95 protein-coding genes, 1 tRNA gene and 1 pseudogene (2 of these 97 cut by a window edge) are annotated in these 115343 nt (G+C 51.3%); 21 read left to right on the forward strand and 76 right to left on the reverse strand.

From position 1 onward, the window contains the following. A protein-coding gene (gene pepN / locus HMPREF0733_RS09150; protein WP_013399051.1) for an aminopeptidase N crosses the window boundary here: on the reverse strand, window positions 1-901 show its beginning. Its footprint begins 1772 nt before the window's first position; the window shows 901 of its 2673 coding nt (coding positions 1-901); the start codon lies at window positions 899-901; the stop codon falls past the left edge of the window. Window positions 902-1104: 203 nt separating this feature from the next. On the opposite strand from pepN, the gene HMPREF0733_RS09155 reads away from it, so the two are divergent. Continuing rightward, a tRNA-Leu gene (locus HMPREF0733_RS09155) sits at window positions 1105-1190 on the forward strand. A 135-nt stretch (window positions 1191-1325) separates the two neighbouring features. On the opposite strand, the gene HMPREF0733_RS09160 is transcribed toward HMPREF0733_RS09155, so the two are convergent. Beyond that, window positions 1326-2408 carry a 2,3-butanediol dehydrogenase gene (locus HMPREF0733_RS09160; protein ID WP_013399052.1) on the reverse strand — a complete coding sequence of 361 codons (1083 nt, stop codon included), beginning with the start codon at window positions 2406-2408 and terminating at the stop codon, window positions 1326-1328. Window positions 2409-2997: 589 nt separating this feature from the next. Here HMPREF0733_RS09160 and HMPREF0733_RS09165 point away from each other — a divergent pair. The 5 genes from HMPREF0733_RS09165 to HMPREF0733_RS09185 all read left to right on the forward strand — a co-directional run bounded on the left by HMPREF0733_RS09165 (window position 2998) and on the right by HMPREF0733_RS09185 (window position 7164). Then, the gene (locus HMPREF0733_RS09165) at window positions 2998-3957 is read left to right on the forward strand and encodes an L-lactate dehydrogenase (RefSeq protein ID WP_013399053.1); all 960 of its coding nucleotides are present in this window, start codon (window positions 2998-3000) and stop codon (window positions 3955-3957) included. A 121-nt stretch (window positions 3958-4078) separates the two neighbouring features. Continuing rightward, window positions 4079-4354 carry a hypothetical protein gene (locus tag HMPREF0733_RS09170; protein WP_013399054.1) on the forward strand — a complete coding sequence of 92 codons (276 nt, stop codon included), beginning with the start codon at window positions 4079-4081 and terminating at the stop codon, window positions 4352-4354. Window positions 4355-4438: 84 nt separating this feature from the next. After that, on the forward strand, window positions 4439-5206 hold the full coding sequence (gene recO, locus HMPREF0733_RS09175; RefSeq protein ID WP_013399055.1) for a DNA repair protein RecO: 768 nt from the start codon (window positions 4439-4441) through the stop codon (window positions 5204-5206). 60 nt (window positions 5207-5266) lie between these two features. After that, entirely contained in the window at window positions 5267-6049 is a 783-nt protein-coding gene (locus HMPREF0733_RS09180) for an isoprenyl transferase (protein WP_049775447.1), read from the forward strand. 23 nt (window positions 6050-6072) lie between these two features. Further along, on the forward strand, window positions 6073-7164 hold the full coding sequence (locus HMPREF0733_RS09185) for a quinone-dependent dihydroorotate dehydrogenase (RefSeq protein ID WP_013399057.1): 1092 nt from the start codon (window positions 6073-6075) through the stop codon (window positions 7162-7164). 67 nt (window positions 7165-7231) lie between these two features. Here HMPREF0733_RS09185 and HMPREF0733_RS09190 read toward each other — a convergent pair whose 3' ends face one another. After that, a complete protein-coding gene (locus HMPREF0733_RS09190; protein WP_004004653.1) occupies window positions 7232-7855 on the reverse strand; it encodes a DUF3043 domain-containing protein in 624 nt (207 codons plus the stop codon). A 96-nt stretch (window positions 7856-7951) separates the two neighbouring features. On the opposite strand from HMPREF0733_RS09190, the gene HMPREF0733_RS09195 reads away from it, so the two are divergent. From HMPREF0733_RS09195 to HMPREF0733_RS09215, 5 genes are all read left to right on the forward strand, one after another. After that, window positions 7952-9358: a dipeptidase gene (locus HMPREF0733_RS09195; protein WP_013399058.1), complete on the forward strand. Its 1407-nt coding sequence runs from the start codon at window positions 7952-7954 to the stop codon at window positions 9356-9358. A 186-nt stretch (window positions 9359-9544) separates the two neighbouring features. Beyond that, complete coding sequence (locus tag HMPREF0733_RS09200; protein ID WP_013399059.1) at window positions 9545-9898, forward strand: HesB/IscA family protein; 354 nt, start codon at window positions 9545-9547, stop codon at window positions 9896-9898. 218 nt (window positions 9899-10116) lie between these two features. Beyond that, a complete protein-coding gene (ctaC, locus tag HMPREF0733_RS09205; RefSeq protein WP_013399060.1) occupies window positions 10117-11004 on the forward strand; it encodes an aa3-type cytochrome oxidase subunit II in 888 nt (295 codons plus the stop codon). A gap of 15 nt (window positions 11005-11019) precedes the next feature. Further along, the gene (ctaD, locus tag HMPREF0733_RS09210) at window positions 11020-12723 is read left to right on the forward strand and encodes an aa3-type cytochrome oxidase subunit I (RefSeq protein WP_004004657.1); all 1704 of its coding nucleotides are present in this window, start codon (window positions 11020-11022) and stop codon (window positions 12721-12723) included. Window positions 12724-12726: 3 nt separating this feature from the next. Next, complete coding sequence (locus HMPREF0733_RS09215) at window positions 12727-13128, forward strand: cytochrome c oxidase subunit 4 (RefSeq protein WP_004004658.1); 402 nt, start codon at window positions 12727-12729, stop codon at window positions 13126-13128. Between the two features lie 737 nt (window positions 13129-13865). Here the strand turns inward: HMPREF0733_RS09215 and qcrB are convergent. The 4 genes and pseudogenes from qcrB to ctaE form a co-directional block, all read right to left on the reverse strand. Next, window positions 13866-15530: a cytochrome bc1 complex cytochrome b subunit gene (gene qcrB / locus HMPREF0733_RS09220; RefSeq protein WP_013399061.1), complete on the reverse strand. Its 1665-nt coding sequence runs from the start codon at window positions 15528-15530 to the stop codon at window positions 13866-13868. 3 nt (window positions 15531-15533) lie between these two features. Beyond that, a complete protein-coding gene (qcrA, locus tag HMPREF0733_RS09225; RefSeq protein WP_004004660.1) occupies window positions 15534-16640 on the reverse strand; it encodes a cytochrome bc1 complex Rieske iron-sulfur subunit in 1107 nt (368 codons plus the stop codon). Window positions 16641-16683: 43 nt separating this feature from the next. Then, a pseudogene (qcrC, locus tag HMPREF0733_RS09230) lies at window positions 16684-17477 on the reverse strand (cytochrome bc1 complex diheme cytochrome c subunit). A 62-nt stretch (window positions 17478-17539) separates the two neighbouring features. After that, complete coding sequence (gene ctaE, locus HMPREF0733_RS09235; RefSeq protein ID WP_004004662.1) at window positions 17540-18178, reverse strand: aa3-type cytochrome oxidase subunit III; 639 nt, start codon at window positions 18176-18178, stop codon at window positions 17540-17542. Between the two features lie 232 nt (window positions 18179-18410). On the opposite strand from ctaE, the gene trpD reads away from it, so the two are divergent. From trpD to HMPREF0733_RS09255, 4 genes are all read left to right on the forward strand, one after another. Then, window positions 18411-19502 (forward strand): anthranilate phosphoribosyltransferase, encoded by a 1092-nt coding sequence (trpD, locus tag HMPREF0733_RS09240; RefSeq protein ID WP_172461379.1) that lies wholly within the window; start codon window positions 18411-18413, stop codon window positions 19500-19502. 318 nt (window positions 19503-19820) lie between these two features. Then, window positions 19821-20306 carry an NfeD family protein gene (locus tag HMPREF0733_RS09245; protein WP_004004664.1) on the forward strand — a complete coding sequence of 162 codons (486 nt, stop codon included), beginning with the start codon at window positions 19821-19823 and terminating at the stop codon, window positions 20304-20306. Between the two features lie 64 nt (window positions 20307-20370). After that, window positions 20371-21363: an SPFH domain-containing protein gene (locus tag HMPREF0733_RS09250; RefSeq protein WP_013399065.1), complete on the forward strand. Its 993-nt coding sequence runs from the start codon at window positions 20371-20373 to the stop codon at window positions 21361-21363. Window positions 21364-21529: 166 nt separating this feature from the next. Then, window positions 21530-21868, forward strand: a complete 339-nt coding sequence (locus HMPREF0733_RS09255) for an RNA polymerase-binding protein RbpA (RefSeq protein ID WP_004004666.1) — start codon at window positions 21530-21532, stop codon at window positions 21866-21868. Between the two features lie 76 nt (window positions 21869-21944). Here the strand turns inward: HMPREF0733_RS09255 and HMPREF0733_RS09260 are convergent, their stop codons facing one another. From HMPREF0733_RS09260 to HMPREF0733_RS09285, 6 genes are all read right to left on the reverse strand, one after another. After that, window positions 21945-23531 (reverse strand): APC family permease, encoded by a 1587-nt coding sequence (locus tag HMPREF0733_RS09260; protein WP_013399067.1) that lies wholly within the window; start codon window positions 23529-23531, stop codon window positions 21945-21947. 243 nt (window positions 23532-23774) lie between these two features. Further along, window positions 23775-25145, reverse strand: a complete 1371-nt coding sequence (gene gabT / locus HMPREF0733_RS09265; protein ID WP_013399068.1) for a 4-aminobutyrate--2-oxoglutarate transaminase — start codon at window positions 25143-25145, stop codon at window positions 23775-23777. 149 nt (window positions 25146-25294) lie between these two features. Beyond that, complete coding sequence (locus HMPREF0733_RS09270; protein WP_013399069.1) at window positions 25295-26722, reverse strand: gamma-aminobutyraldehyde dehydrogenase; 1428 nt, start codon at window positions 26720-26722, stop codon at window positions 25295-25297. 132 nt (window positions 26723-26854) lie between these two features. Beyond that, window positions 26855-28327 (reverse strand): NAD-dependent succinate-semialdehyde dehydrogenase, encoded by a 1473-nt coding sequence (locus tag HMPREF0733_RS09275; protein ID WP_013399070.1) that lies wholly within the window; start codon window positions 28325-28327, stop codon window positions 26855-26857. Window positions 28328-28383: 56 nt separating this feature from the next. Continuing rightward, on the reverse strand, window positions 28384-29277 hold the full coding sequence (locus HMPREF0733_RS09280; RefSeq protein WP_238382326.1) for a universal stress protein: 894 nt from the start codon (window positions 29275-29277) through the stop codon (window positions 28384-28386). A gap of 95 nt (window positions 29278-29372) precedes the next feature. After that, window positions 29373-30815 carry a flavin monoamine oxidase family protein gene (locus HMPREF0733_RS09285; protein WP_004004672.1) on the reverse strand — a complete coding sequence of 481 codons (1443 nt, stop codon included), beginning with the start codon at window positions 30813-30815 and terminating at the stop codon, window positions 29373-29375. 296 nt (window positions 30816-31111) lie between these two features. Here HMPREF0733_RS09285 and HMPREF0733_RS09290 point away from each other — a divergent pair, with 296 nt between their 5' ends. Further along, a complete protein-coding gene (locus tag HMPREF0733_RS09290; RefSeq protein ID WP_013399072.1) occupies window positions 31112-31714 on the forward strand; it encodes a TetR/AcrR family transcriptional regulator C-terminal domain-containing protein in 603 nt (200 codons plus the stop codon). A gap of 64 nt (window positions 31715-31778) precedes the next feature. Here HMPREF0733_RS09290 and HMPREF0733_RS09295 read toward each other — a convergent pair whose 3' ends face one another. The 24 genes from HMPREF0733_RS09295 to hrcA all read right to left on the reverse strand — a co-directional run bounded on the left by HMPREF0733_RS09295 (window position 31779) and on the right by hrcA (window position 62339). Continuing rightward, the gene (locus HMPREF0733_RS09295; protein ID WP_041322097.1) at window positions 31779-32513 is read right to left on the reverse strand and encodes a polyprenol monophosphomannose synthase; all 735 of its coding nucleotides are present in this window, start codon (window positions 32511-32513) and stop codon (window positions 31779-31781) included. Window positions 32514-32651: 138 nt separating this feature from the next. Then, the gene (locus HMPREF0733_RS09300; RefSeq protein WP_013399074.1) at window positions 32652-33755 is read right to left on the reverse strand and encodes a hypothetical protein; all 1104 of its coding nucleotides are present in this window, start codon (window positions 33753-33755) and stop codon (window positions 32652-32654) included. Window positions 33756-33771: 16 nt separating this feature from the next. After that, window positions 33772-36693 carry a DEAD/DEAH box helicase gene (locus HMPREF0733_RS09305; protein WP_013399075.1) on the reverse strand — a complete coding sequence of 974 codons (2922 nt, stop codon included), beginning with the start codon at window positions 36691-36693 and terminating at the stop codon, window positions 33772-33774. Window positions 36694-36755: 62 nt separating this feature from the next. Continuing rightward, window positions 36756-37640: a twin-arginine translocase subunit TatC gene (gene tatC, locus HMPREF0733_RS09310; RefSeq protein ID WP_013399076.1), complete on the reverse strand. Its 885-nt coding sequence runs from the start codon at window positions 37638-37640 to the stop codon at window positions 36756-36758. A gap of 132 nt (window positions 37641-37772) precedes the next feature. Then, on the reverse strand, window positions 37773-38009 hold the full coding sequence (tatA, locus tag HMPREF0733_RS09315) for a Sec-independent protein translocase subunit TatA (protein WP_004004679.1): 237 nt from the start codon (window positions 38007-38009) through the stop codon (window positions 37773-37775). Window positions 38010-38432: 423 nt separating this feature from the next. Beyond that, window positions 38433-40529: a helix-turn-helix transcriptional regulator gene (locus HMPREF0733_RS09320; protein WP_013399078.1), complete on the reverse strand. Its 2097-nt coding sequence runs from the start codon at window positions 40527-40529 to the stop codon at window positions 38433-38435. Window positions 40530-40627: 98 nt separating this feature from the next. Then, window positions 40628-41023: an FKBP-type peptidyl-prolyl cis-trans isomerase gene (locus HMPREF0733_RS09325; protein WP_013399079.1), complete on the reverse strand. Its 396-nt coding sequence runs from the start codon at window positions 41021-41023 to the stop codon at window positions 40628-40630. A gap of 73 nt (window positions 41024-41096) precedes the next feature. After that, window positions 41097-42098, reverse strand: coding sequence for an FKBP-type peptidyl-prolyl cis-trans isomerase (locus HMPREF0733_RS09330; RefSeq protein ID WP_115333647.1), 1002 nt, complete (start codon window positions 42096-42098; stop codon window positions 41097-41099). A gap of 324 nt (window positions 42099-42422) precedes the next feature. Continuing rightward, window positions 42423-43883 carry a Pup--protein ligase gene (gene pafA, locus HMPREF0733_RS09335; protein WP_013399081.1) on the reverse strand — a complete coding sequence of 487 codons (1461 nt, stop codon included), beginning with the start codon at window positions 43881-43883 and terminating at the stop codon, window positions 42423-42425. Between the two features lie 48 nt (window positions 43884-43931). Further along, window positions 43932-44132 (reverse strand): ubiquitin-like protein Pup, encoded by a 201-nt coding sequence (locus HMPREF0733_RS09340; RefSeq protein WP_013399082.1) that lies wholly within the window; start codon window positions 44130-44132, stop codon window positions 43932-43934. A gap of 8 nt (window positions 44133-44140) precedes the next feature. Beyond that, window positions 44141-45859 carry a depupylase/deamidase Dop gene (gene dop / locus HMPREF0733_RS09345; RefSeq protein ID WP_013399083.1) on the reverse strand — a complete coding sequence of 573 codons (1719 nt, stop codon included), beginning with the start codon at window positions 45857-45859 and terminating at the stop codon, window positions 44141-44143. A gap of 21 nt (window positions 45860-45880) precedes the next feature. After that, the gene (gene arc, locus HMPREF0733_RS09350; RefSeq protein WP_013399084.1) at window positions 45881-47539 is read right to left on the reverse strand and encodes a proteasome ATPase; all 1659 of its coding nucleotides are present in this window, start codon (window positions 47537-47539) and stop codon (window positions 45881-45883) included. 273 nt (window positions 47540-47812) lie between these two features. Further along, window positions 47813-48868 carry a tRNA (adenine-N1)-methyltransferase gene (locus HMPREF0733_RS09355; protein ID WP_013399085.1) on the reverse strand — a complete coding sequence of 352 codons (1056 nt, stop codon included), beginning with the start codon at window positions 48866-48868 and terminating at the stop codon, window positions 47813-47815. A 123-nt stretch (window positions 48869-48991) separates the two neighbouring features. Then, a complete protein-coding gene (gene mshC / locus HMPREF0733_RS09360) occupies window positions 48992-50308 on the reverse strand; it encodes a cysteine--1-D-myo-inosityl 2-amino-2-deoxy-alpha-D-glucopyranoside ligase (protein ID WP_013399086.1) in 1317 nt (438 codons plus the stop codon). A 95-nt stretch (window positions 50309-50403) separates the two neighbouring features. Continuing rightward, window positions 50404-51237 carry an undecaprenyl-diphosphate phosphatase gene (locus HMPREF0733_RS09365; RefSeq protein WP_172461378.1) on the reverse strand — a complete coding sequence of 278 codons (834 nt, stop codon included), beginning with the start codon at window positions 51235-51237 and terminating at the stop codon, window positions 50404-50406. Between the two features lie 136 nt (window positions 51238-51373). Then, window positions 51374-53131 carry a 2-isopropylmalate synthase gene (leuA, locus tag HMPREF0733_RS09370; RefSeq protein WP_013399088.1) on the reverse strand — a complete coding sequence of 586 codons (1758 nt, stop codon included), beginning with the start codon at window positions 53129-53131 and terminating at the stop codon, window positions 51374-51376. Window positions 53132-53475: 344 nt separating this feature from the next. Continuing rightward, window positions 53476-54906 (reverse strand): LCP family protein, encoded by a 1431-nt coding sequence (locus tag HMPREF0733_RS09375; protein ID WP_013399089.1) that lies wholly within the window; start codon window positions 54904-54906, stop codon window positions 53476-53478. A 30-nt stretch (window positions 54907-54936) separates the two neighbouring features. Then, complete coding sequence (locus HMPREF0733_RS09380) at window positions 54937-56055, reverse strand: GTPase Era (RefSeq protein WP_004004692.1); 1119 nt, start codon at window positions 56053-56055, stop codon at window positions 54937-54939. Between the two features lie 38 nt (window positions 56056-56093). Next, entirely contained in the window at window positions 56094-57461 is a 1368-nt protein-coding gene (locus HMPREF0733_RS09385; protein WP_013399090.1) for a hemolysin family protein, read from the reverse strand. Window positions 57462-57469: 8 nt separating this feature from the next. Continuing rightward, window positions 57470-57991, reverse strand: a complete 522-nt coding sequence (gene ybeY, locus HMPREF0733_RS09390) for an rRNA maturation RNase YbeY (protein WP_013399091.1) — start codon at window positions 57989-57991, stop codon at window positions 57470-57472. Further along, window positions 57991-59106 carry a PhoH family protein gene (locus tag HMPREF0733_RS09395; RefSeq protein ID WP_004004695.1) on the reverse strand — a complete coding sequence of 372 codons (1116 nt, stop codon included), beginning with the start codon at window positions 59104-59106 and terminating at the stop codon, window positions 57991-57993. The genes ybeY and HMPREF0733_RS09395 overlap by 1 nt, the downstream gene beginning before the upstream one ends. A 46-nt stretch (window positions 59107-59152) precedes the next feature. Then, window positions 59153-59920 (reverse strand): 16S rRNA (uracil(1498)-N(3))-methyltransferase, encoded by a 768-nt coding sequence (locus HMPREF0733_RS09400; protein WP_004004696.1) that lies wholly within the window; start codon window positions 59918-59920, stop codon window positions 59153-59155. Between the two features lie 84 nt (window positions 59921-60004). Continuing rightward, a complete protein-coding gene (gene dnaJ / locus HMPREF0733_RS09405) occupies window positions 60005-61141 on the reverse strand; it encodes a molecular chaperone DnaJ (protein WP_004004697.1) in 1137 nt (378 codons plus the stop codon). 97 nt (window positions 61142-61238) lie between these two features. Then, a complete protein-coding gene (gene hrcA, locus HMPREF0733_RS09410; protein ID WP_013399093.1) occupies window positions 61239-62339 on the reverse strand; it encodes a heat-inducible transcriptional repressor HrcA in 1101 nt (366 codons plus the stop codon). A gap of 230 nt (window positions 62340-62569) precedes the next feature. On the opposite strand from hrcA, the gene HMPREF0733_RS09415 reads away from it, so the two are divergent. Further along, a complete protein-coding gene (locus HMPREF0733_RS09415) occupies window positions 62570-63421 on the forward strand; it encodes a DUF3097 family protein (protein ID WP_013399094.1) in 852 nt (283 codons plus the stop codon). Window positions 63422-63647: 226 nt separating this feature from the next. Beyond that, window positions 63648-64055, forward strand: a complete 408-nt coding sequence (locus HMPREF0733_RS10810; RefSeq protein WP_115333646.1) for a DUF4870 domain-containing protein — start codon at window positions 63648-63650, stop codon at window positions 64053-64055. Between the two features lie 313 nt (window positions 64056-64368). Here HMPREF0733_RS10810 and hemW read toward each other — a convergent pair whose 3' ends face one another. From hemW to leuS, 9 genes are all read right to left on the reverse strand, one after another. Next, the gene (gene hemW / locus HMPREF0733_RS09425; protein WP_013399096.1) at window positions 64369-65640 is read right to left on the reverse strand and encodes a radical SAM family heme chaperone HemW; all 1272 of its coding nucleotides are present in this window, start codon (window positions 65638-65640) and stop codon (window positions 64369-64371) included. 110 nt (window positions 65641-65750) lie between these two features. Then, window positions 65751-67610 (reverse strand): translation elongation factor 4, encoded by a 1860-nt coding sequence (lepA, locus tag HMPREF0733_RS09430; protein ID WP_041321792.1) that lies wholly within the window; start codon window positions 67608-67610, stop codon window positions 65751-65753. 178 nt (window positions 67611-67788) lie between these two features. Beyond that, window positions 67789-68052 carry a 30S ribosomal protein S20 gene (gene rpsT, locus HMPREF0733_RS09435; protein WP_004004703.1) on the reverse strand — a complete coding sequence of 88 codons (264 nt, stop codon included), beginning with the start codon at window positions 68050-68052 and terminating at the stop codon, window positions 67789-67791. Window positions 68053-68267: 215 nt separating this feature from the next. After that, complete coding sequence (locus HMPREF0733_RS09440) at window positions 68268-68864, reverse strand: type II toxin-antitoxin system PemK/MazF family toxin (protein WP_041322105.1); 597 nt, start codon at window positions 68862-68864, stop codon at window positions 68268-68270. A 66-nt stretch (window positions 68865-68930) separates the two neighbouring features. Further along, entirely contained in the window at window positions 68931-69959 is a 1029-nt protein-coding gene (holA, locus tag HMPREF0733_RS09445; protein ID WP_013399099.1) for a DNA polymerase III subunit delta, read from the reverse strand. A 74-nt stretch (window positions 69960-70033) separates the two neighbouring features. Then, window positions 70034-71683 carry a ComEC/Rec2 family competence protein gene (locus tag HMPREF0733_RS09450; RefSeq protein ID WP_244864721.1) on the reverse strand — a complete coding sequence of 550 codons (1650 nt, stop codon included), beginning with the start codon at window positions 71681-71683 and terminating at the stop codon, window positions 70034-70036. 38 nt (window positions 71684-71721) lie between these two features. Next, window positions 71722-72963: a ComEA family DNA-binding protein gene (locus HMPREF0733_RS10815; protein ID WP_049775448.1), complete on the reverse strand. Its 1242-nt coding sequence runs from the start codon at window positions 72961-72963 to the stop codon at window positions 71722-71724. A gap of 175 nt (window positions 72964-73138) precedes the next feature. Further along, complete coding sequence (locus HMPREF0733_RS09460) at window positions 73139-74086, reverse strand: DegV family protein (protein ID WP_013399102.1); 948 nt, start codon at window positions 74084-74086, stop codon at window positions 73139-73141. A 138-nt stretch (window positions 74087-74224) separates the two neighbouring features. After that, window positions 74225-76720: a leucine--tRNA ligase gene (gene leuS / locus HMPREF0733_RS09465; protein ID WP_013399103.1), complete on the reverse strand. Its 2496-nt coding sequence runs from the start codon at window positions 76718-76720 to the stop codon at window positions 74225-74227. 363 nt (window positions 76721-77083) lie between these two features. Between leuS and HMPREF0733_RS09470 the strand changes: the two genes are divergently transcribed. Both HMPREF0733_RS09470 and HMPREF0733_RS09475 read left to right on the forward strand, forming a co-directional pair. After that, window positions 77084-78055 (forward strand): alpha/beta fold hydrolase, encoded by a 972-nt coding sequence (locus HMPREF0733_RS09470; protein ID WP_041322111.1) that lies wholly within the window; start codon window positions 77084-77086, stop codon window positions 78053-78055. Window positions 78056-78071: 16 nt separating this feature from the next. Further along, window positions 78072-79214, forward strand: a complete 1143-nt coding sequence (locus HMPREF0733_RS09475) for a glycosyltransferase family 4 protein (RefSeq protein ID WP_013399106.1) — start codon at window positions 78072-78074, stop codon at window positions 79212-79214. Window positions 79215-79227: 13 nt separating this feature from the next. On the opposite strand, the gene HMPREF0733_RS09480 is transcribed toward HMPREF0733_RS09475, so the two are convergent. The 14 genes from HMPREF0733_RS09480 to pyrR form a co-directional block, all read right to left on the reverse strand. Further along, complete coding sequence (locus HMPREF0733_RS09480) at window positions 79228-81264, reverse strand: AAA family ATPase (protein ID WP_168160874.1); 2037 nt, start codon at window positions 81262-81264, stop codon at window positions 79228-79230. Window positions 81265-81456: 192 nt separating this feature from the next. Then, window positions 81457-83907: a primosomal protein N' gene (locus tag HMPREF0733_RS09485; RefSeq protein WP_115333645.1), complete on the reverse strand. Its 2451-nt coding sequence runs from the start codon at window positions 83905-83907 to the stop codon at window positions 81457-81459. 17 nt (window positions 83908-83924) lie between these two features. Next, on the reverse strand, window positions 83925-85130 hold the full coding sequence (metK, locus tag HMPREF0733_RS09490) for a methionine adenosyltransferase (RefSeq protein ID WP_013399109.1): 1206 nt from the start codon (window positions 85128-85130) through the stop codon (window positions 83925-83927). Window positions 85131-85278: 148 nt separating this feature from the next. After that, window positions 85279-86607, reverse strand: coding sequence for a bifunctional phosphopantothenoylcysteine decarboxylase/phosphopantothenate synthase (locus tag HMPREF0733_RS09495; protein ID WP_013399110.1), 1329 nt, complete (start codon window positions 86605-86607; stop codon window positions 85279-85281). Between the two features lie 18 nt (window positions 86608-86625). Then, on the reverse strand, window positions 86626-87078 hold the full coding sequence (rpoZ, locus tag HMPREF0733_RS09500; protein ID WP_004004717.1) for a DNA-directed RNA polymerase subunit omega: 453 nt from the start codon (window positions 87076-87078) through the stop codon (window positions 86626-86628). Between the two features lie 153 nt (window positions 87079-87231). Further along, complete coding sequence (gmk, locus tag HMPREF0733_RS09505) at window positions 87232-87804, reverse strand: guanylate kinase (protein WP_013399112.1); 573 nt, start codon at window positions 87802-87804, stop codon at window positions 87232-87234. Between the two features lie 54 nt (window positions 87805-87858). Then, window positions 87859-88206, reverse strand: coding sequence for an integration host factor, actinobacterial type (mihF, locus tag HMPREF0733_RS09510; protein ID WP_013399113.1), 348 nt, complete (start codon window positions 88204-88206; stop codon window positions 87859-87861). A 178-nt stretch (window positions 88207-88384) separates the two neighbouring features. After that, on the reverse strand, window positions 88385-89242 hold the full coding sequence (gene pyrF, locus HMPREF0733_RS09515; protein WP_013399114.1) for an orotidine-5'-phosphate decarboxylase: 858 nt from the start codon (window positions 89240-89242) through the stop codon (window positions 88385-88387). Next, window positions 89239-92583, reverse strand: a complete 3345-nt coding sequence (gene carB / locus HMPREF0733_RS09520; protein ID WP_013399115.1) for a carbamoyl-phosphate synthase large subunit — start codon at window positions 92581-92583, stop codon at window positions 89239-89241. The genes pyrF and carB overlap by 4 nt, the downstream gene beginning before the upstream one ends. Next, entirely contained in the window at window positions 92584-93774 is a 1191-nt protein-coding gene (gene carA / locus HMPREF0733_RS09525) for a glutamine-hydrolyzing carbamoyl-phosphate synthase small subunit (RefSeq protein WP_013399116.1), read from the reverse strand. 130 nt (window positions 93775-93904) lie between these two features. Then, on the reverse strand, window positions 93905-94450 hold the full coding sequence (locus HMPREF0733_RS09530) for a PH-like domain-containing protein (RefSeq protein WP_013399117.1): 546 nt from the start codon (window positions 94448-94450) through the stop codon (window positions 93905-93907). Between the two features lie 55 nt (window positions 94451-94505). Continuing rightward, window positions 94506-95813: a dihydroorotase gene (locus HMPREF0733_RS09535; RefSeq protein ID WP_013399118.1), complete on the reverse strand. Its 1308-nt coding sequence runs from the start codon at window positions 95811-95813 to the stop codon at window positions 94506-94508. A 24-nt stretch (window positions 95814-95837) separates the two neighbouring features. Continuing rightward, complete coding sequence (locus tag HMPREF0733_RS09540; RefSeq protein WP_013399119.1) at window positions 95838-96839, reverse strand: aspartate carbamoyltransferase catalytic subunit; 1002 nt, start codon at window positions 96837-96839, stop codon at window positions 95838-95840. Continuing rightward, on the reverse strand, window positions 96836-97468 hold the full coding sequence (pyrR, locus tag HMPREF0733_RS09545; protein WP_004004726.1) for a bifunctional pyr operon transcriptional regulator/uracil phosphoribosyltransferase PyrR: 633 nt from the start codon (window positions 97466-97468) through the stop codon (window positions 96836-96838). The genes HMPREF0733_RS09540 and pyrR overlap by 4 nt, the downstream gene beginning before the upstream one ends. A 244-nt stretch (window positions 97469-97712) precedes the next feature. Here pyrR and HMPREF0733_RS09550 point away from each other — a divergent pair, with 244 nt between their 5' ends. After that, window positions 97713-98483, forward strand: coding sequence for a hypothetical protein (locus HMPREF0733_RS09550; RefSeq protein ID WP_013399120.1), 771 nt, complete (start codon window positions 97713-97715; stop codon window positions 98481-98483). 87 nt (window positions 98484-98570) lie between these two features. Here HMPREF0733_RS09550 and nusB read toward each other — a convergent pair whose 3' ends face one another. From nusB to aspS, 16 genes are all read right to left on the reverse strand, one after another. Next, entirely contained in the window at window positions 98571-98981 is a 411-nt protein-coding gene (gene nusB, locus HMPREF0733_RS09555; protein WP_004004728.1) for a transcription antitermination factor NusB, read from the reverse strand. Then, window positions 98981-99544, reverse strand: a complete 564-nt coding sequence (gene efp / locus HMPREF0733_RS09560; protein WP_004004729.1) for an elongation factor P — start codon at window positions 99542-99544, stop codon at window positions 98981-98983. Before efp ends, nusB begins: the two co-directional genes overlap by 1 nt. Window positions 99545-99754: 210 nt before the next feature. Continuing rightward, window positions 99755-100912 (reverse strand): 3-dehydroquinate synthase, encoded by a 1158-nt coding sequence (gene aroB, locus HMPREF0733_RS09565; RefSeq protein WP_013399121.1) that lies wholly within the window; start codon window positions 100910-100912, stop codon window positions 99755-99757. Next, window positions 100905-102173: a shikimate kinase gene (locus HMPREF0733_RS09570; RefSeq protein ID WP_244864723.1), complete on the reverse strand. Its 1269-nt coding sequence runs from the start codon at window positions 102171-102173 to the stop codon at window positions 100905-100907. Before HMPREF0733_RS09570 ends, aroB begins: the two co-directional genes overlap by 8 nt. A gap of 3 nt (window positions 102174-102176) precedes the next feature. Beyond that, window positions 102177-103394: a chorismate synthase gene (gene aroC / locus HMPREF0733_RS09575; protein WP_041321793.1), complete on the reverse strand. Its 1218-nt coding sequence runs from the start codon at window positions 103392-103394 to the stop codon at window positions 102177-102179. 83 nt (window positions 103395-103477) lie between these two features. Beyond that, entirely contained in the window at window positions 103478-104392 is a 915-nt protein-coding gene (locus HMPREF0733_RS09580) for a shikimate dehydrogenase family protein (protein ID WP_041321794.1), read from the reverse strand. A gap of 163 nt (window positions 104393-104555) precedes the next feature. Then, entirely contained in the window at window positions 104556-105767 is a 1212-nt protein-coding gene (gene mltG / locus HMPREF0733_RS09585; protein ID WP_004004734.1) for an endolytic transglycosylase MltG, read from the reverse strand. Continuing rightward, entirely contained in the window at window positions 105764-106291 is a 528-nt protein-coding gene (ruvX, locus tag HMPREF0733_RS09590) for a Holliday junction resolvase RuvX (RefSeq protein WP_013399125.1), read from the reverse strand. Before ruvX ends, mltG begins: the two co-directional genes overlap by 4 nt. A gap of 28 nt (window positions 106292-106319) precedes the next feature. After that, the gene (gene alaS / locus HMPREF0733_RS09595) at window positions 106320-109001 is read right to left on the reverse strand and encodes an alanine--tRNA ligase (protein WP_013399126.1); all 2682 of its coding nucleotides are present in this window, start codon (window positions 108999-109001) and stop codon (window positions 106320-106322) included. A gap of 85 nt (window positions 109002-109086) precedes the next feature. Continuing rightward, window positions 109087-109566, reverse strand: a complete 480-nt coding sequence (locus HMPREF0733_RS09600) for a hypothetical protein (protein ID WP_004004738.1) — start codon at window positions 109564-109566, stop codon at window positions 109087-109089. Continuing rightward, on the reverse strand, window positions 109567-109962 hold the full coding sequence (locus HMPREF0733_RS09605) for a DUF948 domain-containing protein (protein WP_004004740.1): 396 nt from the start codon (window positions 109960-109962) through the stop codon (window positions 109567-109569). Between the two features lie 467 nt (window positions 109963-110429). Further along, on the reverse strand, window positions 110430-111062 hold the full coding sequence (gene rpsD / locus HMPREF0733_RS09610; protein ID WP_004004741.1) for a 30S ribosomal protein S4: 633 nt from the start codon (window positions 111060-111062) through the stop codon (window positions 110430-110432). A gap of 483 nt (window positions 111063-111545) precedes the next feature. Beyond that, the gene (locus HMPREF0733_RS09615; protein ID WP_013399129.1) at window positions 111546-112991 is read right to left on the reverse strand and encodes a replication-associated recombination protein A; all 1446 of its coding nucleotides are present in this window, start codon (window positions 112989-112991) and stop codon (window positions 111546-111548) included. Between the two features lie 31 nt (window positions 112992-113022). After that, complete coding sequence (gene dtd, locus HMPREF0733_RS09620; protein WP_013399130.1) at window positions 113023-113457, reverse strand: D-aminoacyl-tRNA deacylase; 435 nt, start codon at window positions 113455-113457, stop codon at window positions 113023-113025. A gap of 34 nt (window positions 113458-113491) precedes the next feature. Further along, the gene (locus tag HMPREF0733_RS09625; RefSeq protein WP_013399131.1) at window positions 113492-114019 is read right to left on the reverse strand and encodes a P-loop NTPase family protein; all 528 of its coding nucleotides are present in this window, start codon (window positions 114017-114019) and stop codon (window positions 113492-113494) included. 153 nt (window positions 114020-114172) lie between these two features. Next, a protein-coding gene (gene aspS / locus HMPREF0733_RS09630) for an aspartate--tRNA ligase (RefSeq protein WP_013399132.1) crosses the window boundary here: on the reverse strand, window positions 114173-115343 show its 3' portion. It continues 602 nt past the right edge of the window; only the last 1171 of its 1773 coding nucleotides appear in the window; its start codon lies off the right edge, out of view — the gene reads right to left on this strand; the stop codon is at window positions 114173-114175.

Below are 115343 nucleotides of genomic sequence, written 5' to 3' on the forward strand. Positions count from 1 at the left end.
GATCATCTTCGGTAGCACCAGAGACAAAAATGAAATCCTCAGTGAATGTTACGAGACCGGGGTTCTCCATCGCGCCGATATTATATTCGGGGACGAACGCCTGTTCGTACTTCGGGTAAGGGTAGGGATAGTCAAAGAGATCCTGGAAGAAATCTAAGCCGTTCTTAGTGACTCGGAAGATATTATCGTAGTCAAAATGGGGCTTTAGAGAATGGCGGCAGTACGCCACTAAAGGAATATCGCCGCTGTTAGTAATACTCTGGGGTTTATAGGTATCGGTGACTGTGAAGTATTCACCTGCTAACACTGCGGTAATGTAGGTAGAAATTCGCTCGGTAGGAGCAAAAACGCGCTTAACGATATTTGAATCAGTCGGGTCGGACACCTCAGATTCTAGAACCCCGTTCGAGCTGACAACCCAGTCTCGTGGGGCTGTGATTCGGAAATTAAAAACAGCTTTCAGATCGGGTTGCTCAAAGTTGGGGAATACACGACGGCAATCGGCGGGCTCATATTGGGTGTAAAGATATATACGTCCATCCGAAGGATCAATATAGCGGTGCAGACCTTCTCCCGACCGTGAATAGTATGAACGCCCGTGAACAGTAAGTTCGTTTTCCTCGGCAAGCTCGGGCAGCATGATGCGTGAGCCATCAACAACCTTGTTGAGGTCAAGCTGCGCGCCATTAAGCCTAACAGAATCGATAGAGTGGTGAATATAATCAATGAAAGTCTGGGTACCAGGCTTATGGGATTTAAACTTAACGGTTGTAACTGTAGGGTATGTCTCGAAATTTTCATCCTTGGCATGGGTCAAATCAAGGTGAACATGATATGAGTCTACGGTAATGAGCGCTGACCGTTCTGCAGCTTCTTCGCGTGAGAGGTTCTCGTTATTCATAGTTTCTATTCTAAACTCTCACATGCAGTACTTCATGGACGTGACCCGAACACTGTACTGTATGTTACTAGAAAGGAACATGGGGAGTACTAAATGTTTAAAAGTGACGGATAACACGTTATATAGATTTGCCTGCTTGTACTTGCCAACCGTATAGTATTACTTGTTGCTTTGAGCAGGCAAAGCCCTCTCAAAGGTAACCTGCGCGGGTGGCGGAATAGGCAGACGCGCTAGCTTGAGGTGCTAGTCCTCGTATTAGAGGGTGGGGGTTCAAGTCCCCCCTCGCGCACATTATAAAGGGTCTCTGATAAACATCAGAGGCCCTTTTCTATTTCACTTTTCCGCAAATAATTGAGCGCCCTATACTCTGACAGACAGAATATAAGGCGCTCGCGACTTGCCTGTAAGGCTACAAGAAAGTTACCTAGGGCAAAAGCTGCGGATCGGTAGTGACGAGGATCTTTACGGCAGTCTCGTTGTGGTTAATCAATGTATCAAATCCCTTGTCAATGAGGTCTTCAAGAGGAATCCTGCCAGTAATGAACGGCTTGAGGTTAATCTTGCCTGACTCTACAAGCTTGATAGTTTCCGGGTGGCTGTTCACATATGCAATGGTTCCTCGAATATCAAGCTCCTTAAGCACGACCTTCTGAACATCCAACGATGCTGGTTTACCCCAGATTGATACGATCACGGCTTTACCGGTAGGCTTGAGTGCATCCAGAATGAGGTCTAGTGCAGGCTGTACAGAGGTGCATTCAAAGGCTACGTCTACACCCTTATCATCGGTCAGCTTATGAATTTCTGCTAGGACATCAACCTCAGCAGGGGAGAAGGCATAGTCTGCAACTCCAGAATCCAATGCTTTCTGACGGCGTAGCGAGGACAGCTCAGAGATAATGACCTTCGCCCCCTTAGCTTTAAGTACGGCGGAGGTAAGCAGGCCAATGGGGCCAGCACCAGTAACTAGCGCAAAGTCACCGTCTTTGATTTCTCCGGCGCGCTCAACTGCATGATAACCGACACTCAAAGGCTCAATCAGTGCAGCTTCATCTAACGGAAGGTCTTTAGAGATCTTGTGAACCCAACGGCGTTTTACAGATACCTTCTCTGATAGTCCGCCTCCACGGCCAGCAAGACCAATAAAGTTCATGTTCTTAGAAAGATGATAGGTCTTTGAATCTGGGCCGACATCTACAGAGTCTGCAATAATGTATGGCTCAACCACAACATGATCTCCGACTTCAAGATCGGAAATGCCTTCGCCTAAAGCTTCTACGATGCCTGAGAATTCGTGACCAAGGGTTACAGGAGAATCTTCTCCTGAGATTGGATGCGGATGCCCATGTTTAGGGCAGAAAATAGGCCCATCAAGATACTCGTGCAAATCAGTGCCACAGATACCACACCATGCTACTTTGACCAACACTTCACCGGGTTGTACTTCGGGGGCGGGTATGTCCTCAATGCGAATGTCATTACGGTCGTAAAAACGAGCTGCCTTCATGGGATAGACTCCTTTACCTTTGAGGCTCTATATGATGCGCCTAGTGCTGAATGCTCTGTTGTTATCACGCAAACCGACCTGTTACAGCACTAGATTAGTTAAGCGCAGGCTCAATAGCCTACATCTATAACGCTACTCTTCCATGCCAATGTTTACTAGGAAACATAGAAAAAATACTTTATATGACATAAACGTGTAGTTTCAGCCCAAATATCGTATAAACCCACCAAAATTACCAAACTGTAGCCCACTACCAGACAATGTACGAAAACTATTCATCGCAATAGTATTCTAGCTGTGAGTTCCTCTAGATGTGTTTGGGCTTGGGAGGCTCCCTGCCCCCCCCCCCAGAAATAAGGGTTAAATTATGTGATATTAATCAAAAAGTCATAAAGCCCTTATATGGCTTCTTGGGAGAAAAATATGGTCTTCTAGTAAAAACTCACATAAAAAATCGTGAAAAGAGCAACTAAACCAACATAAACCCCAAAGAACAAGGCATAATAGATAATGGGAACTTCAGAAGACACTCCGTGCTTCTGCCCACATATCAGACAAATCAACAACCCCAAGACAGGGCGGCGACCCAATGAACAACGTAAAATCTACCACTAAACTCGGCATCATCGGCGCAGGCGGTGTCGGATCTGCAACCGCATACGCAGCAACCCTACGTGGCTCTGCAAATGAAATCGTCCTTTACGACATTGACGGCAAACGAGCACACGCTGAAGCCCTCGATATCGCCCACGGTTCTATGTTCGCCCATGAAGCGCAGCTCACCGGCGGAGACGACCTCGAAATCCTGCGTGACTGCGACATGATCATCATTACCGCAGGTGCCCGCCAAGAGCCCGGGCAGCCCCGCCTCGAACTCGCAGGAGCAAACGTACGCATCCTCGAAAAATTACTGCCAAACCTCATGGAAATGTCACCCAACGCAATTTACATGCTGGTTACCAATCCCTGCGACGTACTCACTGTTGTCGCCCAGAAGATCACCGGGCTACCCTCACACCGAGTACTATCCTCCGGTACCGTACTCGATTCTTCTCGACTGCGCTGGCTCGTCGCCAGCAAAGCTGGAGTCTCCATCAAGAGCGTTCACGCAAATATTATTGGCGAACACGGGGACTCGGAGTTCCCTGTCTGGTCGGCAGCTAACATCGGCATGGTACCCCTCATTGACTGGGAATACAACGGCACCAAAGTATTTACTGAAGAAGTACGTGCAGAACTAGCGCACGAAGCGATGCGCGCAGCCTATAAAGTCATTGAAGGTAAAGGATCCACCAACTACGCCATCGGTGTTTCCGCGGCACGAATTGCAGAAGGCTTCCTCCGAGATCAGAATGCCGTACTGCCAATCTCCACCATTGCAGCAGGCGAACTCTACGGCTTCAAAGACGTAGCACTGTCCCTACCCTCCGTCGTAAACTACGAAGGCGTACAGCGAGTCCTCAGCGTTCCCATGAACGACGAAGAACACAATAAGCTACGCACCTCCGCAGAAGCAATCCGCGCATCCCTGGAAACCCTAGGATTCTAAAGAACATTCCTAAAACACCCTTCTAAACGCGTGCCCAAACACACTGGGTACGCGTTTGTCATACCTTCACAATATGACACTCTCCAACCACAATAGCCATAAAAGATAGTAGACTAGACACATGAGCACTGACCCCCGCACCGAACTCACTCGTCTACTGGACGCCCTCGAAACACACCTTGACGCCGTCGCCCGCCGCACCCGCGAACACGACCCCGTAATCGACGAAGCCTATGTCGAAATTGCAAACGCTTTCGAAGCCTACGAAAACGCCCTCTTCGAAGTACATAACGAAGTAACACCCCTTAGCGTCTACGGAGATGACGACGAAAACTTCGACGAATTCCTCACCGACACCGACGACGAAGACGACGATATCGAATACGAAAAAAACTAACCACACAACCAAACCCTCAGGCCCCGCATCCTAGCCACCCGCCAGAATGCGGGGTTTCTCTTCACACACCACAAACATAAAACCATGAGCACCCCAAAACACCTCCGAGACCACGCCCTCATCCTCCGCACCCAAAACCTAGGCGAAGCAGACCGCATCATCATCATGCTCACCCAAAACAACGGAGTCATCCACGCCGTTGCCAAATCAATCCGCAAACCAAACTCAAAATTCGGTGCTCGGCTAGAACCCTATATGCACACCGACATATCCCTCACCCGAGGCAAAACAAACCTCCACACCATATCCCAAACCGCAACCATACATGCCTATACAGTGACTCTCATGGGTAACTACAACGCCTACACCGCCGCAAACACCATCGCTGAAATCGCAGAGACACTCAACACCAACAGTACCCCCCACGACACCAACCCACACTACCACCTCACTCACGGGGCAATCGCCACACTAGCTCATAACAAACACACACCACAGCGCATCCTCACAAGCTATATCTTACGTGCCATGAAACTCGCAGGCTGGCTCATCTTCACTGACACCTGCACATACTGCAATCAACCCATCACCACTGGGTACCACCCAGCAGGTACACATGGCATAACAGGAACCCTCTGCAAAACTTGCGCCCACCAAAATGACACCCCTACAACACCCATAACACCCACCGAATATAACTATATACAAGCCCTCTATAAAGGGAACTGGGACACCATAGACAACGCCTCACCTCTCGCGGCACGCAAAATACTCAACCTCACCCTACACACCACCCAAAACTACCTCGAAACCCCCCTCAAGACCCTCACCTACCTCGAACTAGAAACCTAAAAACACCATCAAACACGGTAAAATACTGTAGTAACACACCATCAACCCGGAAAGAATCCCATGCCACAAAAACCACCGGCACACCCCTCCGGAACAACCCCACCCCCCATACCCAAAAAATTCATCCCTCAACACGTTGCCGTTGTCATGGATGGCAATGGACGCTGGGCCAACGAACGCGGACTCCCACGCAACGAAGGACATCGAGCAGGCGAAGCAGCCCTCCTCGACATCGTTGCAGGAGCCATAGAAATGGGCATACCCTATATCAGCGCCTATGCCTTCTCCACAGAAAACTGGAAACGCTCACCCAGCGAAGTATCCTTCATCATGCGTTTCTCCACCGAAGTCCTCAACCGGCAACTCGAAACCCTCAAATCCTGGGGAGTACGTATCCGCTGGGCAGGACGCCGCCCCAAACTCTGGAAAAACGTCATCTCACAACTCGAACAATGCGAACGCGAAACTATCAATAACACCACCTGCACCCTCACTATGTGCGTCAACTATGGAGGACGCGCAGAAATCGCAGACGCAGCCGCAACTATTGCACAAGACGTACAAGCAGGCATCCTCAACCCCTCCTCTATCACAGAAAAAACTTTCCAAAAATACCTCGACGAACCAGACCTACCAGACGTCGACCTCTTCCTCCGATCATCAGGCGAACAACGAATATCCAACTTCCTCCTCTGGCAAAGCGCCTACGCCGAATTCGTCTTCATGAACGTACTCTGGCCAGATGTAGACCGCCTAACCCTCTATAAAGCTGTCGAAGAATACGCCAGCCGCGACCGCCGCTACGGAGGCGCCACCGACAAAATCCCCAGCCCCAAAAACTAACACCACACCACAAGGAGCAAACGATGCGACTATACCCAACCTTCTTCAAAATCTTCTTCGCAGGCATGGATCCCGAAAAAGCACACCACATCGGCTTCTGGGGAGTACAAACCCTTAAAAACCTAGGCATTACTCGCATCCTCAAAAGCTACCTTCAACCCAATCCCAGCCTCCGCACCACAGCCATGGGACTCACCTTCCCTTCACCCTTCGGACTAGCCGCAGGCTTCGACAAAGGCGGGAAAGGTATCGCAGCCCTTGCAGGACTAGGATTCGGACACGTCGAAATCGGCACCATCACCGGACAAGCACAACCTGGTAACCCACAACCACGTTTATTCCGCCTCATCGAAGATAAAGCAGTCATTAATCGTATGGGATTCAACAACGACGGTGCCGCAGCCGCAGGACCCCGAGTCGCATCAGCTCGTGCCGATCTAGAAACCGAATACCGTCCCGAGAAGCGCCCCATTATCGGCGTCAACATCGGAAAAACAAAGATTGTAGAACTAGAAAACGCCATAGAAGACTACCTAATCTCAACACGTACCCTAGCCCCACAAGCAGACTACCTCGTCGTCAACGTAAGCTCACCCAACACCCCAGGACTACGTACACTGCAATCCATCGCAACACTCCGCCCACTCCTACAAGCCGTACGAGAAGAAGCAAACCGAGTCTCACCCCACCGCCATGTGCCTCTCACCGTTAAAATTGCTCCAGACCTTGTAGACGAAGACATAACAGCTGTCGCTCGCCTAGCCCAAGAACTAAAGCTTGACGGGATCATCGCAACTAACACCACAATCGCACGCGAAGGCTTAGGACTCCACACCACCAAAGAAAAAATTAACGCTATAGGCGCAGGAGGACTCTCAGGAGAACCACTTAAAACCCGATCACTCGAAGTCCTACACCTCCTCAAGAAAGAAATAGGCAACAAACTAGCCCTCATCTCCGTCGGAGGAGTAACCAACGCCCAAGACGTACAAGAACGACTAGACGCAGGCGCAGACCTCGTCCAAGGATATACCGCCTTCCTCTACGAAGGCCCCTTATGGGCCGCCCACATCAACCGAGGACTCTACAAAATCCGTCGCTCGCGCCAAAAATAAACCTCACAAAAAGGGTGAGAAACCAAACACGGTTTCCCACCCCCAGAAATCATTAAAGACACAGTATCTATTTTGGATACTCCCCATACTTAACAAGAGGATAAGGTCGCCGCATCCGGCGAATCATCATCACACGGTTGAATGCATACATACCACTACCACGCTGTACCTCGCCAAACTTAGCAATAACCATCTGTTTAAGCTTGCGCCACATCAACCAGTAATCAATAACCCACAACAGCATCAGAGCATACATGCCATACATAGTCCCGTAGTAGACAGGAGCAGCAGCTACGCCAAAACCGCTCACGACCCACGACGCAACAAGAAAAACAATGAGCAAAATAAGCATTATATCGCCCAGATTCCGGCGAGCATCAATATAGTCGCGAATGTACCGCCGCTGAGGCCCCTTATCCACTATCGGCAGATACTTCTCATCGCCAGTACGCATAGCCTCCCGCTGCCGTGCCCTAAGCTCAGCAGCAGCCTCACGATCAGCAGTCTTCGCCGCGCCACGATCAGCACCGACTATAGGCCTCCTTCGCGCCGCAACCTGCTCTTTACGAGACGGTGTAGGACGCCCTTTCTTCGGCGTGAACTTAGAGTTCTCAGGAACCTCATGCTGTTTCTCTTCTTCAGGCTCGACAGCAGCCTCCTGCGGAGCCTTACCTTTTTTACGACCAAACACCCTACTAGAATAACCAAAAATAATTGCCTACGCCGAATACCAAGACCAAAAATAAAAAGTATGCGCCACCCCTGTATAAAGCGTATTGTTAGACGCATGGCCAATTTTCCTCATAAATTCCCAGAACATGATGCGCTCACAGAGGCGCTTGAAGCCCATTTTGATGAATATCTTACTGAGCTGAAGGATCTAGTCTCTATCCCATCTATCGCGTGGGAAGCTTTTGATCTAGCTCAGGTCCAACGAAGCGCTGAAGCTGTGTACGAGCTTGCGAAACGGTCAGGCTTTCAAGAGATAAAAATCCTTTCTGCGTCGTACCACGATGAAACGGGGGAGACACATCAAGGTATGCCAGCGGTAATTGCCACTAAACCAGCTGCTTCAGGGTATCCCACAATCCTGTTATACGCTCACCATGATGTACAGCCTCCTGGCGATAACACGCAGTGGGAAACTGACCCGTTTACCGCAGTTCAGAAAGGCGCTCGCCTCTATGGCCGCGGTGCTGCAGACGATAAAGCAGGGGTTATCATCCATATGGCGGCTTTCCGTTTAGTATCGGAAGTATTAGGCAATGATTTCAATGTTGGCGTAAAGATCTTTATCGAAGGGGAAGAAGAAGCAGGGTCACCCTCTTTCCGCGAATTCCTAGCTGCCTACCAGAAGGACCTAGCCGCTGATTATATTGTGGTAGCAGATTCTGCCAACTGGCGAGCTGGAGTTCCGGCATTAACTACCTCATTACGTGGCGTAGCTAGCGGGGATATTGAAGTTCGAACTGGTAATCACGCAGTGCACTCTGGTATCTTTGGAGGTCCTTTTCTGGACGCACATACGGTATTAGCCCGTTTGCTGGGTACTCTTCATGATGACGAAGGTGCAGTTGTTGTAGAAGGTCTGTACCGTGGTGAAGACCCTAAAGTCGAATACCCTGAACATGAATTCCGCGCAGATTCTGGAATCTTAGACCAGATGTCTCTAGCAGGATATGGATCAATTACATCTCGGCTCTGGCAGCAACCTGCACTTTCCGTTATAGGTATGGATATTCCGTCAATTGCCCATTCTTCAAATACCCTTGCTGTTACTTCGCGGGCACGTATTAGTGTCCGTTTGGCTCCTGGTGATTCTCCCGAGAATGCGCACAAAGTTCTGGCAGACCATATAAAGAAGCATGCACCTTATAACGCGCAAGTTAGCTATACTCCTGTCGACTCAGGGTTACCCTTTGCCACAGATGTTGAGCAGGATGGAGCTCAAATCACCTTGTCAGCAATGGCTCAAGCTTGGGGCATATCTCCTGTGCAGACAGGCATGGGAGGCTCAATACCTTTTATAGCGGATTTGAAGGAGAACTTCCCCGATGCCCAGATTCTAGTAACTGGTGTTGAAGACCCAGATACCCGGGCACATAGCGCCAACGAATCGCTGTATGTACCTGATTTTAAACGAGGAATTTTAGCGGAGGCACTGATATTGAGTGCTCTCAGCAGGAGTAAGTAGATTAGGAAAGGAAAGCAACTCAAGGAATATACCTCACACACTAAGTACAGAATTCTACAAAGTTGGTATTCTGGACGTAAGAGACCTTGATGCCCCTAGTGAACTTGTGAGTCCGCTGTTGTCGTGAAGAAGTAGGACAGCGTAATCTGACTTCACGAAGGGGAATATTGTCAGGAAAGGACAAACATGACTGAGACTGTAACTGAGCTACCAACACACGGGGTTAACCTTACTGAAGTTGCTCAGAATAAGGTACGTACTTTGCTCGAACAAGAAGGACGTACCGATTTGCGCCTCCGGATTGCTGTACAGCCCGGTGGCTGTTCCGGGCTAATCTATCAGCTCTACTTCGATGAGCGAGTACTTGATGGTGACGCAGTACGTGATTATGACGGTGTGCAGGTTATCGTAGATAAAATGAGTGTCCCTTATCTAGACGGCTCAACTATTGATTTTGAAGACACGATTGAGAAACAAGGATTCTCAATTGATAATCCGAACGCGGCAGGGTCATGTGCCTGTGGCGACTCCTTCCACTAGGAGCATCGATATAACAGAACCCCTAAAAAACCAACTTTAGGGGTTCTGTTACGTTAAAATTCAGTAATTTTCCAGGAAACTCACAATTTCAGTGACAGAGTGTCACCGTAAGAGCAGAATTCGCGGTAAGCTCTAAGGGATAAGTTTTTTATAATTGCCTCAGGTTTACCTGTAGACCTGAGCACTAGCACACACTGCAAGAACAGGAAGGGCCGTCTGTGAGTTCGCAATATCGAACCGGCAGTCGTCGTAAGCGTGCAAGTCTTGTTGGCCTCGGGACTACAGCGACGCTGCTGATGACTGGTTGTTCAATGGATAGGGCAGCTGTAGGCTGGTTACCCACAAAAGCTGGGCATCCGGCTACTGATAATGCCGAGAACCTCATGCATCTCTGGGTAGGTACTTGGAGTGCAGCTCTTGTTGTCGGTCTTATTACTTGGGGTTTGATGCTATGGTGCATCATTGCTTACCGTAGGCGTAAGAACGAAAGTGGCTATCCTCGTCAGCTCAGCTATCACCTGCCTCTGGAAATTTTTTATACTTTCGTTCCAGTTGTCTTGATCGTCAGTATGTTTACGTTTTCAGACCGAGTCGAGCGTCAAGTAACTGGTCCTAAAACTGGTGCCGATCGACAGGTCACTGTTGAAGTATATGGCAAACAATGGGCCTGGGATTTCAACTACACAGATGAAAATGTGCATGTAACTGGTGTACAAGCTCACCTTGATGGCTCACCAGGTAAAGAAGCAGAACTTCCAACGCTTTATTTGCCCGTTAACTCAAATGTTGATGTAGTCCTCAAATCGCGTGATGTGATCCATTCGTTCTGGGTTCCGGCTTTCCTGGAGAAACGGGATACGATCCCTGGTATGACGAACCATATTCATATCACTACCAAAGAAATTGGTGATTATAAGGGTAAATGCGCTGAACTTTGCGGTGAGTACCACTCTGAGATGTTGTTTAATGTCAAGGTGGTCTCACAGGAAGACTACGACAACTACATCAATTCCCTTAAGCAAAATCCCGAGAATCAGGGTATCGCTGGGGACGAATACAACCGTAATCCCAACCAGAACGCGACTCCGCGTCCCGCTAACCAATAAAGGGGTGAAATAGACGTGACTACCCTCGAATATTCAACTGAGAGTGCAACGGCTGTTGCGCCGCGCGTGGTTCCTAAGTCCAAGGGACGCATCTTTGTCAATTGGATTACTTCCACGGACCACAAAACCATTGGGTACATGTACCTGATCTCTGCCTTCATCTTCTTCTGTATGGGCGGAACTATGGCTCTGCTGATGCGTATCGAGCTTTTTGAGCCCGGTATGCAGATCCTGCAGACGAAGGAGCAATTTAACCAGCTTTTTACGATGCACGGTACCCTTATGCTCCTCATGTTCGGCACCCCTTTGTTCACCGGTTTGGCGAACGTGCTTATCCCGCTCCAAATTGGTGCTCCCGATGTGGCATTCCCGCGCTTAAACGCATTGGCTTTTTGGTTCTTCCTTTTTGGGTCGCTAGTAGCGATTGCAGGTTTTATTACCCCGCAAGGTGCAGCCTCTTTCGGCTGGTTTGCATACGTCCCACTAAATAGCACTACTTATAGTCCGTCTGTCGGTGGTGATTTATGGGTCTTTGGTCTTGCTTTGCAGGGATTCGGCACAATTATGGGTGCGGTTAACTTCATTACTACAATTGTGGCAATGCGCGCCCCTGGCATGACTATGTGGCGTATGTCTGTGTTTACGTGGGCAACTCTGATTACTTCAATCTTGATTATTATGATCTTCCCGCCTCTGGCATCCGCTTTGTTTGCTCTAGGTATGGATCGCCGATTCGGAGGACATATTTTTGATCCGGAAAATGGGGGAGCGGTACTCTGGCAGCACTTGTTCTGGTTCTTCGGGCACCCTGAGGTGTATGTGCTTGCGCTACCTTTCTTCGGCGTGACTTCGGAGATTATCCCTGTATTCTCACGTAAACCCATTTTTGGTTACAAAGGTCTTGTTACAGCGACTATTGCTATTGCGGGCCTGTCTGTAACTGTGTGGGCGCACCATATGTACGTAACTGGAGCGATTATGCTTCCGTTCTTTTCGTTCATGACCATGATGATTGGTGTTCCAACCGGCGTGAAGTTTTTCAACTGGATTGGGACTATGTGGCAGGGGTCCATTACGTTTGAAACTCCGTTACTGTGGATCTATGGATTCTTAGTGACCTTCCTCTTTGGAGGTCTGACGGGTATTATCTTGGCTACTCCGCCTCTAGACTTCCATATCTCGGATACTTACTTCGTGGTTGCACACTTCCACTACGTGATTTTTGGAACCATTGTGTTTGGTATGTTTGGTGCATTCTACTTCTGGTGGCCAAAATTCACTGGCAAGATGCTCAACGAACGGATCGGTAAGATTCACTTCTGGCTGGTATTCTTCGGGTTCCACGCGACCTTCTTGATTCAGCACTGGGTTGGCGTTGATGGGATGCCTCGTCGATACGCTGACTATCTGCCCGAGGACGGTTTCACCTGGATGAACCAGTTCTCAACTGTTGGATCCATGATTCTTGCCGTTTCAATGATTCCCTGGTTCTGGAATGTTTACATTACTGCTCGGTATGCTCCGAAAGTCGAGGTAGACGATCCCTGGGGATTCGGTGGATCTCTCGAGTGGGCAACTTCTTGTCCTCCGCCCCGCCACAACTTTACTGCATTGCCTCGTATCCGTTCCGAACGCCCGGCTCTAGACCTACATCATCCCGAGCTTTCAACGAATCATGATGTTGCCGCTGCAGCTCTTGCAGCACAGAAGGGAGAGTAAACCGTGAAAGTTCTCGGGAAGGTCTTCCTGTACCTTGGTATATTCTTTATTCCTGTTGGAATTATTTATGGGTTTATGACCAATTTTGATGAGTGGGCCGGGTTTCCCGCGCTCCTCGTGACGGCGCTTATGTGCTTCTTCTTGGCTTTCTTCCTCATGTTTACTGATAAGAAGCTAGGAAGCCAGCCCATGGATAACTACACGGGTGAAATCGCTGAGAGTGCTGGTGAGTATGGGTTCTACTCACCATGGTCTTGGTGGCCGTTTATGATCGGTTTAACGTGCATGATTGTTGTTCTTGGGGCAGCGATTGCCTGGTGGGTACTAATTCTTGCGTTGCCTATCGTAGCAGTCGCCGTTATCGGGTGGGTATATGAATACAACCGCGGTGATCACGCGCACTAATCATATACAGTAAAGGTGGGGTTACATCATCCATATGGATGATGTAACCCCACCTTTTCTATATTCCAGAGATTCTCGAATAAAGTTCTATCTGCCCCAGATATGTACTAAAAAGGGGAGGTAAGAAAAAGCTAGTTGGATTAATTGTCTGTATTGGCAGCTTATCTGGGGATCATCAAAGCAGCAGAGACGCACCAATATTGATCGGATGAATCTTGGGAGAGTAACCGCCCATATAATCGTGCCCATCGCACGATAATAGTTTTTGCAGAGGCAGCTTCGCTTATCAGTACGCTCGGCTCGAAAGAAAAGACGGCATTAATATGCTCGCAGAAGTGCTCTCTCTGCAAGAATTCTGGAGTCTCAACCTCAAACCTAGGTTGTTGCTACTTTTATCTGTTAATCCGCGAGGCTCCTTCCTGCCTCTAAGAGCCAGCGGCATGATAGTTTGTGACGGGGTGTGTGCTTAGTACGCATGAAGTTATTCCATTATGGCATCAGGTATATAGCGATCGCTGATAAGTAAGCAAAGATTTATAATTCTTAGTTTCAGGAATAGGGCCATGCTGCTTATGAGAATTTTTCATGAGAAAGTCTGGACTCCTGGCCTTAGAAGATGGATATGATATTGGGTCAGCAGCAACATTGCTGGAAGAGATACATACGATACAAACGTTGAGGGTTGGTCCCACAGTTTTGTGGAACCAACCCTCAAGTAAACTTATGAAGTTGTAACTTTAGCCCTTAATCTCGGGGCTATTAGAGGAAGCGCCCTCAATCCTTTGAGCTTCATTATGTTCATGATGAGCTTCTTCTAGCTCAGTAGGAGTTACAGGAAGAACACGATCAGTAAAGAACAACTTCGATAAGGTGCCTCGTGCTTTCTCAAGCATTGTAACCTTCCCCTTAGCATTGGGGCGTGCAGGTATTACATCTGGTGAATCGAAACTAACTAGCTTGTACCGACGATACTCGTCAAGAGGCTTGTGCACCTCAATAAACTCACCATGGGGGAGTTGCACCACTTGACCAGTTTCGATGCCATGAAGCACTAGCTCACGATCTTTACGCTGCAAGGAGAGGCAAATCCTTCGGGTAATCTCGAAACCAAGGATGGGTCCAAGGAAGAAGAGCGCACGCAATACATAAGCTACATCATTTAGCGAGACGTGGAAATGTGTTGCGATCAAATCAGAAGATGCCGCGATCATCAAAACTGAGTAGTAGATGATACCGGCAACACCGGCGCCTGTACGGAATGGAGCGTTACGCGGGCGATCAAGAATATTATGAACCCGATTATCTTTGGTGACCCAACGTTCGATCCAAGGCCACGTGAATAAGAATCCCATCAAGACGCCTGCGAGTGCAAAAGGCAGTAGGACATTTAGAACCCATGTTCCACCGAATTGCCATTCCCATGACCATGGCCAAACACCAGGCCATAGACGTAATGCACCGTCACCAAAGCCTACGTACCAGTCAGGCTGAGTACCTGCTTGAACTGGAGATGGATCGTAGGGACCATAGTTCCATATTGCGTTAATAGTGAAGGTGGAAGCTAAGAAAGCGATGATACCGAAAACTATGAAGAAGAAACCGCCTGCTTTTGCAGCATAAACCGGACCTACAGGAAAACCAACAACGTTATTGTTGGTACGACCTGGCCCTGGATATTGGGTGTGTTTATGCAGGACAACCATGAACATATGCAGTCCAACGCACAACAACAGAACTGCCGGAATGATCATAATATGCAGGCTGTATAGGCGGCTAATAATGTGTTCACCTGGGAACTCGCCTCCGAAGAAGAAAAGCGAGAGGTATGTACCTACGAGCGGAACTGCGACCATAATGCCATCGACAATTCGCAAACCGTTACCAGAGAGCACATCATCGGGGAGGGAATACCCAGTAAAGCCCGCCATAATACCCGTGACAAAGAGGACGCAACCTACAACCCAATTCAGCTCACGTGGACGACGGAAAGCCCCTGTAAAGAAGACACGAAGCATGTGGATACAGATGGCCAACATAAACATGAGAGCCGCCCAGTGGTGAATCTGACGGATCAACAGGCCTCCGCGAATATCAAAAGAGATATCTAAAGTAGACGCAAACGCAACAGACATTTCTGTACCCTTCATGGGTACATATGAACCGTCATAGGTAACTGCAGCGGTTGATGGGTTAAACCAGAATGTTAAAAAAGTTCCTGAAATAAGGAGCACTACAAAGCTGTATAGAGCCACCTCACCGAACATAAAGGACCAGTGATCTGGAAAGATTTTTCGGCCAAATTCTTTAACAACCCCAGACATGCCAACACGCGTATCAACAAAATTCGCGATACGCCCAGCGTTGCTTTTAGGTTTGTACTCGTAGCCAGTTGTTGTAGACATTACTTATTTCGCCTCCTTCTCACGCTCTGCACGCATTTCTTCGACGTGCTGACCGCGTTCCCAATACGCGGGACCAACTGGCTCATGGAAGTCACTCTGAGCCACAAGATAACCATTATCATCGACTGTAATCGGCAACTGTGGGAGTGCGTGACCTGCAGGACCGAATACAACCTTGCATTCATCTGCCGCATCAAAAGTAGACTGATGGCACGGGCACAGCAGATGGTGCGTTCGCTGCTCGTACAGCGCGATGGGACATCCAACGTGTGTACAGACCTTCGAATAAGCGACTATACCGTCAACGTGCCAGTTTTTACGTTCTTCCGAAATCTTCATCTCATTGGGGTCAAGACGCATCAACAAGACAACTGCTTTAGCTTTTTCCTCTAGATAGCCATTTTCATGGCTGAGGGACGTGATGGTCTCCGGCAGAACGTGATAAGCGGATCCGATCGTAACGTCAGAAGCTTTAATCGGAGTCCCAGAAGGGTCGCGTACAAGACGGACACCCTGATCCCACATCGTGTGTTTAAGAACGGCAGGATCATTCGGCCCCAGATCGCGCAGGAACGTAATAAAAGTTAACGGAGCCAGAATAACTGAGCCAATGAGAGTATTGCGCAGGAGAGGACGGCGTTTAATACCTGACTCATCAATAATAGTTTCGATGATTTCTTCTGCCTCGGCGCGATCCTCTTCAGGACGCAAATCGTGCCGCTCCTCAACGAGTTCATGGTCAGGCATAAGCGTACGTGCCCAATGAACAACTCCAATACCAATGCCGAACATAGCGAATGCTATACCTAAACCAAGCAAGAGGTTCTGCAGCTGCAGTTTACTGGTAGGCTCCGTATTGTTTACATCAAAGAAGTTACCTTCAACTGATATACCGAAATACGCGACCCAGAATAACAAAGAGCCGAGCATTGATAGTACAAAGAGTAGAATAACTTGGCGCTCAGCACCTTTAGCACGCTTCGAATCCACATCTGTCAGACGTGGACGATGTGGGGGCAGCCCAGGATTCTGAAACTGCTCCTTTGAATCCTCTGAAGAGGTAACTACGGTAACGCTCTGAGCGTCTTGACCGTCACGATGGTTTCCCATGTGTTGCCTCAAATCTTTTCCGATACGAATAGTATGTGCGTATTTATGCTGAGCGAGAGGTCAGCCAAATAACAAAGATAAGCACGATCCCTAGACCGACGCTCCAAATCAACAGACCTTCAGCGACAGGACCTAGAGAGCCTAGCTTAAGACCACCAGGGGAAACATTTTTTCCTGTGCTTTCAAATAGGTGATAACATCACGCTTCTCTTGCGGGGTAAGGTTTGCGTCGTTGAAAACAGGCATATTTTGAGGTCCAGTTTCCATGGCTTCATAGATATGTTGTTCGCTAACACCCATGAGAGAAGGAGCAAACTTCCCTCGGGTAAGAGCACCACCTGCACCAGCCGCGTTATGACACATTGCGCAGTTGGCTAGGAAGACACGGGCACCATTTGCGGCATCGCCTTTGGTGGTATCTAGATTCTCTGCTTCAGGTATTGCAGGACCGGCGCCCAACGAAGCAACATATGCAGAGAGCTGCTTCGTCTGTTCCTCGTTGAACTGACCAGGTTTGACTTGAGCCTGTGTACCTTGCATCTGCATAGGCATGCGGCCGGTACCAACCTGAAAATCAACTGCGGCTGCACCAACACCGATGAGCGAAGGACCATCAGCGGTGCCTTCAGCGTTCATTCCATGGCAGGTTGCACAGTTGGCTTGGAAGAGTTTTTGACCAGCGTTTACATCATCTTGAGTGTATGCATGGCTTGACTCGGCCTTGGCCTGATTGGTGGCAGTGGCAACTGTGTAGAGACCACCAGTAAGGATGAGAGCCAACGCAAGCAACACAATAGCTGCAAGCGGGTGACGCCGCTTCTGTGAAAGTGCCTTCACGTCTTTTGTTCCTTGTGTGTGCTAGTAAAAATGGATACGGACGGGGCGAGAGTGTTGGACTGTTATTTGACGAAGTACACTACGGCAAATAGAGCGAGCCACACGACATCTACAAAGTGCCAGTAGTACGAGACAACGATTGCACTAGTTGCTTCGTAATGACCAAATCGCTTAGCGACAAATGCGCGACCAATGATCAGGAGGAAAGCTACTAGACCAGCTGTCACGTGTAACGCATGGAACCCTGTTGTGATGTAGAAAGCGGATCCGTAAGCGCTAGATGCAATGGTTACGCCTTCTGAAACCAAGGTTGCGTACTCATAAGCCTGACCGCAGACGAAGATTGCGCCCATGATGAAAGTCAACACAAACCATTCAGCCATGCCCCATGCCTTAATATTCAGCAAAGAACCGGAGCGGCGTGGTTTGAGCTGTTCTGCGGCAAATACGCCCATCTGGCATGTCACAGAACTCAGCACAAGAACGATTGTGTTGATAAAAGCGAAGGGAACGTTAAGGATATGTACATTATCAGCCCAAATGTCAGGACGTGATGCCTTAAGGGTGAAGTACATAGCAAAAAGCCCGGCAAAGAACATCAGCTCTGATGCCAACCACACGACGGTACCAATGGCGACCGTGTTGGGTCGGTTAAGAGCCGGATGTGCCGGCCTGCTGGGGTTATTGGTTACAGTTGTCACATAGACATTATGTCGCTAAAACTTGCGAAGAGCGAATACATAACCTCTTAAATCTTGCGGTGTGTTGGGAAAATCCTTAGAGTTCCCTGTAAACTAGCGGTTTTCACGAGATTTGTGCGACACGCTCTATGTGTAATGTTTTGGTAAGTTCGTGGGGGAGAGAAGCCTCAAAGCTGTGGCACCCTATGCGCTGGCAGCAGATGAATCCTGCAGGAAGGTTAAAATCGGGAGTATGGATATAACTGCACATGAGTCATTAACCTGGAAATACATTTTGAATCAGCTCATCTCTGGGCAGGATCTCGGTTCTCGTCATGTGGACTGGGCTATGGATGAAATTATGACTGGTTCAACGCCTGAACCTATACTTGCTTCCTTCCTGACATCGCTCCACATGAAGGGGGAGACCTCTGAAGAGTTAGGCGCCCTTGCGCGAGGAATGCTTGCAAAAGCTGAAACTATTGATCTTGACGTACACGCGGTTGATATTGTAGGCACTGGCGGAGATCAGCAGAATACCGTCAATATATCCACCATGGCAGCCTTGGTTATTGCTGGTACAGGTGCGACAGTTGTTAAACATGGTAACCGAGCGTCAACCTCTAAATCAGGGTCGGCAGATGTCTTGGAGGCGCTAGGTATTCAGCTAGATATGCCGATTAAGTCTGTTGCCGCGTGCGCTCGGCAGGTAGGGATCACCTTTCTATTTGCAATGACTTTTCATCCCTCCATGCGGTTCGTAGGGCCGACTCGAAAAATGTTAGGTATACCAACGGCTTTTAACTACCTAGGACCCATGACAAACCCTGCGCGAGTGTCATCATCTGCAATTGGGGTAGCTAATCCGCAGATGGTAGAAAAGATGGCTTGGGTTTTCGCGAATCGAGGTGACCATGCCCTTATATTCCGGGGGGATGATGGGCTTGATGAATTGACAATTGCTACAACTTCCCAGATCTGGGAAGCAAGTGGGGGTATTCTTCAGAAATATGTCTTTAATCCCGAAGGCTATGGGATTGAGCGTTCTTCATTAGATAACCTGCGAGGAGGAGACGCTGAGTATAACGCCAGTGTGTTTCGCGCAGTATTAGCTGGGGAGGGCGAGTCGGCAAAAGACTCGTTGCATGCAATTCGCAATGCAGTTCTTATTAATGCGGCGGCCGGTCTGATAGCTTACCGAAAAAACGACGGCAGGAGTTTTGAGGAACGGTACACAGAAGCCTTGGCGGATGCACGCCAATCTATTGATACTGGGGCAGCAGCTCAAGTTTTGAACGCCTGGGTGGAGTTTAGCCACCTGGTGGTAGAAACGCCGAGTCCGTAAAGCGCCTATTCATGTAAATAGAAGAGTTTGGTGTATCTGTAGCTTTACTGGACATTGAGGAGAAAGAAGCTGCTGGGGTGAAACCGTCTTTACGAGGGCGCACTGGCAGCTAATCCGGTTCAATTACACGGAAGGTTGAGTGGCTGGGGTGTGGTTTTCTGACTCTACTTTACATAATGTATATTATCGGCCATTTGTGGTGTTGTGAGTTTGTGTGAGTAAACTCTTTGATTGGTGATGCACCTCATGGAATAATGTTTGTATGGCTTGGGCGCTCTATACGGTGGATTATTGTGCCTACGATGAGGAGGAAAAAATATGGATTGGCTCTTTGACAGCCCATGGACATTTTGGCTGATACTAGCTTTGCTCTTTGCGATAATTGAGATGCTGTCTCTCGATCTCTTTTTCTTGATGCTTTCCCTATCTGCCCTCATCACATCGGCTATTTCACCATTTATCGAACATTTCTTCGCTCGAGGAATAGTTTTCGCGGTTTTGTGCATCCTGTTTGTGCTTATTCTACGTCCGCCTCTTCTGAAACGCCTCAACCGCTCTGCCGGAAATACTGTTACAAATGCCAAAGCTCTTCGGGGTAAAACTGTTCTTGTGACAGAGGATGTCACTGCTGAGTCTGGTTTAGTGCGTCTTGAAGGCGAAATTTGGACAGCACGTACTTCAGGAGCTCCTATCCCTTCCGGCTCCTACGCCCAGGTTGAAACTATTAACGGTGCTACAGCGTTTGTGTACCCGCATGTATCAACTTTGCCAGAAGGATCAGCTGTTACCCCTGAAGCTGAATAAAATGTTCCATCTACGCCCCTAAATTTTGTTATTAATCACCGAAAAGAAAGTAGGTAATGAAGATATGGTCCCAGTTATTCTTCTTGTGATTCTCTTCATTTTTGTTCTTATCTTGTTGGCTAAAACCATCCGGGTGATTCCTCAAGGTCGAGCAGGAATCGTTGAGCGTCTTGGTAAGTTCCGAACCGTGCTAGAACCCGGTTTGCATATGGTGGTACCGATTATTGACCGCGTGTTGCCTCTAATTGATGTCCGTGAGCAGGTTGTCTCGTTCCCCTCGCAGTCTGTGATTACCGAAGATAACCTTGTGGTTGGGATCGATACCGTTGTTTACTTTCAGGTAACAAGCCCCAAGGACGCAACCTATGAAATTACGAACTATATTCGTGCTGTTGACGAGCTTACTAGCGCGACCCTCCGTAACGTAGTTGGTGGTCTAAATCTTGAACAGACCTTGACCTCCCGCGATCAGATCAACGCGGAATTGCGTGGAGTTCTTGATGCTACAACCGGTCGTTGGGGACTACGAGTATCTCGTGTTGATATTAAAGAAATTCAGCCTCCACACTCTATCCAGGACTCAATGGAGAAGCAGATGCGTGCAGAGCGTGATCGTCGTGCTGCCATTCTGACGGCCGAAGGTCAGAAGCAGTCAGATATTCTGACGGCTGAAGGTGAATCTAGGGCTGCTATCCTTCGCGCGGAAGCTGAAAAACAGGCTCAGATTCTTCGAGCTGAAGGTGACGCTCAATCTGCAATCCTTCGAGCTGACGGTGAAGCTGAAGCTGTTCATAAGGTATTCGAAGCCATCCATCAATCTAACCCGAGCCAACAGCTACTCACCTATCAGTATCTGCAAACCTTGCCCAAACTTGCTGACGGCCAAGCTAATAAACTCTGGTTTATCCCCACAGAACTTGGCGATGCTCTACGAGGTCTTGGTAACGCATTCGGCAATTTGCCGGTATCGGACATAAACGATGGATCGACAAAAGCAGCGTATACAAAGCCTGATACTTTTGAGAACCCATCTCAAGGATATGGCTTCAATAGTTAAGATAGTTTAGCTTGACTTCGCGAATAGCTGTCTCTAATAGTTGGGCGGCGGAGAATATTCTCGATATAATGGATGTTTTAGACGTTCGAGGGAATAGCTCTCCCCCGCCCAACGTTATGCAGCCGCTGAGTATCTGCGGAAACCCTTTCTGGAGTCTGGAGGAATTGTGAGCGATCGTAGCCTGCGTGGTATGCGTCTTGGAACTCAATCTATGGAAACCGAGTCCAATGTACAGCCTGCACCCCGTCAACGTGTAGAGTACCGAACCACTGATGGTGACCGCGTATTTGTGACCTTTGCTGCTGAAGCTGAAATTCCACAGGTCTGGGTTGCTAAAACTGGCAAAGAAGCATATCTTGTCAACGGCGAGAGTGACGCCCAGAATGACGATGATAAGCCAGCTCGTACACACTGGGACATGCTAATGGAACGACGTAGCGTTGAAGAGTTAGAGAAGACTCTAGAAGATCGGTTGGAATACTACCGTTCTCATTATGCACTGTAGGATACATTCATAATGCATAAGGGAGAGGAACCCCTTTTAGAGGCTCCTCTCCCCTTCTTGTGCACATGAGAAATAACTAGTCAATCATATGCTCTACCTCCATCGGGACCTCGCCTTTGAAGAAGGCAGGACGGAGGCAACGTTGATACACCATAACGCAAATTCCTAAGAGAAGAATCGCGACACTTAAGCAGAAAACTAGCCCGACTCCCCCAATTTCAGACCCCGAGCCATGATGGGGATCCATGGAATCATAGGTCGTCTGGATGAAGAAAACAAGAAGCATAATGCCTCCCAAAAGGGGAAACAAAAACTTGTTCACAAATGATTTAAAGCCTGATGAGAAGGCCACCTTCCGAAAATACCATACACAGGCAAATGCCGTCACGCCGTAGTATAAACAGACCATCAAGCTCAAAGCGGAGATAGTATCCCAAAGCACAGAGGTTGAAATAAAACGCATAAGAACGTAGAACAAGGTAGCAATCAGACAGGAAGCGATGGTCGCATAACTAGGTGATTGGTACTTTGGGCTAATACTCGCAAACTTAGGCCCGAGTGCCTTGTAATATCCCATGGCTAGCAATGTTCGAGCTGGTGAAACTGCCGTGGATTGTAAAGAGGCTAAGGCCGAAATAAGAACTGCGAAAGACATAATAATTCCGAGAGAACCTAGTACAGGCCCCGAAAGAACAGCAAAAATATTCTCCTGGTTATCAGAGTTTCCTAGACCCAGACCTTCTGAGGACGTACCCGCAAATGCCAAAGTGCCCACAGAGATTAACAGGTACAGTAGAACTACTGTGAGGATAGTGCCAACAGCTGCATGACCGCTAGTTGTATGCTCGCCTTCTGTTTCTTCATTCATGGTGAGGACAGCGTCCCAACCCCAATATATGAAGAAGACAAGAGATATGCCGGAAGAGAAAGCTGAGAATGACTCGATTCCGAAGGGGTTAAACCATTCAAGAGTCGGAGCAAGGTTAGCAAACCCAGTATTTGTGACCGCTTTATAGAGGGCGACACCCGCAAAAATAGCGAGTACGACAAGCTGGAAAATAATGAAAACAGTTTGGATTTTCTGAGTCGCATCCAGCCCGCGGTATGTGATGTAACACCCGAAACCCATCAAGGCTAAGAATGTGCCGATATTGATAAAGGTATTACTTGAAAGAGTCGCTAGATCCGGGTTAGAAAAAACCTGAGACAAAGCCAGGTAAAAGAAATCTACAGCTATACCTGCAAGGTTTGAGAGAACCAAGATGGTAGCTGCTAATAATGCCCAGCCTCCGAGCCAACCAACCCACGGACCAAATGCTTTGGTTGTCCAAGTGAATGTTGTTCCCGCATCCGGCATAGCAGCGTTAAGCTCTCGGTAGCCAATAGCCACCAATAGCATAGGGATAAACCCAACGAGAAAGATCGCGGGCATGTGCTCCCCTGCTACAGCTCCTACAGGACCCAGGGCTCCCGATAATGAGTATGCTGGTGCTACCACAGAGATACCAATAATAATGGAGCCAAAAAGAGATACAGATCCGGAAGATAATCCCTTTTTGTTAGCGGCGCTTGTATCAATAGCACCGTGGGGGTTATTTGATGCAGAATCTTTGGCTAGACTCTGACCTTTATGTAACTTGTGGGATTGATTATTCTGAGACAAGGTGCTCTCCCTCTATCGGAGTGTCGTCGCCAGACGGTGTGTGCTTATAGCGACCTGCTCAATATGCGATTTAGTCTAATTGATCCAGAACAGTAGTAAAATCACCTGAATTTTTGTCTACAAGGTGTGCGCATAATAGCTATAGGTAAATAACTGGCGCATGTGTGGAATAGGATTAGCTGTGACAAGAGCCCCGATCGTTATATGAGGTATGACCGGGGCCCTGTAAGCCTCCAAAAAAAATTATGAAACGCTTCGAATACCTTCGATAAGAATATTCATTGACTGTTTTAGGAGCTCGTCACTGATAGTAAGCGGAGGAAGCAGACGAATAATGTTGCCGTAAGTACCACAAGTAAGAATAAGTACTCCTCGTTGCTGACAGTAAGCAGCGATATCCTTGGCCGCCGTGGGATGCGGGGCTTTAGAGATAGAGTCTGCTACGAACTCCAGTGCGAGCATAGCACCGCGTCCGCGGAAATCCCCTACGATGTCTAGCTCATCAACAAGCGGGGCTAACGCTGCTGTCACCAGTTTCTCAATATGCAGGGCTCGTGCGTTCAAATCAAGATCCTGCATAGTTTCAATAGCCGCAAGAGCAGCCGCACAAGATACAGGATTACCACCGTATGTTCCGCCTAATCCTCCTGGTTGAACTTTATCAAAAAGCTCTGCCCGACCAGTGACGGCTGAAAGCGGCATACCACCAGCAATGCCCTTAGCAGTGGTGACCAAATCGGGTTCAATGCCCTCGTACTCACTCGCAAACCATTTGCCAGTGCGGCAGAAACCAGTTTGTACTTCATCAGCAATAAAGACGATACCTTTTTCGCGTGCCCATGCAACCAGCGTTGGTAAGAAACCATCGGCGGGAACAATGAACCCTCCTTCACCCTGGATAGGCTCGATGAGAATTGCGGCTACATATTCTGAACCAATTTGCTTCTCGATCATGTTGATGGTGCGTTGAGCTGCCTCTTTACCATCCATGCTCTGATCGTCCCGGTAAGGGTAGCTCATAGGAGCACGATAGATTTCAGGAGCAAAAGGACCGAAGCCTTTCTTATATGGTGCTACTTTTGCAGTCAACGCCATTGTTAAATTGGTTCGCCCATGGTAGGCATGATCAAAAACAACTACGGCATTGCGACCGGTAGCTGCACGAGCAATTTTTACAGCATTTTCAACTGCCTCCGCACCAGAGTTGAAAAGTACTGAGCGTTTCTCAAAGCGTCCGGGTATTAGCTCGTTTAGTTTTTCAGAAACTGCGATATACCCCTCATAAGGAGTAACCATAAAACAGGTGTGGGTGAAGTGTGTGACCGATTCTTGAACTGCTTGTACCACCTTGGGAGCTGATGCACCAACAGTTGTGACTGCGATACCCGCTCCCAAATCAGCCAACGAGTTACCATCAACATCAATAATGACGCCACCGTCTGCATCAGCCGCGTAAACTGGGAGCCCCGAAGCGACAGATGCAGGAACAGCTTGTGAGCGACGATGTGCAAGAGCACGTGATGAGGGGCCGGGAAACTCTCCAGTAAGTTTTATCTCTTGAGGAAGACGATACATCTCTACCATGAGACTACCTTTCAAAGGAAAACGTAGCATAAGCTACATGGATAATATGTGAATTGTGAAGAGACGGTACAGCACCTAGACAACAGAGCTGTACCGCTCCACAAGCTCTTCTCTAATGTGTGATGATGCAGGACTCTTTTTTTTGCCGAATTGCCGAATGAGCCTGGAGAAGCTGTTCTTTATGCGCTCAAATCACTCATGACGTGTTTAACACGTGTGTATTCTTCAACGGAATACAGGGAAAGATCCTTACCGTAACCCGAGTATTTGAATCCGCCATGAGGCATTTCAGCAGTCAGAAGTACGTGTGTATTAATCCAAACTGCTCCGAAATCAAGATCGCGAGAAACTCGCATAGCAGTACCATGATTTGACGTCCAAACTGATGACGCCAACGCATAATTTACATCGTTAGCAAGCTCAACTGCTTCCGCCTCTGTAGTAAATTTTTGGAGCGTAAGAACTGGTCCGAAGGTCTCTTCCTGGACAACGGCATCGTCTTGATTGACTCCGCTCAGCACCGTAGGTTCCACAAAAAAGCCACGGGTGCCGCACTGTTTGCCACCGGTTTCAACTGTGACATGTTCAGGGAGGCTGTTGAGCTTATTCATGACGGTCTTAAAGTGATTGATGTTGTTCAACGGACCGTAGAAGTTCTTTGAATCGTCTTCGTGCCCAGTAGCTGTATCTTTTGCGGCAGCTACCAGCAGATCTCGGAACTTGTCGTAAATGCTGTCTTGAACGAGTACGCGAGTGACTGCTGTACAGTCCTGGCCAGCATTGAAATAACCGAAGTCTGCGAGCATGCGCGCAGTACGAGGCAAATCCGCGTCTGCAAAAACAACTGCTGGCGCTTTACCGCCAAGCTCCAAATGAGAACGTTTCAGACCAGCTGCAGCGCCGGTAGCAACTGCCTGACCTGCGCGTACTGATCCGGTAATAGAAACCATGGCAGGGGCCGGGTGCCCTACCATAGCTTCACCAGTTTCACCGGTCCCCAGCACAACGTTGACAACACCGGCAGGGTATATTTCCCCTATAAGCCTTGCCAACTCGAGGGTGGATTCTGGTGTGGTGTCAGATGGCTTGAGAACTACAGTATTCCCGGCAGCGAGCGCGGGACCCAACTTCCATAATGCCATCATGAGGGGATAGTTCCAGGGGGTTACTTGGGCGACGACGCCGATGGGCTCGCGCCGTACGTATGAGGTATGTCCTTCCATGTATTCGGTTGCTGCTTTTCCTTCTAGGGTGCGTGCTGCCCCTGCGAAGAAACGTAGCTGGTTGGCGCCGACGAGGACTTCTTCGTCACGGATGAGTTCTCGGGGCTGTCCGGTGTTGCGGTGTTGGGCTTCAACGAGTACGTCGACGTTTTCTTCGAGCGCGTCTGCGAGTTTGAGGAGAAGTAGCTGGCGATCTGAAGGGGTCGTATGCTTCCACGTTTTGAATGCGTCTTGAGCCGCATGCATGGCGGTGTTGACGTCGTCGTCAGTGGATATTGGTGCTTGTGCTATGACTTCGCCGGTTACGGGGTATACGATGTCGAGTACCTCATCAGAGGTGGAATCGACGAACTTGCCGTTGATGAAATTCTTCAAGCGCTTCATAACGTTCTCCTTTGGGGTTGGACTTACGTAGGTTTGTAAGTTTGTGTGTGCTCGTTTTTCCTTGTGGAAAGGTAAAACGAACCCTTCGAGAAATTGTTGTATTGTGCGTATCTTGGATGGTTTTTGGGTGGTTTAGCTGGCGTAGGGGTCTTTGATGCCGATGTATTGTGTGTAGGTGTATTCGGCGATGCCTTCGGCGGCTCCTTCCCGTCCTAGTCCGGAGTGTTTAACGCCTCCGAATGGGGCTGCGGCGTTTGACATGATGCCGATGTTGAGGCCTGTCATGCCGACTTCTAGGCGGTCTAGTGTTCGCAGGGCGCGGGATGTATCTGTTGTGTAGACGTAGGATGCTAGCCCGTATTCTGTGTTGTTGGCAAGTTGGATTGCTTCTTCTTCGGTAGAAAAGGTGATGATGGGTGCTACAGGGCCAAAGATTTCTTCTTGGATGACGCGTGCATCGTGAGGAACGTTGATGAGGACTGTGGGTTGGTAGAAGTATCCGGGACCGTTTTGGGGATAACCGCCGACCAGAGCTTGGGCACCTCGGTCGAGAGCATCTTGTACAAGTTCGTGGATGGAATCTACTGCTTTTTGTTCTATGAGGGGGCCACAGGTGGTGTCTGGGTTTAGACCGTTGCCGGTTTTGAGATTTGCGATTTTTGTCGCTAGTTTGGTGGAAAATTCTTCGGCACGGGATTCGTGGACTAGGAATCGGTTTGCGGCGGTGCAGGCTTCGCCCATGTTGCGCATTTTTGCTCCCATGGCGCCTTCAACGGCTTCGTCGATATTTGCGTCTTCGAAGACGATGAAGGGGGCGTTTCCGCCGAGCTCCATGGAGGTGCGTAGGACATTTTGCGCGGCTGATTTTAGAAGGGCTTTGCCAACGGGGGTGGAGCCGGTGAATGAGAGTTTGCGCAGGCGTGAGTCTGCAAGGAGAGAATCTGAGACGGCTGATGCAGTTGCTGATGCAACTACGTTGAGTACTCCTGCTGGTAGCCCTGCGTCGAGCATGGTTTGTGCGAAGTATTGCGCGGTTAGGGGTGTGAGCCGTGCAGGTTTGAGGATCATTGTACATCCTGCTGCTATTGCAGCTCCGGCTTTGCGTGTTGCCATGGCTAGTGGGAAGTTCCATGGGGTGATGAGTAGGCATGGTCCTACAGGTTTATGCTTTACCAGTATTTGGTTTTTACCTTCGGGCGTGGGCTGGTAGCGTCCGTAGTCGCGTACGGTTTCTTCGGAGAACCATCGTAAGAATTCGGCTCCGTAGACTACTTCTCCTCGTGATTCTGCGAGGGGTTTTCCCATTTCGAGGGTCATGAGGGTGGCGAATTCTTCGGAGCGATCGGTGATGAGGTCGTATGCCCGTCGTAGTATTTCTGCACGTTCACGCGGCGGCGTGTGTGCCCATTGGTCTTGAACCTGGCATGCTGCGTCTAGGGCTGCTATTGCGTCTTCAGGTGTTGCTGAGGCTAAGGCCGTGAGCTTTTCTTCGGTCGCTGGGTTGAGGACATCGAACGTCTCCCCTGCGGATCCTTCACGCCAAGTGTCGCCGATGAGTAGCCCAGTGGGTATTTTGTTAATGAGTTCTTGAAGATGTTGTTCCATTGTTTTCCTTTCCTTGGGATGATAGTACGGCGGTGTATATCACGTGAGGAGCCGGGCTATTGCTTGATGATGGGGATTGAGCCTGTCCACGGCTGTTGCTGGGAGCCCTTGCGTCCAGGGTGGTAATCGCGTGGTACTACGACGAGGGGAATAGGAAGTTTGGTCATGATTTTTGCGGTTGTTGAGCTTAGGAAGAGTTCTCCGCGTTGGGCTAGTTTGGAGGATCCGGCCATTAGCACGGAGTCTTCGTTCCAGTGCACAGAATCGACCGCTTCTACGATGGTAGTTCCTGCGCCTACTGCGATGCTTAGCTGTTGTGGGTTTATCGGTTTGACTGCGGATTGGTCTACGAGGTCTTGGATGATGCTGCGATAGGTTGTATCGTCTAGGTCTTTTCCTTCTTCGTAGAGTGAGACTAGGCGTACTGGTATGCCTGTTCGGTTTTGGGTTGCTATGGCTTCTTCGACAAGGTTTATGGAGTCGATGTCTGGGGATACGGCGCAGTCGAACTGTTTGATCGTGTGTGAAGCGCTGTATTTACGTGGTGCTAGAGCGACGGGAATACGTGAACGGTGTAGAAGAGCGTTCCCAACCGCGCCTAGTGAGTGCCAAAGCCAATTTCCGGTGTTACCGCCGCCCACTATAATGAGTCCGGCGTCTATGGCGTCAGCTAGTTCTAGTAGGCCGCTGACTGCGGAATCGGCGCGGCGTAGGTGGAAGCGGGCGATTACTTGGGCGGGCACGTAATGTTGTGCTTCTTCAAGCCATTGAACGGCTTGCTTTTGGAGTAAGTCTTCGAAGTTGGATCGTGGCGCTGCAAGGCGAGGACTTTGCGGTTTAATGACATATACTACATCAAGTTCTGCACCCAGGGAGCGAGCTAGTACGACTCCTAGTTGGAGAGCTGAACGGCCCCGTGCATCAGGCGAATATCCTACGACGTATTTCATGTTTCCCATCCGTATTTTGGGGAGCTTTACTGGGTGTGTCATTCTTTGGTTCACCCAGTAAAGCTGCCCGTGTGTGCGTTACGATGCGAATGATCTTATTTGAGTTTTGCGGCTAGCAGTTTTGCTGTTTTTTCTCCCATGCGTATAGCACCATCGACATGCTGGTAGCCTTCGGCAGCAATGTCTGAGCATGACCAGTAGATTGGTCCTACTGGGGTTTCTTGGTCTGCGCCGTAGCGATGCAGTCCGCCAAGATCATAGCTGGCTGCGTATGCGCCACGAGTCCATTCTTCGGCACCCCAATCTGATTCGTAGTACACCACGGGATTTTTTGTTTCTTCTCCGAGCATTTGCGCCATGGAGTCTAGGATGCGTTCTTTGCGTTCCTCGGCGCTGATGGTGAACATTTCATCCGCTGCTTCGTCGGAGACGAACCCTACTAGAGTGCCGCGAGCTTCTTCTTCTCCAGTTGCTGGGTCGTAGTTAGTGTTGTCGTAAATCTCTTGTACCAGGTTGTTAGCGGCAAAACAGGTTCCTGAGAGACCTTTGTCCCGCCAGAACGGTGTGGGGTAAACAGCATGTACTTTGATAACCAAGCCAAGGGACTGGTGCTGATGCATTTGATGCTGTCGGCGGTCTAGCGGCGGCACAAAATGGATACGTGAATATAGGTTCGGAGGAACCGCAACAACAGCGTACTTTGCTCGAACAATGATGTTTTTTTCAGGTGAGGCCTCTCCATCTTCGGAGAAGGCTTCAGCTTCAGCAAGTACGGGGTATTCTCCGTCTTCTTGCCAACGTAGAACGCGGACCGGGTGTTCGAGAATTATATTCTCTTGTCCCACTTTTTCTGCGAGGGCTAAGGAGACGGACTGCATGCCACCCAGAACACGTTTGTCGAGAATAAAATCTTCATCGACAAGGTTAGAGAACGATCCTGCAGATGCAGCCATAAGTACTGCCTGTAAAGCTGAGAATGCGTGAGCCGGCTTAGTGAGCATGCCACCAGCAATGAAGAGCCCAATATTGTTGCATGCTTCTTCATCGTTGGATTGTTCGCGGAGCCAATGGTGAAAGCTAATTGTATCGAGTTCGCGTGCCTTGGGGTGCGCCCAAGGTTTCTCGGCCCCGATCTCTGCCGCAAGCTCATCTAAAATTCCGATGAGTCGTTCCATTTCTCGTTGAGTGTGCTCGTTGGCAGGAAACATGTCTCCGTTGTACCGGTGCATGGTACCGTCAGGATCGCGATAGAGATTCTCACCTTCGCGGTAACGAGAGAAGGTCTTAAGTCCGAGCTCTTCAACGAGTTCGGTGAGAACAGTCTGATCGGGGGAAATCCATTGTCCGCCGATTTCAAGGAATGCGCCGTCAATATGGTTGTTCCATGTGCGCCCGCCAACACGTTCACGTGCTTCAAGGACTGCAACGGTATGTCCTGCTTGCTGCAGTCGGTATGCTGCAGTGAGTCCGGAAGGACCTGCGCCGATAATTACGACATCGCGGGTCAATTCATTCGTAGTTTCGTTCTTGGCCGTCATGGTTAAACCCTTTCGCTCAAAGAATCACAAAACGAATTGTGTTCGTTTTAGTGTATCCCAGAACACAGAAATTACAAATCTAGGGGTATTTATGAAGCGTAAAATTTCTGGTGGTATGTTTTATAACTGCTCACAGACGGGACGGCAGTAAACGCCGAAAGCGAAGAAATAGTAAAGGATTTATCGTGATCTCTTCCCCCATGCGACGCGCTGGACGCCCCTCTTCGACAGTGTTAAGCGCGTCCAAAATTGTGCGGTCAGCACGTAGACTTTTGGCCGATCAAGGAAATTTCACTATGAGCGTACTTGCTCAGAAACTAGGCGTCGCCCCCTCTTCCTTATACAATCACTTTCAGTCTCGTGCCGAAGTACTGGGAGCTATAAGCGATGCGGTCATCAATGACATTACGCTGGAGCCCCTGATACGAGCGACTAAAATTCTTAACGAGCAGCACCTATCCCACGCCGAAAAGCTAGAACTCTGGACTGAATCTTTGAGTCTGTGGGGGAAGTCTTATCGAGACGCGTTCAGTGAGAGCACCGATCTGGTAACAGCGCTCGCATTGACCCCGATCGATCGGGCCCCTCAAACGTTACATATGTATGACGTCCTCGTTCAGACGTTAAGAGCTTTTGGGTGTCCAGAATATAAAACTTTAAATGTTATTGAATCTTTAGAGGCATTCCTGCTGGGATCCGCAGTAGATGCCCACGCCCCCGAATCTATCTTTAACCCTGCGGCTTCAGCAGATGAGTATCCATATTTACAAGACGCATATACAGCGCTGCAGCGTAGCTCGCAGACTCCAGCAGAGAACGCATTTAGCTTAGGACTCGAAGCGATTCTTCATGGTCTGGCGCGTACAGCGATACAGGAATACAACACGAATACAGAGTGACACTATACAAAAGTGCCCGAACTATCAAAGGGTAGTTCGGGCACTTATTTTATGTGAAGTTTAGTTATTTGCCTAGCTTCTTTTTGAGCTTATTGACGCGGTTAGAAACGCCCCAAGTCGTCACTTTACGCATAGAATCAAAAATTATATTTCCGGTCATCTTTGATGCTCCGACCTCACGCTCAACAAAGGTAATAGGAACCTCAACAATTTTGAGCCCTGCTTGCTCAGAACGCCAAGCGAGGTCTACCTGAAAGACATAGCCCTTAGATTCAATGCCTTCAAGATTCAAACGTTGTAGTGCTTCACGCCTATATGCGCGGAAACCTGCTGTGATGTCTTTGATTGCAGTCCCTAGAACAACCCGCGTATAAATATTTGCTCCGCGAGAAAGAATTTGGCGTTGAATGGGCCAGTTTTCTGTTTTTCCGCCGGGTACATAACGGGAGCCAATAGCTAAATCTGCCCCAGCCTCAACAGCATGTACTAGCGATGGCAACTGCTCGGGCTGGTGAGAACAATCAGCGTCCATCTCGATAAGGACTTCATATCCCTCATTGAGACCCCAATCAAACCCCGCAAGATAAGCTCCACCAAGACCGTCTTTCACAGTGCGGTGAAGAACGTGAATCTGTGAATCTTGCTCAGCCATAGCATCCGCAATCTGACCTGTACCGTCAGGGCTATTGTCGTCAACTACTAGAATATCGACGTCGGGTGCTGCCTTACGAAGACGTTCAACAACAACGGGTAAGTTTTCCTTCTCGTTATACGTCGGAATAACGGTCAGTACACGCATAATAATTCCCTTGTTTTCCTTTGTTAGAGTGAAGGTAGGGTCTAAGTTTACTAGTATAACCGGCGAAATACGGCGTAAGGGCGTATTCTGCAGATGCACGGCATATTTTCAGGTAACTTTTACGAGCTAGGAAACGTACTATTCCCCTCCCCTAGTGTACATGCGATCTAATACGGGCAACGGCACATCTGAAGCAAGAACCGGTAAAAGTGGAATACGAGCACGGGGATCAGTACTCCACGAGACTACGCGAGAATCCGGGGTTTGCACCATAAGCTCAGTGACGTTCCAGAGTGCTATATTCGCTGGTGTATCAGGGAGTATTTGACCCGCAAAGGGGTTCTCGTCGTGGGCTAGCCGGTAGACTCCTCGCGTAAGTGCGGCGAAACCACTGCGTGCTGAAATACCATCTGCCGATTTTATAAGGGCTGAGATGAGCTCCCATCCAAGAGGCGCTTCAACAAGAGATGGGTCTGACCCTAGCGCGAACGCGGTACCAGCTGCATTCGCCCGGTGGGCTAACTTTGCAGTCTCAGTATCAAAGGTTGCTTGGATACCTAAGTTGATCCGTGCATCTGCGAGATCCTGAAGACGTTGATCATCAATGACTCCATGAACCATATCAAGCCGGATGTTAAGCCAAGGATGCTGTTCCCTAACGGCTAGCGCATAGCTAAAGGCATTAGTGAAACTATCTTGAGTGTTGATGGAGAGTACAAGACCATGTTCTGCTGCTTCGGATGCCAGAGTAGGTAGGTGGTCTAGATTTGTGGCGTGAAACCCAGTGAGTGCTATAGATGATTTATTGAGCAGGTCTTGGGCTGTGGTGACGAGCTCAGCGTACGATGCGGAGGTCGCTTGTGGCTCTGGGATTATGAAGAATCGTACGTCTGGGGCTGTTGCGTGTGTTGTATAAAACGTGTCGAGTGATGCGCGTAGGGTCAGGATGTCTCGTATTGTTCCTGCGAGTATGTGGGTATGGTATCCCTGGGTATGTGTTCTGAGGAAGTACTCGTAGAGTGTTTTTTCGCTGTGGTTGTTTATGGGGGCGAAGGCACGTGCGAAGGTGGGCGTGATGAGTTTGCCGTTTAGATCGATAGCTCGCATGCGTTCGTCCGTGATGGAGCGAGCTCCCGCATCTGAGCCTATCCAGGTTACGGTACCGTTTTCGGTGAGGAGCGCTGTGGCGTAGGGGTCGGCGGGGCTGTAGATGCTCCCGTTGGTATAGATATAGATGCTCATGTTCTTTCCAGCGGTTTTAGGAGTCTAGTGCGACGACTCCGCGGCGGATGAGGGCTATAGCTTTTTCGCAGCTTGCTCGTAGGTTTGGGCTTATGGTGGGGATATGGGCGATCTGGTCGAGTGCGTCGATAACTTGTTTTGCCCAGCGTACGAAGTCGCCGGCGGCGAGGCCGGTATCTTCGAGTGCTTTTGCGAGGTGCATACCGCGAGCCCAGCGGTAGATAGGGGTGACGAGGCCTAGGTCGCAGGGTGGGGTTTGATCTAGTTCGTGACGTTCTTCGTGAACGTTGAGATGGTCTAGTTCGCGGTTGATGGTCGCGATAGACACTTGTAATGAAGGGTGCGGGTAGCGTGGGAGAATTTCGATGGTTTCCTTTTTGCCCTGGTATGTGAGCGCGGCTATGGTTGCTGCTATAGCCGCAGGATCCAGATCAGTGAGGAAGCCTTTTTCGAGACAAATAGAGGTGAGAAGGTCTTTTTCCCCGTAGAGTTTGCGCAGGGCTTCCCCCTTCGTCGTTAGCTTGAGCCCGTTATGGGAGTCAGCAGTAACGTAGCCGTATTCAGTGAGGAGCTTTGCGATGCGGTTGAAGACCTGGGCAATAGTGTTGGTGCGTCGGGTAATTTGGCGGCGTAGTCCTTCTGTTTCTGCGTTGAGTTTGCGCCATCGTTCTGCCCAGCGTGCATGGGTTTCCCGGTCAGAGCACCCGTGGCAGGGGTGGTTACGTAGTTGGGCACGTAGTATGTCGAGTTTTTCTTGGGCATCGTTATGACGTGTGGCGATGGGGGTATTTCCGAGTTTGCGGGGTGGTCGTTCATCGATGAGCGCTTGACGCATCCGTGAGGTGGTGTCGCGGCGTTCTTTGGATGTTTTAAGGGTTATTTTCTTGGGGAGCTTGATGTAGGAGACGGGTTCAATGAGCCCCGTGAAATCACGTGCGCTTGCGGTGCGCTGCTGATTGTCTTCGGTAAGGATACCAATGCGTGGGTCTGTATTGGATTCGGCACGGGTGATGACGATAGCGTAGCCGCGGGAGCGACCATGAGGTATGTGAATGATGTCTCCGGGCATAAGTTCTTGGATGCTTTGGTGAGCTTGGGCGCGTGCATGTTGTTGGTTGGCTTTGCGGGTTTTTTTCTCTAGATCTTTGATGTTTTGCCGCAGGCGCATGTATTCTGTGAAGTCTCCAAGGTGGCACTGCATGGAGTCTCGGTATCCTTCGAGCGCGTTTTCGTTTTTACGTACTCGTGCAGCTGTTCCTACAACTGATTTATCTGCTTGGAACTGGGCAAAGGATGATTCGAGGATTTTGCGGGTTCGTTCGGCGCCATAGGCTGCGATGAGGTTCGCAGCCATGTTGTAGGTGGGGCGGAATGATGAGTTAAGGGGGTATGTGCGAGTGGATGCGAGGGTGGCAACCTGTTCTGGTACAAGACCTGGACGCCAGAGGACTACGGCGTGTCCTTCAAGATCGATTCCGCGGCGCCCTGCCCGCCCGGTAAGTTGGGTGTATTCTCCGGGGGTGATATCGACGTGGGTTTCACCGTTGAACTTGGTGAGTTTTTCGAGCATGACGGTGCGGGCTGGCATGTTGATGCCGAGCGCGAGGGTTTCGGTGGCAAAGACTAGTTTGATGAGCCCCTGTGCAAAAAGTGTCTCAACAACTTCTTTGAAGAGCGGTAGCAGACCTGCATGGTGGGCTGCCACCCCGCGGATGAGTCCGTCTCGCCATTCGTAATATCCAAGGGCATGAAGGTCTCGGTTATCAAGGTGTGCAGTGGTTTCTGCAATATAGGCACGGATGGTTTGCTGCTGTTCCTCGGTGGTGAGGACGATATTCGCGTTGACGCATTGGGTAACGGCGTCATCACATGCTGCCCGTGAAAAGATGAAGCATATGGCAGGCAATAGCCCTTGCTTGTCTAGGATACGGGCCATTTCGGGGCGAGGTATGCGGTGCGGACTCAGAACGTTGGCGTCTTGGGTGAAGGTTTTATGACGGGATCGTTCGAGTGCATGTGTGTGTTTGTCATGCCGGTTGCGGCCGCGTCGGAAGCGCTCGCGTTTGGGTGCATTGTGCCGGGGGGTGTGTCGGCGAAAGCCTGGCCGCAGTTGTTTGAGGAGCGGGTTAATGCGTAGCCCCGTGGGAGCGTTTTGGAGTGATTTTGTGTGGTTTTTACGACGTTTTGTAGGTGAAGCCTCTTGCTGAGAAGTTTCATCAGGTACAAAGAGGTCAATAATACGGTTTCCTACCATGAGGTGTTGCCAGAGCGGGACGGGGCGGTGTTCAGATACGATGACATCGGTATCACCTCGTACGGTATCTAGCCATGCTCCGAATTCTTCGACGTTGGATACAGTTGCAGAGAGCGAGATGACGGTGACGTGTTCGGGAAGGTGAATAATCGCTTCTTCCCAAACTGCTCCACGGAACCGGTCGGCGAGATAGTGTACTTCGTCCATGATGACGTATCCCAGACCGATGAGGGTCGTAGATTCGGCGTAGAGCATGTTGCGAAGGACTTCAGTAGTCATGACGACGATGGGGGCTTCGGTATTGATGCTGGTGTCGCCGGTGAGCAGACCTACGTTTTCTTCGCCGTATTCACGCACAAAGTCATGGTATTTCTGGTTGCTGAGTGCTTTGATAGGGGTTGTATAGAACGCTTTTGTTCCTGTTTGGAGGGCAAGGTAGATGCCGAATTCTCCGACAACTGTTTTACCAGAACCAGTAGGCGCAGCGACAAGGACTGAATGTCCAGTTTCGACGGATTGGCATGCCTGACGTTGGAAACTGTCAAGAGGAAACCCGAGATTCTTTTCGAACTTACTAAGCGCTGTTTTTGCGTGAGCGTTACGTTCTTGCGCGGCCTGATACTGCGCAAAGTAGCTCGGGCGGTCGTTCGAGTCGTGAGTGGTTTCTTGGGGGTTTTCAGCCATAGTTCTAGTGTACCTGCGCCTAAAAATCCTCCGTCTTGAGTAAGACGGAGGATTCTGGAGTTTTACTTTTGGGAGGGTTCCTCTTCAAGCTGTCCTAGCTTTTCAAGGTCTTCAGCGCTGGTGGCCGTCTTGAGCTCGGTCTCTGTAAGACCCTTTGCTAGTTTAGCTTCGCGGCGGTCACGCCGTTTATCGTTGAGCAAGCATATTGCTATGGCGAGGAAGAAGAAAGTTAGGAGCGGAATCATCAGGTAGAACATCATCATGATATCCGTCCCGGGGGCTGTCATAGCTGCGATAAGCGCTACAAGAACCACGATCCAGCGCCAAGATTTGAGGATAGTTTTACCCCGAATAACCCCCAGCATGTTCAATCCCACGAGGATGACGGGGATAATAAATGCTAGTGAGAAGAAGAAAATAAACTTAACGATGAAGGAAATATAGGTTGGAGCGTCAATGACGTTCGAGCCGCCGGGCGGGGTGAACATTGTGAGTGCACGAACAACGCCGGGCAGACTATACCAAGATATGAAGACACCGCAGGCAAAAGCAAAGATTGAGCCGCTGAGGAAACCAAAGAGGTATTTTTTCTCTTTGGTATGCAGCGCCGGAAGTAAGAAGCGCAGTCCTTGATAGAGCCAAACGGGTGCAGCAAGTCCAAGACCGATGTACGTACCCACGCGAATGAGCTGGTCAAAGGGTGAAGAAATTGAGCCGTAGTTTAAGGTTGCAAAGCGGTTATCTGCTGCGTTGATTTGCTTAAGAGGTTCAGAGATTGCATCAATAAAGGGCTGGTACAAGAAAATAACGGAAAGTACGGCGGCGATAGCAGTTGCAATAGCCGCTTTGATGAAGCGGTCACGAAACTCACGCAGATGTTCCTTCAGCTCCATACGGGCTTCAGGATTTAGTTTGCGGTTGCGTACATCCTGATCCGGTTTTGCCATCGTTTTCCTCGTTTTATTCTAAGCTCCGCCTCATACCTGTTATTCAAAAATTATCGATATGGGTAGATAAACTACTGGACAACCCGTGCCACCAGAGAGGTGGTTGCACGGGTTGTGTTGTTGTACTGAAAATTAGTTTTCAGACTTTTCGGACTTAGCTTTGTTGTCGACAACCTCAGCGGTGACAACATCGTCCTTATCGTCTTCCTTCTTACTATCGCTCTTCATACCCTCGACTTCGGACTTGAAGATACGCATCGACTGACCAAGACTACGTGCCATACCTGGGAGCTTGGGAGCACCGAAGAGCAGAACGATGAGGAGGATGACTACGATAATAGTTGCCGGGTGACTGAACAACTGACCCATAAGGTATGAACCTTTCTGTGCTTAGAGCAGGTCTCCGATATTTTGAGGTTGGCCGAGTCGATCTCGTCGGGAGACCCGTCGCTTGATTCGCTCAGACCTGCGTGTCTGTTTTCCTTGTTCGTATTCATTGTACGCCGTGGTTACCGGGGTAAAAATCCCTAGGCTTTGCTCGTCAGGCAATTTTCGGCGGGTATTCGCTTGCGCTTCATCGAAACGAGTTTCGACGGATTCCATCCATGTTGCTACAAGATCGAGTAGCATGAAGCCCCTTGTGAGTGCACGATATACGAACCACGCTAAAAACGCTAGAGAACCTATCGTTAAGGTGCCCCATAGTAATACCCAAAACCACCACGGCATAGGAATTATTATACAAGGTTGTTATTCTACTTATAGATGTCTGGGCGTGTCTTTCGCAGATATCTACGCTAGAAGCGACATCAGACGATCTATAAGTAGAGACCGTACAGGTTCTGGCTCAAGAATCTCTAGAGCACCTCCATACGCTACAACGAAATGCAATATTTGCTCAAGGCCTGCCTCGCTTTCACCAGGATAGTAGTGCAGCTCATGGTAAATCAAGGGCGTTTCAGGTTTAGAAGGCTGGGATCGTGAAACGTGAGTACTCCGCCGTTTCAAAGTACGGATAGTATTCTCTCGCCGCTCTGTTCTGAGACTTTCAACGTGGATTTTGACTCGAACATAAGGGTGTTCTGTATTTGTCTGTTGCTGCCGAGACCAAAGATGCGGGGTGTTGGGAATCTTAGCGGCGACGGCCTGATGGCTTTTACCGCCAAGCCGCGCATTTCTAATACGGTCAAGAGCAAAATTTCGCCAGGCATTAGAATCGGCAGCTTCACGCCACAGCCCATGCAGATAAAAACGATTATTTTCAAAGATCAGTGAGCAAGTATCAACGGTGCGCTGCACCCCTGCATAGTCAAAAATAAGGGTTCGTTTCTGAGAGACTGCCCGATGTATTAAAGGAATAAGATGGTGTTCAGGAGCGAAAATTAGGCTTCCGCGCAAGCGCTCAGCATCCTTTGGGTAGCTCACCAACAGCAGCTCACGAATTTTGGAAACGCGTGCATCGTCTGGGTAGAGAACCTCAGCAGCCGACACTGAAAAGAAAAGCATGGCACGCTCTAAAGCTGACAGAGGAACGCCCTGATAAATCGGATCGTCACATGAATAGGTTAGCTCGGCATATAGTTCACGACCCTGACGAAGCGGAAAGACTATAGGGACTGCAAGATCCAACTCTGCAGCTCCGTAATCCTCGCAGACATTGGTAAAATCACTGACAAGGTTACTTTTAGGTTTGCCGTTATCCACTTGCAGAAGTGAAGCTGCAGGTTTAAAAGGAGCGCCCCCTTCAAACCAAGCCGCATCATCTTGGCTTAGACGATGTAGTACCAAGAGCATGTCAATCAAACGGTCTGTATCATCGTCACGTTTGCGGCGAGAATTCTTACGCCATGCTTCGGGCAAATCAGCCCTGCGCTGATGGGTAGAAAGCAAACGTTCCACCAGGTTGTGCTGAGCTCGATATGCCTCCTGGGCCCGTTGAAGGTCTTTGCTCGAAAAATCTGCGGACGATTTTGGGACCGTTATTTTCAATCCGCGTGCGGTGGCTTTCACCGCAGTTTCTCGAACACCATATGAGTCAAGAAGCAGCTGCTCATGTGAATCTAAAGATAAGGCGGGCACAGTACGGGCATAGCCCTGAAGGTTTTCAGAAAGCATGGTTTGAAAATCAAATGTTTCACCAGGCCGAACAAAATTCTCTTGCTGCTGTTGACTACCGTTGATGCGCATACTCTGAATGCGCTCAAAACGGTGAATATACGCACGATTCGGTTCTTCCTTCGGAGCCTCAGAACCCTCGCGAGAGGGATAGTGCGCCGCAAAATACCAATTGCCGTAACGGTACCCTATCCCCCACACGGACAGATTCTCGCTATGGCGAGTATTGAGGTCCCCATAGTCCATGTCAATGGTTTTATGCTCGCTAAAGGCACTAAAAATCTCTTCTAGATGGGAATCATCACTCAGACGTATACGCTGGAGCGGTTCCTCTAGCTCCTCTAAACGTGTAGAAGCTGATAGCGTGGGAACGCTAAGAATGATCTTACGCATCATACGATGTGCAGAGCTTTCAAGCTCGGTACCTTCCCAGGCACGGCACAGGCTCATGAGAAATTGTGCGTCCTCTAGCTTAAGTTCCCAATCAAGAAGCGGATTAGGGACCGGAGTGTACACATAGTAGCTTTTGCCATCACGTTCAACATGCTTAAACGTGATACCAGCATCACGCAAACAGTCCTTTGCACGCTCAAACTTTTTAGCGATGGTCTCAGCTTTTCGTTTATTCCCCGAGCCAAAGATGGTGTATTCGTCTAAACCGTATACTTCTAAAAACTCTGCGCGAGAAATACCGCGCCGCGAGCTATTGCATAGCCGATGATAAATCCTGATCAACGATGAACTAGACGAAACATCTCGCGCTTTTGTTACCATATAACCATCATACGGGGATATATAAAACCTTAAACAACTCAGGGGCTGCTGTATTCGTACCCGTAAATTACGGCAGCAGCCCCGAAGTTTTAGATTTTCTAGCTAACGTCTACCAAATCCACTACAAAGATCAGGGATTCACCAGGTTTAATGACCGATCCTGCGCCGCGGTCACCGTAGGCCATGCTTGCAGGAATTTCGAGGCGACGCCGACCGCCAACCTTCATGCCTAACAGCCCTTCATCCCAACCGCGGATAACCTGCCCCACGCCAACCTGGAACGGAAGCGGCTCGCCGCGGTTCCATGAAGCATCGAATTCCTCACCAGTGGAAAAAGCAACACCTACATAGTGTGCCAAGACACGAGAACCGGGAACAACCTCAGCCCCCTTACCTTCGATAAGATCTTGGATAACAAGTTCGGTCGGGGCGTCGCCCTCGGGAAAATCAATTTCCGGCTTTTCTCGATCAAGCTTACGCTGGCCAAAAGACATAATATGTTTCCTTTACTCTCAAGTGCCCTACCGAAGATGGGTACAGCGCTTATCGGCAGAGCTCGAATAGAATTTACTGTTTGGTGGGATCAGCCGTAGGCGCCAAGCTAGACGGGATAGCTGTGGGGGAAGCTGAAGAAGACTCCTTAGCCTGCTGAGAAGGCTGCGCTGAAGCGTGGGCTGGGCTCATGGGAACAGTCGCTAAAATATCGACAACAAATACTAGGGTTCCCTTGGGTCCACCATTCTGTCCCTCTTCCCCATAGGCAAGTTCAGCAGGAACAACAAGCTCAACTCGAGAACCTACTTTCTTACCCTTTAAGCCCTGTTTCCAACCCTTAATAACTCCGTTAAGCTGGAAATTTGCGACCTGTTTATCGTAGTTCCCATCAAAGACCTTACCATCAGACCACTGAGCGCCAATATAACGCACATATACTGCATCGTTCTCATTGACTTCGGCACCGGTACCAGTAATCAAATCTTGAGCAACAAGCTCATGCGGAGCCTCTCCCCTATCATCTGCGAACTTCAGCTCTGCCTTACCCGTAGTCTCATTCAGAGAGAAGGCAGGAAGCTTCGGATTGGGAGCTTGCTCAGTACCCTGAGCATATTTAGGAAGATCCTTTTCTGTGGGAAGCTTCCGAGCTACGGTATAAACCTCAAGATTGGTTGGTGAACCAGCTTCGACAGTTGGTCGTACTGAGGAAGCAGACTGCTGTTGCTGCTGCTCGTGGGACACGTTCGTACTATATACAAAAGAACCACCAACCTTCATCTTCTTCATAACTTCGTAAATAGTGGGTTCTATCGTTTTTAATCGACCAACTTGAATGGGTATAGATTGCTCATTTTCGTTATAAGAACTGCCTACCAACGAACCATTTTCACCATTAAAAATTGAAGCATTGACGAGAACAGTATCGCTATCCTGAAGGGAGTCACCTGTACCTTCATCCAGTACCCTGGCAACCTCCCGATCTGTAGAAAAAGGTGTAGAAAAAGATACAGCGGGAACCTGAGTTCCGCCCCTAAGATCTACCTGTACTTTGTCAAGTGCTTCTGAGCTACTCACAGTGTTTTCACTAGTAGAAGCGGACGGCGAAGATTCGTTTTGACCCGAGTCACCAGCGCCGCAAGCGCTTAGCAACATCGAAAGAGTGAGTACTGAAGCAGCCAAGGCTTTTTTCGACACAAAGGTTCCTTCCCTAGGTTTTCTTTATTTCGGAGTTAAACGTTTAAGATACACCGAAATTATGTGATGCTCTATAACTTAATATTAAACGGGCGAAAACCCGACAAATACAACGGTGTAGAGCAAATCAATAAGAACATAAAACATACGTAAAGTATCAAACCCTAGAATAAAAAGCTAGTTGTAGAACCATATTGTGGAACATTACACCAAAGGCGGAACAGACTGAGGAGGGTTCTTATGGCGAAGCATCTCAAGAACCTTTGTGAGTTCGGAGCTCTCTGTTTGAAAGGGATCTTTAAATACTAGGGTGTGCTGTGGGTATGCATTGAGTTTAAGGTGTACCCAATCTACAGTAGACTGCTCCCCCGCATTTTTAGCCGCCTCCACAAACTGTGAACGTAGGCGTGCGCGGGTTGCCGGAGGTTCTTGCATCGCGTTCCGTGCGGCATCAGACGGGAGGATAGTTGTGATGGCTCCACGCCGGACTAGAGCATGGTAAACCCCGCGGTGGGGGTCAATATCATGGTAAGCAAGATCAAGCTGTTGGATGCGAGCGCTCGCATAGTCTGTCGGCGCTCCAGCCGTGTTGCTACGGGCGATGTATGCGTCTAGGAGTTTCTTTTTGATAGCCCAGTCGATTTCGGTGTCAATACTGCTGTAGTCACCGGTTTCGATGGCGTCGAGGGTGCGCTGCCAGAGGTCTAGTGCGTAATCGACGCGATGGTGGTGGGCCCCGTATTGCGTGATGTATTGGCGGGCGGCGTCGAGGTAGTGCTTTTGAACGCTTAGAGCTGTGTAGCGTTGTCCGTCTGTGGTTTCAAAAGCTGCGGTTCCGGTGAGGTCGTGGCTGATGGTGCGTAGAGCTTGCGGAACCGATGCGAGTTCTAAGCTGGTAACAGGAAATCGGTCTTCGAGCATGCGTAGCACAAGGTCGGTGCTGATTATTTTGAGCAGTACCGTGGGTTCCGCCATATTGGAGTCGCCGTTGATGACATGCATACGGCGGTATCGTGAGGCATCGGCGTGGGGTTCATCGCGGGTGTTAATGAGGGGTCGTGTGCGGGAGGTTGAGGTGCTTGCTGCTTCCCAGATATGGTCTGCTCGCTGTGAGAACGAGTATGAAGGTATGCCTGTAGTGGCTTGTGGATCTGTTGAACCTTGTAGGGGCCCTCCGTTGGGGTGGGTTTTCCCTGCGCCTACAAGGATTTGGCGGGTGACGAGGAATGGTACGAGTTGTTTAACGAGGGTGGGAAATTCGAGTTTGCGGCTAATGAGGTAGTTTTCGTGGCTGCCGTATGAATTGCCGGCGGAGTCTACATTGTTTTTGAAAAGGTAGATCGTGCCGTTGAGAGGACGATCGTGGTGTGTGCTCAATTGCTCTTGGGCTTGTTGCGCTAGTTGAGCGAAGAGGAGCTCGCCCGCGCGTTCTTGGGCGAGGAGTTCGTCGATGGTGGCGCATTCGGCGGTGGCATATTCAGGGTGTGAACCTACATCGAGGTAGAGCCGTCCACCGTTGGGCAGGAAAACGTTAGTAGAGCGCCATTCATCAAGGACGGGCTTGAAGAGCGCTGCAGCTGTTTCTTCGACGCTGAGCCGTCCTAGCCCCTGGGGTACGTAGCTAAGTCCGAATTCGCTTTCTATGCCAAATATGCGTTGTTCCATGGTGTGTTTCTAGTAAGGGGACGAAAGTGCTTTGAGTAAGTCTTTGAGTTACTGACCGCCCTTTTGGACGAATCCGGTGACGAATTCTTCGGCGTTTTCGGCGAGCAGCCCGTCGATTTCGTCGAGGATATCGTCGACTTCGCTTACGTCATGTACAACGGTCGTGTCTTGTTGGGTGAGGGATTCCTCCTGTTCAGTGAGTTCTTCGTGGTACTGGGGCTTTGAAGCGTGGATGCGTTCACGTGACATGTTTTCTCCTAAAGGTCTTTATGGGGTGTCGTGTTCTGTTGGAGGAGTTGAAGCAGTTCGTCGGAGTGGGTAACTCGTGGTAAGAGCGGGTCTACTTCAGATTGAGTGTAGCGTGTGGGCTCAGGCATGACGAGTCGGGTAAGTTCGTGGGAGTAACGCCCTCGGCAAGATACGGTATCCCAGTTGATACCAATGATTTCATCGGGCCATCGGCTCATGAGGGTTCCTCGGAGATAAGCACGGGTGTCTGATGGTGGGGTGTGGGCGGCGTCTTCAATGTCTTGAGGTGTGAAGAGGGTGCACATCCGACCACGCGCTACGAGGCGGTGGTAAAGACCCCGTGTAGGATCTATATCTGCATAGTGTATGTCAAGGGCTTTGAGCTTTGCATCGGTATAGGGAACACCTTTGGCCACATAGCTGCTGACGAGCGCATATTTAGCGACCCAGTCGAGACGATCTGCAAGTGCGAGAGGATTTGTTTCTAGGGCATCGAGTGTTTCTTCCCAGAGGGCGAGTATTTGTTGGGTGTCGTTATCGGCTCCGGTGGGGTTCTCTTGTTCGTGGCTTTTGCAGGCGTTGAGGTATGCGCGTTGAATTTCTAGAGCTGTGGCGAATTTGGTGGTGCTGTCAGAATCTTCTGTGAGCGGGAGCTGAGCACTGAGTGATAGGTCGTGGCTGGTGGTGTGTAACGCTGTTACTGGGTCGGCGAGGTGTAGGTTTGGGGCGCGTCCGGATTCTATGAGGTTTAGTACTAGAGTGGCTGTGCCGAATTTAAGGAGGTTTGAATAGTGGGAAAGATTGGCGTCTGCAGGGATGACGTGCAGGCGACGGTAGCGTTCGGAGTTGGCGTGGGGTTCATCGCGGGTGTTAACGATGGGCCGTCGAATAGTTGTTTCGAGCCCGACAGGGCGTTCAAAGAAGTCGGCTCGGGAGCTGATTTGGAACCCTGGAATTTCGCCGTTGACGCCTATGCCTACTCGGCCTGCTCCGGTATAGATGATGCGTGTTGCAAAGAAGGTTAGGAGCGTGCTAGCAACGTCTTCGAAAGGGATATTGCGGCTGATGAGGTAGTTTTCGTGTGCACCGTAGGATTGTCCCTTGGAATCGGTATTGTTTTTGTAGAGCTTGATGGCGGGTAGGTTGTCGTTGCTATGCTGCGCTACTTCTGTGATGGAATCGTAGGCTATTTTGTCACCTGCAGCGTCGTAGAGTACTGCTTGGAGCGGAGTGAGTACTTCGGGAGATGAGTATTCGGGATGGGCATGGTCGACGTAGAGTCGGGCGCCGTTGGCGAGCATGGCGTTCATGGTGACTCGGTCCCAGTCGAGGCGTTCCGGATAGCCTCCTCGTCCGTGGATAAGTTCTTGGGATCCGTCAATTCCTGCTTCTCGTAGGGCTTCAAGCGCTATGTCTTCGCTTGTGAGTTCTCGACGGGTGTGTGTGAGTTGTGAGGAGTATGCCTCTTGTTCTTTGACGGTGTGTCCGAAGGCGTCAGTGAGCGGAGACTCGGATTCTGTAGACCAGCGCGTGCGCTGTGCTTCTTGCGCGTTATTCTCGATGGTCCGGCGCAGAGATTCTGTGCGCTTCGCTTCCAGTTTTTCGTACGTATTGACCACGATAGCGGAGAGTATCGTGGGGTTTGCGCCGAGGGCATCCGGGGATATGACACCGTATTCGGTTTCTGCTCCCATGATGCGGTGAATACCGTAGACGGGCTGGAACATGAGGTTACTTTCTTGGAACGATTAAGGTGTAGTGGCGGTATGTGGCGGCATGATGGAAAGAAGCCTTCCTCGTACTCCGCGTATGGTGAGCGCATCTTCAACATCGGGTAGCGGCGGCAGCTCAACTTGATCTTCAAATTCTGCGCGAACCGCTTCGAGAAGATGCCGTGTGGTAATACCTTCTGACAGGATTTCAGGACTAGTACCAGTGAGCGGTGAACTTGCGTGGCTGAGATATTCCTTGATGGCGTACTTTTTAGCGCGATCCACAATGTTGCGGATAACGGCGCCAGAGACAAAGTCACCGCGATATAGGGTCTCTTCGTGCAGGCGGGGATTATCTGCTGTGTTAATACCCTGGTCCAAAGTTGCTGCTACATAGGCGTTAGCGGAAGTACGAGCATAAAGCTGCGCGACGGCGGCAGAGATCATGGCTGCTAGCGTCGCCTCTGCCGAACCGTGCTTGGCGACTTCGTGGGGATCTAGAGGCAGATCGTCCGTGAGATATAGCCCGAAAATCTCGGTAGCTCCAGAGGCATCTGGACGGTTAATACGGATTTTCAGGTCGAGGCGCCCTGGGCGCATAACTGCAGCGTCAATGAGGTCTTCACGGTTTGTGGCGCCGATGACGATAACGTTCTGTAAGGATTCAACGCCGTCGATTTCAGCAAGAAGCTGTGGAACGATGGTGGTTTCTATATCTGAAGAACGCCCCGTGCCACGGGTACGGAATAGTGACTCCATTTCGTCGAAGAACACAACGACTGGGTGACCAGCTTGGGCTTTTTCCCGCGCCGCCACGAAAATATCACGGATCTGCCGTTCGGTCTCTCCCACGAATTTGTCGAGGAGCTCTGGGCCTTTGATATTAAGGAAATAACCGCGAGTATTTGTACCTGGGTTTAACGCGGCAGCACGCGCCGCTAGTGAGTTTGCCACAGCTTTGGCAATCATGGTCTTACCGTTTCCGGGCGGTCCGTAGAGCAATATACCTTTGGGCGGTGCCAAATGGTAACGCTCGAAAATCTCTGGGTGCAGATAAGGCAGCTCAACGGCATCACGAATCTGCTCAATTTGCGCTCCGAGGCCACCAATATCTTCGTAAGAAATATCCGGAATTTCTTCGAGGACGAGTTCTTGAGAGCGGCTTGCCGGAACTATCCCGGTAACCATCCGGATGCGGCTATCTAGGGTAACTGCATCACCTGTGCGCAGGGAATCGACATCAAGCTCCCCTGAGACACGGGCAACTTGCTGAGCACCAGACGCAGTATCGATGAGCACTTTCTGGGGGCTCAGAACCTCACGAATCGTCACAACGTCCCCATAGGATTCATATCCGAGGGATAGAACAGCTTCGGACTGCTCGTTTAGAAGCACCGTCATACCCGGTGCTAAGTTTTTACGATCCAAAAGCGGGGAGAGCGGAATACGCATAAAACGTCCTCCGACTTGGACATCAAGGTAGTCTTCGGTTTCAGCAGGGCTCTTATCGTCAGCAGCCTGCGCATAGGTCATACGCTGTCCCGTACTGACCGCAAGAATAATTCCTGAATTCAACGGGGGCATGATCTCTTGCGCTAGTGAAGCCCGTAGCCGCTCAATCTCATATTTGAAGTGAGTAAGTGCCTCAACCAATTTACGATTTTTCTCAGAAGCGGCTCGTAACTGCCGGGTCATATTAGTGCGAGTCGACTCAGCAGCACTTACACGCCTCAGTAAAGCCTCATACTCTTGGGGGCTTACAGCGCGAGAAGAAGGAATCGGATTCTGGCTCTGAGCTGCAGAATAATGCGGCGCGGGGCTTGGCTGACGAGCCGACGACTTGGGATCTGAAGACGATTCCCGAGACGGATTTATATGTTCAGGCGTCAAATCCTTTTCCTCTCATCAGCAAACTTGTCATGGACGGTGTTTTTGCCCACCGCTGCGGGCCAGAAATATTGGTCAAGCCTACTCGGGTTTGTCTAAACCATTGGGTATAGAAGTTTCTTCCTGAGATTCAGCTACAGCCACCCGATGGGCATGCACTGCATGCTCCGCAAGATTTTTAGCGTCCCGTAGGGCACGGCGCACCTTCTTATCAGTAACCTCTCGCTCCCCCACATTCATCGGAATCCAGGCATTCATATCATCATCGGTGAAGTCGTTTTTAGAAGCCCGACGCTTCGGAGAAAGACGAACAGCCCCATCAGCAAGGCGCCGGGCTACGATCAGAAAAGCTGTATGCGCAACCATCCGGTGATCTGGACGAACCGCTAACCCCTCAACATGCCAGCCGCGTACCATAGTTTCATCGCACTCAGGCTCTGTAAAACGACCATCCGCACGCAGCCCTTCCACCAGCCGAGACATTTGGGTTACCGTTGCCACATAACAAATTAACACCCCACCCGGTGCAAGAGCCTGCGCAACAGCATCCAAACATTCCCAAGGCGCAAGCATATCAAGTACCACACGATCGACACTGCCGGGCTGCTCAACTTCGGGAAGTCTCTCTTGGAGATCGCCAATGCTCAGCTTCCACGCGGGATGCGCTCCCCCGAACATAGTCTCAATATTTGCACGCGCGACCTCAGCGAATTCTTCGCGACGTTCAAAAGAATGCACATAGCCATCATCGCCTACAGCTCGCAACAAAGCGATAGAAAGAGCACCGGACCCAACACCGGCTTCGACAACACGAGCCCCCGGAAAAATATCGGCCTTCACAATAATCTGAGCGGCATCTTTGGGGTACACCACGGCAGCACCACGCGGCATAGACAACACAAAATCTTTGTACAGGGGGCGCAGCGCCTGATAAAGAAAACCGTGAGTGTTCTCAATAACAGTTCCTTCAGGCGCACCGATGAGTTCATCGTGTTTGAGGAACCCTCGATGTGAATGGTACTCCCCACCTTGCTGCAGAGTGATGGTGGTGATGCGACCACGCTCGTCGGTTAATTGCACGCGCTCGCCGGGGCGGAATGAACCACGGCGGTTAATGGCACCGGTGGGAGTGGTCATATGCTGTGTGTCTCCTTGTCACGTAGTTTATTTCTATTCTACCGGTTCTATGGATAAACAAAGGTTCCCATATCAAGACTCAAAGCTTAGTACGGGAACCAGTCGTTCATAGTAGAACCTGTTTTAGAGCACAACTCCTAGGCGTGCTGAGAGCGTGTCTCGAATAAGTTCTCCGCCGCCACAAGGCTCAGCGTTACCATCGCGCACCTGCTCAAGAGCCGAAATAGCCCAAGCGTCAAGTGCCATGAGCGCACCTGATGTTTTCAGATCATCCGCCAGATACTCCCGTACCTTCTCTAGCGCCTGTTCAGCCGCAGATGAATCAGTACCGTTAGCGCTTTCAACCGCCTGACGGTAAAGATCTAGGCGAGCCTGAGCCTTCTTAAGATCCTCATCAGTCCAGAACCAATCTTCACGGTAGTGGTGATCCATAATAGCGAGTCGAATCGTATTGGGGTCAACACCCGCTGCACGAAGTTTAGAAACCAGCACAAGGTTACCGCGGGATTTACTCATCTTATGACCATCAAGTCCCACCATCCCAGTGTGCGCATAGTGCAAAGCATGTGGGCGGTTCGAGACGGCCCATGAATGTCCGGCGCCCAAATCATGGTGCGGGAATTTTAGATCGGAACCACCTGCTTGAACCGTCAGCGGACCATCTATAAATTTACGAGCAATCATCGTGCATTCAATATGCCAGCCGGGACGTCCCTCCCCTAGAGAGCCTGCATCCCACGAAGGCTCACCTTCACGCTTAATACGCCACAAAAGCGGGTCTAAAGGGTCACGCTTGCCCGAACGCTCAGGGTCTCCCCCACGTTCAGAGAAAATATCGAGCATCTCATCGCGGCTCATGTGGCTGACTTCGCCAGGAGTCCAGGAATATCCGTCCTCATTCTGTGGAAGTGCCTGTACCGCCTTTAGATCAAGATAGATATCACCGCCGGGGTGCTGCACACCCTTTTCATCGACATACCCCGCCACACGATACGCCAGGGAACGTTCAACAAGATCCTCAATCACCGGGAAAAGCCATTGAATGGATTCAACGACGCCCACATAATGATCAGGCGGAAGCACATGAAGCGCCTCCATATCGGTCCTGAAAAGTTCAGTCTGCTCTTCGGCAAGTTCTTGCCAATCAACGCCAGTAGCAGTGGCACGCTCTAATAGTGGGTCGTCCACATCAGTCACATTTTGTACATAAGTGACAGTTACCCCGGCATCACGCCAGGCACGATTGAGCACATCAAAAGCAACATAGGTTGAAGCATGGCCCATATGCGTTGCATCGTACGGGGTTATCCCGCAGACATACAACCCTGCGTGTTGGGGCTCTTGAAGCTGAACCACAGTGCCCGTCGAAGTATCAAAGATCTGCGGTAGTGGTGCCGACCCCGGCAGAGACGGAACTGTGGGCGTATCCCAAGCTCGCATAGGGCTTCCTTTCAACGACCAAAAATCTACCTACAAGCATACCCGCCCAGCTCAACCTAGCGGACGGGCATAACATGGTGAACGCTCAAAGCGTACTACGACGTAATAAAGCCTGTACCCAGGCCTACGAAAATTAGCGTGCCCAGAATAATGCGGTACCACACGAAAATACTGTATGACCGAGTCGATACGTACTTGAGGAACCAACCGATGATCAAATAACCAACAACAAAAGCAATCACAGTTGCGATGAGCGTGGAGAGCAAACCGTAATACTCTAGGTGTTCTTGACCGATAACCACTTTACTGGCCTTATAAAGCCCAGACATATACACAGCAGGCATCGCCAGCAGGAATGAGTAGCGGGCTGCAGCCTCACGAGTGTATCCCATGAACAAGCCAGCCATAATGGTGCCGCCCGAGCGAGAAACACCTGGGATAAGAGCTAAGGATTGTGCCAAACCATAGACTAAACCATGATGCATATTGAGGTCTTTAAGCTCTCGTTGTTCCTTACCGAAACGATCGGCTACCGCAAGGAAGACAGCAAAAACGATCAGAAGCGCCCCGACAATCCACAAAGACCTGAACGAGGTGTCGATGTAGTCTTCCAAGAGGAAACCCAGAACACCAATGGGGATTGAACCAATAATAATGAGCCATCCCATACGTGCATCAGGATCATCTCGCTTGACTTTACCGGTGAGCGAACCGAACCAGGCACGAATAATACGCACAATATCACGCCAGAAAAAGACTAGGACCGCCGTCTCAGTCCCCAACTGGGTAATAGCGGTAAAAGCGGCACCAGGATCAACATTTTCGGGCAACAGTTGACCGACAATGCGCAAATGGGCAGACGACGAGATCGGAAGGAACTCGGTAAGGCCCTGTACGAAACCTAGAATAATTGCTTGAATATACTCCACGATAATCAAGAATACCGTACCTGATAACGCATGTCTGGGTTTGTGAACCGTCGTCCTCACGCGTTCCCTAATAAACAGCAGGGTTCTAGCAGCACATGTACCGCTAGAACCCCGTGTTTACAGGCAGGATTTACCTTTATATGGATGATGAATGTGCTTCATCACGCAACGCACGGTTCACAGCTGAAACCATAGCCTTCAGCGCTGCACGAGTGGTCGAGTCATCCACCCCGATGCCCCAAAGCACACGCGCATCAATAGCAACCTCAATATAGCAGGCAGCGTTTGCGGTTGAACTGGAGGACATGGTGTGTTCGGAATAATCGAGCACACGCAGATCTACGCCTTCGTCACGAAGAATACTCTGAAGCGCATCCACGGGACCAGTTCCTGTACCGGTACGGGTAAAGAGATGACCATCAATATTCAGCCCTACGCGAAGGGATGTCGAGCCCGTGTCAGCAGACTCAATATTGATCGACTCAATACGATACTTACCCCAACGAGGCTGATCATCAGGAGCAGGCAAGTATTCATCCGTGAAAATATTCCACAGATTTTGTGAGGTCATCTCGCCGCCGTCGGCATCAGTGCGAGCCTGCACAATCTGTGAGAACTCAACCTGGGCACGCTTGGGTAAATCCAGGCCGTAATCCTTCTTCAGCAGATATGCAACACCGCCCTTACCAGACTGCGAATTCACGCGGATAATGGCTTCATAGGTGCGTCCCAAATCTCGTGGATCGATAGGAAGGTACGGAACTTCCCAGAAAACCTCGTCCACAGTCTTACCCTGCTCGGCCGCACTAGTTTCAAGAGCTTCAAAACCCTTCTTGATAGCGTCTTGATGCGAGCCAGAGAAAGCGGTAAACACCAGATCGCCGCCATAGGGGGAACGCTCATGAACCGGCATCTGGTTACAATATTCAACGGTTTTGCGGATTTCATCAATATTAGAGAAATCAATCTGAGGATCGATCCCCTGGGTATAGAGATTCAAGCCCAGAGTAACCAGGTCGACGTTACCGGTGCGCTCCCCATTGCCGAAAAGACACCCCTCAATGCGGTCAGCACCCGCCAAATATCCTAATTCGGCGGCGGCAACACCCGTACCACGGTCGTTATGGGGGTGTAGGGACAAAACGATGTGGTCACGGTGATTGAGATGACGGTTCATCCATTCCACAGAGTCTGCGTAAACATTAGGCGTTGCCATCTCAACGGTAGCAGGCAGGTTTACGATGAGCTCGCGACCATTGACGCCGACCTCAAGCTCATCTGCGACGGCATTACATACGCGCGCCGCATACTCAAGCTCGGTCCCCGTAAAAGATTCCGGCGAGTACTCATACAGAACCTTGGTATCCGTAATCATTTGCTCTTCGTATTTCTTACACAGGCGTGCACCCTGCAGAGCAATATCCAAGATACCGTCTTCATCTTGACGGAATACTACGCGGCGCTGCAGCACAGAAGTTGAATTATAAAAATGAACAATGGCTTGAGGAGCGCCTTCGATGGCTTCAAAGGTGCGAGCAATCAGATGCTCTCGCGCCTGTACCAAAACCTGAATGGTGACATCTTCCGGAATATGTCCGTCTTCTACCAGAGTGCGCACAAAATCAAAATCAGTTTGTGAAGCTGAGGGAAAACCAACCTCAATTTCTTTGTACCCCATACGAACGAGTAAATCGAACATCGCCAGTTTGCGTTTTGTGTCCATGGGATCGACCAATGCTTGGTTGCCGTCACGCAAATCAACTGCACACCAACGTGGTGCTTGAGTAGCTACATGTGAAGGCCAAGTACGATCCGGCAGATCAACTTTAATCTGCTCGTGAAAAGGACGATACTTATGTACTGGCATGGACGAAGGCTGCTGGAAGTTTTGCATACTAAATTCCTTGAGAATCGTGCCTTGAAATTAGGCTCATAAACGGGTGTGATAAATCGCGAAAATGCGCCGCACAAAATACCCGGAACGGGTGCGGAAATAACTAAGCCCCGTTCCGGCGAATAAGGAGAAGCAGATGCGAAACTGCACAGTCGCCGAGAGTCTTCATACCTCAACGCTACCACGAGACAGAAGAGGAGCTATTTCCCAACACTCCTCTCGTCCATCATATGGAATAGAAATTTTCCAAGACGTACCTGCTGAAGCAGAAGCGGGGGGTGCAGCCTAAGGTTTAAAACCTTAGGCTGCACCCCCCGTAAGGTAGGCGTCAAAGCCTTACTACATTAGTAAGCAAATGCATGCTGGCAGGTGGCCTGATCAGCAGTCTGACCGGCAGCTCCACCCGCGATCTGCGAATCTTGTTTCTCCATCGCATCACCACTGGGGAAATCGGTGCCGATGGTAAGCGTTACGCCGGTAACCTGAGCGTTCGGCTCTACCCGCGTGATATTCATCTTTGCAGCAATTTCGCGCGCCTCAGCTTCGTAACCCTCGCCATAAGAAATTGTGGTGGTAGAAACAGATTCGGCAGTACTTGCCGGGGTTACACTTGTGTATCCAAGATTACCGATGATACGAGCAAGGGCTGCAGCACGACCGTCAATGCCCGTAGCGTTATACACGGTGATAGGTATCGACTTATCAAGCTGTGCAGGTGCATTATCGCCTTGCTTAGCTTCTTCAACCTTCAACGACTTATCATCACGAAGGCGCTGGAACACCGACTGCGCCTCAGAGGTAAGCTGCAGGCGGTTGGGATCTTGGTTCCACGGCTCGGTTGGGATAGTTGCAAAAACCACCTCGGACAGGTCGATGCCGCCAATGGTCGCACCGATACCGGCAATCTCGTTGGGATTGCCCAGATCATCATCAACCGTGACGTTCTGGGTGATAGCCTCCGCAATATTCAAAAGTTTATTTGGATTATCGAGTGTTCCCTCTGCCTTGACCTTACGAAGCAGAGCTGACAAGAACCCCTGTTGAGCTTGAATACGACCAATATCAGAGCCATCACCAAAGCCGTGGCGTGAACGTAGGAATGCAAGCGCCTGCTCTCCCTCGACCTTCGAGTTGCCAGCGGGTAGATTCAATCCGCTGTACTCGTCGTTGACGGGGTTATCTACACAGACTTCGACGCCGCCTACTACGCGAGAGAGTTCTTTAACAGCATTGAAATCTACCAGCATGAAGTGGTCAATGTGTACGCCCGTGAGTTTGCTGATAGTAGCTGCCGTACATCCCGGACCGCCGCGTGCCAATGATTCATTGATTTGTATATCATCCTCAGCTTCATAGGCTTTATTAGTCTTGGGGTCGGTGCATTTTGGGATCGAAACCACCAAGTCACGAGGAAAGGACAGCACATTTACGTTCTTACGATCTGCGCTGATCTGCAGGAGCATCATCACATCGGAACGAGCTTCTGAGTTGCGGTCATCATCGTTCCCGTAGGCGCCATTATTACCTTTACGGGTATCCGATCCGATAATCAGAATGTCGAGTGCACCATTCTCAACTGCACCCGTAAAGTCACTAATATTCAGCGGCTCAGTATGCAAGTTTGCGCGCAGACGTAGCAGAATAGCTCCGCCGAAGCCCATGAGGACAACCAACATGCAGACGCTCAAGAGCGCAATCCACTTGTTACGCGCCGACTTCATGATGCCGTGGCGCATATGGCGACCACTACTCTTCATAGAAGGTGCCTGAGGCATACCAACTCTCTTTCTATGTATCAGGACCGCTTAAAAACCTAGACGATTCAGCGCTCGGGGATCAGATTGCCACTCTTTAGCTACCTTGACATGAATATTGAGGTATACACGAGTGCCTAGCATAGCCTCAATCTGCTCACGCGCTTGTGTACCAATCTTCCGAAGATGAGAACCACCCTTGCCGATAATAATGTACTTTTGCGATTCGCGTTCCACAAACAGGTTAACATGTACATCCAGCAAGGGGTTATCTTTTGAACGGCCTTCTCGAAAGTTCATTTCCTCAACGGTAACGGCAATAGAATGAGGCAGTTCTTCACGCGCGCCTTCTAAGGCGGCCTCACGCACAAATTCTGCGATCATGGTAGCTTCAGGTTCGTCTGTAAGTTCACCCTCAGGATAGAGTGGAGGTGAAACCGGCATGTAACTTGCTAAAACGTCAGCAACGGCATCGACTTGAAAGTGCTGTACCGCTGAAACCGGGATAATATCAGCCCAACCACCCTGACCGTCATGGACTGTGGGCTCATAATTTTTACCAGTTCGTCGTTGAGCTGCGGGACCTGAACCTTTGGCAAAAGGTATATTTTTATTGTCTTTCTTGCTACGCGATACACGATTCTCACGATGCGTAGCCCGGCGGGCTCGATCGGCGCGTTCTGCGCTCATTACCTCTTCGCCAAGAGCCTGCACCGCTATAAGCTGTTCAGAAAGCTGATCGTTACCGACAGTATCAGATTTTGTGACTATTGCCACGACAGGTTTATTACTTGAAGCCACCAACTGAGAAGCAATATAACGGTCACCGGGACCAATTTTCTCGTTTGCCGGGATGCAAAACCCCAGGACATCCACTTGAGAAAGAGTGCCCGCAACAAGATCATTAAGTCGCTCCCCCAAAAGGGTACGAGGGCGGTGAATACCTGGAGTATCAACAAGGATCAGCTGATAATCGTCTCGATGCACAATACCGCGAATCGTGTGGCGTGTTGTTTGGGGGCGACTTGATGTAATCGCCACCTTCTGCCCTACCAAAGCATTCGTAAGGGTCGATTTTCCAGCGTTGGGACGCCCCACTAAAGATACAAACCCTGCACGATAATGCTCAGGGAAAGCAGGCTGAGCAGAGCCGCCACGTTCGATATCCATGATTCCTCGTTTCTGATGAAATGCTAAGCGTATAAAAATTAGTTGAATGTTTGCTGAGAAGAAGATGAATCTAGCGGCGTATTGAAGCCTGTGCCCTCCGGTGAGTTTGATTCTTCTCCTAAGTGAGGCTGCGATTCTTGACGGTACACTCGTAACATATCAACTTGATGGCGCCGCCCGCTGCTACCAATGGCACGAATGGTAATACCCTCAACCGTGACTTCAGACCCCACGATAGGTACTTTTCCTAGGTGCTTCGCTAACAAACCACCTACGGTATCTACATCTTCATCGTCAAGGTCAATCCCAAAAATTTCTCCAAGATCTTCAATGCTTAGGCGCGCCGAAACTTTGAAGCTTCCATCTTCCTGAAGGGAATACTCAGGTTTCTCGTTGTCATATTCGTCCGAAATATCGCCAACGAGCTCTTCGATAAGGTCCTCAAGCGTGACCATACCGGCGGTACCGCCATACTCATCAACAACGACGGCAACGTGCGTTGATTCCCGTTGCATTTGTCGCAAAAGATCCATAACTTTTTTCGATTCAGGCTCAAAACGCGCCTCACGCATAAGAGAGATAATGCTAGGCTCTGGAGCATCACCGCGGCTATAGGCAAGATGAGCCTGCATGCAGTCCTTGAGATATAGGATGCCAAGCACATCGTCGTTTGATTCTCCAATCACCGGCATACGCGAATATCCCGAACGCAGAAAAAGGCTAAGCGCGTTCTCAATACTCTCATTAGCCTCAACAGTCAACATATCTGTGCGCGGCACCATAATAGAGCGGATGCGCGTATCATCAAGCTCGAAAACCGACTGAACAATCTGTGCCTCATCATCTTCAATAGTCTCAGCATCAGAGGCACGATCCAGGAACTCGCGAAGCTCATCTTCGGCAAAAACACCGGCAGGACCATCTAAAACACGCTGTGGTGCTGCCTTATGTACAAGTGCATCAAGAAAAGACGACAACCACCCGAGAGTAATCGCGGTGAAATGCACAGGAGCAGCAAGACCTTTTAACATCACAACCGCGCGGTTTCGGCCTAAAGCCCGGGCCAACACCGTAAGCAGCGGATATCCCACTAACGCGACACATGCCAGAGTAATAAGCCCAGCCAGCCAGTGATGCTCGACTATGCTAAGGATAGCGACCATAAAGGCAAGAGTAGCCACCCCGGTCGTAAGAACCCGCGCCAGCCGCAAGGGATGCGTATACCGCTCGTCATTTCCGGTACTTGCTTCGGTCAAAACCCGCGCAAAAACACTATGTGGGTGTTCTTGCGCGACTTCCTCTGCCTCAGTGCGCGGTAAATAGACAAAGGCGGTTTCCGCAACAGTGATTGTAAACGCTAAAACCGTTGCGATTAGAGCAAGGATAAAGAGTAATAGCCCGGCCATAAATACCCCTAATGTCGGGTCTCGACGGGGGCAGCACGTCCCAAGAAGCCTTCAAGCAAAGAGCGTTGAAGCCCAAACATTTCAGCTTCTTCCTGTGCAGTCCCATGATCATACCCCAAACAATGGAGAATCCCATGCGTTGTCAGCAGACATAGCTCATCAAGCGTGGAATGCCCGGCGTCAGCACCCTGACGAGCCGCAACGGGCGGGCAGAGCACAATATCGCCCAGCATACCCTGGGCAAGCTCATCTTCAGTGCCGGGAACAAGCTCATCCATTGGAAAGCTCATGACATCGGTTGCCCCAGGTAAGTCCATCCATTCCAGATGAATCTTCTCCATCTGCTTCTCCCCAACAACGGCGATAGAGAGATAAGTATCTTTGCTTATGAAAAGCTTCGCGAAGATGTAATCCACCAGATTGCTGAGAACTTCGGTATCTACTGACGCAAAAGCATCATGAATAAGCTGAGTCGTGACGTTACCAGGCTTCTCATTAGGGTCCTCAACATGAAAATCAAGTACAGCCACTAGCGTTGTCCACCCTTCTGCTGTGACTGGTTCTCCCCAGACTCACCACCGTTAATTCCGGCTCGATCCAAAAGTTTCTCAGCCGCAGCTTCAATCGTGGCGCGCTTAACTTTACGATTACGTTTACGTTCCATAGCCTTTTGATCTTCGCCCCACTGATCGTACGCGGAGACAATGTTAGACACTAGACTATGGCGCACAACATCAGAGGAATCCAGGGTGCTAAAAACAATGTCATCAACCCCGGTCAAAATATTACGCACCTGTTTAAGCCCCGAAGCTTGGCCACCCGGCAAATCAACCTGTGTAATATCGCCGGTGATTACCATCTTGGAGCCAAAACCTAAACGAGTCAGGAACATCTTCATCTGTTCAGCCGTCGTGTTCTGTGCTTCATCAAGGATGACGAAAGCGTCATTCAATGTACGCCCGCGCATATATGCGAGGGGGGCAACCTCAATTGTTCCTGCCTCCATAAGCTTAGGGATAGCCTCCGGTTCAAGCATGTCGTGTAGAGCATCATAGAGAGGACGCAAGTAAGGGTCAATCTTATCGTTGAGAGTTCCCGGTAAAAAGCCTAGACGCTCGCCTGCTTCTACTGCGGGGCGAGTTAAGACAATTCGGTTAACCTCGCGGCTTTGTAGGGCTTGCACTGCTTTTGCCATAGCTAAATATGTTTTACCGGTACCAGCGGGACCAATGCCGAAGACAACAGTATTTGCGTCAATAGCATCCACATATTTTTTCTGGTTTACCGTCTTCGGGCGAATCGTCGTACCGCGTGTTGAAAGAATACTCGCTGAGAGCGTATGTGCCGGATTTGAAAGTTCATCACCGAGCATACCCATCAGACGATGGATAACTTGTACTGTAATCTGTGTACCGTGACTAGCGAGTACACGAAGTTCATTGAGAAGCTTCGCAACCGTGGTAACAGACACGGACGGACCGGAAATAAGAAGATCAAGATCCTTGGGACGAATTGAAATATTGTCAAAATAGTCCTCAACAATAGTGAGATGCGCGTCTTGAGGGCCAAGAACCGCTATCATCTCTGCGGCGCTTTTGAAAGATACGGTACGTGCCGTTGAGAGGGGTCGTGAGGTAGTCGTCAAAAGTAAGCTCCTTGGCTTGTTGGTTCTTAAATAAGTGTAACGTTACTTACCAGCGTCCCAACACTACGTTGATAGTGCACAGTGCTGCGGCACCAGCGGTGGAGGCTCGCAGAATTTCAGTTCCTAACAGTGCCTTGTGCGCACCCGCCCGCGTGAAAAGTTCGATTTCCCGCTCGGTGATGCCTCCTTCAGGTCCTACAAGAATATAAATTCTGGTGGGATTATCAGGGCTGTACCCAATCTTTCGCAGATATTCGCTTAAGGGTTCAGTGGCCTGTTCATGCAGAATGTAGACATACGCTCCCTGATCCGTGAGCTCGCGTATGTGTTCTGCGAGTTCCTGCGAAGAATACAGCTCTTCCACGGTAGGAATGAGCGCTCGACGCGATTGCTTAGCGGCGGCAGAGACAGTATTTTGCCACTTTTGGTGAGCTTTAGTAGCGCGTTCCCCTTTCCACCGCACGATAGAGCGATCGGCACTCCACGGGATAACGCTCCGAATTCCAAGTTCGGTGCCGGTCTCAATTGCCAATATGTCTCGGTTATCTTTGGCGAGTGCCTGCACAAGGGAAACTGAGAGGCTGTTATCGTCCTTATCTAGGTTTTGGACTGTAACTTCAAGTCCTTTAGAGGAAATCGCTGAAACAATACCGTGGATACGATGCCCTTGGCCGTCTGCAAGGTCAAGGTTCTCCCCTATAGCTAAGCGTTTCACCTTGGCGTGATGCGCTTCCGGGCCAGTTAGAGTAAATGTACTCCCTGCCGTGCAGCTGGCTAGCTCTTTGGCGGTAATGTAGAAAATGGGGGCGCTCATAAGATCCTTGATAAAGCTGTATCCGAAGTGTTTCATCTTACCGTACTAGGATTTTCAGAACACTTCGGATACAAAGAATGTTGTCTATTTAAATTGGTCTTTGAGTCGCGAAAAAAGACCATGTTTTTGTTTGACGTGGGTGCCTTCGTGCAAGTCTTCTCCACGAAGTTCAGCGAATTTTTGGAGCAACTCACGTTGTTCGGAGTTTACATTGGTCGGTGTTGTGACCTGAATACGTACCTGTAGGTCTCCGCGTTTATCGGAGTGAAGGCGGGTAACACCTAAGCCGTTCAAAGTTACGATGTCGCCGCTTTGTGCGCCTTCAGGGATGGTGATCTCTTGAACCCCATCGAAGGTTTCTAAGGGTACGGTGGTTCCTAAAACGGCTGCGACCATAGGAATATTCACCGTTGTAGTGAGATTATCACCATCGCGAACAAAGTATTTATCGCGCTTAACGTTGAGATCAATATAAAGATCGCCATTGGGACCACCATTGAGTCCAGCTTCGCCTTTACCTCGCAGACGTATGCGGGCTCCGTCATTAACACCGGCGGGAACGGTGAAGGTCAGCGGGAGTTTTTCGCCCACACGGCCCTGTCCGTGGCATTCTGGGCAGCGGTGTTTGATGACGGTGCCATATCCCTGACAGCTGGGGCACTCTACCTGCTGCATGACGGTTCCTAGGATGGATTGAACACGGCGCTGCATGAATCCCTGGCCATGACAGGTCTCACAGGTTTCGGGGTGGGTTCCGGGAGCTGTTCCTTCACCTTCACAGGATTTACAAGTGACGGCCGTGTTAAGCTCTACAGTCTTTTCGACGCCAAAAACTGCGTCTTTGAGGGATATTGAGACGTTGATAAGTGCGTCTTGTCCCTGGCGTACGCGGGACGCGGGACCGCTTTGTCCACCGCCTCCGGTAAACATATCGAAAAGATCTTGGAACCCGAAACTTCCTGAGCCGAAGCCGCCAAATCCTCCTGCGCCTCCGGGGAATCCTGCACGACCCTGTTCGTCGCCGGTAGCGTCGTAATTACGGCGTTTCTCGTTATCTGAGAGTACTTCATAGGCGAGGGTTACACGTTTGAACTCCTCGGCTGCCTCTTCGGATGGGTTAACATCGGGGTGCAGTTGACGCGCCTTTTTACGGTACGCTTTTTTAATCTCTTCGGGGCTTGCGTCCTTTGAGACTCCAAGAGTTGAGTAGTGATCGCTCACGTGTTTCTTCTATCCTTTTCGTACCGGAGTGCTCCGGGTATGGTGTCAATATAAAATCTGTAAATTTGTTGGGCTCTGAGGAGTTACCCGCTTGATGTCATGATGCTCGTGTGCCTAAGACATGACCTAGATAGCGAGCTACCGCGTTCACCGCCGCAATGTTACCACGGTAATCCATGCGGACTGGACCCACCACGCCAAGTTTTGCCGTATGCTTCCCCAAGGCGCCTTCATTGTCTGGTAAATGTTGTTTGCCGTATGAAACTACAACGGGTGAATCGTATTCACCAGTGACAATAGAAGCTCCTTGAAGCGCTTGCTCCGTATTCTCGTGACCGATCCTTACACTGTACCCGGCTTCTTGAACCGATGCGTGAGACAGCACGCGAAGCAGCGTAACCTGTTCCTCGAGCGCATCCAAAATGGGAGCTATGCTCGCCGAGAAGTCGTCGTGACTTCGTGCTAGGTTTGAGGTACCAGAGATCGCGAAGCGAATATCTCGTTCAAAATAAGGCTGTGCTCGCAGATGATCCACGATAGCTTCGGCGAGCTCCGGAGAGCGGCCTCGCAACGCTGGATGATGCGCTTCTGGCAGCAATGCACTTATGTTTTCGAAAGGTAAACCCTGAAGCATTTTAAGCAGGTTCTCTTTAATCGCTGCAAGAGCTGACACAGTTTCATCATGCGCTAAGGCTGTAGTCTCTGGCAGTATCACGGTAACCCGGTGGATTGTGCCAAGATCACTGATAAGCAATGCTAAGAGCGTGCGTGAATCTAGGGGTACGAACTCAAGATGCAAGAGAGTTCCAGCGTTACGTGTTGGGTACTGGATAAGCGCCACCTGATGCGTGAGATGGGCAAGTGTTCGGGTGGCGGCTTCAATCATGTCTTCTACGCTGTGTGCGCTTTCAAGAATTTGCCGTAACGCCGAAACTTGGGTTGCAGAGAGAGCACGCGGCGCGGCTAGAGCATCGACGAAGAACCTGTATCCCTGTTCTGTAGGAATACGCCCAGCGCTGGCGTGCGGTGCGCTCAAAAGTCCCTGTTCTTCTAAAGCTGCCATATCATTGCGTATCGTGGCACTGGATACTTGAAGATGGTGGCGCTGTGCCAGCGTCTTTGAACCTATGGGTTCGCCTGTGCGCACGTAGTCTTCAACGATTGCCTGCAATATGCGCATACGGCGTTCGTGTGACATGGTACTCCTTGCGACCCTATCGGTGGTTAATAATCTGGAAAAGCATAATCTGGCACTCTTGTTGAGAGAGTGCTAAAAACTACTTTTATCATAGCCGGGTAACCCCTAGCGGTACTAGTCTTTCGCCAGAAGCGAGTTATCAATACTTTAGAATTGGATGGGTTCTGCCAAAAGCTAACCTGCGGAAACCAGGCAATATCCGTGGTGCCGTTGTACGAAGGATGCAAGATATGAGTGAACGATACGCTTGGGGTGCACAAGATCTATCGCGTGCCTCAATGAATAACAGGCCTGCGCCTCCTCGTCGGGTCGAACTAAAACGCGGGATGGTCCTTGAGGATCTTAACGGGTGGGTTGGCGAAGTAGTGCGTGCCGAACGTATCGGTGGAGAAATATTTTTCGGGCTTGAAGACGCTCACGGACGGGTCAAAAATTTTCCTTTAGGAATCGGGTACTTTCTTGAGGGCGAACCGGTTGAGATTGTTGCCCCAACACCACGAAAGACCTCAGGGCGCAAAATTTCTCGTTCTGGTTCGGTAGCAGTTGAAAACGTTCCAGCACGGGTAGCGCGCGCATCCAGAATCTGGGTTGAGGGGCTTCATGATGCGGAACTCGTCGAGAAAGTGTGGGGCCATGATCTGCGGGTTGAAGGTATTGTGGTCGAGCCCCTTCATGGTGTTGATGATTTAGCAACTGCCGTTAAAGAGTTCTCCCCCGGTCCAGAGCGACGACTTGGAATTCTTGTGGATCATCTTCTGAAAGGCACCAAGGAAGAACGTGTTGTGGCGGAGGCTTTAGCTGTTCCCGGCGCTGCTGGAAATATTAAGATTGTGGGGCACCCTTTCATTGATATTTGGCAGGCCGTCAAGCCGCAGGTTTTCGGAATTCCGGCATGGCCGCAGGTGCCTCGAGGTGAGGACTGGAAGAAAGGAATTCTACGTCGGTTGGGACAGCCACATCAAAACCAGGAAGACGTGGCAAACGCCTGGAAACGTATTCTTTCCCGAGTTGACTCTTATTCCGATCTTGATCCTACGCTGCTAGGACCTGTTGAGTCGCTCATTGATTTTCTGACTGAATAAGGTAATGTGAGTAGCTCAGGTTGTCTATGCCGCGCCTCTGGCGAGGCGTTCGGCAAAACACGTTACAATAAATAAGGATTTTAGGTTGTACAGGTGCACCAACTGAGGCATGTGTACGGCAGAGCAAAATAGACGAGTAATAATCAGGATTTCTGTGGTTCAAGATACTCGCCCGGAGGGGCATAAACGAAACATTACACCTTTGCCTGTGTTGCAGGACCGGAGCATGGCGACTTTTGCTCACTTTAGCGGCATCATTGGGTTTTTGCCTGCCGCTGCTATCTACTATTTGTATCGTGACCGCGCCCCCTTCACTGAGCAAGAGTCACGTGAAGCCATGAACTTTACGCTTCTGCCTTCAATCATAATTCTTGTTCTTCTCATTTTGAGCTTTGTGCCCGGCATGGCAAGCCTCATGATGTTCTTTACTGCTATTCTGTGGCTTTATATGGCGATCAGTTCCGTAATTGCGGGCATCTACGCCGCTCAAGGAGAACCTCATAGGTACAAGCTCAACCTGCGTATCCTTGACCTTTTCCTCAAGCCTGCTGAAGACTTCAAAGAAAAGAAGAAGCAGCACCGAGAAGAAATGGAAGGGCAACAGCAACAACAGGCAGCCGAGCGCCGCGTATAAACAGCCTTATACACCGTATAAGGCACCCCGGGTCACTATTTCGATATGGAATATGTGGCCCTTTATTTTTACGCGCATATTACATACCACATAAAACACCTGTTAACGATTGAAGGCCCCTGATACACAAGGGACCTTCAACCGTATTCACTCAACTTCAGCAAAGACGACAACACGCTGTAACATATACCGTCCTGCCGATATAAACTCTACCTTAGTTTCAACCTAATGTCTAGTAATTCAATTATTTTATCCTGAAAGTTAAGGCAATTATATTTTTGGGGTAAGTATTCTCGCATATTTTACGAGACATTTATTTTATATCTGGAAGTAATTCTCGAGTAACAGCATCACCTAAAAGTCGCCCCTGCAGCGTGAGTTTTACCGAAGCATCAGGATTGGGCATACCGGTATCCGTAAAAATATCGGATTCAATGAGACCTTGCGAGAGCAACCATCGTAAAGAAGACCCCAGGTCAGCGGCAGGATGCACGGCTAGAAGCTCGTGCATAGGCAGCCCCTCACGTACTCGAATCAACAGCATAATCGTCTCAAAAGAACGAGAATCTGAGTCTAAAATCTCTCGCGCTGCGGCCGGCGACTGCCCAGCTCGAACGCGATGCGCATAGGGAACGGGATGTTTAATATTCCACCACCGGGTACCGTTTATATGTGAATGTGCTCCCGGTCCTATTCCCCACCAGTCTTGATTACGCCAATACGCCATATTATGGTCACTTCGAGTATGCTCAGACCGAGAATAATTCGAGACCTCATACCACCGATATCCGGCTTGCATGAGAAGATCTTCTGCACGCAAATACATATCTGCCATGAGGTCATCATCAGGCATTGTATATTCACCGCGCCGAATTTGTGCAGCAAGTTTAGTACCGTCTTCAACAATCAAAGAATATGCAGAAATGTGGTCTGGCTGATAAGAAATCGCCGCTTGCACACTTTGCTCCCACTGCTCCAGCGTTTCTGACGGAGAGCCATAAATTAAATCTATCGATACTTGAAGACCAATATCTCGCGCCCACGCCACAACTTTAGGAACATTTTCGGGTGTATGGGTACGGTCAAGAACTTTCAAAACCTCGGGCACAACAGATTGCATACCAAAAGAAACACGCGTAAATCCGCCGTCTTTTAACGTCTGCAGATCCTCATAGGTGACAGAGTCAGGATTAGCCTCGGTGGTGACCTCAGCACCATCTTCGATACCGAAAATATCAATTGCAGTTCTCAGGATGCGCACCAAATCATACGCAGGGAGTTTCGTGGGCGTACCCCCGCCGAAGAATACCGTATGCAACGGCCGCTTTACCACCCCGGATGCTTCAAGAGCGCGAGCGGCAAAGAAAATCTCAGCTATAGCATCGTCCGCATACGTACCCAGCCCTATCCCGTCACCAAAATCTTCGGTGGCATAAGTATTGAAATCACAATACCCACATCGCACCGAGCAGAACGGAATATGTACGTAGAGGCTAAAATCACGGTTTTGGCACCCGTGCGCACACGAGGCTGGGATGCGTCCATCACGCGGCGCGGGCGCGCCAGCCGGTTGCGCGGGTGCCATACAATGCCTCCTTCATGGGAATCTAGCCGAGTGCGTGTGCGTAAAAATGACGGGTAGAGACGCTCTTTTCTTGGAGTCAGGTCTCTACCCGCAAGAAAGACGGTAAATATTTACTTCTTTTTGTCTTTCTTCTCTTTCTCTTCGCCCGAAGATAGGGCGGCGATGAATGCCTCTTGCGGTACCTCGACGCGGCCGACCATCTTCATGCGCTTCTTGCCTTCCTTCTGCTTTTCCAGCAGCTTGCGCTTACGCGAAATATCGCCACCGTAGCATTTTGATAGCACGTCCTTGCGCATAGCGCGGATATTTTCGCGGGCAATGATGCGAGAACCAATAGCAGCCTGAATAGGAACCTCAAATTGCTGACGAGGTATTAGCTCACGAAGCTTACTCGTCATCATCAAACCGTACGAATAGGCCTTGTCGCGATGGGTAATAGCCGAGAAAGCATCCACTTTCTCACCCTGAAGCAGGATATCGACCTTCACCAGGTCCGCCTCTTCCTCACCATCGAACTTCCAGTCCAAGGATGCATATCCACGAGTACGGGACTTGAGCTGATCGAAGAAATCAAAGACAATCTCGGCCAGCGGCAGGCGGTACCGCATCTCAACGCGATCCTCAGATAGGTAGTCCATGCCGCCCATTTGCCCGCGGCGCGACTGGCACAACTCCATGATCGCCCCAATATAGTCGCTGGGGGCAATAATCGTACATGCCACCATCGGTTCACGAATGGTTGCGACTTTACCCTCGGGGAACTCGCTTGGATTAGTCACGCGCTTTGCATTACCCGATTCGTCCACAACATCGTAGATAACGTTGGGGGCGGTCGAAATAAGGTCGAGATTGAACTCGCGTTCCAAGCGTTCGCGCACGATTTCAAGGTGCAGCAGGCCTAAGAAGCCACACCGGAAACCGAACCCAAGTGCTGCAGAAGTTTCGGGTTCGTAGACAAGCGCAGCATCGTTGAGCTTGAGCTTGTCTAGGGCATCTCGCAACGCCGGATAATCTGAACCATCAATAGGAAATAGCCCAGAGAACACCATAGGTTTCGGGTCTTCATAGCCGCCTAGGGATTCTGCGGCAGGCTTTACAGCAGAGGTTACGGTATCGCCTACGCGGGACTGCCGAACATCCTTCACACCAGTGATCAAATAACCCACTTCACCCACGCTCAGCCCTTTGGAGGGAATGGGGTCGGGTGAAATTACCCCAATCTCAAGCAGATCGTGTTCTGCGCCGGTAGACATCATCTTGATTTTCTGGCGCGGTTCAAGTTTTCCGTCTACGACACGCACATAGGTGACCACTCCACGATAGGAATCATAAACCGAGTCAAAAATCATGGCGCGGGCCGGCGTGTCCGCCTGCCCCACAGGCGCGGGTATGCCTTCGACGATACGGTCCAGCAGAGCTTCTACACCCTCACCAGTTTTGCCTGAAACCCGCAGAACCTCGTCAGGTTCGCAGCCAATGAGGTTCGCCAGCTCTTCAGCATATTTATCGGGCATAGCGGCGGGCAAGTCGATCTTATTCAAGACAGGAATAATCGTAAGATCGTTCTCCATTGCCAAGTAGAGATTGGCGAGAGTTTGGGCTTCAATCCCCTGTGCCGCATCAACAAGAAGCAGAGCACCTTCGCATGCGGCAAGTGAGCGAGAGACTTCATAGGTGAAGTCAACGTGTCCCGGAGTGTCGATCATGTTGAGCGCATAGGAAGTACCGTCGATCTCCCATGGCATACGTACTGCCTGGGATTTAATGGTGATGCCTCGTTCACGCTCAATATCCATGCGGTCAAGGTATTGTGCCTTCATATCGCGCGGCGCGACAACGCCAGTTGCCTGAAGCATACGATCAGCGAGCGTGGATTTTCCATGATCAATATGTGCAATAATGCAGAAGTTGCGAATAATCGCGGGGTCGGTAGCCGCCGGTATTGGCGGATTTTTCGACAGAGGAGCCACTCGCATATTCCTTTCATGGAGGTTCATCAGGCAGCTGGCACAATTATCTTTTATTTTCCCATAATGCACGCTGGAAGCGCGAACCGGCACGGCTGGCGAGCACAAAGAATTCCCCGCCGGGAGAGAACCGACGGGGAAACCTTATCACTTCGCAATGCGCCTCGTACAGAGGCTGACATTAGGAAAGTTTGTTAACCAGATGCGCTAGACCGGACTTCTTGTTAGCAGCGTTCTTCTTGTGCAGAACACCCTTAGAAACAGCCTTATCCAGCTTGCGGCTCACAAAACGCAGTGCCTCTTCGGCAGCTTCCTTGTTCTGTGCCTCAACAGCTTCCTTAACCCGGCGGGTTGCGGTCTTCAGCTCAGATTTAATAGCGTTGTTACGCAGACGAGCCTTCTCGTTGGTGAGGATGCGCTTTTTCTGGGACTTGATATTAGCCACGATTAAACTTTCTGTTTGTCTTATTGGTCGGTGAGGGCTATGCTGACCGATCATCGACTGAGCGGCGTGGGGATGCCTATGGCAACCGGTCAGCAGTGCCTGATGACCACCAGACACTCAACCACAAATCATAGCAGATAAGTGCCTGTAAGAATACCTTTTATTTCAAGGATGATATATAATTTTCGCGCTTTTGAGATAGGTACAATCTCGGACTAACGGCGGTTGTAGGCTTGTTCGATAAGGCGGAAAGTCTCTTGAGGCATAATTGCCCCTTCACGGCGCATGTTCTCAGGACGCACCCGTAAGACGCGATTGAGTTTGACCTCGGAGGCCCGACCCTGGGAATCCCAAGAGCCTGAACCAATATCTAGATAATTAGAATCTGCATGATCGCGGTTGTTGTGGTCTTTGCTGGTCATCATGAAGGCAAGCAGGTATTCCCCGTCACGCCCTACAAGTATGACCGGGCGGTCTTTCCCCTGAGTATGGTCTTCTTCGTAAGGAACCCAAGTCCACACGATCTCACCAGGATCTGGATCGCCGTCCAATGCGGGAGAATACTCAAAGTCAATAGACCCGCGATAGTCTCCTGGATAGTCTGAGCCCTGTCCCTGCGAACTCTGCTGTTGAGAGGCCGCAGACTTAGAAGCACCGGGGCCTGGTTTCGGCGCATTTGACGTCTGAGGTTGTTCAGAATCGTGGTTGGTCTGTGCTTGCGACTGTTGTGCATTATCGCGCAGAGCATCTTCTGCTGCTTTCCGAAGCGAAGGCAAAACGGCGAAGAATGCTTTTTTCAGTGTTTGTAGCATGGAGTCCATTATGCCTTATGACGCAAATCTTTCCCTAGCTCATATATGAGCAAAATAAAAATGCATTTATGAGCGGTTATGAGGCAACGCAATGGCAAGTACCGCACGTTCAACCGCATATACCGGGTCTAGGCCCTCCCCCTTGAGCTGTGCGTCGGCATCAGCAAGTAGCTGCACGATACGGGCGATCTGTTCACCGGTGAAACGCCTTCCATCACGTTGTGCCTGTTCAACCTGCCATGGAGCCATACCTACCTCACGGGCAAGTTCCTGGGCACTGGCACGCACATGATGCAGGCGGGCAATATTGCGAATACGCATGGCAAGTGCCCCCAACAGAGGGATAGGTTCTGTTCCCGTTGCTAAAGCATGTCGCAAAAGCCTAAGCGCTTCTGCTGCGTTTCCCGTAACAGCGGCGTCTCCCACCCGAAAAGCGGTAACTTCGGTTCGCCCGCCATAGTAACGGTTCACGATCTCTTCGGTAATATTTCCCGCAACATCTGCTTGAAGTTGAGCACAGGCGGAAGCGAGTTCAGCGGTGTCATTGGTGGCGGCTACGAGTAGGCGTAGGGCGCCGGGATCGATAGTGCGTTTAGCCGCTCGGAATTCACTGGTGACAAATTCCGTTTTTTCGCGCTCGGCTTTGAGCGGTTTACAGGGAATAAGAACGTGGTTTTTACGTATGGCATCAATGAGTTTTTTGCCGCGGTTACCGCCGGAATGCTGCATGATGAGCATAATGTCGGATTCTGGGGCAGCAATGTAGCTGAGAACATCGTTAAGGAAATCTTCACTCATGGTGGCGACGTTGTCAGCATCTATTATTTTGGCAGTCCCAAAGAGCGACGGGCTCGCGAGGAGGGTGAGTTCCCCCGCAGTGTAGGTTGAAGCGTTGATGGTGACTAGGTCTGCATTTGGATAGGTGCTATAAAAAGCGGTGCGCAGACGTTCACGTGCTCGTGAGGCGAAATACTCTTCGGAACCGTGGAGCATGATGACCGGTGCGGGATCTACGGTGCGCCATGCGTTATCAAGCGCTTTATTAGCGCGTTGGCCGCGGTAGTTGCCGCGTGATGAGCTTCCCCTGGGAGTCACGGTACCTCATTGCTCGTTCGGTGTGTTGCCGTTTCTATCATACCGAAGTGTCTTTGACCGATTTGGTGCGTTGGTTATTGACGGTGCGTACTAGTTACATGCCGAGTACCGGGCATACGTACATAATCGAGGTGAAGTTCGCGCTTGTAAATACGGTAATCCCAGAGCCATATCAGCAGGCTACCTGCAAAGACAGTAACTCCAGCAAAAGCTACAGATGCCAGAGTAACATCTACATCGAGTGGATTTGCGGGTGCTTGTGCAAAATATTTCGCTATGTATTCGATGCCCTGTGCCGGTATTCTACCGAGAATAAGAGCAATATCCGTGATGGCCGTGAAGTTGATGCTGTAGCTCAGGAACGCGGCAAGACCAGCAAACATGGTGATCGCGGTTAGTGGAGCGGCAAGCATATTTGCGGGAATGGTATAGAGCGGTATTTTGCCGCTGATACCTAAAATCACAGGGGTACACCAGAGCGAGGCGCTGGCGGAAGCTGCTATAAGTTCGGCGAGGGTGTGCGGTAGGACGCGCATCAAGAGGCGCGTGAGTGAGGGTCCGAGCGCTATCAGCGATGCCGTAGCCACGGTGGAGAGCACGAAGCCGAGGTCACCGGCGAGTTTCGGCGCAGCGACGAGGCAGAACACGATAGTGGTGGCGAGCGCGCTAAGAGTATTTCTCCCGGTGCCGCGGAGCATCGCCAAAGCTCCTAGTGACCCCATGAGAATAGAGCGGATTACGGATCCCTCAAAGGTGAGAATCGTGGAGTAGAGAACGACGGCGGTAATACCCATTCCGATCATGAGGCGGCGTGGAACGCGCACGAGAATTCCAAAACGGTAGCCAGCCATGAAAATGATGGCAATATTTGCTCCAGAGACTGCGGTAAGGTGACTGAGCCCGCTAAGCTTATAGTTTTCCTTACTGGTGTTGGGCATTGCGGAGTCATCGCCATAGGCGGTACCTAGAAGTAATGCCGTGGTTTCGGCATCGAGGTGTCGGCGGGCGTAATCGCGCATCCTAGTGTTTAGGGCGCGCGTGTGCTCAAGATTTTGGTTCGGTTGAGGGAATATGCTTGCACCTTTGAGGAATGCGGTGGTGCCTTTATTTTCAAGGGTTCCGAGCGCGTTAACCCGGGTTCCGGGGTTAAGCTGCTGTTTTCGTGTGTTGTTGTAAATACGAATATCTTCATGAATTGGTGCTCGAAGATTACGGTATTGAGCCGTTTCGGTGCTGAGAATGATCATATTCGTATGCGAGTCAAGAGGGCGTATTTCCCTGATGACTCCGGTTATACGTAACGAGGCTCCTTCGGCATCTCTTAGGGTCGTGCGGCTGGAGTCCGTTCCGGTCAGCATGAGCAGGACAGCTTGCAGAGTCACCAAGAGCATAATGAACATGAACTGCCCGAGGATAGGACAAAGAATATGGGCGATTTTGCGTCCATAGAGGGTATTAAGCGTTATGGTGATTATTCCGAGCAGACTAATAGCCACTAAAACGCAGTATTTATAGGGCTGAAAAGTGCCGTGATACATGGCGGCCAGCGTGAAAATCCAGAGTACGACCGCCGAGACTATAAGCCGTATATCAAGGTGAATAATGGCACTAACAGCGCGAAACCATTCGCGGTTATGGTCGCGGCGATAGCGCATCCACTCGGTACGGGCGAAATTTCGGGTGAGATATGGTTTGAGCTTAGGCGGGATGTGCAGAAAACTCATGATGCGGCTCATTACCTATATGTTTGACGCTAACGGATTTAGACTGTGACGAGCGGGCGCAACGAACTCATGAGAGAGGGACCGATGCCAGGTACTGCATCCAGCTCATCAACACTTTTGAAACCTCCGTGAGCATCACGCCAAGAAATAATGCGGGCGGCTAGAGAAGGACCAATGCGCGGCAAAGTCTGCAGCTGCTCAGCAGTCGCAGTATTCAGGTTGATAGGAGAACCCGGTGCGCCCTGCTGCCCAGTGCCCGCAGAAGATTTCGGTGCCGCAGGATTTTGCGCGGTTCCCGGAGAACCGTTGGGTGAAGCACTGTTTCCTCCGGCTGGTGCGGCAAGTGCCGGTGCAGCGGTCTCCCCTGTCTTGGGGATGTAAAGCTGTGTGCCGTCGCTAAGGCTGCCCGCGAGGTTCACCCGGTTGAGGTCGGCATCCGGGGTTGCGCCTCCTGCGGCTTCAAGGGCATCAATGGCGCGGGCATCAGCAGGGAGCGTTTGCACGCCAGGAGTTTTGACTGCTCCAGCTATATGCACTCGAATAGTGCCATTCTTATTCGGAACCTTATTCTGCGCAGATGAATCCGAAGGGGTGGCGCTCGGAATTACGGATGAGCTAGCCCCTGGCGCCGCCACCTGGGCGCTACTGGTAGACTCTTCGTTTGCTTGCGGAGTGGGTGTAAATCCTAGCAACCCCCAGAGAATAATTCCTAGAACGCCCAAGGCTAAAACGAAGACGGCATAGGGCGGAACCTTCCACCGAAAAGCACGGGTTTTCGCTGGTGTTTCCCATTCGTCCCATTCATCCTGAATGAGCTCTTCGGGCATATTCTCACGCTGTGCAATAACGTGAGTAGTGCGCTCGCCGCGCTGTTCATTGGCAGGGTTGTGCGCAGGTTTTACCGCGGAGATCTGCTGCTGTGTGCCCTCGTAGTAGCTTTCCGCCAAATCGTCTGGTTCGGTGCTATGAGTGGCGCGTTGTCTAGCTCGTCTTAAAAGCTGTTCAGATGCCGACTCATGCTGCTCATACACGGTTTGTTCGTAAGAATCTGAGTAGAGTCTTCGAGGGCTCTTCCCCACCGAGGCAGAAGAAGCAGACCCTTCCGCAAAATCATCATGCGGCATAAGGCGTTCTGTGGGCTCGTCATCCCAGATCCCATAGGGGCTTTGCTTCTCTGTCTGAGCTTCCTGTGCTGGTACCGACGTCTCAGCTCTTTCGGGTAGCGTCTGCATAGAAGAGCTTAGTGGGTGAAATGCTTGGTGGGCGTTATCGCGGGTCATAGTGCAAGCCTAGCCGCGTGCTTATGCCCCCGCCGGGCGGTTCCTATATTCTGTGGATAACTATCCGAGCGGGACACAAAAACCGGCTATCCACAGGGATTGCGCCAATTTTTGCGGGTGAATCGGGTAATTTTAGCGGCTACACAAAGAAATATGACATTCTCACATCGCATGGCTAATAGATGACAGCGGCAAGTGCACCCAGTCCGGAATGTGCCGCTAATACGGGCGGGAGAGAGCTAAGAACCGCATCCGAAGCGAAGGCACCCAACGAATCTTGCAAGACTTTAGCTTCCGCAAGATTACCCATATGGTGAAGCGCTACCACGTGACCGGTTGGTCGTACGTCGTGCTGCGCAGCCGCAGCTGCAGGATGCTTTTTTACCGATTGGTGCTTGGTACAAACGTCACGAATAATCTGCGTGAGGCGTTCTTTCGCGCGCGTTGCGGTACGGGGGCGCTCAACATAGGTCAGTTTTCCATCCGCGACCGTGCCGATAGGCTTGATCTGGAACATCTGCCCGACCATCGCCAACGCGGGCGAGACACGGCCTCCGCGACGAAGCGCATCGAGAGTAGGAATGTAGAAATAAATGTCGGTCTCGGCGCATATACCGGTAACTACCTCGGCAAGCTCCTCAGGACTATCGCAAATATCGGCTACATCATGGGCATGCAGCGCCGCGTGCCCATAGGCTCCGGCGACGGTGCGGGAATCAAGTACGGTCACTCGCGCTTTAGAAAGCTGCGCACCCACTCGCGCTGACTCAACGGTTCCAGAGAGTTCTCCCGAGAGATGTATCGACAGAATATGCTCGTACCCTTCATCAACAAGAGTATCGTAGGTATCGGCAAAGACACCAGGGGCAGGACCGGAGGTATGGATCGTATTTCCGAGGACATGCGCCATCAAAATGGCTTCGTCAATTTCCTCAGGGCTAAGACCGGTTAAATCGCGGGTATTCGTCTCGGGTCGGGTGCCCCTGATTCCTGCACGTGAGGGCGTCTCTTGAACGGATACCGGCATGGGTACCACTGCAAAACCACCGCGTTCTTGCCGCTCCTTAAGAATTTCAGGGGTAATGGCAGCGGCTGAGTCTGTCACGACAGCGATGCGTCCCATAAGGCACCCTCCTGAATCTTAAAAATATGGCGATTTGCTATACCCGACTTTCTCATCATAGCTAAAAAGAATGGTGCCGCCGGAAGAAAAACCCGAAAAGTTTTCTTCCGACGGCACCGCATCGATGTTCTGAAAACGCTAGATGACGATATTCACCAGTTTGGGGGCTCGCACAATCACCCTACGGATTTCGGAGCCTTCCACCAGCTTCGCGATAGTCTCATCCTCCAGGGCTTGTTTTTCAAGCTCAGCTTCAGAAATATCCTTTGATACCTCAAGGCGCGCCTTCACTTTGCCCTTGATCTGCACGATTGCGGTGACGGTATCATCCACGAGCAGGGATTCATCTACCTGCGGGAAACCTGCGGTCAGCACCGGGTTATCGTGTCCCAGCGCGTGCCACATGTCTTCGGCGGTGTACGGCGCGTAGAGTGACAACAAGATCGCAATAGTTTCGGTGGCTTCACGCACCGCAGGGTCCGCTCCCCCAGAGCCCGAATCGACAGCCTTACGGGTAGCGTTCACCAGCTCCATAGTCTTGGCGACCACCACGTTGAACTTACCCGAGTCAAGAAGCTGCTTCACATCGTGTACGGTACGCGCCACCAGCTTGTGCAGGTTCGCATCGCCGGATGCCGCATCCACGCCAGGTTCGGAGGTAACGTCCTGAGCAACACGCCATGCGCGCGCCAAGAACTTCTGCGAACCGGCGGGTGAAACGTCCGCCCAGTCCACATCATCTTCGGGCGGCGAAGCGAAGATCATGGTGGTGCGCACCGCATCCACACCGAACGTATCAAGTTGCTCACCCAGGTTTACGCCGTTGCCGAGCGACTTCGACATAGCCTTACCGCCGTTGAGAACCTGCCCCTGATTCATGAGAGCTTTGAACGGCTCGCCGTGCTCAATCAGTCCCAAATCACGAATAACTTTCGTGAAGAAACGCGCATACAGCAGGTGCAGAATCGCATGTTCCACACCGCCCACGTACATATCGACCGCGCCCCATTCCCTGATCGCCTGCGGGTCGAAGGGGCCTTCGGCATAACGGGGTGAAACATAGCGCAGGAAGTACCAGGAAGAATCCACGAAGGTATCCATAGTGTCGGAATCGCGGCGAGCGCTCTTACCGCATTGCGGGCAGGGAACTATGGCCCAGTCATCGGCGGCAGCAAGGGGCGATTGTCCCTTGGGAGCTAACTGTTCACCGCGCAGATTATCTGGGAGCAGAACCGGCAGCTGTTCTTCAGGAACCAGTACCTCGCCGCAGTCCTCACAGTGAATCACGGGAATAGGCGTGCCCCAGAAACGCTGGCGCGAGAGCAACCAGTCGCGCAGGCGGTAAATAACCTTACCTTCGCCGGTGCCGGCAGCCTCAACCAGCTCGGTAGCCTTCGCAATAGCCTCTGCCTTAGGAAGTCCGGTTAGCTCACCGGAGTTAATGAGTACCCCATCGCCCGCAGTGGCGATACCCGACTCGGCAGGGTCTTCCTCGCCCTCAACATCGAGCACCGTCACGATCGGCAGGTCGAATTTCTTGGCGAAGTCAAGGTCACGCTGATCGTGCGCGGGCACCGCCATAATAGCGCCGGTACCATAATCGGCAAGCACATAATCTGAAGCCCACACCGGCAACTTTGCGCCGTTCAGCGGGTTGATTGCGTAACGCCCAGTAAACATACCGGTCTTTTCACGCTCGGAAGACTGGCGGTCAATATCGCTGAGGGCCTTAATCTGCTCGCGGTAGTCCTCTAGCGCCTGTGCCTGATCGGGTGCCACAATCTGCTCGGCAAAGGTCGAGTCAGCGGCAACAACAATAAAGGTTGAACCGTAGAGGGTATCTGGGCGGGTGGTGAAGACTGTGAAGGATTCGGCAGGCTGCGCCTCGGTAGCCTCAATCTCGAAGCGAACCTCAGCACCTTCGGAACGCCCAATCCAGTTCCGCTGCATCAGCAGAACACGTTCGGGCCATTTGCCCTCAAGCTGCTCCATATCGTCAAGAAGCTGCTGGGCGTAGTCAGTAATCTTGAAGTACCACTGATTCAGCGACTTCTTAGTAACCGTGGTGCCGCATCGTTCGCAAGCGCCATTAACCACCTGTTCGTTCGCGAGCACGGTCTGATCTTTGGGGCACCAGTTCACCATTGAGTCTTTGCGGTAGGCCAGGCCCTGCTTATAGAACTGCTCGAAAAGCCACTGGGTCCACTTATAGTATTCGGGGTCTGAGGTGTGCAGACGTCGATCCCAATCCACGGCGATAGCGTAACGTTTGAAAGATTCTGCCTGCGTGTCAATATTCTTGTAGGTCCACTCTTTTGGGTGGGTACCGTTCTTGATAGCAGCGTTTTCTGCGGGCAAACCGAAGGAATCCCAGCCGATGGGGTGCAGAACATCGTAGCCGCACTGCTTGTAGTAGCGGGCATTCATGTCTCCAATAGCAAACGCTTCTGCGTGGCCCATATGCAGGTCACCTGAGGGGTACGGAAACATGTCTAGCACATAGCGGCGACCTTTCGCGGCGTTGCCGGTTGGCTTGAAGACACCCGTTTCTTCCCAGTAGGGGCGCCATTTCGCTTCCTGTGCACGGAAGTCATACGCATTCTCAGTGCGTTCGGTCTCTACCTCAGCAGACACTACGATTCCTTTGACGTTTGATTTTCGCTAACCAACCTATTCTAGCGTGTACCCACAAAGGTTTCTTGATGTATTCATAAACTCACGAGTTCCCGTTTCATATCGTGGATGCCCCACCGCCCCGCCAGCCTCGCCTTCGTTTCCCCCAGAGTAACCCTGCGCGTATAAACCATTTTCAGCCGTATACGATGAAAAACTCTGAATATTGTTTGACTTTTCATCTAAATCTCCAGCACCTACACAGAAATTCCACGTACACTGAGAGAACTCATTGCGTGCGTAAGCCGGTTTATGCACGCCCTCCGTGAATCTCCCGCAGGGATTTACAGTGACCGAGCCCGCAACACACGAAAGGCACCCGCCGTGACATCACCTAGTACCGTTCTTGAAGGTGTGCCAGGGGCACTCATCCCGGGCACCAGATTTGAAATAGAGCTGTTTGGGGCAACTACACGGTATTGGCAGTACGGTGCGGGCATGAACACCGGCGTTTTTCCTGTCGAAAGCTCTCCGAAAATCCTGCTGATTCACGGGTTCCGCGGCGATCATCACGGGCTTGAGATTATTGCGAACAGGCTTCTGAAACTCTTACCCGAAGCTAGTATTATCAGCCCCGACCTGCCAGGTTTCGGGCGTTCAGAAGACCTGCCCATGACTGTTTCTTTACAGGGCTATACCGCATGGTTGCACGCGCTTATTGGGCAGATAAACCCTGCATGCCCTGATGGCTCTGATATTCACGTGGTAGGACACTCGTTTGGATCTATCGTAACCGCCGCTTATGCCACCGAATATCCGCATGGACTTGACCGCCTAACGCTCATTAACCCCATTAGCGAGCCCGCACTTGAAGGGTCACAGAAGATTGCCTCGCGGGCGGCATCGTTTTACTATCGCGTGGGTGCGGCACTTCCCGAACGGTTGGGGTACTCGCTGCTGCGTTCGCAGCTGATTACTCGCGTAACGAGCGAACTAATGATGCGCACTCGCGAACCCGCCATGCGCCGCTTTATCAATAACCAGCACGCCGCATATTTTGGGTCTTTCGGCTCGCGTAAGGGTGTTTTGCAGGCTTACGAGGTTTCGATTTCGGCAACCGCCGCCGAATTTGCCCCGCAGATTCAGGTTCCCGTGCAAATGCTTGTGGCTGAAGACGATGATTTGGGTACCCCGCAGACAGCGCGCGCCATGTTTGCCACGCTTGAGGAGCGCCCGCACTCCCCTGGTGAACGTTTTGAGATGATTCCTGAGGTTGGGCATTTGATTCATTATGAGACGCCTACAGTGGCGGCAGGTTTGATTGCAGAGTTCACGCACGAAGATTTTACGGTGTAATCCCGAGGAGAATCCTATGAAACTTATGGTTGACGCCCGTTATACACGTATTGGCTTTCACGACGGCATTAGCCGGTATACCGCTTCGCTTTTGGGCGCGTTGAAGGATTTGATGGATTCCAGTGCTCCCGAGGTCGCCGATCTGCAGTTGGTGATGGTGATTAGTGATGAACGCCAGCTGCAGATGCTCCCGGATTTGCCGCATGTGAAGATTTGTTCGCCGACCGGCCCCTTAGAGCCGACTGCGGCTCTTCAGCTCAACAAGTACAAGCCTGATGTGGTGTTTTCACCTATGCAGACGATCGGTTCGGTGGGGCGTAAGTTCAAGCTGGTGCTGACTTTGCACGATCTGATTTATTATGCGCACCCAACCCCTCCGGGGTTTTTGCCTGCACCGGTGCGTGCTGGGTGGCGGCTGTTCCATAAGAGCTATACGCCGCAGCGCATGCTGCTGAACCGGGCAGATGCCGTGGTGACGGTTTCGGAGTCTACGGCGCGGCTGATTCGTGAGCACCGATTGACGGAGAAGCCGCTGCACGTGGTGCCGAATGCCCCGCAGCCGGGGTCTGTGGTGAGTGAGGATGAGGCTCTGTGCCGTGCGAAATCGCGGGCTGAGGGCGTGAGCAGGCACCTGGTGTATATGGGTTCGTTCATGCCGTATAAGAATGTGGAGACTCTGCTGTATGCCATGCGTGAGCTGCCGGGGTATACACTGCATTTATTGTCGAAGATGCCGGATACGCGCCGCGCTGAGCTTGAGGAGCAGGGGCTGCTCTCCCCCCTGGCAGCAGGCTCGAACGTGGTGGTGCACAACGGGGTTTCCGATGACGAGTATGCGGAGCTGCTGGAGTTCGCCCATGCATTGGTGACGGCCTCTCGGGCTGAGGGGTACGGCCTGCCCGTGGTAGAGGCGCAGGCTGCAGGCTGCCCCGCCGTGATTAGCGATATCGATATTTTCCGAGAGATCGCCCCGCACGCCGTTTTCGCTCCTGTCACCGAGGATCCACAGGCGGATGCGCCCGCCTGGGTTGAGGCAGTCCGCTCTCTCGAAGACGAAACGGTACGTGACCGTGTGATCCTCGAAGGCTTGCAGGACGCTTCGCACTATTCCTGGCGGGACTCGGCGTTGAAGCTGGTGAGGGTTGTGAAAGGTATGTGAACAAATAACCGTATTAAAAATTTAAAATATGCTTAAGGATATCATCTATACACGTCCCTTTATCAGGACCTTCCCCTACGTTACAGTTATTATAGACACTCTCATAATATTCAACTGAGTTTTTCGTTATATTATTATTTTTACGGGGTAGTGAATCGTATAGCTTTGGCCAATATTTTTTAATAGTTTCTTCCAAATTATCATCAAGAATGGCAAAGTTATGATTATAATAAAGTCCACTGTTAGGATAGTCAACAATATTTCCGTACCCAAAATAATTTAACAATTTTTTATTATTATTTGCTGTATTAATATAATTATCTATATCTTTCTTTATGCGCTCTTTCTGCTTATCTGAGAGAGAACCATTCTCTTGCATCTTATCCTTAATATCATCAAGTGAAGTATCATCTAGTTTTAAACCTAAATTTAATTTATCGATAGAATTTTCGAGGTTATATTTCCTTTTAATGTCATTATCAAATATAGTAAATACTTTAATTCCCAGACTAGTTAATATTGCGTGGCGAATAGGGATCTGTGTTTTCCCATGAGATTCAACAACTTGAACACCTTTATACTCGGGAGAATTGCATGTTCCATTTGCAGAAAAATAACCACTAATTAATGCAACTTCTGTGCTGCCTTCAACAATAATAACTCGATCGGCGAAAAAGGCTTTTGCTAACCCTTTTTCTATAGCAGGAATAATTGTATTATAAGCATCATTATTTATTTCAGACTTTTGATACTTTTCCACATTAGCATCAATTTGTTTTGATACTAATGATATAATATTATCCTTTGTGGAGGAAATTATAATGGATGCATTTTCTTCGGGACATCTTATAACTCGCCTAATATCCTCAAACTTTCTTGGATTTACAAAAGTAGGGCTGTGTGTAACATATGCAACTTGCATGTCTGGTTTTTCAGATAAATTGCGTAATACATGTTCAAAAACCAGCTCTTGTTGCGGATGCTGATAAAGCTCAGGTTCTTCGACAGCAATAAAAATTGTTCTTTCCTGATTTGAGTTAGAAGACTCTGCCAGGTACCGAAGCAAAGCCAATAATAAGGAACGCTGTACCCCATGTCCTTGACGATCAACATTAGTAAGAAGCGATTCCGACTCCGCGATAAAAACTTCAAAAGGAGTCTTAGGCTTTCTAAATTCAATTTCCGCTACTTGGAGTTTAACAGATTTCTCTCCACAGAATTCTTGAAGGATTTTACTTATTCCGCTAGAAACTTCAATGAAATCTTCCTCACCAATAGATTTTTTTATTTTTTCCTGCGCTTCACTAATAATATCATCTACTTTTTCTGATAATTCTTTCCTTTTCTTATATTCAATTATTTTGTCTATAATTCTTCCTAGAACCGTTTTTTGAGATGATTCAAGCGACTCTTCCGATGCTCGCATATCAGCGCTAATAAAAACATAGTCAAAGATCTTTGAGAGAACTTTTTCTTTACGATATCCAAAGAAGCTAGTTGCCTCTGGTGACAGTATCTCCTCAATATCTAAACCACTTATATCATAATTCTTAATATTTTCTTCTGCCTTACTGCCAGATGTAACCTTTGAAAGGTTGTACCTCGGATTTTCATCCACAAATCTGTTATAGCTATCCTTTATCTCAGACTTACTTTTTAAATCTCCGTCTTCATCATAAAGAATTTCGTAGAAAGGTTTATGTACGTATAGGTTAGCAGAGAATTTTTCTGGATTATTATTATCTAAAGGGTTGAAAATTTTCCATACAGATAATTCATCTGATGCGGGTTTTGCATATCCCTCTAATACATCTCTATCGTACTCTGTAATATTATTAAACGTTACTTTAATTTTTATTTCTTTATCTGGTTCATTGCAATCTTCGATAGATAGGTTGCTAGCATTTGCATTAAAAAACCAATCCAAAGCATACAGTATAGAAGATTTTCCTGAACCATTTGGTCCTATAAAGCTGGTTAAATTATTAAAGTCTATAGATACATCTTTGAGAAGTCGAAAATTTTTAATTTCAACGGTTTTAATCCGCATATTTTCCTCCATTAGGATTGATTGTGAGTTCCTCTATCTATACTCTCCAACACCGTAGTCAGAGAATAAATTACAATTACATAGGTAGACTATCGAAATTTCATTTAAAATCAAGAAAACACTCATATGTACATGAAATATTTCTATAACTTTTAGAGTAAAGTAAATGCTATCTTGTATAAAGCTTAGTGATTAGACAACATCCAGCCCATCGCATCGAACCTGCACCGCTCCGACACGCTTGAGCGCCGAGAGCGCCGCACGCACGGAGCGTAACTCGTGGGTGACCTGCGGTGCTTGAGCGTAGGAGAAGAAGAGAATAGCGCGCCAGTCCCCGGGAATCGCATCCTCGGTCCCTGAGGGTGAAGGCTCAGATATATCGCCCTCTCCCCCACCCTCGACTCCGGCATGCACAGATTGGTGCGCAAAGAAATTTTCATCCAGCGGCACAGGCCCGGTTACCCGAACGTCTTCCGGCAGGTTCAGCTCCGTCAGGAACACCTGAACGTCATCCTCGGTACCCGTAATAGCCGCCGTGCGTACTGCCGGGGGCAAACCGATCTGCGAACGCTCATCCAGCTCGTACAGCGCAAACCATGTGGGATCCCACCGGACCAACGCCTGCTCCACCGGGGATGGAGACGCGGTCGTCACTACAACCCCACCCTGAGCCGCAGAACGCACGAGCGCCGCAGCATTGAACCAGCGCCTTAACGCGGCCTCCGGGGCACGCAAAGAATCAAAACGCAGCATAGAATCGGCGTCCAGAAGCAATGCCGCCGCATAACCGCCGAATGCCACAGGCTCAGCTCCGGGGGTCGCCACCACCAGTGCAGGTTCGGCCCCCACCGAAGCACGCACATGGTCTCCCGCCGAAGAAATTACCGGGACACCCCGGAAGGCGCGCCCCAGCTCCTCCGCAGTACGCAATGCCCCCACGGTGCCCGAACGCCACTGATCATACCCGCACTCCGCACACCGCCACTGCTGTGCCAAACGCCCGCACCATGAACAGCTCGGCACCGAAGCACCCGCCGCTAACGAGAGCGGCCCCCGGCACGTATTACAGCGCGCGGGCATGCGGCACCGCTGGCACGAAAACGACGGAACATAGCCGCTGCGCGCAACCTGCACCAACACCGGGCCATGCTGCAGAGCCTCACGCGCACGCTCAAACGCCAACCGAGGAATACGTGCCACAGCCGCCAACGGGTCACGCGCCAACTGATAGTCATTACCCGTCGAAAAAATGCGCGGCGAAAACTCGTGCACCGTCGCCCGAGGTGCCCGCACATGCGAAGCCCACCGGGTGCGTACCAATCGTGCCGACTCACTGCTCATCGCGTACCCGGCGAACAGCGCCGCCGCATCCGTTGCCTGAGCGCGCAATAACAGCACATCGCGCGCGTGACAATAGGGCGAACGGCGCTCCACAAGCGAAGAATCGCCGTCATCCCAGCACACCACCAGCCCCAAATTGGCAACAGGCGCGTATGCTGCCGCACGAGTGCCAATCACAATAGGCACCAGCCCCAAACGCGCCTTCAAATAGGCGTGATACCGGCTATGCGGTTTATCGCTTGAACTCAACCGAACATAAGCACCCGCTGGCACCCGACGTTTCAGCGCGGACTCAAGCCTGTCGAGAGTCTTCTGATCGGGAGCAACCGCCAAGGCACCACGGCCATTCGCAGCCGCCGTCACCACGGCAATAGCCAGTAGCTCAGCCCAATCAAACTCAGGATGCGCGGGCAGCACATTCATGACCGCACGCGCAGGAGACCCAGCCGCCAGATCCTCTAAAAATTCGGCGCCATTCTCATAATCGCTAAAGGCACGGGAATCTTCCGTCGAAACCTGGACGGCAGGCGGATGAAGCTGGTAGGGCGCGAAACCGCCCAAGAGGAAACCGCGAATATCATCGGTCAAAGAGGGCGAACCACTGGTCGGTAATTCTTCAGGAGCTTCTTCCTGCGGCTCGTGGTCGGTATCTGAGTCATCTTCGGCGACCGATTCAGAAACGTTATTTTCCGCCCTATCGGCGGTTTCATCAGATCCTTGCGGCAGACCCATGAGCTCGGAAAACGTGGGCAAAAACTGGGCATACTGTTTATCAAGAGATGCCACGCGCGGCGTCACCGCAAGCCGCAAAACATTTGCCACGGTTGAGGCGTACCGATCGGCAAGCGCCTCTGCAAGGTCAAAAATCTCGGCAGAAACCGCAGGAATCCGCGACAGAACCGATAAAAGCGGCTGCAGACCCTTAGCAACATCGGTTGTTTCGGCGCGCTCCGCAATAAAACCCGTAACCCGCTGCGAGCCGAACCGCACACGCACACGAGCGCCGGGAACCGCCTCTTCGCTCAGCTCAGCAGGAACCTGGTAGTCAAAGGTACGGTCAAGATGCGGCAGGGTATTATCCAACCGAACCCGCGCCACCGGATACGGCACCCCGCTCTGAGCAAGCTGCCGGTGCACATCAACAGGTTCAGGCTCGGGAGGAATCAGGGCATCGCGAAGAGCAGGAAATCCCTGCAACAGATCAGGCTGTTGCAGGGATTCCTGCTGAGCGGGTTCAGAAGCCGAAACGTCCATCGACGAAGTATCGGTAGGGTTCTGAGCATCCGCGTCATTGGGCTGCATACCCGCAGGTCCACGCATTAGGATGCTGAAACCGCCGAACGCAGAGCCTCAACACGGTCCAAACGCTCCCACGTGAACTCGGGTTCATTGCGACCAAAATGACCGTGGGCCGCAGTCTTTTTATAGATGGGTCGCCGCAAATCAAGGTCATTGATAATAGCCAACGGGCGCAGGTCAAAGACCTCACGCACAGCCTTCTCAATCTTGAGGGGATCAACCTTTTCGGTTCCGAAAGTCTCGACGTACAGACCCACAGGGGCCGCCTGCCCAATAGCGTAAGCGACCTGAACCTCGGCACGGTCGGCAAGACCAGCGCCCACAATATTCTTGGCAACCCAACGCATGGCGTATGCTGCAGAACGATCAACCTTCGAGGGATCCTTGCCCGAGAACGCACCCCCGCCGTGACGAGCCGAACCGCCATAGGTATCAACAATAATCTTGCGACCGGTCAAACCGGCATCGCCCACGGGGCCGCCCTGCACAAAACGACCGGCAGGGTTCACAATAAACTTCGTGTTCGAGCTGTCAAAATCGGCAGCATCCAGCACCGGAGTAATCACATGTTTAATAATGTCAGCACGCAAATCTGCTAGATCGTAATCGGCGGTGTGCTGGCTGGAAACCACTACGGTATCAACCGAAACAGGCTTATTATCGGCGTCATACCCCAAAGTGACCTGAGTTTTGCCGTCCGGGCGCAGGTTCACCAGCGTACCGTTTTTACGAACATTCGTCAGACGCTCTGAGAGACGATGCGCCAGCCAAATTGGTGCGGGCATCAATACGTTCGTCTCGTTCGAAGCGTACCCGAACATAATGCCCTGATCGCCCGCGCCCTGGCGGTCATAATCATCAACTGCGATACCGCTGCGAGCTTCTAAAGACTCATATACGCCAGCGTTAATATCGGGTGACTGCTCGCCAATTGATACCGATACGCCGCAGAATTCACCATCGAAACCGCGGGTCGATGAATCGTAGCCAATACCTAAAATAGTTTCACGAACGATCGATGGAATCTCAACATAGCTTGAGGTTGTCACCTCGCCAGCAACATGAACCTGGCCGGTTGTCACCATTGTTTCGACAGCAACATTCGCGGTGGAGTCCTGCGCGATAATGCCGTCAAGAATCGCATCAGAAATCTGGTCACAAATTTTATCGGGATGCCCTTCAGTCACCGACTCGCTGGTGAAAAGGCGTAGATGGTTATTACTCACGGTTTCTACTCTACTAGGTTTGGGGCACGCGGGATACAGTACCCAAGGATGTGAACTCGTGTATCAATTATGACAGAACGTTACACAGGCTCGGAGGGAGGAAGTCACAAACTTAATCGGCTGCACATTAGGCGTATTTGTGCTTTTCTCAGGGCTTTACATACTGTGCAAGAGTGCGCAATATCTGATCGGAAACGACCTGTTTAGAGCCTGAAAAAACAGGTTCTCGATCTGTGCGCGAAGAGAGCAACGTAATCGTATTATCATCGGTTCCGAAACCCTGATTTACGCTCACCGTGTTGAGCGCCAGAAAATCACAACCCTTACGCGCCAACTTCTCGCGCCCAAGCTCAAGCGGGGTTCGCTCAGCTGACCCAGTCTCTGCGGCAAAACCCACAATCAAGCGCGCACCGGCACCTGTCTTCTGTCGAAGCTCCACGACTTCACGCAGAATATCCGGGTTGCGTACCAGCTGAATTGTGGGAGCGTCCGAAGAATCTGCGGTCTTCTTAATCTTGTACTCGGCGTATTCGGCAGGCCGAAAATCTGCAACCGCTGCAGACATAATAAGCATATCGGCGTTGTTCTGAGCTTCCAGCACGGCATCGCGTAGTTCACGGGCGCTCACCACTCGGGTTACCTGTACGCCCTCAGGCGCGGGGACTTCAAGGTTAGCGCCGATTAGATGTACCGATGCCCCTAGATCACGCGCAGCCTGTGCCAAAGCTACACCCTGTTTACCTGTTGAGCGGTTACCCAAAAAACGCACCGGATCCAAGGCCTCACGGGTGCCTCCCGCCGTAATCACAATGCGTTTCCCCGCCAAAATTCCAGGTCCGGGCTCAACACCTAATGCAAATGAGCTGCTAGACTCTTTCGCTGAGCCAGTGTGAACCGGGCGTGTGGGCGTATATCCTGGAATCTGCGAAGGATGCTGCTCCCCTTTCGGGAACTCGGCAATTACGCGCTGCGCCGCCTCAAAAATATCTTCCGGCTCCGGCATGCGGCCCACACCCGAATCGGGACCCGTTAGACGCCCAACCGCCGGTTCAATCACGTGATACCCAAGTTCGCGTAAAGTCTGCACATTCGTTTGCGTTGCCGGATGTTCCCACATCTGAGTGTGCATCGCGGGAGCCATAATCACCGGCGCGTGAGTAGTCAGTACCGTAGCAGAGAGCAAATCATCGCAACGCCCAGCCGCCAACCGAGACATCAAATCGGCGGTCGCCGGTGCTATAACAATCGCATCCGCAAGTTCCGCCTGGCGAACATGGTTAACCTCAGGAACACGCTCAAAAACACTCGTGGAAACCGGATTGCCGCTCAGGGCCTCGAAGGTAGCTTTACCCACAAACTCCAAGGCAGCTTCGGTGGGCATGGCAATAACCTCATGCCCATCTTTTGCGAAAAGACGAAGGAGCACTACCGCTTTATATGCGGCAATGCCCCCTCCAATACCAACGATAATGCGCATGGTATTTACAAACGTTCCTTACTCAGCGGAGTCGTCAATAACAACCTCTTCAAGAGCAATAACCTCTTCGGTACCGGCAGGAATGTATTCCTCCTCGATAGCACCGAAATCAGCGTCGCCCAGACCCAAGGATGCGAATTCCTCAGGAACCAGGTAACCATCTTCGTTGAAGTGCCCATCCGGCACGTGATCGGCAACAATCTGATCTGCCATAATTTCACGCATTGCAACCGAAAGAGCCTTGTCATTAGCCTCAGACTCAACCAGAGGACCAACGTGGTCGCCCGCGCTCTCCTGCAGATTCGCGTAATAAGCGTTAATCTGGCGAGCACGACGAGCACCGAAAATCACCAGCCCGTACTTAGACTCAGCCTTCTGAATCAGCGCATCCGCGCTGGGGTTCACAATCCCCTCGGGAGCTACGCCATCAACGAAGTTGTAGTCTTCGTGCTCTTTGATTTCGTTTACCACAGAAACTCCAATATGTTGTCTTTGTACACTGCTGACATTCATGTACACGAACTCAGCCAAAACTAAAGCAATATTCTACCGCTAAACTCGGTAAAAATCACGTACCCTAATGAGAAAGCACAGTAATACCCAGCACGCCGCCAAAATACGTACCTATGCTTCAGCAGATTCAGCACCCACGATGTGCGCAATCTCCTGCGCCGCGCGCTCTACTGAATCATTGACCACGGTTACGTCGAACTCGCTTTCAGCCTCAAGCTCGATTTTGGCGGTCTCAAGACGCCGCTGCTGTTCCTGCTCCGATTCAGTACCGCGCCCCACCAGTCGAGACACGAGTTCATCCCAGCTGGGCGGTGCCAAGAAAATCAGCTGTGCCTCCGGCATAGACTCCCGAATCTGCCGAGCCCCTTGAAGATCAATCTCAAGGATTACCGGGCGACCAGCATTTAGAGCTTCCTGAACCTTAGCACGCGGAGTACCGTATTTATTCTTACCGTGCACTACCGCATACTCAAGCATCTGCCCGTCGGCGATCATACGATCAAATTCCTCATGCGAGACAAAATAGTAGTGCACACCCTCTTCTTCGCCGGGGCGAGGGTCACGAGTAGTTGCCGAAACGGAAAACCAGACGTTCGGATAGTGCTCACGAATATACTGGCAAACGGTTCCCTTACCCACGGCGGTGGGACCAGCCAGAACGGTAAGTCTAGGTTGAGCAGTCATCGGGTTCTCCCTGCGGTGTGATGTAATAATGCGTATTTTATCCGGCGGCGAGAACTACCGACCGTTGCGGCGGCGTGTATGCCGAACATTGCGGTTAAAATACTCCACCATTTTACGGCGTTGATGCACGCCAAGACCGCCCAAACGACGGGTCGGCGCAATCTGCAGCTCTTCCATAATTTTTTCGGCACGCACAGCACCAATTCCCGGAAGGGCACGGAGCATTTGATCGACAGGCATCTTTGCAAGAGCTTGGTCGTCATCGACCAGATCGAGTACCTGACGTACCGACAGCTCACGGGTAGAAAGTGCCTGCTTAACTTCCTGGCGGCGAGTACGGGCAAGCAACGCCTTTTCACGTGCTGATGCACGCACCTCATCGGTTAGCGGCGTAATCGGCATGGGGTCTCCCATCAAGCGATATATGTATATAAATCAGCGTTCTTACGTTTTCTAACTTAGCATGTTGCGCTGTAAAACGATGAACTGAGGTTCGTAACGTAAAGCCTTTCAGACTCAACACAGCGCAATGGCGCACAGAGCAGATAAACTCTATACGCCACCACACGATCACAACGAGTTACGATGTGCCACGTGCACGCACTAAATCGTCACGTGCACTCCGCGCCGCCCGCGCCAGGTCAGTCAGCTGCGGACCTGCAGAGAGCACGCCACGGCTGGAATTCACCAAAACCTGAGATTCAACACCTGCAAAAATTCGGTATAGGTCCTCAGCGCTAGCCCCCTGGGCACCATATCCCGGCGAAAGAATGGGACCGTTGAAAGTGCTCAGGTCTATCGCCAATTCTTTGAGGGCCTCCCCTACAGTGGCGCCCACAACTAGACCGCATGAACCCATGCGTTCCCAGGTCTGTGCAGTGTTCTCTGCGGTAGCTGCGGCAATAACCTGCTTCGCTACCGCGCCGGTATCTTCTGCTTTGCCCACATGCTGCACACTCTTACCCTCAGGGTTTGAGGTCAGCGCCAGCACGAAAGTTCCACGCTGGTTCGCAGTTGCCGCATCCAGTGCTGGGCGAAGCGACTCGAAGCCCAAATATGGGCTTAGCGTGACCGAATCCGTGCCGAGTGGTGAAGAGGTACCGAGCCAAGCATCCGCATAGGCTTTCATAGTCGAGCCAATATCACCGCGTTTTGCATCCGCCACGATTAGAACCCGGTCTTCATCGGCGCGAGCAAAGAGCTCTTCCAACACGGCAAGACCTGCGGAACCGTGGCGCTCAAACAGGGCAACCTGGGGTTTAAGCGCTGCGGCATAGGGGGCGCATCCTTCGTAGACAGCTGTGGTGAAGGTACGCAGAGATTCGGCAGAATCTTCCAGTCCCCACGCCTGCAGCAGGTTCGGATGCGGGTCAATACCCACACACAACGGACCGTATTCGTCCATCGCAGCCGCAAGACGATCACCGAAGGGGATCACGAAAGTTCCCCCTCACGCACCTGTTCGCCCTTGTCCTGCCCCTGCTCGCCGGTACAGGCGGTCCGCAAGAACTCACCATGTTCTTGCAGATTTATAATCTCCCAGCTACGCTCGCGCAGCGCGGTAATAGCCTGAACAGCAGCCGCAAACTCCGAAATCGTGGTCATCACAGGGCAACCAACGCTGACCGCAGCCGCACGGATCTCGTAACCATCGCTACGAGCAGCACCACCGGCAGGCGTATTCAAAATCAGATCGATTTCACCATTGCGCACCATATCAACGATCGAATGCTGACCGTTTGCTTCCGCAAACTTGGAGGCAACCGTGGAATTCACACCATTGCGACGAAGTACATCTGCAGTGCCGCCGGTAGAGACAATCTCGAAGCCCAGCTGTTCAAGCATCTTGGCATAGATAATCACATTGCGCTTATCATGGTTAGCCACCGAAACGAAGACTTTGCCCTCGGTCGGTAGCGGTGACCCCGCACCTGCCTGGGCTTTCGCAAAGGCAGTATCGTAAAGGGCGTCAAGACCCATGACTTCGCCGGTCGAGCGCATTTCGGGACTAAGTAGGGAATCAACCACCACACCCTCAGGAGTGCGGAAGCGGCTAAACGGAAGAACCGCTGCCTTAACTGCAATTGCAGTATTCTGCGGCAGGGATGCACCATCCATGTTCTTAGGCAAGTATCCCTCTGCCTTCAGCTCAGCAATGCTCTTCCCCAAACCGATCATCACGGCCGCCTTAGCCAGCTGCACTCCGGTTGCCTTCGAGACAAACGGAACGGTGCGAGACGCGCGTGGGTTCGCTTCAATCACGAACAGATTCTCGGAGACGTAAGCAAACTGAATATTAATCAGGCCCCGCACTCCGGTACCACGCGCAATAGCCTCGGTTGCTTCTTTAACCTTGGCGATCACATCGGGACCCAAGGTAATTGGCGGCAAGGTGCAGGAGGAATCACCTGAGTGAATGCCAGCCTCTTCAATATGTTCCATAACGCCGCCCAGGTAGAGCTCGGTGCCGTCAAAGAGCGCATCCACATCAATCTCAATAGCGTCTTCCAGGAACTTATCGATGAGCGCTGGCTGAGAGGGAGAAACCTCGGTCGCATTTTCAAGGTAGCGTGCGAGATTTGCCTCGTCATAGACGATCTCCATACCGCGCCCGCCCAGCACATAGGAAGGACGGACCAACACCGGGTATCCAATCTCATCGGCAACGCGTTTGGCACCCTCGAAGGTATATGCGGTACCATTCTTCGGCGAGATCAGGCCACCTTCTTCCAGCACACGCGCAAATTCGCCGCGGTCTTCGGCGAGGTCAATAGCCTCGGGAGTAGTGCCCAAAATCGGCACACCGGCATCTTTGAGGGCTTTCGCAAGCTTCAGCGGAGTCTGTCCGCCCAACTGCACGAAAACGCCCAACAAGCCGCCCGTGCGGCGCTCAGATTCAACAATTTCAAGCACATCTTCCAAAGTCAGCGGCTCAAAATACAGACGAGTCGAAACATCGTAATCGGTCGAGACAGTCTCCGGGTTACAGTTCACCATAACCGTCTCGTACCCCAGCGAACGCAACACTAGCGAAGCGTGTACACAGGAATAATCGAATTCGATACCCTGGCCGATGCGGTTCGGCCCCGACCCCAAAATCATGATGGAGGGAGTCTCATGGTGAGCGACCTCATCCTCAGAATCATAACTAGAGTAGTGATAGGGGGTAAACGCCTCGAACTCAGCGGCACAAGTATCAACAGTCTTGAATACGGGGCGAATACCTAGGGCATGGCGCACGCCGCGCACAACGTCCTCAGAAGAACCGATAATCTCTGCGATTTGCGGGTCAGAGAAACCGTGGCGCTTTGCCAGCTGCAGGATTTCAGGGGTCAAGTTATCGCGATTTTCCCGCAGAATCCCGGCGACTTCATTCAGCAGCACCAGCTGATCTAAGAACCATGGATCAATCTTGGTGGCTTCAAAAACCTGCGCGATAGATGCACCCGCCAAAAGCGCCTGCTGCACCTGGTAGATACGCTGCGTGGTGGGTACTTTGGTCTTCTCGATAAGCGCGTCAAGTTCTTCGGCGTTTAGTTGCTGCTTCGTGAACGAGAAAGAAGCACCTTTCTGCTCTAGAGAGCGCATAGCCTTCTGGAGTGCTTCGGTGAAATTACGGCCCAGCGCCATTGCTTCACCCACCGATTTCATGGTGGTTGTGAGAGTCGGATCAGCGGCCGGGAACTTCTCAAATGCAAAACGCGGCACCTTGACGACCACATAGTCGAGGGTCGGTTCAAAGGATGCGGGCGTTTTCTGGGTGATGTCGTTCGGAATCTCATCCAGGGTGTAACCCAGCGAAAGTTTGGTCGCAATTTTAGCGATCGGGAACCCGGTTGCTTTAGACGCAAGCGCTGAAGAGCGTGAAACGCGTGGGTTCATTTCGATAACGATGATGCGCCCGGTCTTAGGGTCTACGGCAAACTGAATATTGCATCCGCCGGTATCAACCCCAACTTCGCGGATCACGTTGATAGCGATATCGCGAAGTTTTTGGTACTCACGGTCGGTGAGGGTGAGGGCAGGCGCCACCGTGATGGAGTCGCCGGTGTGCACGCCGACCGGGTCGAAGTTTTCAATCGAGCAGACGACCACGACGTTGTCATTTTTGTCGCGCATCATTTCAAGTTCGTATTCTTTCCAACCAAGAATAGATTCTTCGAGCAGAACCTCGGAGGTAGGCGAATACTGGATACCTGCGCCAGCAATGCGGTAAAGATCTTCTTCGTTGTAGGCCATGCCGGAGCCAAGTCCGCCCATGGTGAAGGAAGGACGCACGACCATGGGATAACCGAGCTCTTTGGCTGCTTCAAGAGCTTCCGGCATGGAGTGCACAATGATCGAACGTGCCGATTCGCCGCCCGCGCGCTCTACCACGCCTTTGAACGCTTCGCGATCTTCGCCCAGGTTTATGGCTTCGATATTTGCGCCAATGAGTTCAACATCGTATTCGCGCAGAGTTCCCTGCTTATCAAGAGCAATAGCAGCGTTGAGTGCAGTCTGCCCGCCCAAGGTAGGAAGAATGGCGTCTGGGCGTTCTTTTTCGATAATCTTAGCGATGACTTCGGGGGTAATCGGCTCAATATAGGTGGCATCCGCAAACTCCGGGTCGGTCATAATGGTTGCCGGATTGGAGTTTACGAGGACAACGCGCACGCCTTCTTCTTTGAGCACGCGTAGAGCCTGAGTGCCGGAGTAATCGAATTCGGCTGCCTGACCGATGACGATCGGACCTGAGCCGATGACAAGGACGCTGTTAAGGTCGGTACGACGTGGCATTTAGGCTTCCTTTGCAGTCTTCTTGGTAGAGGTCATGAGGTCGATAAAACGGTCGAAAAGGTATGCGGAGTCGTGCGGACCTGCGGCTGCCTCCGGATGGTATTGAACCGAGAACGCGGGAATATCTTTGCAGGTTAGCCCCTCGACCACGTTATCATTCAGCCCCACATGGGAAACCACGACCTCGCCGAATTCGGAGTTGGGGGCGGTTACGTATTCACCGATAGGCGCATCGACGGCAAACCCGTGATTTTGGGCGGTTATTTCAACTTTGCCGGTGGTTTTATCCATGACGGGCTGGTTGATACCGCGGTGTCCAAAGGGCAGCTTGTAGGTCCCGAACCCGAGCGCACGACCGAGAAGCTGATTGCCAAAGCAGATACCGAAGAACGGGGTGCCCTGGCGCAGTACACCCTGCAGGAGTTCAACCTGTTCGTCAGCAGTCGCCGGGTCGCCGGGACCATTGGAGAAAAATACGCCGTCTGGGCGAAGCGCATTTACGGTCTCAAGGGTTGTGTTTGCGGGCAGTATATGTACACGCACGCCGCGTTCCGCGAAACGCTGCGGGGTCATAGATTTGATGCCAAGATCGAGTGCGGCAATGGTGGCAACCGGCGGAGCGAACCAGCCGTATTGGTGAGGTTCAACTGTGTAGGCTTCCGTCACGGAAACGGAATCGGCAAGTTTACGGCCCGCCATCGGCTCGGAGGCGCGCACCGCTTCCAAAAGTTCGGCTTCGGGGCGATTGGCGTGACGCCCCGAAAAAATGCCTGCACGCATTGAACCGCTGGAGCGTAGGCGGCGAGTCAGCGCACGAGTATCAATGCCTTGAATGCCCACGATACTTTGGGTCCTGAGTTCGTCATCCAGGGTACGTTCTGCACGCCAGTTGGAGGCAACACGTGCGGCATCTCGTACCACGTACCCGGCAACCCAAATTTTGCGGGATTCTGCATCTACCTTGTTCACACCGGTGTTACCGATATGAGGCGCGGTCTGTATCACGATTTGCCCTGCGTAGGAGGGGTCGGTCAGTGTTTCTTGGTAGCCGGTCATGCCGGTGGAAAATACTGCTTCGCCTAAGGATGCGCCAATTGCTCCATACCCGTAGCCTCGGTAGATGGTGCCGTCCTCAAGAACGAGTAACGCGCGGTCCGTGCCCAAAGCACCGGAACGTGTCATCTCAGTCATGCTCTTACTTTCCTTTTCTCGGTGGTCTGTTCCCCTGCTTGTGCCCGTTATAAGTGGAACACTGTGTGCAGGAAATTCTTGGTATGCCGTTCGTAATTAGCGGGCATTTTGTGGGTGAGTTGTATGTGTATTAGTGATGTGCCGTCTCTTCCCGCACCCATTTTTCGGGGCTATCGACCGCATCCGGCGAGATCTCGCGAAGCTTCTCAAGCGTAATTTTCTTCTGATCAGCATAGCGAGTGCGAAATCCGGTCTGCACACGGTGGCCGTCAAGAGTCCAACCGATCACTATAAGTCCGTCACGTTCTACAACCTTGCCGATCATTCCCCGCCCGGTGGTAATGACCGCAAGTTTCTTCGCGGGAATCCACAGGTCTTTAGCCCCGTTGCGGGTGAAGATAATGCCGTCCGAGTAGATCAGGAGCGTGGATTTTGTTTTGAACCCTAGCTGGTCGAACCCCACACGGTTCAGTTCATCACCGAACATCGTAGTGCTCACATACTCCCCCTCAAACGCCGCCTCGGCTTTAAGCCCGTCGTAGCGTTCGGGAACGTCTTTGAGCGAACCGAACATCGTGGACTGCCGCTTGAGACGGGATTTCCAGCCGCGCCAAATACCGAAGAAGCACAGCGCCACCACGGCAACGCAGATAAGGGTGGGAATTAGTTTTTCCACGGTTCTTCTTTCTCCTCGGTTTATTGCAGAGGTTTTACTCCTGTATTAGGAACGATCAAGCCTGCCGGTGAGGGCTCGCGAGCTCGCCATTCAAAACGGTCGGATGCCCCGCGTAAAAAGTTGCGCGCACAGCACCGGGAACCTCCATCCCACGATACGGGTTGTTCTTGCCCTTCGTGGCCTGCTCCTCAGGCTTAATCACACGGGTAGCCTTCGGATCAACCAACACTATATTTGCTGGTTCACCTTCGGCAAGCGGACGGCCCTGCTCAGCATCCAGGCTGCCAATTTTCGCCGGAGTTTCGCTCATAATCCGTGCGACATCAGCCCAGGTAATATGCCCTGGCTCCACAAGGGTCATCTGAATAATCGAGAGAGCCTGCTCAAGACCGGTCATGCCGTTTGCAGCACACGCCCACTCGCATTCTTTGCTTTCTGCCGGATGCGGTGCATGGTCGGTACCAATAACATCAATAATGCCGTCGGCAACAGCTTGGCGCAGAGCAAGCACATCCTCTTCGGTGCGTAAAGGCGGGTTCACCTTAAAAATCGGGTCGTAAGTGCGCGCCTTTTCATCGGTCAGAATCAGGTGATGCGGGGTGACTTCGGCGGTTACCTGCACACCGCGAGACTTAGCCCAGCGCACAACCTCTACCGAGCCTTTAGTCGAGAGGTGGCAAATATGCAGACGCGAATTCAAATGCTCAGCCAGCAGAACATCGCGGGCGATAATAGCTTCTTCCGCGACAGCAGGCCAGCCGGTAAGCCCCAGATCGGCGGAAACCTTGCCTTCATTCATCTGAGCACCCTCAGTTAGACGGGGCTCCTGCGCATGCTGCGCGACCACGCCGTCAAAAGTCTTTACGTATTCAAGAGCACGGCGCATAATCGCCGGATCGTAGACGCACATGCCATCATCCGAGAACACTCGAACCTTGGCATCAGAGGTCGCCATAGAACCAATGTCTGAGAGGAATTCGCCTTTCAACCCAACCGTCACCGAGCCGATGGGCTGCACTCGGCACCAACCAGACTCTTTACCCAGACGGTTAACCTGCTCAACTACGGCTGCAGTATCTGCAACGGGAAGCGAGTTCGCCATCGCAAAAACAGCCGTGTAGCCACCTAAAGCCGCCGCGCGAGTACCGGTCTCTACGGTTTCAGAAGCCTCATATCCGGGCTGGCGCAGGTGAGTATGAATATCGACCAGGCCCGGAAGAGCAATCTGACCAGAGGCATCAACGATCTGAGCGTCTGCAGTCTCTATATCGTGACCGATACTCGCAATTTTGCCATCCTCAATCAGGATATCGGCAACGCGCTCACCCAGCAGGGAGGCGCCTTTAATAAGGTACGTGCTCATGTATATTCCTTCTTTCGGATAGCATTAGGATTCGTCGCCGGAGTATAGTTTCTCGCTTGACCCGTCAGTCAAGAGCAGGTACAGCACCGCCATGCGGACCGCCACGCCGTTACTAACTTGGCGCAGCACCCAGGCGTTCTGAGAATCGGCGGCTTCGGCGCACAGCTCCAGCCCTCGGTTCATGGGACCGGGATGCAGAATTGCGATTTCTTGAGGCTGCGCCAGCAGATTCTCGAAACGTTCTTTGGTGAGTCCCCACAGGGTGGTATATTCCTCTGCTGAGGGAAAGTAAGCGGCGTTCATACGCTCTTTTTGGATGCGCAGCATCATAACCGCGTCAGGTTTTGTAGCGACTGCGTCATCGAAATCGTGGAAAACCTCAAGTCCCCAATCCTGCTTCCAACGCTCAGTATGCACAGGCAAAAGCGTAGGCGGAGCCACAAAAGCGACATCGGCCCCCAGATTTTTTAGCAACCACAGATTCGACCGCGCCACGCGAGAGTGCAGAATATCCCCCACGATCAGCACACGCATACCGTTTAAATCGGTTCCTCGCGGTGATTCCAGACCATCACGCTGAGCCTTAAACTGGCGCAGCGAAACCGCATCTAAAAGAGCCTGCGTTGGATGCGCATGCGTGCCGTCCCCCGCATTTAGCACAGGAATATCGGTCCACCCGGCCTCGGCAAGACGCTGCGGAGCACCCGAAGCCGAATGACGAATCACGAAGGCATCCGCACTAATCGCTTTGAGAGTCTGAGCAGTGTCTTTGAGGGATTCTCCCTTAGAAACCGATGAACCACGCGCAGCAAAATTGGTGATATCGGCGCCCAGACGTTTCTCTGCGGATTCAAAGGACAGTCTGGTACGCGTTGAGTCTTCAAAGAAAAGGTTGACTACAGTCTTACCGGCAAGCACATTGAGCTTCCGGTTTTCTGCCTTAACCTGTGCCATATAATCAGCAACGTCGAGTATTTCAATGGCCTGAGTTCGTGTGAGATCGCGAGTGTCAAGCAGATGTTTCATGAAAGCTGTCCTTCCAGCTGAATGATATCAACGCGGTCTGTGGCGTTATCCGTTTCTTCGAGTACCACACGAACCTTCTCTAAGGCACTGGTCGGAAGGTTTTTTCCCACGTGGTCGGCGCGAATTGGGAGTTGCCGGTGCCCGCGATCAACTAACACGGCAAGACGCACCAGAGCCGGACGTCCGTATTCGTTAAGGGCGTCCAATGCGGCCCGAACAGTGCGGCCGGAGTACAGAACATCATCGACGAGAACCACATTTTTGCCGTCGAGACCGCCCACCGGGATCAAGGACTCCCCCGCGCTGCGGTTTTCATATTCCTCATCGGTGAGGTCATCGCGATACGATGTAATATCGAGAGCGCCCAGGCCATTTTTGAGATCAAAATTTGAGTCATTTGTCTGGATGCGCTGTGCCAGACGCTGTGCCAACGGGTATCCCCGAGACCGAATACCTAAAAGCACCAGGTTATCGGTTCCCTTATTAGACTCAAGAATTTCAAAAGCAATACGTGTAAGAGCGCGACGGATCTCATCGTCGCTAAGGATAGTGTGCCCTTCATTGGGCGTTTTTATTGGCGCGCCTATGGGATGCGCACCAGGCTCATAGGGTACAGATGTCCCCGACACAGCCGACTCCTTCCCCGCCTCACGGGACGGATTTAAAGGTTTCTTGCTTTTACCAAGACTACCATACGTACCACGCAGTTCAGGGGTATGTGTTTCTGAAGTTTTAATTTTTTTGGAGTCAAAAATCCTCTACATATCATGCAATAAACGCTCATGTTCCCTGAACAAAGACTCATAAAACGTCGAGAGTCCATTATGCTAGTAAAAGCATCACCGATAGTACAACCACACCGAGGACTGCATCATGGAAGATCTCTTTGAGGGCCTGGTAAGAATTATCTTTGGGATTCTTGCAGCCCCTATCGTTTTCGTGGCGCACCGCTACTTTAAGCGCCGCAACCGAATGCGCACCCGGCAGCTTACGGAGCTTGGCTTTGCTTCTTCTACTCAGGTGATTCGGCATACTCTTGGAGAGACTCAACGCAACTCATACTTCTCGGTTATCGGTGCAGTCCTCTTCGGACTATGTACTCTCATCATGGCATGGATTTGGGTATCTTCCTCTTTTGACACTATCGCTGCTATCCTACTGAGCGTCGTTGCTCTATGCACTCTTGTCTTCATCTGGTACTACCGCCGGTCCTACGTTGAGTTCAGGCTATACGAGTTTATGAGATCCCGGCTTGGCGAGGGCGTTATCACTCTTGACTACGCTGATATTGATGCCTATACATTTACCTACAATAAGTTTGAAACCGCTCTTAAAATCACCACGGTATCCGGCATATCATTTGAGCTCGATCCCGCCATTCAAGACTGCCGTTACCTCTGTGCCATGATTGCTATGCGTATGCGTTCTAATCGTTGGCCTGATCCGTCCTCAGACCGTGATATGAGCGTTGTGCTTCATATGATGCGCACACAACACTGGCTCAAGTTCCTACTGCACGTACGTGAAGGGTCTAACCTTGCTGTTAATAATCTCGCTTCTACCCAGCATCGCAATACTCGGTACACCCATGAGGGCAGCGAACTTTTTGAAGAGGCTAAACGCCAGCTCGGGTTCTATGCATAACCCGGCTTGATCCGTATGAATGTATACTAAAAGCCGCCTCAAACCCCTAAAAAGCAGGGGTTTGAGGCGGCTTTATAACTGAGCCGTTTAAGCAAGCAGAGTCGGTTTTACCTGGCGCAGCTTATCCAAAAGACCGTTAACAAATTTCGGTGAATCGTTTGTAGAGAGCACACGCGCCAAACCGGTTGCCTCCGAGATAGCAACCGCATCTGGAACATCATCATTATAGAGAAGTTCCCACGCGCCGATCCGCAAAATTACGCGGTCGACAGCTGGCATACGCTCAAACGACCAGTCACGCGCATAGGTCTCAAGGTATTCTCGAATCTCGTCATCATGTTCACGTACGCCGCGCACGATCTCTTCAGCATAAGCCGAGATCTGAGCGGCAGTATGCAGACGGCGTCGCTTCAGCACATCAATAATGTCTTCTTGACGCTGATCGGCTTCAAAAAGTACCTCGACGGCACGTAAGCGGGCTTTGGTACGAGAGTTCATTAGTCGTTAACACGGCCCAGGTAATCGCCGGTACGGGTATCAACCTTCACCTTGGTTCCTGTCTCCAGGAATAGTGGAACCTGAATTTCATAGCCGGTCTCAAGAGTTGCAGGCTTATTGCCACCAGTGGAACGGTCACCCTGCAGGCCAGGCTCGGTGTAGGTAATTTCAAGAACAACAGAGGCAGGAAGCTCAACATATAGCGGAGTACCCTCATAGAGGGCTACAGTCGCGGTCTGCGACTCCAGCATGTAGTTAGCAGCATCGCCCACCACAGCTGCAGGAACATTAATCTGATCATAGGTCTTCAGATCCATGAAGACGTAGTCTTCGCCGTCCTGGTAGAGATACTGATAGTCGGAACGATCAACAGTAGCAGTCTCAATCTTAGCGCCAGCATTGAAAGTGCGGTCGACAACCTTACCGGAGGTTACGTTACGCAACTTGGTACGCACAAACGCACCACCCTTACCGGGCTTTACATGCTGGAACTCAACAACGGACCACAGACCGCCATCAATCTTGAGGATTGCACCGTTTTTAATATCAGTGGTAGATGCCATACGGCTCTCCTTCGTATTGTCGACGCTTACACACAACACGATGCGTGTTGCCGCAGGCGCTAAGTTATCAATGAGCAAATAATGTCGCCCTTTAGTTTACACTATGGCACCGCTACTATGACATATCTAAGTAAAATTCCCATCACGTTCTGCATGTTTGACTGCCTAGACATGGGTACCCCCCTGTAAAAGCACCTAAATTGCAGTTAGTTATTCGGCGATTTCTTGGTATGTCATATACAGGATGGAGTCATCGGGAACCTCATAAACACGCGGTTTACCCAGTTCTTCCAAAACGATAAAACGCAAAAGCGAGCCGCGCGCTTTTTTATCCCGACGCATAGTTTCGAGAAGCTCTTTCCAGCGATCCCCCCGGTATCCCACTGGAAGATTCAAAGATTTGAGAATGGCACGGGTGCGATCAACAATTGTTTCATTAAGATACCCAGCGGCAAGCGCGAGCTCGGCCGCATACACCATCCCCACCGCAACGGCTGCGCCGTGGCGCCACTGGTATCGCTCGGCACGTTCAATAGCGTGCCCTAAGGTATGCCCGTAATTGAGAATTTCGCGGCGACCGGATTCGCGCAGGTCTTCAGAAACAACCTCCGCTTTCACCCGAACGGCACGCTCAACCAGGTCACGCACTATTGACGACTGAGAATCCCGAATCTTTTCTGGGTTAGCCTCAATACTGTCAAGAATCTGTGGGTCAGCAATGAACCCACACTTTACGACCTCCGCCATACCTGTTAAAAGCTCATGCTCCGGCAAGGTACGCAGCGTACCAATCTCGCAGAGCACTGCAGAAGGTGGCCAAAATGCCCCCACAAGATTCTTTCCCTCGGCGGTGTTAATACCTGTTTTTCCTCCCACAGCGGCATCGACCATGCCAAGAAGAGTGGTCGGAATGTGAATCACACGTACCCCGCGCAGCCAGGTTGCCGCCACAAAACCGGCAACATCAGTAATGGCTCCGCCGCCCACTGAAATAATTGCATCCGTGCGTGTAAAGTCGTTCTGACCTAAAACCTGCCAGCAAAATGCGGCCACTTGATGGTGCTTAGCTTCTTCAGCATCAGGGATTTCAGCGCTAAAAGACTCGTAGCCAACTTTACGCAGATCTTCCATAACAAGCTCGCCGGTAGCCCGTAGGGCGCGCGGGTGGATCACCAAGATTTTATGCGCTGTGTTACCTAGAATATCGGGGATTTTCTTAAGCAAATTATGCCCCACCAGAACATCGTAGTTCTCGCGTGGTGAGCTGCCTGTGACGGGTATATAGGTAATGTCTTCCTCACCGGAAGCTCCGAAAGTTGGAGCCACAGAGGTTTCGGACTCAGCGGCGTGATGTGACTGTTCAATCATGAGAGTGTTCCTTTCGGAAGGCAAGAACGAAGTTCTGAATTTCGGCGGTCATAACGCTAATATTTTTTTCTCCACGCGCATCCAAAGTATGCTGTGCAAGTTCCTCGTACCGATGCTGCCTATGCTCAAAAATCTCAGACCAGCGCTCTACCGGGTTAGGCTCTAGAAGCGGGCGGGTTTTATTGCCTGTAATGCGCGGCTCAACCGTATCTACATCGACCAGAATGTAAACCACGCATTCGTCACGCAAAAGGTCAGCAACCGCATCAGTCATAGGGGCACCGCCACCCAGCGAAAAAACTGTGTTGCGATAGGTTGGCGAGGTCAGCACCTCTTCAATAGTCTTGCGTTCAAGTTCCCGAAAATAGGCTTCACCAAAGATTTCAAAAATCTCGGATACCTCACCATAACGTTCCACAATCAGCTGGTCGGCGTCAAGAAACTCATAGCCGTAAAACCGTGCAAAATGGGTGCCAATATAGGTTTTTCCCGCCGCCATAGGACCGATGAGAACTACCGGACGGGCACGTTCGGCAAATTCTTCCTGAAGCTCACGTACCTGCTGCGGATGTATGCGAAGGGTATTTTCCTCGCTTTTCTCCTTGGAGACGCCTTCGCGCTCTGATTCTAAACTAGCAACGCTGTGCCTCAGGTGTGCAGCCCGTGCCATACGCGCTGTAATCGCGGCAAAACTTGCGGATTCATGCTGCTGTTCAGACACAGGCGCCCGTTCCAAGTCCTCATTTTTACGTGATGCCTGTTCCGCAACGATGCGCGGGTGTGCGAAAATTGCGGGCGTCGGTATAGTGTCTGATTGCTGACCGCGTGCAGCCTTGCTCATCTCCGATACTTCAGACTCTTCAGGAACTTGAGGACTCCCCTGTTCGTCCTGCGGTTTATGAGGTTCTACAGTAAAGCCCGCCAATTTTTCACGAAAAACGTTTGAAGCGAGAGGAGCGGGTGTGTCCGAATCGGATGAAGCATATACCCGTACCTTCGATGCAGCACGCGGGGCAGCTTTCCCAAATTTCCCAAAAACCGTGAGTGGGCTGGGAACAGCCGCTTTGCGAGCAGAATGAAGTTCTTGAGTGTGTGGGCCTACCTCATGTTGTTCAGCCGTGTTCTCCTCAGGTTCCGAAAGCTTTGACTGCGGGCGCGATGCATTCCCCTCTCGGGCACGGCGCGCTGCTTCCGCTATGCGAGAGAAAGGGTTCGCCCCCGACGATGGGCGGCCGGAAGGCGCTGGATCCTCAGCAGCCACAGTCTAGGAATCCCATCCCGCAACATTAGATTCCCAAGCCAACGATTCGGGAATCTCTGCCAGATAAGAGTCCATATTTCGACGTGTCTCGCTGATGGAATCGCCACCGAATTTCTCCAGTGCTGCCTGTGCGAGTACAAGGGCGACCATAGCCTCCGCCACCACACCGGCGGCTGGTACAGCACACACATCAGATCGCTGATGATGCGCCTTCGCGGGTTCCCCGGTTGAAGTATCAATAGTTTTGAGTGCCTTGGGAACGGTAGCGATAGGCTTCATAGCGGCACGAACACGCACAAGATCGCCTATACTCATACCGCCTTCAATGCCGCCGGCTCGGTTCGTATCACGAGTTACGCCATGTTCACCGACCGAAATCTCATCGTGTGCGGCGGTACCAGGACGGTCGGCAGTCGCAAAGCCATCGCCAACTTCGACACCCTTAATAGCTTGAATCCCCATCAGGGCCGCGGCAAGGCGGGCATCCAGACGACGGTCCCAATGCACATATGACCCGAGTCCTGGGGGCATACCATAAGCCAAAACCTCGACGACACCGCCAAGTGTTTCTCCATCTTTGTGCGCCTCATCAACCCGGGCGACCATAGCATCTGAAGTAGCTTTATCGAAGCACCGAAGAGGATCAGCATCAAGAGCAGCAACATCACAGGGAGCAGGCACCGATGCTCCATCGGGCGCATGTACGCCGCCCACTGCAACAGTATGCGATACAAGCTCAACACCGAGTGCTTTTAAAACCTGAGCGGCGACCACGCCTAGAGCTACCCGAGTCGCGGTTTCACGTGCCGATGCGCGCTCAAGAACAGGACGAGCCTCCGAAAAGTTGTATTTCTGCATACCCGTAAAATCCGCGTGACCGGGGCGCGGGCGTGTCAGGGCAGCATTGCGGGCACGCCCTTCAATAAGTGCGGGATCTACCGGATCTGAGCTCATCACATCAACCCATTTAGGCCATTCAGTATTCGCGATTTCAAGTGCTACGGGGCCACCCTGCGTCAGGCCGTGCCGTACCCCGCCCAGAATACGCACTTTATCTTCTTCAAACTTCATACGAGCGCCGCGGCCGTACCCTAGACGGCGGCGAGCCAGCGCATCACGCACCATCTTGCTGGTAAGCTCCACGCCGGCGGGGACTCCTTCGATAATACCGACCAACGCTTCACCGTGAGACTCCCCCGCGGTCAGCCAACGTAGCTCCATGTATTTCCTCATCTCCGTTTTGCCGTCCTGAGAGTTCCGGCACCGTCAAAGTTTGAATCTGTATATAAATTCTAACGTCTCTTTTAGCGCACAATGTCAGGAAGCTGTTCACGCGGAGCAAGATTGACAGCGGCACACATCGCATTGAGCACATCAAGCTCGTGCGGGAGACGCTGATCTGTAGCATGCCCGGTAAAAACGCGCACCTGGTCGAGAGCCTGATAGAGAAGCATTTCAAGGCCTGATACGACGCACCCGCCGCGCCGCTCCCAAATCTGCGCTAGCTGAGACGGCCACGGATCATAAGCTACATCCAGTAGAACAGCGTACGGGTAGACCTTGTGTATGTTTTCAGTAAAATCATCTGCAGCATGAGCGGGGAGAGTCGAGATCACCGGGTAATACGCGGCGCAGTCTTCCGGAAACCGGGTAAGAGGCTCTGCCTGGACCTCAAGACTCAGACGTTTTGCTGCGTCATATATGGCAGAGAGCTTATGCAGTGAACGCGCGTACACCGTCACACGAGTGTACCCCAAACGATGTAAGGCGGCTAGAGCAGAAATAGCGGTTGCCCCGCCGCCCAGGATAGCCGGTTGTGTTGTTGCTTGGTGAGTTTCAAGCCCAGCATGTAGAAGTGCATTGACGATGCCGCCGACATCTGTATTATGGCCATGCGGCAACGGCGCTTCGGTATCTTCTGTCTTTCTCCAGAAAACGGTGTTAACCGCCCCAGTCACCCGAGCCAATGCGGTTGTTGAGTGCAGATACCGAATAATATCGGTCTTAAGCGGCATCGTGACCGAAAACCCGCAGATTGCTTCTCCAGCCTCTGCCTCGTCCATGAGAGCCGGAAGATCCGCGGAGAGTGTGTCACGACGGGCATACGTAATGTTCTCTTTGAGTACCTGGTACGCAGCGGTATGTAAAACTGGCGAGAGCGAATGCGCTATAGGATGGCCCAGCACATAGGCTCGTCGTGCTGCCGCTGCTTTAGTCATGGTATTCCCTTCCCACGCGATGCCATTTAGGTTGTCCGTCAGTTTACACACATAAACGAAACGGATGCTCCTTCCAGTTTAGTGGAAGGAACATCCATTCCGTCTTACGAAGAACCGTACAGAACCTACAAATACGGTGCCTCAGTACTGACCACGCAGTATCTTACTTACAGCGACCTGAGTGTTCCTCACACCACTGGTTGTACTCGTCAACGTACTTCTGGTGTTCCTTGTAGGTGCGCGAGTACTTCGTCTCACCCGTATCAAGGTCAACCGTTACCCAGTAGTAGTACGGGTTGTTCTCGGGATTTGCTACCGCTTTGATTGAGGACAACCCTGGCGATGCAATCGGGCCTGCAGGCAGCCCCGTATTCGCATAGGTGTTGTACTTATTATTCTTATCAGCCTTTTGCTCTTCCGTGAGGTGATATGAACGTACACCCAAGCCATAGGTCACGGTAGCATCGGACTGAATCAAACCGTTAGTCTCACCCTTGGGGTTATTAAGGCGGTTATTGATAATGCCCGCAACGGCCACATAGTCCTTAGGCTGTGCTTCAAGCTCCACGATAGAAGCCTTAGTCAGGACCTCAAAGGTTCGTTGGTCTCCGCTAACTCCTGCTTCCTGCAGATCAGCCTTTGTTCGCGAAACCATAGCCTCAATGATTTTCTTGGCGTCGGTTCCTTCCTTCGGAATTCGGTATTCGCCCGGGTGCAGCCAGCCTTCCATTGAGGGGAAGTTCTTCGGGATACCGTATTCTTCAGGGTGAGACATAGCAGCCTCAATATCACGACGGCTTATCTTGCCTTCGGTAGCTTTAGCGATAATATCGACCGTCTCGTTCATGCGCTTACCCTGCTGAACCGCGATATAGAAAATATTATTATCGCTATCTACCAGGTTCTTCACGACCGAAGAGCTGCTCATTTGCTTCTGCAACTCATAGGTACCAGCTTTAAGAGTTTTACCGTTAGCCTCTTTCTGGTACACGTCAATGAACTTGCCAGGATCGGCAATAATGTCTTTTTCTTTGAGCGCCTGCGCAATCTGCGCGGTACTCTCACCCTGCTCAATCGTGAAGCTTACCGGCTCGCCATTTCCCGATCCCGAGTAGTCACGATTTTTGAAGGGGTTAATGTCGTAACGCTGCACGAAGACCACCCCAAGCACAATAAGTACCACGGCAAAGACGCTCAAAGCTGTTGCCATGATGGTGTGGCGGCGACGCTTACGCGCGCGTAGCTCCCTAGCGGTTACCACCTCATCCTCAAGGGTGATACCGCGAATGCCAGCCTGGCTTTCGGCGAGTGTCGGACTGAGAAGCTCGCTTAAGCTACTCTCTCGCGTCCGCTGTTTTGTAGGTTCTTCGGTCACTGAAGGTTCTCCGTTTCGTTGACGGGGCCGTCTATAGTCTCTTGCAGATGGGAATCTTCGCGAGGTGATTCATGCACCAGATATCCAGCGACAGCTTGCCCAGCTTTAAGAGCATCCAGACTGTACTGCAATATGTTAACAGCAGCAACCTGGTCAACCATAGTCTTGAAATTTCGGCTGGATACACCAGCCTCGTGGAGGGAACGATGCGCACTCACCGTGGTGAGACGCTCATCGACCAGCCAAATGTTGATGTGTGTATTTCCTTCTGCATCCAATTCGGAGCGCAAAGCGTGGGCGTAATCCCGTGCCATGCGGGTGGAGTCCGACTCTCCTCCCCGCATGGTTTTGGGAAGCCCCACAAAGATCTCTTTCACGTCGTTAACCTCCACAAGTTTGCGGAGAACTCGACGGTCCGAGTTCTTCTTGCTGTCACGACGGAGTGTCTTGAGCGGAGTCGCCAGAATGCCGTCTGGGTCGCTCAATGACGTGCCAACGCGGGCATTACCCACGTCAACACCCATCCGTACTCCTCGTTGAAATTCAGTCAAGTTATGCCTGCGCTATCGCGTTGCGGATAGCATCCAGTGCTTCTGAAACCTTCGAAGCATCCTGTCCGCCGCCCTGTGCAACATCGTCCTTGCCGCCGCCACCGCCGCCGAGTATACCTGCTGCGAGTCGCACCAAGGCACCGGCTTTAATGCCAGCTTCACGGGCACCTTCATTTGTGGCGACAAGAATAACCGGGCGACCATTGGCCACGCCAGTCACCGCCACAACGGCAGCTTCAGAGCCGAAGCGTGAACGTAAATCTAACGCTAGCGAACGAACACCGTTGGCGTCCAGCTCTCCCGCATGATGTGTAAGAACTCGTACGCTGCCGATGGTTTGCGCGTTTTCTAAAAGCTTACCAGCCTCAGCCTGAAGCTTCTCGCGGCGCAGCTTTTCAAGTTCTTTCTCAGCTGACTTTAGTTTCGCCAACGTCTGGTTTATTTTCTCGGGTAGTTCAGCCGAGGACTGCACTTTCATCATGCCGGTCAGCTGATTGACTAGGGTACGCTCAGCGGCAAGATGCTCGAAAGAATTCATACCGACCAGTGCCTCAACGCGGCGGTTACCCGAGCCCACAGACTGTTCAGTGAGCAGAGTCAGAGAACCAATTTCAGATGAAGTTCCTACGTGGGTGCCGCCACAAAGCTCACGCGAGAACTCTCCACCGATTTCGACCATACGCACGATGTTGCCATACTTCTCGCCGAAGAGGCTCATAGCGCCTAGGGCTTTAGCCTCGGCAAGAGGCATCTCACGCGCAATAACTTCGTGATTATCCCGGATAGCGAGGTTTGCTACCTCTTCGACTTCACGCTTAGCGGAGTCAGATAGGCTCTCACCCCATGCGAAGTCAAAACGCAGGTAGCCTTCCTTATTGAAGGAACCACGCTGAGTTGCTTCATTACCCAATACCTGGTGCAAAGCCGCATGAACAATATGGGTACCCGAATGGGCTTTTTCACCATCTCGACGTCGCTGCACATCAACCTGCGCCACAACTTCAGCGCCCGGATGCGCTTCACCTTCACGAACAACGGCGCGGTGAACACTCAAACCCTTGACAGGCTGCTGCACGTCCTGAACATCAATCACGAAACCGTTTCCAGTAATCACGCCGGTATCAGCTGCCTGTCCGCCGCCCTCCGCATAGAACGGGGTTTCATCCAAAACAACCTCAATCTTATCGCCCGCTTTAGCTACGGGAACGGAAACCCCATCCTTCAGCAAAGCACGAAGATGAGTCTCAGTGCGAAGTTCGGTGTACCCGGTAAAGATAGAACCACGTTCATCCACGAGCTTACGAAGCTCAGAGAGATCTGCGAAAGAACCTTTTTTAGCCTTAGCATCAGCCTGAGCACGGTGACGCTGCTCAGCCATCAGTTCGCGGAACGCCTTCTCATCAACCTTTACGCCTGCTTCAGCGGCCATTTCAAGGGTCAGGTCGATTGGGAATCCGTAGGTATCGTGCAGCGCAAATGCTTCTGCCCCAGAAACAGAGTTTGACCCGTCTTTCTTAGCCGTAGCAACGGCTTCTTCCAAACGCTCGGTGCCGGTTTCAATCGTATGCAAAAATGCCTTTTCCTCGGCATAAGCGATGCGGGAAATACGCTCGAAATCATCCGCCACGTAGGGGAAAGCACCAGCCATCGCATCGCGAGAAGCGGGGAATAGGATAGGCAGGCACGGTTCAGTAACGCCCAGCAGACGCATCGCACGAATAGCGCGGCGCATCAGGCGGCGTAGAATATAGCCGCGTCCTTCGTTGGAGGGAGTCACACCATCGGCAATCAGCATGAGAGAAGAGCGAATATGGTCCGCGACCACACGCATGCGCACATCGTCTTCATACCCCGGATCTTCGGGAGATTCAGAGCCGTGGTATTTTTTCCCGGAGAGCTTCGAAGCGGCGTCAAGTACCGGGCGCACCTGATCGGTTTCGTAGAAGTTTTCAACACCCTGCAGAAGCATCGCCAAACGCTCAACGCCTAAACCGGTATCGATATTCTTCTTGGGCAATTCACCCAGAATCTCGAAGTCTTCCTTACCGATCCCTTCACCACGCTGATACTGCATGAACACAAGGTTCCAGATCTCAATATAGCGATCGTCATCTACCGCCGGACCGCCTTCTTTGCCGTATGCGGGTCCGCGGTCGTAGAAAATTTCGGAATCGGGGCCTGCAGGACCAGGCTGACCTGTAGACCAGTAGTTTTCCTTCATGCCCATGCGTTGAATACGTTCTTCTGGGAATCCTACGGTTTTAGTCCATACGTCGAAGGCTTCATTGTCTCCTTCGTAAATGGTCACCCACAGACGTTCCGGATCTAACCCGTAACCGCCTTTATCCTGGCTAGCGGTGAGTAGTTCGTAGGCGAAAGGAATAGCTTGCTCTTTGAAATAGTCACCGAATGAAAAGTTACCCGCCATCTGGAAGAAGGTGCCATGACGGGCGGTCTTACCTACTTCTTCAATGTCGAGGGTACGAATACACTTCTGAACGCTTGTTGCACGCGAGAACGGAGGGGTCTCTCGTCCAAGAAAATAAGGGATAAAGGGCACCATACCGGCAATGGTAAACATGGCACCGGGTTCGTTTGAGATGAGTGATGCAGAAGGCACCACGGTATGTCCGCGCTTCTCGAAAAATTCGATCCAACGCTTAGAAATTTCCTGTGAGAGCATCGCTTTCCTTAGACAATTCTGTGTGAAATTCTACGAAATCTATCAAGTTCGTCATGCCGTCATTACGGCTACGTTACAGTACCGGCTAGTTAAAGAAATCTTCACCCAGCTCTCGGTCACGTTGGATGCGGGCGGAGCGAAGTTCCTCCTCTGTAGCGGCAATCCGCGATTCCACGTCGAGCAGTTCCCGCTCGGCAGCAGCCCGATTTGTGGAAGCAATTTCTTGCTCACTCATCTGACGGTCCCAGGTATCTATAGAACCAGGACGTATATCCTGTTTCTGTCGCTCAACTTTAGCATGAAGTTCAGCTTCTTTTTCCTGCATGCCTTCACGAACACGCGCAGCAAATTCGACAGCTTTAAGCGCATAGGGTTGAAGAGGCTTACCAACGGGTGAATCGAAAAACTTTCCCACCTGTGACTCCGGGTTAAGAGCGAGTGTACCCTGTTGGTACTGAACAAGAGCGCCTGTTTTCTTTTCGGGCGATGCGCTGGCACGTTTTGACGCGAAATAGCCTACCGCTGCGCCCGCTCCCACAAGAAGAACTGACCGAAATAAACCCAATTACTGTTCACCTCCCTGTGAAGTACCAGCTGCACGATCGTCGTCACCAGGCTTCTTACCGCGGAATGCCTGACGGACACCGTATGAGAACGAAGCAACTTTAATAAGGGGCTGCCCCACAGTTGAGGTCACCAAAGAAGACAGGGCAGAAACGTTCGCGGAAGCATCGGATACGTTAGAGGTGATACCGTCTACCTTCTCAAGCTGCTCATTCGTGGTAACGACTGTTTTAGTAACTTCGTCGATCAAAGGCGATGTGCTCTGGTTGAGTGAACGAATGGTCACGATAAGTTCATCGAAAACTTTAGTCAGGCGAATAATAGGTAAAGCAAGTAACGCCACAAGAATTGCGAAAACACCGGCAGCTATCAGACCTGCAATGTCTCCACCACTCATCACGACCTCTTTCCTATATCAACCAGTAAAACACAGTGGGCGCCCGCGAGAAACGAGCTTTGAAGCGAGCACACAGAAAAACCGTACCCACGGCTTACTCCATCATAAATGAAAAACCTTGTGCATGCCCATTTTGAACGCCGCTTGTCGTCAAAATATACAGCTCTACCAGGGGTTTTATAAAAAATTTACACTTACTGCGGCATCTCGTTACAGTTCAGATTCCACGTTTATTACCCTCATCAAACTCTATAAGACATGCATAAGATGCAACAACATTGAGGAATAATCCTCAGGTTTAGTCATACACCACCGACCTGGATTTTGGGTTCCGAAGCAAGTAAACACCTTCAATAAATGTTGTACCGTCTATTAAACCGGTAATAGCTCACAAGACATCATGCAATAAAAATAACCCCTCCTACAGCCGAACCGTAGGTAGGGGTTACCTTCTCGAAAATTCGAGATTATGCTAGGCGTGAGTAGTACTCAACAACCAGCTGCTCATCGCAGACCACAGGGATCTCTTCGCGCTTGGGGGCGCGTTCGAGCTTAGCGTGCAGCTTCTCGATTTCGACGTTCAGGTATGCCGGAACCTCAGGCAGAACTGCCTGGTTCTCGCCCGCAGCTGCGACCTGGAAAGGAGTGGTCTTCTCAGACTTCGGGTGAACGTGAATCAGCTGGCCGGGCTTAACACGGAACGAAGGACGATCCACGCGCACACCGTCAACCATAATGTGACGGTGTACAACCATCTGACGAGCCTGTGCAATGGTGCGAGCAAAGCCCGAACGCAGAACCAGAGCGTCAAGACGGGTCTCAAGGTGCTCAACCAGGTTCTTACCGGTCTGACCCTCGACACGCTTTGCTTCAAGGTATGCGCGGCGCATCTGTGCCTCACGAATGTTGTACTGAGCGCGCAAACGCTGCTTTTCCTTCAGCTGGGTAGCATAGTTAGAATCAGCCTTCTTGCGGGCACGACCATGCTGACCGGGGCCGTAAGGACGGCGCTCAAGGTACTTTTCTGCCTTCGGGGTCAGTGCGATGCCCAAAGCACGGGACTGACGCACGGTACGGCGGGTGCGGTTATTTTTAGCCACAATTACCTTTCATAGTGCAGAACCCTCATGTATTCACGCTAAGGGCTCTTATCTTTTTGGAGCTGGCCTCCTCGGTTTACCCGCACCGGGTGGTGGGGCGGAGAGTTTGGGGCAGAGTACCCCAGCACTACGTCAGCGTTATTCCTAAACCAAAACACAATATACTGCGCTATATAGTGGGTATAACGAGACTGCCAGACCCATCAAGTCTACCGTGGTTCGCATTCAGAATCTAGCTGAGTACCGCACAAATTTTGTGTTCTCAACCATGCGCAAGAACACATTATGACACTCCCTCAAAACTTTATGACAGAAGTTCCTTTACCGAATCTTTACCATGTCATAGAATAAAGGCAGTACACCGGATGTGCGACCGACTTCCGGGCTCATAAGAGTCTGGTGCGCATTCGGAGTTTATCTATCACATCTCACTCTAGCGGTATACACCACGGCCGAGGTGGTGCATACCGCTTTTCTGTTCGGTTAGCTATCGGCTCGATTCAGAATTTCTCGGATACGTTCGCGCCGTTCAGCCAGGGTTCGTTCAAATCCATACTGAGTCGGCTCGTAGTAGACCTTATCCCGCAAGGTATCCGGCAAATACTGTTGAGCCGCCACATGCCCCGGCTCATCGTGCGCATAAATATATCCGTCGCCGTGTCCCAAATTGGCGGCGGCCGCATAGTGGGCGTCTCGAAGATGAGCTGGAACCTGCCCCGAAAGCCCAGATCGTACATCCGCTATTGCCTTATTAATAGCCACATATGCCGCATTTGATTTGGGCGCTAAGGCACAGTAGATCACCGCCTGCGACAGAATAATACGTGCCTCTGGCATGCCGACCAACGCCACCGACTGGGCGGCGGCGGTCGCTACTTGAAGCGCCTGCGGATCGGCAAGACCGATATCTTCACTCGCCGCAATCATAATGCGCCGCGCCACAAAGCGTGGGTCTTCGCCGCCTTCGAGCATGCGCGCTAGATAGTGGACGGCGGCATCAGCATCGGAACCGCGTATAGATTTAATGAAGGCGCTAATCACGTCGTAGTGCTGATCGCCGCCTTTATCGTAGCGAACGGCAGCACGGTCAACAGCTTCCTGGGCATGTGCCAGAGTAATGCGCACGGGTTCTCTAGGGTTTACCTCTCCCCCAGATTCCGCGTTCTCATCCGGGGATTCGACCTGTTCATGCTCGCTGAAGGCTATGGCGGCGGCCGCTTCTAAAGAAGTCAGCGAGCGGCGTGCATCGCCACCGGAGACTGCGGCAAGGTGGGCACGAGCATCTTCATCAATCACAGCAGCACCGTTGAACCCGCGAGGGTCTTCGAGCGCTCGGTTAATTAAAGACTCAATATCGGCTGGCTCCAAAGAATGCACCCGGAGCAAAAGTGAACGTGAAAGAAGAGGCGAAATCACGCTGAACGAGGGATTTTCCGTCGTTGCCGCCACAAGAATAACCCAGCGGTTTTCGACTCCGGGCAACAGCGCATCTTGTTGAGCCTTCGTAAACCGGTGAATCTCGTCAAGAAAAAGCACTGTTGTGGTGCCGTACATGTCACGGTCTAAAAGTGCTTGGTCCATAACAGCGCGAACGTCTTTAACTCCGGCGGTAATAGCGGAAAGTTCGACGAATTTACGCCCCGGCGCACGTGCGATGACATGCGCCAATGTGGTTTTCCCGGTGCCGGGAGGGCCGTATAAAATAACAGATGAAGGTCCTGCTGGTCCAGACTTATCGGCACCAGCAAGCACACGAAGCGGAGACCCTGGGGTCAGCAGATGGGCTTGTCCAAAAACTTCATCGACGTGACGCGGGCGCATACGTACTGCCAAGGGTGCTTGGGATGCGGTACGTGAAGACGGTGTGGACGCAAATTTTACGCGATCTTCGTCGTCTGGAAGGTCAAGGTCAAAAAGCGAATCTGCCATATTTCAACTCTACCGTGCGTACACGCGGTATCTAGAGGGTTTCGCTATCGAGAATGAGGGTTACCGGTCCGTCATTAACGAGTTCAACCTGCATATCGGCGCCGAAAACTCCTGTTTCAACACGGAGCCCGATAGCGCGAAGCTTCTGGACAAAAGCCTCAAAAATCGGCTCGCTGACAGCGCCCGGAGCCGCTTTCGACCACGACGGGCGCCTGCCTTTTTTCGCATCTCCGTAGAGCGTGAATTGACTAACGGCGAGAACGGGCGCATCAACCTCAAGCGCGGATTTTTCGCCATCAAAAAGGCGCAGGTTAGCGGTCTTATCCGCCATTTTCGCCAGTTGGGCCTCGCCGTCCTCATGGGTAATACCGACGAGTGCAAGATACCCGGTTTCTTCAATCACCCCAACGATTTTATTCTCTACACGCACGGATGCGCGGCTTACACGCTGCAAAATAACTCGCATGGGTATGCTCTGCCTTTCAATGTTTATAAGACGTTCAGATACTTCCGCGAAGCTGTACCGCTTGCAGAAATTTCTCTGCTTCACGGGGTGTTCGGAATTCGATATATCGTTTGTCAGGGTGATTTCTGCGTGCTTCGGCCATCAGAGGCGCATATTTAGGGTAGCTGCTCCAGGTGTAGCGAATCATATTTTCGGGGTCGGTAAAAACGCTCCACAGGGGCGGCTCAGTATTTCCCGCCCAGAGTTTTTCACGAGTCACTGCCCGGTGTAGGGTTCTTCGAATAACCCGCTGCTCAACAAACCATCTCGGATAATGCAGGTAAATGACGGTATCAGCACGCTCTAGAAGACGCTCACGTACCTGCGAATACTGCCATTCTGTAATCCACGAATCCTGCGCCGCGAGCTCATCCACATCTGCTTCAAAACTGGGGCGGGGCGTCCAGTTCTCGCCCCAGTGCAAAGAATCCATTTCGGTATGCGGTATGCCTAAAATCGCGCCAAGTCTTCCGGCAAATGTGGTTTTACCGCTGCCACTGGCGCCTGTCATGAGGATGCGCATAGCTCCTCCCTTTCGTACGAGGACTCTTTCCAGAATAGCTAACCCATACACGAATACGCACCGAAACGACGAAAGCGGGCTGCATATACACCGTGGTGTATCTACAGCCCGCTTTCCTCTCAGCGATCACGCACCGAGGCTTTCAAGCAAGAACTACTTCTCGTCGTCCTTCTTCGGCTTGAAATCAACGCCTGCTTCCTTGCGCTGCTGCGGCGTAATCGGCGCGGGTGCGGCAGTCAGCGGGTCATAGCCGTTACCGGTCTTCGGGAAGGCAATAACCTCGCGAATTGAATCTACCCCCGCAAGAAGCGAGATAATGCGATCCCATCCAAATGCGATACCGCCCATCGGAGGTGCGCCGTACTTGAAGGCGTCCAGCAAGAAGCCGAACTTCTCCTGTGCTTCTTCCTCGCCAATTCCCATGACCGCAAAAACACGTTCCTGCACGTCACGGCGGTGGATACGGATAGAACCGCCACCGATCTCGTTACCATTGCAGACAATATCATAGGCGTATGCCAGCGCCGAACCGGGGTCCTTGTCGAAGGTATCCAAGAACTCGGGTTTTGGCGCCGTGAAGGCGTGGTGCACGGCAGTCCATGCTGAGTGCCCCAGCGCGACATCTCCTGACTCGGTGGCCTCTGCGGCAGACTCGAAGAGAGGCGCATCCACAACCCACAGGAACGACCACTCGCCGTCCTTGATAAGGCCGGTACGGTGACCGATCTCAACACGGGCAGCGCCCAGCAGAGCACGCGCCTGTTTAGCTTCACCGGCGGCGAAGAAGATGCAGTCCCCGGGGTTGGCGCCGGTTGCTGCAGCAAGACCTGCACGTTCCTCATCAGTGATATTCTTCGCAACAGGACCAGTCAGTTCGCCGTCTTCCTGCACGAGTACATAGGCCAGGCCCTTCGCACCGCGCTGCTTTGCCCATTCCTGCCATGCATCCAGGGTGCGGCGCGGCTGAGAAGCACCGCCGGGCATCACCACGGCACCCACGTAGGGAGCCTTAAACACCCGGAAAGTGGTGTTGGCAAAATAATCGGTAAGTTCGGTCAGCTCAAGACCAAAACGCAGATCTGGCTTGTCGGTACCGTATTTCTCCATCGCTTCGGTATAGGTCATACGGCGAATAGGACGGGGAATCTGCACATCAATCAGGTTCCAGACAGCCTCGACAATGCGTTCGCCCAAGTCAATAATGTCGTCCTGATCTACGAAGGATGCCTCAATATCGAGCTGAGTGAACTCAGGCTGACGGTCCGCACGGAAGTCCTCATCGCGGTAGCATCGAGCAATCTGGTAGTACTTTTCAATGCCGCCC

This window comes from Rothia dentocariosa ATCC 17931, from assembly GCF_000164695.2.
GTDB classification, from domain to species: domain Bacteria; phylum Actinomycetota; class Actinomycetes; order Actinomycetales; family Micrococcaceae; genus Rothia; species Rothia dentocariosa.

Coding starts and splice junctions, on each gene's coding strand:
- HMPREF0733_RS09160 (WP_013399052.1), bottom strand. CDS start 2,408: ATGAAGGCAGCTCGTTTTTACGACCGTAATGACATTCGCATTGAGGAC.
- HMPREF0733_RS09165 (WP_013399053.1), top strand. CDS start 2,998: ATGAACAACGTAAAATCTACCACTAAACTCGGCATCATCGGCGCAGGC.
- HMPREF0733_RS09170 (WP_013399054.1), top strand. CDS start 4,079: ATGAGCACTGACCCCCGCACCGAACTCACTCGTCTACTGGACGCCCTC.
- recO (WP_013399055.1), top strand. CDS start 4,439: ATGAGCACCCCAAAACACCTCCGAGACCACGCCCTCATCCTCCGCACC.
- HMPREF0733_RS09180 (WP_049775447.1), top strand. CDS start 5,267: ATGCCACAAAAACCACCGGCACACCCCTCCGGAACAACCCCACCCCCC.
- HMPREF0733_RS09185 (WP_013399057.1), top strand. CDS start 6,073: ATGCGACTATACCCAACCTTCTTCAAAATCTTCTTCGCAGGCATGGAT.
- HMPREF0733_RS09195 (WP_013399058.1), top strand. CDS start 7,952: ATGGCCAATTTTCCTCATAAATTCCCAGAACATGATGCGCTCACAGAG.
- HMPREF0733_RS09200 (WP_013399059.1), top strand. CDS start 9,545: ATGACTGAGACTGTAACTGAGCTACCAACACACGGGGTTAACCTTACT.
- qcrB (WP_013399061.1), bottom strand. CDS start 15,530: ATGTCTACAACAACTGGCTACGAGTACAAACCTAAAAGCAACGCTGGG.
- qcrA (WP_004004660.1), bottom strand. CDS start 16,640: ATGGGAAACCATCGTGACGGTCAAGACGCTCAGAGCGTTACCGTAGTT.
- trpD (WP_172461379.1), top strand. CDS start 18,411: ATGGATATAACTGCACATGAGTCATTAACCTGGAAATACATTTTGAAT.
- HMPREF0733_RS09245 (WP_004004664.1), top strand. CDS start 19,821: ATGGATTGGCTCTTTGACAGCCCATGGACATTTTGGCTGATACTAGCT.
- HMPREF0733_RS09250 (WP_013399065.1), top strand. CDS start 20,371: ATGGTCCCAGTTATTCTTCTTGTGATTCTCTTCATTTTTGTTCTTATC.
- gabT (WP_013399068.1), bottom strand. CDS start 25,145: ATGCTACGTTTTCCTTTGAAAGGTAGTCTCATGGTAGAGATGTATCGT.
- HMPREF0733_RS09270 (WP_013399069.1), bottom strand. CDS start 26,722: ATGAAGCGCTTGAAGAATTTCATCAACGGCAAGTTCGTCGATTCCACC.
- HMPREF0733_RS09275 (WP_013399070.1), bottom strand. CDS start 28,327: ATGGAACAACATCTTCAAGAACTCATTAACAAAATACCCACTGGGCTA.
- HMPREF0733_RS09280 (WP_238382326.1), bottom strand. CDS start 29,277: ATGAAATACGTCGTAGGATATTCGCCTGATGCACGGGGCCGTTCAGCT.
- HMPREF0733_RS09285 (WP_004004672.1), bottom strand. CDS start 30,815: ATGACGGCCAAGAACGAAACTACGAATGAATTGACCCGCGATGTCGTA.
- HMPREF0733_RS09290 (WP_013399072.1), top strand. CDS start 31,112: ATGAGCGTACTTGCTCAGAAACTAGGCGTCGCCCCCTCTTCCTTATAC.
- HMPREF0733_RS09295 (WP_041322097.1), bottom strand. CDS start 32,513: ATGCGTGTACTGACCGTTATTCCGACGTATAACGAGAAGGAAAACTTA.
- HMPREF0733_RS09300 (WP_013399074.1), bottom strand. CDS start 33,755: ATGAGCATCTATATCTATACCAACGGGAGCATCTACAGCCCCGCCGAC.
- HMPREF0733_RS09305 (WP_013399075.1), bottom strand. CDS start 36,693: ATGGCTGAAAACCCCCAAGAAACCACTCACGACTCGAACGACCGCCCG.
- tatC (WP_013399076.1), bottom strand. CDS start 37,640: ATGGCAAAACCGGATCAGGATGTACGCAACCGCAAACTAAATCCTGAA.
- tatA (WP_004004679.1), bottom strand. CDS start 38,009: ATGGGTCAGTTGTTCAGTCACCCGGCAACTATTATCGTAGTCATCCTC.
- HMPREF0733_RS09320 (WP_013399078.1), bottom strand. CDS start 40,529: ATGGTAACAAAAGCGCGAGATGTTTCGTCTAGTTCATCGTTGATCAGG.
- HMPREF0733_RS09325 (WP_013399079.1), bottom strand. CDS start 41,023: ATGTCTTTTGGCCAGCGTAAGCTTGATCGAGAAAAGCCGGAAATTGAT.
- pafA (WP_013399081.1), bottom strand. CDS start 43,883: ATGGAACAACGCATATTTGGCATAGAAAGCGAATTCGGACTTAGCTAC.
- HMPREF0733_RS09340 (WP_013399082.1), bottom strand. CDS start 44,132: ATGTCACGTGAACGCATCCACGCTTCAAAGCCCCAGTACCACGAAGAA.
- dop (WP_013399083.1), bottom strand. CDS start 45,859: ATGTTCCAGCCCGTCTACGGTATTCACCGCATCATGGGAGCAGAAACC.
- arc (WP_013399084.1), bottom strand. CDS start 47,539: ATGACCCGGCAGTTACGAGCCGCTTCTGAGAAAAATCGTAAATTGGTT.
- HMPREF0733_RS09355 (WP_013399085.1), bottom strand. CDS start 48,868: ATGACCACTCCCACCGGTGCCATTAACCGCCGTGGTTCATTCCGCCCC.
- mshC (WP_013399086.1), bottom strand. CDS start 50,308: ATGCGAGCTTGGGATACGCCCACAGTTCCGTCTCTGCCGGGGTCGGCA.
- leuA (WP_013399088.1), bottom strand. CDS start 53,131: ATGCAAAACTTCCAGCAGCCTTCGTCCATGCCAGTACATAAGTATCGT.
- HMPREF0733_RS09375 (WP_013399089.1), bottom strand. CDS start 54,906: ATGCCTCAGGCACCTTCTATGAAGAGTAGTGGTCGCCATATGCGCCAC.
- HMPREF0733_RS09380 (WP_004004692.1), bottom strand. CDS start 56,055: ATGGATATCGAACGTGGCGGCTCTGCTCAGCCTGCTTTCCCTGAGCAT.
- HMPREF0733_RS09385 (WP_013399090.1), bottom strand. CDS start 57,461: ATGGCCGGGCTATTACTCTTTATCCTTGCTCTAATCGCAACGGTTTTA.
- HMPREF0733_RS09400 (WP_004004696.1), bottom strand. CDS start 59,920: ATGAGCGCCCCCATTTTCTACATTACCGCCAAAGAGCTAGCCAGCTGC.
- hrcA (WP_013399093.1), bottom strand. CDS start 62,339: ATGTCACACGAACGCCGTATGCGCATATTGCAGGCAATCGTTGAAGAC.
- HMPREF0733_RS09415 (WP_013399094.1), top strand. CDS start 62,570: ATGAGTGAACGATACGCTTGGGGTGCACAAGATCTATCGCGTGCCTCA.
- HMPREF0733_RS10810 (WP_115333646.1), top strand. CDS start 63,648: ATGGCGACTTTTGCTCACTTTAGCGGCATCATTGGGTTTTTGCCTGCC.
- hemW (WP_013399096.1), bottom strand. CDS start 65,640: ATGGCACCCGCGCAACCGGCTGGCGCGCCCGCGCCGCGTGATGGACGC.
- HMPREF0733_RS09440 (WP_041322105.1), bottom strand. CDS start 68,864: ATGCTACAAACACTGAAAAAAGCATTCTTCGCCGTTTTGCCTTCGCTT.
- HMPREF0733_RS09450 (WP_244864721.1), bottom strand. CDS start 71,683: ATGAGTTTTCTGCACATCCCGCCTAAGCTCAAACCATATCTCACCCGA.
- HMPREF0733_RS10815 (WP_049775448.1), bottom strand. CDS start 72,963: ATGACCCGCGATAACGCCCACCAAGCATTTCACCCACTAAGCTCTTCT.
- HMPREF0733_RS09460 (WP_013399102.1), bottom strand. CDS start 74,086: ATGGGACGCATCGCTGTCGTGACAGACTCAGCCGCTGCCATTACCCCT.
- HMPREF0733_RS09475 (WP_013399106.1), top strand. CDS start 78,072: ATGAAACTTATGGTTGACGCCCGTTATACACGTATTGGCTTTCACGAC.
- HMPREF0733_RS09480 (WP_168160874.1), bottom strand. CDS start 81,264: ATGCGGATTAAAACCGTTGAAATTAAAAATTTTCGACTTCTCAAAGAT.
- HMPREF0733_RS09485 (WP_115333645.1), bottom strand. CDS start 83,907: ATGCAGCCCAATGACGCGGATGCTCAGAACCCTACCGATACTTCGTCG.
- HMPREF0733_RS09495 (WP_013399110.1), bottom strand. CDS start 86,607: ATGCGCATTATCGTTGGTATTGGAGGGGGCATTGCCGCATATAAAGCG.
- gmk (WP_013399112.1), bottom strand. CDS start 87,804: ATGACTGCTCAACCTAGACTTACCGTTCTGGCTGGTCCCACCGCCGTG.
- mihF (WP_013399113.1), bottom strand. CDS start 88,206: ATGCCGATTACGCCGCTAACCGATGAGGTGCGTGCATCAGCACGTGAA.
- carB (WP_013399115.1), bottom strand. CDS start 92,583: ATGCCACGTCGTACCGACCTTAACAGCGTCCTTGTCATCGGCTCAGGT.
- carA (WP_013399116.1), bottom strand. CDS start 93,774: ATGACTGAGATGACACGTTCCGGTGCTTTGGGCACGGACCGCGCGTTA.
- HMPREF0733_RS09535 (WP_013399118.1), bottom strand. CDS start 95,813: ATGAGCACGTACCTTATTAAAGGCGCCTCCCTGCTGGGTGAGCGCGTT.
- HMPREF0733_RS09540 (WP_013399119.1), bottom strand. CDS start 96,839: ATGAAACATCTGCTTGACACTCGCGATCTCACACGAACTCAGGCCATT.
- HMPREF0733_RS09550 (WP_013399120.1), top strand. CDS start 97,713: ATGGAAGATCTCTTTGAGGGCCTGGTAAGAATTATCTTTGGGATTCTT.
- nusB (WP_004004728.1), bottom strand. CDS start 98,981: ATGAACTCTCGTACCAAAGCCCGCTTACGTGCCGTCGAGGTACTTTTT.
- efp (WP_004004729.1), bottom strand. CDS start 99,544: ATGGCATCTACCACTGATATTAAAAACGGTGCAATCCTCAAGATTGAT.
- aroB (WP_013399121.1), bottom strand. CDS start 100,912: ATGATTGAACAGTCACATCACGCCGCTGAGTCCGAAACCTCTGTGGCT.
- aroC (WP_041321793.1), bottom strand. CDS start 103,394: ATGGAGCTACGTTGGCTGACCGCGGGGGAGTCTCACGGTGAAGCGTTG.
- HMPREF0733_RS09580 (WP_041321794.1), bottom strand. CDS start 104,392: ATGACTAAAGCAGCGGCAGCACGACGAGCCTATGTGCTGGGCCATCCT.
- ruvX (WP_013399125.1), bottom strand. CDS start 106,291: ATGGGTGTTGACGTGGGTAATGCCCGCGTTGGCACGTCATTGAGCGAC.
- alaS (WP_013399126.1), bottom strand. CDS start 109,001: ATGCTCTCACAGGAAATTTCTAAGCGTTGGATCGAATTTTTCGAGAAG.
- HMPREF0733_RS09605 (WP_004004740.1), bottom strand. CDS start 109,962: ATGAGTGGTGGAGACATTGCAGGTCTGATAGCTGCCGGTGTTTTCGCA.
- HMPREF0733_RS09615 (WP_013399129.1), bottom strand. CDS start 112,991: ATGGCAGATTCGCTTTTTGACCTTGACCTTCCAGACGACGAAGATCGC.
- dtd (WP_013399130.1), bottom strand. CDS start 113,457: ATGCGAGTTATTTTGCAGCGTGTAAGCCGCGCATCCGTGCGTGTAGAG.
- HMPREF0733_RS09625 (WP_013399131.1), bottom strand. CDS start 114,019: ATGCGCATCCTCATGACAGGCGCCAGTGGCAGCGGTAAAACCACATTT.